This window comes from Enterobacter sp. IF2SW-B1 (assembly GCF_001743375.1).
Taxonomy (GTDB): domain Bacteria; phylum Pseudomonadota; class Gammaproteobacteria; order Enterobacterales; family Enterobacteriaceae; genus Enterobacter; species Enterobacter bugandensis.
Genome location: NZ_MJAA01000010.1, coordinates 57672 through 172056 on the forward strand (window position 1 = coordinate 57672; position 114385 = coordinate 172056).

110 protein-coding genes and 7 tRNA genes (1 of these 117 running past the window's edge) are annotated in these 114385 nt (G+C 57.7%); 73 read left to right on the forward strand and 44 right to left on the reverse strand.

All coding sequences use genetic code 11. The annotated features are described in order from the left end of the window. From nagB to A6013_RS19145, 12 genes are all read left to right on the forward strand, one after another. Positions 1-526: the 3' portion of a glucosamine-6-phosphate deaminase gene (nagB, locus tag A6013_RS19090; protein WP_028012356.1), read on the forward strand. The gene continues 275 nt to the left of window position 1, outside the view; only the last 526 of its 801 coding nucleotides appear in the window; the start codon falls outside the window, past its left edge; its stop codon occupies positions 524-526. A 55-nt stretch (positions 527-581) separates the two neighbouring features. Next, a complete protein-coding gene (gene nagA / locus A6013_RS19095; RefSeq protein WP_028012355.1) occupies positions 582-1730 on the forward strand; it encodes an N-acetylglucosamine-6-phosphate deacetylase in 1149 nt (382 codons plus the stop codon). Positions 1731-1738: 8 nt separating this feature from the next. After that, complete coding sequence (locus A6013_RS19100) at positions 1739-2959, forward strand: N-acetylglucosamine repressor (RefSeq protein WP_028012354.1); 1221 nt, start codon at positions 1739-1741, stop codon at positions 2957-2959. Positions 2960-3004: 45 nt separating this feature from the next. Next, on the forward strand, positions 3005-3757 hold the full coding sequence (gene nagD, locus A6013_RS19105) for a ribonucleotide monophosphatase NagD (protein ID WP_028012353.1): 753 nt from the start codon (positions 3005-3007) through the stop codon (positions 3755-3757). A 250-nt stretch (positions 3758-4007) separates the two neighbouring features. Further along, positions 4008-5672: an asparagine synthase B gene (asnB, locus tag A6013_RS19110; RefSeq protein ID WP_045261094.1), complete on the forward strand. Its 1665-nt coding sequence runs from the start codon at positions 4008-4010 to the stop codon at positions 5670-5672. A gap of 227 nt (positions 5673-5899) precedes the next feature. Beyond that, a tRNA-Met gene (locus tag A6013_RS19115) sits at positions 5900-5976 on the forward strand. A gap of 7 nt (positions 5977-5983) precedes the next feature. Beyond that, positions 5984-6068 (forward strand) — tRNA-Leu (locus A6013_RS19120). A 23-nt stretch (positions 6069-6091) separates the two neighbouring features. Then, positions 6092-6166: transfer RNA gene (locus A6013_RS19125), tRNA-Gln, on the forward strand. A gap of 32 nt (positions 6167-6198) precedes the next feature. After that, a tRNA-Gln gene (locus tag A6013_RS19130) sits at positions 6199-6273 on the forward strand. Between the two features lie 17 nt (positions 6274-6290). Next, positions 6291-6367 (forward strand) — tRNA-Met (locus A6013_RS19135). A gap of 39 nt (positions 6368-6406) precedes the next feature. Further along, a tRNA-Gln gene (locus A6013_RS19140) sits at positions 6407-6481 on the forward strand. Positions 6482-6516: 35 nt separating this feature from the next. Beyond that, positions 6517-6591: transfer RNA gene (locus A6013_RS19145), tRNA-Gln, on the forward strand. 108 nt (positions 6592-6699) lie between these two features. Here A6013_RS19145 and ubiF read toward each other — a convergent pair. Then, entirely contained in the window at positions 6700-7875 is a 1176-nt protein-coding gene (gene ubiF, locus A6013_RS19150) for a 3-demethoxyubiquinol 3-hydroxylase (protein WP_069733581.1), read from the reverse strand. A 135-nt stretch (positions 7876-8010) separates the two neighbouring features. Between ubiF and miaB the strand changes: the two genes are divergently transcribed. The 10 genes from miaB to rihA all read left to right on the forward strand — a co-directional run bounded on the left by miaB (position 8011) and on the right by rihA (position 18235). Next, positions 8011-9435: a tRNA (N6-isopentenyl adenosine(37)-C2)-methylthiotransferase MiaB gene (gene miaB, locus A6013_RS19155; protein WP_028012350.1), complete on the forward strand. Its 1425-nt coding sequence runs from the start codon at positions 8011-8013 to the stop codon at positions 9433-9435. Between the two features lie 163 nt (positions 9436-9598). Then, a complete protein-coding gene (locus A6013_RS19160; protein ID WP_028012349.1) occupies positions 9599-10645 on the forward strand; it encodes a PhoH family protein in 1047 nt (348 codons plus the stop codon). Next, complete coding sequence (ybeY, locus tag A6013_RS19165; RefSeq protein WP_003858677.1) at positions 10642-11109, forward strand: rRNA maturation RNase YbeY; 468 nt, start codon at positions 10642-10644, stop codon at positions 11107-11109. The genes A6013_RS19160 and ybeY overlap by 4 nt, the downstream gene beginning before the upstream one ends. An 84-nt stretch (positions 11110-11193) precedes the next feature. Beyond that, complete coding sequence (gene corC, locus A6013_RS19170; protein WP_021242574.1) at positions 11194-12072, forward strand: CNNM family magnesium/cobalt transport protein CorC; 879 nt, start codon at positions 11194-11196, stop codon at positions 12070-12072. A gap of 5 nt (positions 12073-12077) precedes the next feature. Further along, positions 12078-13616, forward strand: a complete 1539-nt coding sequence (gene lnt / locus A6013_RS19175) for an apolipoprotein N-acyltransferase (RefSeq protein WP_069733582.1) — start codon at positions 12078-12080, stop codon at positions 13614-13616. Between the two features lie 355 nt (positions 13617-13971). Then, the gene (locus A6013_RS19180) at positions 13972-14877 is read left to right on the forward strand and encodes an amino acid ABC transporter substrate-binding protein (RefSeq protein WP_014831086.1); all 906 of its coding nucleotides are present in this window, start codon (positions 13972-13974) and stop codon (positions 14875-14877) included. 156 nt (positions 14878-15033) lie between these two features. Further along, positions 15034-15774: an amino acid ABC transporter permease gene (locus tag A6013_RS19185; RefSeq protein ID WP_028012347.1), complete on the forward strand. Its 741-nt coding sequence runs from the start codon at positions 15034-15036 to the stop codon at positions 15772-15774. Then, positions 15774-16448 (forward strand): glutamate/aspartate ABC transporter permease GltK, encoded by a 675-nt coding sequence (gene gltK / locus A6013_RS19190; protein ID WP_028012346.1) that lies wholly within the window; start codon positions 15774-15776, stop codon positions 16446-16448. The genes A6013_RS19185 and gltK overlap by 1 nt, the downstream gene beginning before the upstream one ends. Beyond that, entirely contained in the window at positions 16448-17173 is a 726-nt protein-coding gene (locus A6013_RS19195) for an amino acid ABC transporter ATP-binding protein (protein ID WP_014883001.1), read from the forward strand. Before gltK ends, A6013_RS19195 begins: the two co-directional genes overlap by 1 nt. 120 nt (positions 17174-17293) lie before the next feature. Beyond that, positions 17294-18235 (forward strand): pyrimidine-specific ribonucleoside hydrolase RihA, encoded by a 942-nt coding sequence (gene rihA / locus A6013_RS19200; protein WP_048999839.1) that lies wholly within the window; start codon positions 17294-17296, stop codon positions 18233-18235. 54 nt (positions 18236-18289) lie between these two features. Here the strand turns inward: rihA and A6013_RS19205 are convergent, their stop codons facing one another. Then, complete coding sequence (locus A6013_RS19205) at positions 18290-18772, reverse strand: zinc ribbon-containing protein (protein ID WP_028012343.1); 483 nt, start codon at positions 18770-18772, stop codon at positions 18290-18292. Positions 18773-18988: 216 nt separating this feature from the next. Here A6013_RS19205 and leuS point away from each other — a divergent pair, with 216 nt between their 5' ends. From leuS to lipA, 14 genes are all read left to right on the forward strand, one after another. Then, on the forward strand, positions 18989-21571 hold the full coding sequence (gene leuS / locus A6013_RS19210) for a leucine--tRNA ligase (RefSeq protein ID WP_048338851.1): 2583 nt from the start codon (positions 18989-18991) through the stop codon (positions 21569-21571). A 14-nt stretch (positions 21572-21585) separates the two neighbouring features. Beyond that, positions 21586-22155 carry an LPS assembly lipoprotein LptE gene (gene lptE / locus A6013_RS19215; RefSeq protein WP_048956857.1) on the forward strand — a complete coding sequence of 190 codons (570 nt, stop codon included), beginning with the start codon at positions 21586-21588 and terminating at the stop codon, positions 22153-22155. After that, a complete protein-coding gene (gene holA / locus A6013_RS19220) occupies positions 22155-23186 on the forward strand; it encodes a DNA polymerase III subunit delta (protein ID WP_069733583.1) in 1032 nt (343 codons plus the stop codon). The genes lptE and holA overlap by 1 nt, the downstream gene beginning before the upstream one ends. Next, positions 23179-23844 (forward strand): nicotinate-nucleotide adenylyltransferase, encoded by a 666-nt coding sequence (gene nadD, locus A6013_RS19225; RefSeq protein WP_028012339.1) that lies wholly within the window; start codon positions 23179-23181, stop codon positions 23842-23844. Before holA ends, nadD begins: the two co-directional genes overlap by 8 nt. A gap of 268 nt (positions 23845-24112) precedes the next feature. Further along, on the forward strand, positions 24113-24430 hold the full coding sequence (rsfS, locus tag A6013_RS19230; RefSeq protein WP_003858696.1) for a ribosome silencing factor: 318 nt from the start codon (positions 24113-24115) through the stop codon (positions 24428-24430). 3 nt (positions 24431-24433) lie between these two features. Then, the gene (rlmH, locus tag A6013_RS19235) at positions 24434-24901 is read left to right on the forward strand and encodes a 23S rRNA (pseudouridine(1915)-N(3))-methyltransferase RlmH (protein ID WP_003858701.1); all 468 of its coding nucleotides are present in this window, start codon (positions 24434-24436) and stop codon (positions 24899-24901) included. Between the two features lie 28 nt (positions 24902-24929). Beyond that, positions 24930-26831: a peptidoglycan DD-transpeptidase MrdA gene (mrdA, locus tag A6013_RS19240; RefSeq protein WP_028012338.1), complete on the forward strand. Its 1902-nt coding sequence runs from the start codon at positions 24930-24932 to the stop codon at positions 26829-26831. A gap of 2 nt (positions 26832-26833) precedes the next feature. Continuing rightward, complete coding sequence (mrdB, locus tag A6013_RS19245) at positions 26834-27946, forward strand: peptidoglycan glycosyltransferase MrdB (protein ID WP_013097590.1); 1113 nt, start codon at positions 26834-26836, stop codon at positions 27944-27946. A 16-nt stretch (positions 27947-27962) separates the two neighbouring features. Next, on the forward strand, positions 27963-29072 hold the full coding sequence (gene rlpA / locus A6013_RS19250) for an endolytic peptidoglycan transglycosylase RlpA (RefSeq protein ID WP_028012337.1): 1110 nt from the start codon (positions 27963-27965) through the stop codon (positions 29070-29072). Positions 29073-29211: 139 nt separating this feature from the next. Beyond that, positions 29212-30423, forward strand: a complete 1212-nt coding sequence (dacA, locus tag A6013_RS19255; protein WP_028012336.1) for a D-alanyl-D-alanine carboxypeptidase DacA — start codon at positions 29212-29214, stop codon at positions 30421-30423. Between the two features lie 105 nt (positions 30424-30528). Further along, positions 30529-30792, forward strand: coding sequence for a DUF493 family protein YbeD (ybeD, locus tag A6013_RS19260; RefSeq protein WP_003858718.1), 264 nt, complete (start codon positions 30529-30531; stop codon positions 30790-30792). 94 nt (positions 30793-30886) lie between these two features. Beyond that, entirely contained in the window at positions 30887-31528 is a 642-nt protein-coding gene (lipB, locus tag A6013_RS19265) for a lipoyl(octanoyl) transferase LipB (protein WP_028012335.1), read from the forward strand. 291 nt (positions 31529-31819) lie between these two features. After that, a complete protein-coding gene (locus A6013_RS19270) occupies positions 31820-32773 on the forward strand; it encodes a YbeF family transcriptional regulator (RefSeq protein ID WP_041910920.1) in 954 nt (317 codons plus the stop codon). Positions 32774-32980: 207 nt separating this feature from the next. Beyond that, entirely contained in the window at positions 32981-33946 is a 966-nt protein-coding gene (gene lipA / locus A6013_RS19275; protein ID WP_028012333.1) for a lipoyl synthase, read from the forward strand. 81 nt (positions 33947-34027) lie between these two features. On the opposite strand, the gene tatE is transcribed toward lipA, so the two are convergent. Next, entirely contained in the window at positions 34028-34228 is a 201-nt protein-coding gene (tatE, locus tag A6013_RS19280) for a twin-arginine translocase subunit TatE (RefSeq protein ID WP_028012332.1), read from the reverse strand. A 125-nt stretch (positions 34229-34353) separates the two neighbouring features. Beyond that, positions 34354-35142, reverse strand: coding sequence for a deaminated glutathione amidase (locus tag A6013_RS19285; RefSeq protein ID WP_069733584.1), 789 nt, complete (start codon positions 35140-35142; stop codon positions 34354-34356). Positions 35143-35209: 67 nt separating this feature from the next. Between A6013_RS19285 and crcB the strand changes: the two genes are divergently transcribed. Next, a complete protein-coding gene (gene crcB, locus A6013_RS19290) occupies positions 35210-35593 on the forward strand; it encodes a fluoride efflux transporter CrcB (protein ID WP_041910922.1) in 384 nt (127 codons plus the stop codon). A gap of 218 nt (positions 35594-35811) precedes the next feature. Here crcB and cspE read toward each other — a convergent pair whose 3' ends face one another. After that, positions 35812-36021, reverse strand: coding sequence for a transcription antiterminator/RNA stability regulator CspE (gene cspE / locus A6013_RS19295; protein ID WP_002439184.1), 210 nt, complete (start codon positions 36019-36021; stop codon positions 35812-35814). A 190-nt stretch (positions 36022-36211) separates the two neighbouring features. Further along, a complete protein-coding gene (gene pagP, locus A6013_RS19300) occupies positions 36212-36829 on the reverse strand; it encodes a lipid IV(A) palmitoyltransferase PagP (protein WP_048956861.1) in 618 nt (205 codons plus the stop codon). 393 nt (positions 36830-37222) lie between these two features. On the opposite strand from pagP, the gene dcuC reads away from it, so the two are divergent. Then, on the forward strand, positions 37223-38590 hold the full coding sequence (dcuC, locus tag A6013_RS19305) for an anaerobic C4-dicarboxylate transporter DcuC (protein ID WP_028012328.1): 1368 nt from the start codon (positions 37223-37225) through the stop codon (positions 38588-38590). A 94-nt stretch (positions 38591-38684) separates the two neighbouring features. Next, complete coding sequence (gene rna / locus A6013_RS19310) at positions 38685-39494, forward strand: ribonuclease I (RefSeq protein ID WP_069733585.1); 810 nt, start codon at positions 38685-38687, stop codon at positions 39492-39494. Here the strand turns inward: rna and A6013_RS19315 are convergent. Continuing rightward, positions 39488-40108: a flavin reductase family protein gene (locus tag A6013_RS19315; protein WP_047367723.1), complete on the reverse strand. Its 621-nt coding sequence runs from the start codon at positions 40106-40108 to the stop codon at positions 39488-39490. The genes rna and A6013_RS19315 overlap by 7 nt on opposite strands. 270 nt (positions 40109-40378) lie before the next feature. Between A6013_RS19315 and rnk the strand changes: the two genes are divergently transcribed. Next, positions 40379-40789, forward strand: a complete 411-nt coding sequence (rnk, locus tag A6013_RS19320) for a nucleoside diphosphate kinase regulator (protein WP_028012325.1) — start codon at positions 40379-40381, stop codon at positions 40787-40789. Positions 40790-40912: 123 nt separating this feature from the next. On the opposite strand, the gene A6013_RS19325 is transcribed toward rnk, so the two are convergent. Continuing rightward, positions 40913-42151 carry a zinc-dependent alcohol dehydrogenase gene (locus tag A6013_RS19325; protein WP_069733586.1) on the reverse strand — a complete coding sequence of 413 codons (1239 nt, stop codon included), beginning with the start codon at positions 42149-42151 and terminating at the stop codon, positions 40913-40915. Between the two features lie 181 nt (positions 42152-42332). Here A6013_RS19325 and uspG point away from each other — a divergent pair, with 181 nt between their 5' ends. Continuing rightward, entirely contained in the window at positions 42333-42761 is a 429-nt protein-coding gene (gene uspG / locus A6013_RS19330) for a universal stress protein UspG (RefSeq protein WP_028012323.1), read from the forward strand. 39 nt (positions 42762-42800) lie between these two features. Here uspG and A6013_RS19335 read toward each other — a convergent pair whose 3' ends face one another. From A6013_RS19335 to ahpC, 6 genes are all read right to left on the reverse strand, one after another. Continuing rightward, positions 42801-43568, reverse strand: coding sequence for a DmsC/YnfH family molybdoenzyme membrane anchor subunit (locus A6013_RS19335; RefSeq protein WP_069733587.1), 768 nt, complete (start codon positions 43566-43568; stop codon positions 42801-42803). Next, positions 43568-44125, reverse strand: coding sequence for a 4Fe-4S dicluster domain-containing protein (locus tag A6013_RS19340; protein ID WP_069733588.1), 558 nt, complete (start codon positions 44123-44125; stop codon positions 43568-43570). Before A6013_RS19340 ends, A6013_RS19335 begins: the two co-directional genes overlap by 1 nt. After that, the gene (locus A6013_RS19345) at positions 44122-46398 is read right to left on the reverse strand and encodes a molybdopterin-dependent oxidoreductase (RefSeq protein ID WP_063154718.1); all 2277 of its coding nucleotides are present in this window, start codon (positions 46396-46398) and stop codon (positions 44122-44124) included. Before A6013_RS19345 ends, A6013_RS19340 begins: the two co-directional genes overlap by 4 nt. Continuing rightward, positions 46395-46901: a molecular chaperone gene (locus tag A6013_RS19350; protein WP_083264100.1), complete on the reverse strand. Its 507-nt coding sequence runs from the start codon at positions 46899-46901 to the stop codon at positions 46395-46397. Before A6013_RS19350 ends, A6013_RS19345 begins: the two co-directional genes overlap by 4 nt. A gap of 258 nt (positions 46902-47159) precedes the next feature. Then, positions 47160-48725: an alkyl hydroperoxide reductase subunit F gene (gene ahpF, locus A6013_RS19355; RefSeq protein ID WP_069733590.1), complete on the reverse strand. Its 1566-nt coding sequence runs from the start codon at positions 48723-48725 to the stop codon at positions 47160-47162. A 126-nt stretch (positions 48726-48851) separates the two neighbouring features. Further along, positions 48852-49415: an alkyl hydroperoxide reductase subunit C gene (ahpC, locus tag A6013_RS19360; RefSeq protein ID WP_008501015.1), complete on the reverse strand. Its 564-nt coding sequence runs from the start codon at positions 49413-49415 to the stop codon at positions 48852-48854. Between the two features lie 619 nt (positions 49416-50034). Between ahpC and A6013_RS19365 the strand changes: the two genes are divergently transcribed. From A6013_RS19365 to A6013_RS19375, 3 genes are all read left to right on the forward strand, one after another. Further along, positions 50035-50940: a LysR substrate-binding domain-containing protein gene (locus tag A6013_RS19365; RefSeq protein ID WP_048961264.1), complete on the forward strand. Its 906-nt coding sequence runs from the start codon at positions 50035-50037 to the stop codon at positions 50938-50940. Between the two features lie 140 nt (positions 50941-51080). Beyond that, complete coding sequence (locus A6013_RS19370; protein ID WP_069733591.1) at positions 51081-52304, forward strand: phosphoadenosine phosphosulfate reductase; 1224 nt, start codon at positions 51081-51083, stop codon at positions 52302-52304. After that, positions 52289-52915, forward strand: coding sequence for a ParB/RepB/Spo0J family partition protein (locus A6013_RS19375; RefSeq protein WP_028012316.1), 627 nt, complete (start codon positions 52289-52291; stop codon positions 52913-52915). The genes A6013_RS19370 and A6013_RS19375 overlap by 16 nt, the downstream gene beginning before the upstream one ends. On the opposite strand, the gene A6013_RS19380 is transcribed toward A6013_RS19375, so the two are convergent. Next, on the reverse strand, positions 52916-54076 hold the full coding sequence (locus A6013_RS19380) for a pyridoxal phosphate-dependent aminotransferase (RefSeq protein WP_069733592.1): 1161 nt from the start codon (positions 54074-54076) through the stop codon (positions 52916-52918). Positions 54077-54197: 121 nt separating this feature from the next. Between A6013_RS19380 and A6013_RS19385 the strand changes: the two genes are divergently transcribed. The 3 genes from A6013_RS19385 to A6013_RS19395 are packed head-to-tail and all read left to right on the forward strand — an operon-like array spanning position 54198 to position 56037. Further along, positions 54198-54812: a methylthioribulose 1-phosphate dehydratase gene (locus A6013_RS19385; protein ID WP_048961266.1), complete on the forward strand. Its 615-nt coding sequence runs from the start codon at positions 54198-54200 to the stop codon at positions 54810-54812. Further along, positions 54809-55498 carry an acireductone synthase gene (gene mtnC / locus A6013_RS19390; RefSeq protein WP_047367714.1) on the forward strand — a complete coding sequence of 230 codons (690 nt, stop codon included), beginning with the start codon at positions 54809-54811 and terminating at the stop codon, positions 55496-55498. The genes A6013_RS19385 and mtnC overlap by 4 nt, the downstream gene beginning before the upstream one ends. After that, entirely contained in the window at positions 55495-56037 is a 543-nt protein-coding gene (locus A6013_RS19395) for an acireductone dioxygenase (RefSeq protein WP_069733593.1), read from the forward strand. Before mtnC ends, A6013_RS19395 begins: the two co-directional genes overlap by 4 nt. A gap of 53 nt (positions 56038-56090) precedes the next feature. Here A6013_RS19395 and A6013_RS19400 read toward each other — a convergent pair whose 3' ends face one another. Then, a complete protein-coding gene (locus A6013_RS19400) occupies positions 56091-56561 on the reverse strand; it encodes an SRPBCC family protein (RefSeq protein ID WP_041910935.1) in 471 nt (156 codons plus the stop codon). Positions 56562-56603: 42 nt separating this feature from the next. After that, positions 56604-57620, reverse strand: coding sequence for an S-methyl-5-thioribose-1-phosphate isomerase (gene mtnA, locus A6013_RS19405; protein WP_069733594.1), 1017 nt, complete (start codon positions 57618-57620; stop codon positions 56604-56606). Positions 57621-57724: 104 nt separating this feature from the next. Here mtnA and mtnK point away from each other — a divergent pair, with 104 nt between their 5' ends. Next, on the forward strand, positions 57725-58924 hold the full coding sequence (gene mtnK, locus A6013_RS19410; protein WP_069733595.1) for an S-methyl-5-thioribose kinase: 1200 nt from the start codon (positions 57725-57727) through the stop codon (positions 58922-58924). A 40-nt stretch (positions 58925-58964) separates the two neighbouring features. Here the strand turns inward: mtnK and A6013_RS19415 are convergent, their stop codons facing one another. The 4 genes from A6013_RS19415 to A6013_RS19430 are packed head-to-tail and all read right to left on the reverse strand — an operon-like array spanning position 58965 to position 63781. Then, a complete protein-coding gene (locus A6013_RS19415; protein ID WP_069733596.1) occupies positions 58965-60206 on the reverse strand; it encodes an LVIVD repeat-containing protein in 1242 nt (413 codons plus the stop codon). Beyond that, positions 60203-61267 (reverse strand): sugar ABC transporter substrate-binding protein, encoded by a 1065-nt coding sequence (locus tag A6013_RS19420; RefSeq protein WP_045261033.1) that lies wholly within the window; start codon positions 61265-61267, stop codon positions 60203-60205. The genes A6013_RS19415 and A6013_RS19420 overlap by 4 nt, the downstream gene beginning before the upstream one ends. A 19-nt stretch (positions 61268-61286) precedes the next feature. After that, positions 61287-62282 carry an ABC transporter permease gene (locus tag A6013_RS19425; RefSeq protein ID WP_069733597.1) on the reverse strand — a complete coding sequence of 332 codons (996 nt, stop codon included), beginning with the start codon at positions 62280-62282 and terminating at the stop codon, positions 61287-61289. Continuing rightward, positions 62279-63781, reverse strand: coding sequence for a sugar ABC transporter ATP-binding protein (locus A6013_RS19430; RefSeq protein ID WP_069733598.1), 1503 nt, complete (start codon positions 63779-63781; stop codon positions 62279-62281). The genes A6013_RS19425 and A6013_RS19430 overlap by 4 nt, the downstream gene beginning before the upstream one ends. A 159-nt stretch (positions 63782-63940) precedes the next feature. Here A6013_RS19430 and A6013_RS19435 point away from each other — a divergent pair, with 159 nt between their 5' ends. The 4 genes from A6013_RS19435 (at position 63941) to A6013_RS19450 (ending at position 66695) form a co-directional block, all read left to right on the forward strand. Further along, positions 63941-65029: an oxidoreductase gene (locus A6013_RS19435; protein ID WP_069733599.1), complete on the forward strand. Its 1089-nt coding sequence runs from the start codon at positions 63941-63943 to the stop codon at positions 65027-65029. Positions 65030-65086: 57 nt separating this feature from the next. After that, positions 65087-65830, forward strand: a complete 744-nt coding sequence (locus tag A6013_RS19440; protein WP_028012303.1) for an SDR family NAD(P)-dependent oxidoreductase — start codon at positions 65087-65089, stop codon at positions 65828-65830. Between the two features lie 183 nt (positions 65831-66013). Next, positions 66014-66316: a type II toxin-antitoxin system RelE/ParE family toxin gene (locus tag A6013_RS19445; protein ID WP_017899060.1), complete on the forward strand. Its 303-nt coding sequence runs from the start codon at positions 66014-66016 to the stop codon at positions 66314-66316. Continuing rightward, positions 66291-66695, forward strand: a complete 405-nt coding sequence (locus tag A6013_RS19450; protein ID WP_069733600.1) for a helix-turn-helix transcriptional regulator — start codon at positions 66291-66293, stop codon at positions 66693-66695. Before A6013_RS19445 ends, A6013_RS19450 begins: the two co-directional genes overlap by 26 nt. On the opposite strand, the gene A6013_RS19455 is transcribed toward A6013_RS19450, so the two are convergent. The 7 genes from A6013_RS19455 to entC form a co-directional block, all read right to left on the reverse strand. Next, complete coding sequence (locus A6013_RS19455; protein ID WP_069733625.1) at positions 66692-66889, reverse strand: YbdD/YjiX family protein; 198 nt, start codon at positions 66887-66889, stop codon at positions 66692-66694. The genes A6013_RS19450 and A6013_RS19455 overlap by 4 nt on opposite strands. A 59-nt stretch (positions 66890-66948) precedes the next feature. Continuing rightward, on the reverse strand, positions 66949-69054 hold the full coding sequence (gene cstA / locus A6013_RS19460; protein ID WP_069733601.1) for a pyruvate/proton symporter CstA: 2106 nt from the start codon (positions 69052-69054) through the stop codon (positions 66949-66951). A gap of 149 nt (positions 69055-69203) precedes the next feature. After that, on the reverse strand, positions 69204-69617 hold the full coding sequence (entH, locus tag A6013_RS19465) for a proofreading thioesterase EntH (RefSeq protein WP_069733602.1): 414 nt from the start codon (positions 69615-69617) through the stop codon (positions 69204-69206). Next, positions 69617-70372, reverse strand: a complete 756-nt coding sequence (gene entA, locus A6013_RS19470) for a 2,3-dihydro-2,3-dihydroxybenzoate dehydrogenase EntA (RefSeq protein WP_069733603.1) — start codon at positions 70370-70372, stop codon at positions 69617-69619. The genes entH and entA overlap by 1 nt, the downstream gene beginning before the upstream one ends. Next, the gene (locus tag A6013_RS19475; protein WP_069733604.1) at positions 70372-71226 is read right to left on the reverse strand and encodes an isochorismatase; all 855 of its coding nucleotides are present in this window, start codon (positions 71224-71226) and stop codon (positions 70372-70374) included. Before A6013_RS19475 ends, entA begins: the two co-directional genes overlap by 1 nt. Before the next feature lie 10 nt (positions 71227-71236). Beyond that, the gene (gene entE / locus A6013_RS19480; protein WP_069733605.1) at positions 71237-72847 is read right to left on the reverse strand and encodes a (2,3-dihydroxybenzoyl)adenylate synthase EntE; all 1611 of its coding nucleotides are present in this window, start codon (positions 72845-72847) and stop codon (positions 71237-71239) included. A 9-nt stretch (positions 72848-72856) separates the two neighbouring features. After that, on the reverse strand, positions 72857-74032 hold the full coding sequence (entC, locus tag A6013_RS19485) for an isochorismate synthase EntC (RefSeq protein WP_069733606.1): 1176 nt from the start codon (positions 74030-74032) through the stop codon (positions 72857-72859). 188 nt (positions 74033-74220) lie between these two features. Between entC and fepB the strand changes: the two genes are divergently transcribed. Next, a complete protein-coding gene (gene fepB, locus A6013_RS19490; protein WP_048956900.1) occupies positions 74221-75180 on the forward strand; it encodes a Fe2+-enterobactin ABC transporter substrate-binding protein in 960 nt (319 codons plus the stop codon). 46 nt (positions 75181-75226) lie between these two features. Here fepB and entS read toward each other — a convergent pair whose 3' ends face one another. Continuing rightward, on the reverse strand, positions 75227-76474 hold the full coding sequence (gene entS / locus A6013_RS19495; RefSeq protein WP_063438253.1) for an enterobactin transporter EntS: 1248 nt from the start codon (positions 76472-76474) through the stop codon (positions 75227-75229). Between the two features lie 108 nt (positions 76475-76582). On the opposite strand from entS, the gene fepD reads away from it, so the two are divergent. Genes fepD through fepC form a run of 3 tightly spaced genes read left to right on the forward strand, consistent with a single transcriptional unit; the run spans position 76583 to position 79367 of the window. Further along, the gene (gene fepD / locus A6013_RS19500; protein ID WP_069733607.1) at positions 76583-77587 is read left to right on the forward strand and encodes a Fe(3+)-siderophore ABC transporter permease; all 1005 of its coding nucleotides are present in this window, start codon (positions 76583-76585) and stop codon (positions 77585-77587) included. Beyond that, positions 77587-78576 (forward strand): iron-enterobactin ABC transporter permease, encoded by a 990-nt coding sequence (gene fepG, locus A6013_RS19505; RefSeq protein WP_102863679.1) that lies wholly within the window; start codon positions 77587-77589, stop codon positions 78574-78576. Before fepD ends, fepG begins: the two co-directional genes overlap by 1 nt. Next, on the forward strand, positions 78573-79367 hold the full coding sequence (fepC, locus tag A6013_RS19510; RefSeq protein WP_059357479.1) for an iron-enterobactin ABC transporter ATP-binding protein: 795 nt from the start codon (positions 78573-78575) through the stop codon (positions 79365-79367). Before fepG ends, fepC begins: the two co-directional genes overlap by 4 nt. A 78-nt stretch (positions 79368-79445) precedes the next feature. Here the strand turns inward: fepC and entF are convergent, their stop codons facing one another. From entF to fes, 3 genes are read right to left on the reverse strand one after another with little or no spacing between them, the layout of a single operon-like run. Next, positions 79446-83297, reverse strand: coding sequence for an enterobactin non-ribosomal peptide synthetase EntF (gene entF / locus A6013_RS19515; protein WP_069733609.1), 3852 nt, complete (start codon positions 83295-83297; stop codon positions 79446-79448). After that, entirely contained in the window at positions 83294-83506 is a 213-nt protein-coding gene (locus tag A6013_RS19520; RefSeq protein ID WP_028012289.1) for an MbtH family NRPS accessory protein, read from the reverse strand. The genes entF and A6013_RS19520 overlap by 4 nt, the downstream gene beginning before the upstream one ends. A gap of 10 nt (positions 83507-83516) precedes the next feature. Beyond that, positions 83517-84716 (reverse strand): enterochelin esterase, encoded by a 1200-nt coding sequence (fes, locus tag A6013_RS19525; protein WP_069733610.1) that lies wholly within the window; start codon positions 84714-84716, stop codon positions 83517-83519. 145 nt (positions 84717-84861) lie between these two features. Between fes and A6013_RS19530 the strand changes: the two genes are divergently transcribed. Beyond that, on the forward strand, positions 84862-87102 hold the full coding sequence (locus A6013_RS19530) for a TonB-dependent siderophore receptor (protein ID WP_045631298.1): 2241 nt from the start codon (positions 84862-84864) through the stop codon (positions 87100-87102). Between the two features lie 81 nt (positions 87103-87183). Next, on the forward strand, positions 87184-87873 hold the full coding sequence (gene entD / locus A6013_RS19535) for an enterobactin synthase subunit EntD (protein ID WP_069733611.1): 690 nt from the start codon (positions 87184-87186) through the stop codon (positions 87871-87873). Here the strand turns inward: entD and A6013_RS19540 are convergent. From A6013_RS19540 to betT, 7 genes are all read right to left on the reverse strand, one after another. Then, positions 87809-88648, reverse strand: a complete 840-nt coding sequence (locus A6013_RS19540; RefSeq protein WP_047367691.1) for a metal ABC transporter permease — start codon at positions 88646-88648, stop codon at positions 87809-87811. The genes entD and A6013_RS19540 overlap by 65 nt on opposite strands. Next, positions 88645-89493 carry an iron/manganese ABC transporter permease subunit SitC gene (sitC, locus tag A6013_RS19545; protein WP_069733612.1) on the reverse strand — a complete coding sequence of 283 codons (849 nt, stop codon included), beginning with the start codon at positions 89491-89493 and terminating at the stop codon, positions 88645-88647. The genes A6013_RS19540 and sitC overlap by 4 nt, the downstream gene beginning before the upstream one ends. Continuing rightward, entirely contained in the window at positions 89490-90296 is an 807-nt protein-coding gene (locus A6013_RS19550) for a manganese/iron ABC transporter ATP-binding protein (RefSeq protein ID WP_047367689.1), read from the reverse strand. Before A6013_RS19550 ends, sitC begins: the two co-directional genes overlap by 4 nt. Positions 90297-90298: 2 nt before the next feature. After that, positions 90299-91210 (reverse strand): metal ABC transporter substrate-binding protein, encoded by a 912-nt coding sequence (locus A6013_RS19555; protein WP_069733613.1) that lies wholly within the window; start codon positions 91208-91210, stop codon positions 90299-90301. A gap of 203 nt (positions 91211-91413) precedes the next feature. After that, complete coding sequence (nadS, locus tag A6013_RS19560) at positions 91414-91698, reverse strand: NadS family protein (protein ID WP_041910964.1); 285 nt, start codon at positions 91696-91698, stop codon at positions 91414-91416. A 2-nt stretch (positions 91699-91700) separates the two neighbouring features. Continuing rightward, on the reverse strand, positions 91701-92087 hold the full coding sequence (locus A6013_RS19565) for a type II toxin-antitoxin system RelE/ParE family toxin (RefSeq protein WP_041912044.1): 387 nt from the start codon (positions 92085-92087) through the stop codon (positions 91701-91703). A 138-nt stretch (positions 92088-92225) separates the two neighbouring features. Beyond that, complete coding sequence (gene betT, locus A6013_RS19570; protein ID WP_069733614.1) at positions 92226-94259, reverse strand: choline BCCT transporter BetT; 2034 nt, start codon at positions 94257-94259, stop codon at positions 92226-92228. A 128-nt stretch (positions 94260-94387) separates the two neighbouring features. Here betT and betI point away from each other — a divergent pair, with 128 nt between their 5' ends. The 8 genes from betI (at position 94388) to A6013_RS19610 (ending at position 102835) form a co-directional block, all read left to right on the forward strand. Next, positions 94388-94975 (forward strand): transcriptional regulator BetI, encoded by a 588-nt coding sequence (betI, locus tag A6013_RS19575; RefSeq protein ID WP_023334836.1) that lies wholly within the window; start codon positions 94388-94390, stop codon positions 94973-94975. A gap of 13 nt (positions 94976-94988) precedes the next feature. Next, positions 94989-96461, forward strand: a complete 1473-nt coding sequence (gene betB, locus A6013_RS19580; RefSeq protein ID WP_069733615.1) for a betaine-aldehyde dehydrogenase — start codon at positions 94989-94991, stop codon at positions 96459-96461. 13 nt (positions 96462-96474) lie between these two features. Further along, positions 96475-98139 (forward strand): choline dehydrogenase, encoded by a 1665-nt coding sequence (betA, locus tag A6013_RS19585; RefSeq protein WP_069733616.1) that lies wholly within the window; start codon positions 96475-96477, stop codon positions 98137-98139. Between the two features lie 148 nt (positions 98140-98287). Continuing rightward, positions 98288-98851 (forward strand): fasciclin domain-containing protein, encoded by a 564-nt coding sequence (locus tag A6013_RS19590; protein WP_049138747.1) that lies wholly within the window; start codon positions 98288-98290, stop codon positions 98849-98851. A gap of 43 nt (positions 98852-98894) precedes the next feature. Then, the gene (locus A6013_RS19595) at positions 98895-99449 is read left to right on the forward strand and encodes an RNA polymerase sigma factor (protein WP_069733617.1); all 555 of its coding nucleotides are present in this window, start codon (positions 98895-98897) and stop codon (positions 99447-99449) included. Beyond that, positions 99446-100093, forward strand: a complete 648-nt coding sequence (locus A6013_RS19600) for an anti-sigma factor domain-containing protein (RefSeq protein WP_028012274.1) — start codon at positions 99446-99448, stop codon at positions 100091-100093. Before A6013_RS19595 ends, A6013_RS19600 begins: the two co-directional genes overlap by 4 nt. A gap of 273 nt (positions 100094-100366) precedes the next feature. Continuing rightward, positions 100367-101107: an SDR family oxidoreductase gene (locus A6013_RS19605; RefSeq protein ID WP_047367684.1), complete on the forward strand. Its 741-nt coding sequence runs from the start codon at positions 100367-100369 to the stop codon at positions 101105-101107. Positions 101108-101140: 33 nt separating this feature from the next. Next, entirely contained in the window at positions 101141-102835 is a 1695-nt protein-coding gene (locus tag A6013_RS19610; protein ID WP_069733618.1) for a thiamine pyrophosphate-binding protein, read from the forward strand. 32 nt (positions 102836-102867) lie between these two features. Here the strand turns inward: A6013_RS19610 and A6013_RS19615 are convergent, their stop codons facing one another. Further along, a complete protein-coding gene (locus A6013_RS19615) occupies positions 102868-103566 on the reverse strand; it encodes a GNAT family N-acetyltransferase (RefSeq protein WP_069733619.1) in 699 nt (232 codons plus the stop codon). Between the two features lie 200 nt (positions 103567-103766). Here A6013_RS19615 and A6013_RS19620 point away from each other — a divergent pair, with 200 nt between their 5' ends. The 5 genes from A6013_RS19620 to A6013_RS19640 all read left to right on the forward strand — a co-directional run bounded on the left by A6013_RS19620 (position 103767) and on the right by A6013_RS19640 (position 108799). Further along, a complete protein-coding gene (locus tag A6013_RS19620; protein WP_069733620.1) occupies positions 103767-105335 on the forward strand; it encodes an ABC transporter substrate-binding protein in 1569 nt (522 codons plus the stop codon). Between the two features lie 97 nt (positions 105336-105432). Further along, positions 105433-106446 (forward strand): ABC transporter permease, encoded by a 1014-nt coding sequence (locus A6013_RS19625; RefSeq protein ID WP_048961395.1) that lies wholly within the window; start codon positions 105433-105435, stop codon positions 106444-106446. Then, entirely contained in the window at positions 106446-107279 is an 834-nt protein-coding gene (locus A6013_RS19630; protein WP_063438265.1) for an ABC transporter permease, read from the forward strand. Before A6013_RS19625 ends, A6013_RS19630 begins: the two co-directional genes overlap by 1 nt. Then, positions 107272-108108, forward strand: a complete 837-nt coding sequence (locus A6013_RS19635; protein WP_069733621.1) for an ABC transporter ATP-binding protein — start codon at positions 107272-107274, stop codon at positions 108106-108108. Before A6013_RS19630 ends, A6013_RS19635 begins: the two co-directional genes overlap by 8 nt. Continuing rightward, positions 108095-108799, forward strand: a complete 705-nt coding sequence (locus tag A6013_RS19640; protein WP_048998940.1) for an ABC transporter ATP-binding protein — start codon at positions 108095-108097, stop codon at positions 108797-108799. The genes A6013_RS19635 and A6013_RS19640 overlap by 14 nt, the downstream gene beginning before the upstream one ends. A gap of 43 nt (positions 108800-108842) precedes the next feature. Here A6013_RS19640 and A6013_RS19645 read toward each other — a convergent pair whose 3' ends face one another. The 4 genes from A6013_RS19645 to budA all read right to left on the reverse strand — a co-directional run bounded on the left by A6013_RS19645 (position 108843) and on the right by budA (position 112711). Next, entirely contained in the window at positions 108843-109316 is a 474-nt protein-coding gene (locus A6013_RS19645) for a cold-shock protein (RefSeq protein ID WP_045260739.1), read from the reverse strand. 131 nt (positions 109317-109447) lie between these two features. Then, positions 109448-110218 carry a (S)-acetoin forming diacetyl reductase gene (locus A6013_RS19650; protein WP_041910982.1) on the reverse strand — a complete coding sequence of 257 codons (771 nt, stop codon included), beginning with the start codon at positions 110216-110218 and terminating at the stop codon, positions 109448-109450. Positions 110219-110238: 20 nt separating this feature from the next. Continuing rightward, on the reverse strand, positions 110239-111918 hold the full coding sequence (alsS, locus tag A6013_RS19655; protein ID WP_063438267.1) for an acetolactate synthase AlsS: 1680 nt from the start codon (positions 111916-111918) through the stop codon (positions 110239-110241). A 13-nt stretch (positions 111919-111931) separates the two neighbouring features. Next, entirely contained in the window at positions 111932-112711 is a 780-nt protein-coding gene (gene budA / locus A6013_RS19660) for an acetolactate decarboxylase (protein WP_102863686.1), read from the reverse strand. A 105-nt stretch (positions 112712-112816) separates the two neighbouring features. Between budA and A6013_RS19665 the strand changes: the two genes are divergently transcribed. Next, entirely contained in the window at positions 112817-113698 is an 882-nt protein-coding gene (locus tag A6013_RS19665; protein ID WP_069733623.1) for a LysR family transcriptional regulator, read from the forward strand. A gap of 193 nt (positions 113699-113891) precedes the next feature. Beyond that, positions 113892-114347 (forward strand): hypothetical protein, encoded by a 456-nt coding sequence (locus A6013_RS19670; protein WP_047367676.1) that lies wholly within the window; start codon positions 113892-113894, stop codon positions 114345-114347. The last annotated feature ends 38 nt before the right edge of the window (positions 114348-114385 follow it).

Consider the following 114385-nt stretch of genomic DNA (forward strand, 5'->3'; position numbering starts at 1 on the left):
TTTCTTTGATCACGTTGATATCCCAGCTGAAAATATTAACCTGCTGAATGGAAATGCGCCTGATATTGACGCAGAATGCCGTCAGTACGAAGAAAAAATCCGTTCTTACGGTAAAATCCACCTGTTCATGGGTGGCGTGGGCAACGATGGTCATATCGCGTTCAACGAACCAGCTTCTTCTCTGGCTTCCCGTACCCGTATTAAAACGCTGACCCATGACACCCGCGTGGCAAACTCCCGCTTCTTTGACGGTGACGTGAACCAGGTTCCAAAATACGCCCTGACCGTTGGCGTAGGCACCCTGCTGGATGCCGAAGAGGTGATGATTCTGGTACTGGGCGGCGTGAAAGCGCAGGCGCTCCAGGCAGCCGTTGAAGGCAACGTTAACCACATGTGGACCATCAGCTGCCTGCAGCTGCATCCAAAATCAGTCATCGTCTGCGACGAACCGTCCACGATGGAGCTGAAGGTGAAAACGCTGAAATACTTCAACGAGTTAGAAGCTGAGAACATCAAAGGTCTGTAATTGAATAACCGCCTCTTCTGTCAGAGGCGGTCGCTTTTTTTAACCGGGGGTCGATATGTACGCTTTAACCCACGGTCGGATTTATACCGGCCATGAAATTCTGGATGACCATGCGATTGTTATCGCCAATGGCCTGATTGAACGTGTTTGCCCGCTGGCGGAACTGCCGCCGGAGATAGAACAGCGCTCACTCAATGGAGCAGTAATCTCCCCCGGTTTCATCGACGTACAGCTTAACGGCTGCGGCGGTGTGCAGTTCAATGACACCGCCGAGGCGGTGACGGTTGAAACGCTGGAAATCATGCAGAAAGCTAACGAGAAATCAGGCTGCACCAGCTATCTGCCGACGCTCATCACCAGCAGTGATGACCTGATGAAACAGGGTATCCGCGTGATGCGCGAATACCTCGCCAAACACCCGAACCAGGCGCTGGGTCTGCATCTGGAAGGGCCATGGCTGAACATAGTGAAAAAAGGCACGCATAACCCGGATTACGTGCGCAAGCCGGATGCTGAACTGGTCGACTACATGTGTGCCAATGCTGATGTGATCGCTAAAGTGACGCTGGCGCCTGAAATGACCGGTACTGAGGTCATCAGCAAACTGGCTGCCGCCGGGATTGTGGTTTCAGCAGGCCACTCAAACGCCACGCTGAAAGAAGCCAAAGCGGGCTTCCGTGCCGGCATTACCTTTGCGACCCACCTTTACAACGCCATGCCGTATATTACCGGCCGTGAACCGGGTCTGGTCGGGGCGATTCTCGACGAACCAGACGTCTACTGCGGCATTATCGCAGATGGCATGCACGTTGATTACACCAACATTCGCAACGCCAAACGGCTGAAAGGTGACAAGCTCTGCCTGGTCACCGATGCCACCGCGCCAGCAGGTGCAAATATTGAGCAGTTCATTTTTGCTGGTAAAACAATATACTACCGCAATGGACTGTGTGTGGATGAAAACGGTACGCTGAGTGGCTCCTCTTTGACCATGATTGAAGGGGTGCGTAATCTGGTGGAGCATTGTGGGATTGCGCTTGATGAAGTCCTGCGTATGGCCACCCTTTATCCGGCTCGCGCCATCGGCGTGGATAAACAGCTCGGCGGAATTGCACCAGGTATGGTTGCAAACCTGACGGCATTCACACACGATTATAAAATTATTAAGACCATCGTTAATGGTAACGAGGTCGTCACTGAGTAAGTAAAAGTATGACACCAGGCGGACAAGCTCAAATCGGTAATGTCGATCTCGTTAAACAACTTAACAGTGCGGCGGTTTATCGCCTGATTGACCAACATGGTCCAATCTCGCGGATCCAGATAGCCGAACAAAGCCAGCTTGCTCCCGCCAGCGTGACAAAAATTACCCGCCAGCTCATTGAGCGCGGTTTGATCAAAGAAGTCGATCAGCAGGCCTCCACCGGGGGCCGCCGCGCCATCTCTATCATTACCGAAACCCGTAACTTTCAGGCCATTGGCGTCCGGCTTGGTCGTCATGACACCACGCTCACGCTGTACGATCTGAGCAGCAAAGCCATTGCGGAAGAGCACTACCCGCTGCCCGAGCGCACTCAGGAGACGCTGGAACACGCGCTGCTGAATACTATCGCGCACTTTATTGAAAGCTGTCAGCGCAAGATCCGCGAACTGATCGCCATCTCCGTCATTCTGCCGGGCCTGGTCGACCCGGAAAGCGGTGTGATCCGATACATGCCGCATATTCAGGTTGAGAACTGGGCGCTGGTCGACGCGCTGGAAAAACGCTTTAAGGTGACCTGCTTTGTCGGCCATGATATTCGATCTTTAGCGCTGGCTGAGCACTACTTTGGTGCGAGTCAGGACTGTGAAGACTCTATTCTGGTGCGCGTACACCGCGGTACGGGCGCAGGCATTATCTCCAATGGCCGTATTTTTATTGGTCGTAACGGTAACGTTGGCGAGATCGGCCACATCCAGGTTGAACCGCTCGGCGAACGCTGCCACTGCGGCAACTTCGGCTGCCTTGAAACCATCGCCGCCAACACGGCCATCGAGCAGCGCGTTCGCCACCTGCTTGAGCAGGGTTATCAAAGCCGCGTCACGCTGGACGATTGCAAGATAGGCACCATCTGCAAAGCCGCCAATAAAGGCGACGCGCTGGCCTGTGAGGTGATCGAGCAGGTAGGTCGCCATCTGGGGAAAACCATCGCCATCGCCATTAACCTGTTTAACCCGCAGAAAGTGGTGATCGCCGGAGAGATTGTTGAAGCGGAAAAGGTGCTGCTGCCCGCCATCGAAGGCTGTATCAACACCCAGGCGCTGAAAGCATTCCGACAGAACCTCCCGGTGGTTCGTTCGAAGCTTGACCATCGCTCGGCGATTGGCGCGTTTGCGCTGGTCAAGCGCGCCATGCTCAACGGGATCCTGCTCCAGCATTTGCTGGAATCCTGATCGGACCTTATAGTAACGCCTTCTTTTTTTGATGTCGGAATGTCCATGACCATTAAGAATGTAATTTGTGATATCGACGGCGTGCTGATGCACGACAACGTTGCCGTGCCGGGTGCTGCGGAGTTTCTTCACCGCATCATCGACAAAGGAATGCCACTGGTTCTACTCACGAACTACCCTTCCCAAACCGGTCAGGATCTGGCGAACCGCTTTGCCACCGCAGGCGTCGACGTGCCGGACAGCGTGTTTTATACCTCCGCAATGGCAACGGCGGATTTCCTGAAGCGTCAGGAAGGAAAAAAAGCCTACGTGGTCGGTGAAGGCGCGCTGATCCACGAGCTGTATAAAGCAGGCTTTACCATTACCGATGTGAACCCGGACTTTGTGATCGTGGGTGAAACGCGCTCCTTTAACTGGGAGATGATGCATAAAGCAGCCTACTTTGTCGCCAACGGTGCACGCTTTATCGCCACCAACCCGGATACGCACGGCCGTGGTTTCTATCCGGCCTGCGGCGCGCTGTGCGCCGGTATTGAAAAAATCTCGGGCCGTAAGCCTTTTGTTGTCGGCAAACCGAGCCCGTGGATCATCCGCGCCGCGCTGAATACGATGCAGGCACACTCAGAAGAAACCGTCATTGTTGGCGACAACCTGCGCACCGATATTCTGGCTGGCTTCCAGGCAGGGCTTGAAACCATCCTGGTACTTTCTGGCGTCTCGCAGCTTGATGACATCGATACGATGCCCTTCCGACCTAGCTGGATTTACCCCTCTGTCGACGAAATCGACGTTATTTGATTCTGAACCACGTCCCAGGGCGTGGTTTTTCATTTTCAGCTTATATAAACAAAACACCATCTAACAAAAAACCATTTTCATTGCATAATCATCAATAAAAGGATGCGTGACGTACTCTTTTTTCACTATTCCGCAATCACTATTGCACTATTTCCGTTTTGGCCCGTAAAACCCTTGCGCCCCTCCCCCCTTTTGCGGCATTTTCATAAGCAAGCAACATCACAATGCAACAGGGTTAACGGAGAAGGTTATGTGTTCAATTTTTGGCGTACTGGATATTAAAACTGACGCGGGCGAACTGCGTAAAAAAGCACTCGAATTGTCCCGCCTGATGCGCCATCGCGGCCCGGACTGGTCAGGCGTTTACGCCAGCGACAAAGCGATTCTGGCTCACGAACGCCTGTCGATTGTTGACGTCAACGCCGGTGCACAGCCGCTGTATAACGAGAAAAAAACGCACGCGCTGGCTGTCAACGGTGAAATTTATAACCATCAGGCGCTGCGCGCCGAGTACGGCGACCGCTACGCCTTCCAGACCGGCTCTGACTGTGAAGTGATCCTGGCGCTGTATCAGGAGAAAGGCCCGGAGTTCCTCGACGAGCTGCAAGGCATGTTTGCCTTCGCGCTGTACGACAGCGAAAAAGACGCTTACCTGATTGGCCGTGACCATATCGGTATTATCCCGCTGTACATGGGGCACGATGAACACGGCAACTTCTATGTCGCGTCCGAAATGAAAGCCCTGGTGCCGGTCTGCCGCACCATCAAAGAGTTCCCGGCGGGCAGCTATCTGTGGAGTAAAGACGGTGAAATCCGTTCGTACTACCAGCGCGACTGGTTTGACTATGACGCGGTGAAAGACAACGTGACGGATAAAGCCGAGCTGCGTCAGGCGCTGGAAGATTCCGTGAAAAGCCACCTGATGTCAGACGTGCCTTACGGCGTACTGCTCTCCGGCGGTCTGGACTCCTCCGTGATCTCCGCGATCACCAAGAAATTCGCGGCTCGTCGCGTGGAAGATCAGGAGCGCTCCGAGGCCTGGTGGCCGCAGCTGCACTCCTTTGCCGTGGGCCTGGAAGGGGCACCGGATCTGAAAGCCGCGCAGGAAGTGGCAAACCACCTCGGCACCGTGCACCATGAAATTCACTTCACCGTGCAGGAAGGCCTGGATGCGATCCGCGATGTGATCTATCACATTGAAACCTATGACGTGACCACCATTCGCGCCTCCACGCCGATGTACCTGATGTCGCGTAAGATCAAGGCGATGGGCATCAAGATGGTGCTCTCCGGCGAAGGTTCTGACGAAGTGTTTGGCGGCTACCTGTACTTCCACAAAGCGCCAAACGCCAAAGAGCTGCATGAAGAGACCGTGCGTAAGCTGCAGGCGCTGCATATGTTCGACTGTGCGCGTGCCAACAAAGCGATGTCAGCCTGGGGCGTGGAAGCGCGCGTGCCGTTCCTGGATAAGAAATTCCTCGACGTGGCGATGCGCATCAACCCGCAGGATAAAATGTGCGGCAACGGCAAAATGGAAAAACATATCCTGCGTGAATGTTTTGAATCTTACCTGCCGGCGAGCGTGGCATGGCGTCAGAAAGAGCAGTTCTCTGATGGCGTTGGCTACAGCTGGATCGACACCCTGAAAGAGGTGGCGGCGAAGCAGATTTCTGACCAGCAGCTGGAAACCGCAAGCTTCCGCTTCCCGTACAACACGCCGGGCTCGAAAGAAGCGTACCTCTATCGTGAGATCTTTGAAGAGCTGTTCCCGGTGCCGAGCGCTGCCGAGTGTGTTCCTGGCGGTCCGTCAGTGGCCTGTTCATCCGCGAAAGCCATTGAATGGGATGAATCTTTCAAGGCGATGAACGATCCATCGGGGCGTGCGGTAGGCGTTCACCAGTCCGCCTACAAATAATCACAACCATTTCAAACAGGCCCCTCAGGGGCCTGTTTTTTTTGCCTCACATTTCACCACCAAAAACCGATTAATAACCAATAATTGCCGAATATTCGGCCACGCTGTTCGCAACCTAACCAAACAGTCACATTCCGGCTATTTTCGTTGAAAAAGGTGTTGACGCTGCAAGGGTCTATACGCATAATGCGCCCCGCAACGCCGATAAGGTAACGCGAAAAAAAGATGGCTACGTAGCTCAGTTGGTTAGAGCACATCACTCATAATGATGGGGTCACAGGTTCGAATCCCGTCGTAGCCACCATCTTTTTGCGGGAGTGGCGAAATTGGTAGACGCACCAGATTTAGGTTCTGGCGCCGCAAGGTGTGCGAGTTCAAGTCTCGCCTCCCGCACCATTCCCGGGTAAGCGTTGCACGGATGGGGTATCGCCAAGCGGTAAGGCACCGGTTTTTGATACCGGCATTCCCTGGTTCGAATCCAGGTACCCCAGCCATATTTCTTCGATTTTGCGGTTCTCCGCGGTATTGGGGTATCGCCAAGCGGTAAGGCACCGGTTTTTGATACCGGCATTCCCTGGTTCGAATCCAGGTACCCCAGCCATCGAAGACTGCAGTACTGGCTACGTAGCTCAGTTGGTTAGAGCACATCACTCATAATGATGGGGTCACAGGTTCGAATCCCGTCGTAGCCACCAAATTAAGATTATCGATTTGTTTCGGTAATAAAAAATTGTTGGGGTATCGCCAAGCGGTAAGGCACCGGATTCTGATTCCGGCATTCCGAGGTTCGAATCCTCGTACCCCAGCCAATTTAAAAGTCGTTAAGCAGTCTGTTTAACGCAATTGGGGTKTCGCCAAGCGGTAAGGCTCTGGTTTCTGATACCAGCATTCCGGGGTTCGAATCCCTGCACCCCAGCCACTTAAAACAAACAAGCCCGCTCTGCGGGCTTTTTTGTTTTTGTTGCTCAGAATAGTGCGGCCTGATGCCCTCACCCTACCCCTCTCCCACGGGGAGAGGGAATTAAGATTAGAGTCCGAGGGCGTATTTCAAGGCCTGACGCTTCAGCCCACCGGCACGCTCTGCCGCCATTAAGCCAATGTTACGCAGAATGCGCACCGGGGCCAGGTCATTGCTGAAACCGGCATAGAACAGATCCATCCCTGACTGCATAATGAAGTTATCCGCCATACGGCGCGTCTGGTAGCGCTTCAGTACCTGATGGCTGGCCCAGGCTTCCGCGTGAGCGCGTGCGTTGCCCAGCACGTCCAGTAACGCATCGACGTCACGGTATCCAAGATTGACTCCCTGCCCCGCCAGCGGGTGGATGGTGTGTGCCGCATCACCCACCAGCGCCAGCCCTTCTCGGGCATACTGTAAAGCATGACGGCGCGTGAGCGGGAATGCACCTGCGGTGACTGGCGTCACGTTGCCAAGGCGGCTCGGGAAGTGAAGCAGGATCTCGCGCTGCAGCTGCTCCATCGACAGCCCCTGCAGCTGGCGAATGCGCGCCGGTTTGTCGTACCACACCAGCGAAGCCCAGTTATCAAACAGCGGCAAGAATGCATGCGGGCCGTTCGGCGTAAAGTGCTGCCAGGTGCTTTCACCCGGCGCATTCTCACACTGAACGGTGATTAACATGCAGGATTGCTGATATTGCCAGGCATGAACCCCAATACCCGCCATCTCCCTGACCTGCGAGTTAGCGCCATCGGCCCCGACGACCAGCTTCACGGCCAGTTCATCGCCGCTGTCGAGCGTCAGCAAATAGCCGCTTTCATGAGGATGCAGTGCCTTAAGTGACGCAGGCATACGCAGCGTCACCTTCGGATGTGCCTCCAGCGCCTGCCAGAGCGCCAGCTGGAGCACGTTGTTTTCCACCATATAGCCCAGGCGCGGCAGCTTCAGCTCGGCGGCGTCAAACGACACGTGGGCATTTTCCCACTCCCAGGTTTCAAGGCGGCTGTAAGGGTGTGCGCGCATCGCCTGCACCGCCTCCCAGACGCCCAGGCCGCGCAGCAGATCGACGGACGCCGCGCTGATGGCGGAAATGCGCACGTCCGGTTTGCTGGCGGGATCGAATGCCGGGGGAGCCGCCTGTTCAATAATGGTTACATCAAATCCCTGCTGCGCCAGCCCCAGCGCCAGCGCGCCGCCGACCATACCGCCGCCGACAACGGCAACTTCGGTGTGTTGGAGTGTCATGGTCAATTTTCCTTATTGGAGAATCCCTTAAGTTTACCGGATTTTTGCGGTCCTGAGACACACAACCTTCATACTGGTCACAACCCCACCAAAGCATTACAATACGCGGCTTGCAATCCTGAGCTGAGCAAGTCGATGACTAAAAAACTCCATATAAAAACCTGGGGCTGTCAGATGAACGAATACGATTCATCCAAGATGGCCGATCTGCTGGATACCACCCACGGATACCAGCTGACTGAAAATGCGAAAGAAGCCGATGTGCTGCTGCTGAACACATGTTCAATTCGTGAAAAAGCACAGGAAAAAGTCTTTCATGTGTTAGGCCGCTGGAAGCTTCTCAAACGGAAAAATCCGGACCTGATCATTGGCGTCGGTGGCTGCGTCGCCTCGCAGGAAGGTAAGCTGATCCGTCAGAGAGCCCCGTATGTGGATATCGTCTTTGGTCCTCAGACCCTGCACCGCCTGCCGGAGATGATCAATCAGGTTCGCGGTAACCGTAGCCCGGTCGTTGACGTCAGCTTCCCGGAGATCGAGAAATTTGACCGTCTGCCAGAGCCGCGCGCCGATGGCCCGACCGCCTTCGTCTCGATCATGGAAGGCTGCAACAAATACTGTACCTACTGCGTGGTGCCTTACACCCGCGGTGAAGAGGTCAGCCGCCCGGCGGACGACATTCTGTTTGAAATTGCCCAGCTTGCCGCGCAGGGCGTCCGCGAAGTGAACCTGCTGGGCCAGAACGTTAACGCCTGGCGCGGCGAGAACTACGACGGCACCACCGGCAGCTTTGCCGAACTGCTGCGCCTGGTAGCCGCGATTGACGGCATTGACCGTATTCGTTTTACCACCAGCCATCCGATGGAGTTTACCGACGACATTATTGACGTCTATCGCGATACGCCAGAGCTGGTGAGCTTCCTGCACCTGCCGATTCAGTGCGGATCTGACCGCGTGCTGAACCTGATGGGCCGCCCGCATACGGTGCTGGAGTACAAATCCACCATCCGCAAGCTGCGCGAAGCGCGCCCGGATATCCAGATTAGCTCTGACTTTATCGTCGGCTTCCCAGGCGAAACCGCTGATGACTTCGAGCGCACCATGAAGCTCATCGGTGAAGTGAACTTTGACGTCAGCTACAGCTTCATCTTCTCAGCGCGTCCTGGCACGCCTGCGGCCGACATGGTTGATGACGTGCCGGAAGAAGAGAAAAAGCAGCGTCTGTATATTCTTCAGGAACGCATCAACCAGCAGGCCAACGCCTGGAGCCGCCGCATGCTCGGAACCGTCCAGCGCATTCTGGTGGAAGGCACCTCCCGCAAGAGCATCATGGAGCTGTCCGGTCGTACCGAGAACAACCGCGTGGTGAACTTCGAAGGCACCCCGGACATGATCGGTAAATTTGTGGACGTCGAAATTGTCGAAGTGCTGACCAACTCGCTGCGCGCGAAGGTGGTACGCACCGAGGACGAAATGGGCCTGCGTATTGCCGAGTCACCGGAATCCGTTATTTCTCGTACTCGCAAAGAAAACGATTCTGGCGTTGGGATTTACCAGCCTTGATCCTTCAGGCCTGTCTCTTCGGCAGGCCTTGTATTTCCTCTCATCACCCCCAATATCTACCGCAACGCTTGCGCCTTTATTCTGTGGCGTGAATAATTTCGGTAATGACCGTTCTATTGCGCCGTGTGGCAGCGGGTCAGTTAACCATTTAAAGAGGAACAGTTTGAACATAGATACGCGTGAAATTAGCCTTGAGCCCGCAGACAACGCTCGCCTGCTGAGCCTGTGCGGGCCGTTTGATGACAACATCAAACAACTGGAGCGACGTCTGGGTATCGAAATCAATCGTCGCGATAACCATTTCAAACTCACCGGACGCCCTATCTGCGTCAACGCGGCAGCAGATATTCTGCGCAGCCTGTATGTCGATACCGCCCCGATGCGCGGCGAAATTCAGGATATCGAGCCGGAACAGATCCACCTCGCCATTAAAGAGGCGCGCGTGCTTGAGCAGAGCGCGGAAAGCGTGCCGGACTACGGCAAGGCGATCAATATCAAGACCAAGCGTGGCGTCATCAAGCCGCGTACGCCGAACCAGGCGCAGTACATCGCCAATATTCTTGACCATGACATCACCTTCGGCGTGGGTCCCGCGGGTACAGGTAAAACCTATCTGGCGGTTGCCGCTGCGGTGGATGCGCTGGAGCGTCAGGAGATCCGTCGTATCCTGCTGACCCGCCCCGCCGTTGAAGCGGGTGAAAAACTCGGCTTCCTGCCCGGCGATCTGAGCCAGAAGGTCGACCCTTACCTGCGCCCGCTGTACGACGCGCTGTTCGAGATGCTCGGCTTCGAGAAAGTGGAGAAGCTGATCGAACGTAACGTGATCGAAGTGGCCCCGCTCGCCTACATGCGCGGCCGCACGCTCAACGATGCGTTCATCATTCTCGATGAAAGCCAGAACACCACCATCGAACAGATGAAAATGTTCCTGACGCGTATCGGCTTCAACTCGAAAGCGGTGATCACCGGTGACGTCACCCAGATCGACCTGCCGCGCAGCACTAAATCAGGCCTGCGCCACGCCATTGAGGTGCTGTCAGAGGTAGACGAAATTAGCTTTAACTTCTTCCACAGTGAAGACGTCGTTCGCCACCCGGTGGTCGCGCGCATCGTTAACGCCTATGAAGCCTGGGAAGAGGCGGATCAAAAACGCAGGGCCGAACAGGCCGCGGAACGTAAGCGCGAAGCGCAGGAGCAAGAACAGAAATGAGTCAGGTGATCCTCGATTTACAGCTGGCGTGTGAAGACAATTCCGGCATGCCAGAAGAGGCACAGTTTCAGAAATGGCTGGATGCGGTAATCCCCCAGTTTCAGGAAGAATCAGAAGTCACGATTCGCCTGGTGGATGAAGCGGAAAGCCATGAGCTTAACCTGACCTACCGCGGGAAAGATAAGCCAACCAACGTGCTCTCTTTCCCGTTCGAAGCGCCGCCGGGTATTGAGATGCCGCTGCTGGGCGATCTGATCATCTGCCGTCAGGTGGTTGAGCAGGAAGCCAAAGAGCAGCAGAAACCGCTGGAAGCGCACTGGGCGCATATGGTGGTACATGGCAGCCTGCACCTGCTGGGCTACGACCACATTGAAGATGACGAAGCGGAAGAGATGGAGTCCCTTGAGACAGAGATAATGCTTGCTCTGGGCTATGAGGATCCGTACATTGCCGAGAAAGAATAGTCAGTTACTGACTACCATGCCGCCGCGCAGGGACATAGCGCGGCGGTTAACATTGAACTAACAAGAGAACCCTTAACAAACGCCATGAGCGACGACAATTCACACAGTAGCGACACGACAACCAGTAAAAAGGGATTTTTCTCCCTCATTCTGAACCAGCTTTTCCACGGCGAGCCGAAAAACCGTGATGAACTGCTGGAGCTGATTCGTGATTCCGGGCAGAACGACCTTATCGACGAAGATACGCGCGAAATGCTCGAAGGGGTCATGGACATTGCCGACCAGCGCGTCCGCGACATCATGATCCCTCGCTCGCAGATGATCACCCTGAAACGTAACCAGACGCTGGACGAGTGCCTCGATGTGATCATCGAATCCGCCCACTCGCGTTTCCCGGTCATCAGCGAAGATAAAGATCACATCGAAGGGATTTTGATGGCCAAAGATCTGCTGCCGTTTATGCGCAGCGATGCCGAAGCCTTCAGCATGGAAAAAGTGTTACGCCAGGCCGTGGTCGTGCCGGAAAGTAAACGTGTGGATCGAATGCTGAAAGAGTTTCGCTCTCAGCGTTACCACATGGCGATTGTTATTGATGAATTCGGCGGTGTCTCAGGTCTTGTCACGATCGAAGATATTCTTGAGCTGATCGTGGGCGAAATCGAAGACGAGTACGACGAAGAAGAAGATATCGACTTCCGTCAGCTTAGTCGCCACACCTGGACCGTGCGCGCGCTGGCCTCGATTGAAGATTTCAACGACGCCTTCGGTACTCACTTTAGCGATGAAGAGGTCGATACCATTGGCGGGCTGGTGATGCAGGCCTTTGGCCATCTTCCGGCGCGCGGTGAAACCGTTGACATCGACGGTTACCAGTTCAAAGTGGCAATGGCCGACAGCCGACGTATTATACAGGTTCACGTCAGAACGCCGGACGATTCACCGGTGCCAAAACTGGAAGATTAATGTAAATGGCATTTGCCCCATTGCTTGAACGCCAGCGCGTCCGTTTGCTGCTGGCGCTGATACTCGGAGCCAGCGGTACGCTGGCTTTTTCTCCTTACGATATCTGGCCCGCGGCCATTCTCTCCCTGATGGGGCTTCAGGGGTTAACCCTGAATCGTCGTCCGGTACAGGCCGCTGCGATCGGCTACTTCTGGGGGCTGGGGCTATTTGGCTCCGGCATTAACTGGGTCTACGTCAGCATCGCACAATTTGGCGGGATGCCGGGGCCGGTTAACGTCTTCCTGGTCGTTCTGCTCGCCGCCTATCTCTCGCTCTATACCGGTCTGTTCGCCGGGATTCTCTCTCGCCTGTGGCCTAAAACCACCTGGCTGCGTGTCGCCATTGCCGCGCCGGTGGTCTGGCAGATTACCGAGTTCCTCCGCGGCTGGGTGCTGACCGGCTTCCCGTGGCTGCAGTTCGGCTACAGCCAGATTGACGGCCCGCTGAAAGGTCTGGCACCGGTAATGGGCGTTGAAGCCATTAACTTTCTGCTGATGGTGGTAAGCGGCCTGCTGGTACTGGCGCTGGTCACGCGCGGCTGGAAGCCGCTGGCTGTGGCGCTGGTGCTGTTCGCTCTGCCCTTCCCGCTGCGCTATATCCAGTGGTTCACGCCCGAGCCCGAGCGCGCCATGCAGGTTTCCATGGTGCAGGGGAATATCCCGCAGTCCATGAAGTGGGACGAAAAAGAGTTGCTGAACACGCTAAAGATCTACGCCAACGCCACCGAAGAGGTGATGGGCAAATCGCAGCTGATTATCTGGCCAGAATCCGCTATTCCCGATCTGGAAATTAACCAGCAGCCGTTCCTCAACATGATGAACGATCTGCTGGTGGCGCGCGGCAGCACCCTGATTACCGGCATTGTTGATGCGCGCCTGAATCAGCAGAACCGCTACGACACCTACAACACCATTATTACGCTCGGCAAAGACAGCGAATACAGCTACCACTCCACCGACCGGTACAACAAGAACCACCTCGTGCCGTTCGGTGAATTTGTGCCGCTGGAGTCTATTTTGCGTCCGCTGGCACCGTTCTTTGACCTGCCGATGTCCTCCTTCAGCCGCGGTCCGTACGTTCAGCCTCAGCTTCACGCGCACGGTCTGGCCCTGACGGCCGCCATCTGCTACGAAATCATCCTCGGCGAGCAGGTGCGCGATAACTTCCGCCCGGACACCGACTATCTGCTGACCATCTCCAACGATGCGTGGTTCGGTAAATCAATCGGCCCGTGGCAGCACTTCCAGATGGCGCGCATGCGTTCTCTGGAGCTGGCGCGTCCGCTGCTGCGTAGCACCAATAACGGCATCACCGCCGTGATTGGCCCAAAGGGCGAAATCCAGGCCATGATCCCGCAGTTCACCCGTGAAGTGCTGACAACCCAAGTCACGCCTACCACGGGCCTGACGCCGTACGCCCGCACCGGCAACTGGCCACTGTGGATCCTGACCGCGCTGTTCGGCTTTGGCGCCGTGCTGATGAGCCTGCGTCAGCGTCATAAATAATCTTGCCTTCTGATGCCGGGTGGCGACTGCGCCTTACCCGGCAATTTCCTCCCAATCTTCAATTCTGGCACGCCTGTTGCTTTATTTATTCACGTAAACGCTGTCTGGCTTAACGTGCAACCATGTCGCACCAGTGTAAATCGTCGCTAGCACCGAAACGGTGCAACGGGAGATTATTGCCTCTGAATGGTGCGGCGCGCTTCGCAAAAATAAACAATAACGCAGCAAAATCTTTACATTAAGCCAGACTAAATGTTAACAAGCTTGCATAACACTGCACTCGCATTGCGAGAGATATAACAACATCACAATGGGTATCTATGCGTCACTGGCGCTGATAAGAAAGGAGTTGGGTATGCAATTACGTAAACTGGCCACAGCAATGCTGGTTATGGGAATGTCCGCAGGCGTGGTTCACGCTGAAGACGCTCCGGCAGCAGGCAGCACTCTCGACAAGATTGCCAAAAACGGCGTCATCGTGGTCGGCCACCGTGAATCTTCCGTCCCGTTCTCTTACTACGACAACACGCAAAAAGTCGTGGGCTATTCACAGGATTACTCCAACGCTATCGTTGAAGCTGTGAAGAAAAAGCTGAACAAACCTGACCTGCAGGTGAAGCTGATCCCAATCACTTCACAGAACCGTATTCCGCTGCTGCAAAACGGCACCTTTGACTTCGAGTGTGGTTCCACCACCAACAACCTCGAGCGTCAAAAACAGGCGGCCTTCTCTGACACCATCTTTGTCGTGGGCACCCGTCTGCTGACCAAGAAGGGCGGCGCGATCAAAGATTTTGCTGACCTGAAAGGCAAGGCGGTCGTTGTGACCTCCGGCACCACTTCTGAAGTCCTGCTGCACAAGCTGAACGACGAGAAGAAAATGGATATGCGCATCATCAGCGCGAAAGACCATGGCGACTCCTTCCGTACGCTGGAAAGTGGTCGTGCCGTCGCGTTTATGATGGATGACGCCCTGCTGGCGGGCGAACGTGCGAAGGCGAAGAAACCAGACAACTGGGATATCGTCGGTACCGCGCAGTCCAAAGAAGCCTACGGCTGTATGCTGCGTAAAGACGATCCGCAGTTCAAAAAGCTGATCGATGACACTATCGCCCAGGTGCAGACCTCCGGCGAAGCGGAAAAATGGTTCGACAAGTGGTTTAAGAACCCGATTCCACCAAAAAATCTCAATATGAACTTTGAACTGTCTGACGACATGAAAGCGCTGTTCAAATCTCCAAATGACAAGGCTCTTAACTAATTAGAACAACAGGGGCGGGACCTCCTGCCCTCTCGATTGTCGGGAAGCATGGACAGACATATACGCTGAGTGGTCGTTCCCCACTCAGCGCGAAAAAAGAGCTTCTCACCAATCTTCGAGGGTAGCGCTGCTACCCTCTTTTTTCTGGAGTTTATTATGTCAATAGACTGGAACTGGGGCATCTTCCTGCAACAAGCCCCGTTCGGCAACACCACCTATCTTGGCTGGCTGTGGAGCGGCTTTCAGGTTACCGTGGCATTATCGATAACGGCGTGGATCATCGCGTTTCTTGTCGGTTCGCTGTTCGGTATTCTGCGCACCGTCCCTAACCGTTTTCTTTCAACAATTGGCACACTGTATGTGGAACTGTTCCGTAACGTTCCGCTCATCGTGCAGTTCTTTACCTGGTATCTGGTCATCCCGGAACTGCTGCCGGAAAATATTGGCATGTGGTTCAAGTCGGAGCTGGATCCGAACGTGCAGTTCTTTGTCTCCTCCATGATGTGTCTGGGGCTGTTTACCGCTGCGCGCGTTTGCGAGCAGGTGCGTGCCGCCATTCAGTCATTGCCACGCGGACAAAAAAATGCGGGCCTGGCGATGGGCCTGACCCTGCCACAAACCTACCGCTACGTGCTGCTGCCTAACGCCTATCGCGTTATCGTTCCACCGATGACCTCTGAGATGATGAACCTGGTGAAAAACTCGGCCATCGCCTCAACCATCGGCCTGGTGGATATGGCTGCACAGGCGGGCAAGCTGCTGGATTACTCCGCTCACGCGTGGGAATCCTTCACCGCGATCACGCTCGCGTATGTTCTGATTAACGCTTTCATCATGCTGGTGATGAACCTGGTTGAACGCAAAGTACGCCTGCCGGGCAATCTGGGAGGCAAATAATGTACGAATTTGACTGGAGTTCTATTGTTCCATCTATGCCTTACCTGCTTGATGGCCTGGTGATTACCCTAAAGATCACCGCGATCGCTATCGTCGTGGGTATCGTCTGGGGCACCCTGCTGGCCGTCATGCGCCTGTCGAGCTTTAAGCCGCTCGCCTGGTTTGCGACTGCCTACGTTAACGTCTTCCGCTCCATCCCGCTGGTGATGGTGCTGCTGTGGTTTTACCTGATTGTTCCAGGCTTCTTACAGAACGTGCTGGGACTGTCGCCGAAAACCGACATCCGCCTGATCTCTGCGATGGTGGCGTTCTCGATGTTTGAGGCCGCTTACTATTCAGAGATTATCCGTGCGGGTATCCAGAGTATCTCCCGTGGGCAGTCCAGCGCCGCGCTGGCGCTGGGAATGACGCACTGGCAGTCCATGCAGCTCATCATTCTGCCTCAGGCGTTTCGCGCCATGGTTCCGCTCCTGCTGACCCAGGGTATCGTGCTGTTCCAGGATACCTCTCTGGTTTACGTTCTGAGTCTGGCGGACTTCTTCCGTACCGCGTCGACCATAGGTGAACGTGATGGTACGCAGGTCGAGATGGTGCTCTTCGCGGGTGCGGTCTATTTTGTGATTAGTTTAAGCGCGTCGCTGTTGGTCAGCTGGCTGAAGAAAAGGACGGTATAATGATTTCCCTGAAAAATGTTTCTAAATGGTATGGGCACTTTCAGGTGCTGACCGACTGCTCCACCGAAGTCAAAAAAGGCGATGTGGTGGTGGTGTGCGGGCCGTCCGGTTCCGGTAAGTCTACGCTGATCAAAACGGTTAATGGTCTGGAGCCTGTGCAGCAGGGCGAAATTGTTGTTAACGGCACGAAAGTGAACGACAAGAAAACCAACCTGGCCCAGCTTCGCTCTCACGTCGGCATGGTGTTCCAGCATTTTGAGCTATTCCCTCATCTGTCCATTATTGAGAACCTGACGCTGGCTCAGGTCAAAGTGCTCAAGCGTGATAAAAAAGCGTCGCGCGAAAAGGGGCTCAAGCTTCTGGAGCGCGTGGGGCTTTCTGCACATGCCGATAAGTTCCCGGCACAGCTTTCCGGCGGCCAGCAGCAGCGTGTGGCGATTGCGCGCGCGCTGTGCATGGATCCGGTGGCGATGCTGTTCGATGAGCCCACGTCAGCACTCGATCCTGAAATGATCAACGAAGTGCTGGACGTGATGGTCGAGCTGGCGCACGAAGGGATGACCATGATGGTGGTGACGCACGAAATGGGCTTCGCCCGTAAAGTGGCCAACCGCGTGATCTTCATGGACGAAGGGAAAATTGTCGAAGACTCACCGAAAGAAGAGTTCTTCGCCAACCCGAAATCCGAACGCGCCAAAGATTTCCTCGCGAAAATCCTGCACTAATCTTCTCGGTGCGCAATCTGCGGATTGCGCACTGCTTCACGCTTTAGATCTCTTTTTCTATTCGGCGTCACATCGCAGCGTTAACCTTGTCACAAAATAATGCTAAGAATGGAGAACGCTATGGCACACCCTATAATTCTCGACTGCGATCCGGGTCATGATGACGCGATCGCGCTCGTCCTCGCGCTTGCCTCCCCGGAACTGGACGTGAAAGCGGTCACCTCGTCCGCCGGAAATCAGACGCCGGACAAAACCCTGCGCAACGTTTTACGAATGCTGACGCTGCTGAAACGCACCGATATTCCTGTCGCAGGCGGCGCCGTTAAGCCGCTGATGCGCGAGCTGATCATTGCCGACAACGTTCACGGTGAAAGCGGGCTGGATGGCCCGGCGCTGCCGGAGCCGGGCTTTGCACCGCAAAACTGCACCGCCGTGGAGCTGATGGCGAAGGTGCTGCGTGAAAGTGCAGAACCCGTCACCCTGGTGGCAACTGGCCCGCAGACTAACGTTGCGCTCCTGCTGAACAGCCATCCGGAACTGCGCGGTAAAATCGCTCGTATTGTGATTATGGGTGGGGCTATGGGGCTTGGGAACTGGACGCCTGCGGCCGAATTCAACATCTTTGTTGATCCGGAAGCGGCGGAGATCGTCTTCCAGTCGGGCCTGCCGATTGTGATGGCGGGGCTGGACGTGACGCATCGGGCACAGATTATGGCAGACGATATTGAGCGCTTCCGCGCCGTGGGCAACCCGGTTGCGACAACCGTAGCCGAGCTGCTCGACTTCTTTATGGAGTATCACAAAGCCGAGAAATGGGGCTTTCACGGCGCGCCGCTGCATGACCCGTGCACCATCGCCTGGCTGCTGAAGCCTGAAATGTTTACCACGGTGGACAGATGGGTTGGCGTGGAGACGCAGGGGAAATATACCCAGGGGATGACGGTGGTGGATTACTATTCGCTGACGGGGAATAAACCGAATACGACGCTGATGGTGGATATCGACCGGGAGGCGTTTGTGGATTTGCTGGCGGAAAGACTTGCTTACTATTGTGCGGCCTGATGCCCTCACCCTGGCCCTCTCCCGGTGGGAGAGGGAACTAAACTGCGCTTTTACTTATGGCTCAAACGGGCGACGCTGGAACTGATCGTGCCCGCACTTCGGGCACAGCGGCAACACATCCGGCGTATATACCGCAATATGGTGATGGCACTTCTCGCACACCAGATTCCCCAGCCCCACCACTTCACCGCTCTGGTACACGCCGTGATGATTTAAATCCTGGAACACCTCGCGCCACTCCAGCTGGGTTTTATCGGTAATATCCGCCAGCTCCTGCCACAGGCTCTCTTTGATCACCCGCATAAAGACGCTGTCGGCGATCTCATCCTGGCTCTCTTCGTAGCTGCGCGCGAACTCTTCCAGATCGCGGCGTACGGCGCGCGTCACCTCTTCCACTTCGGTTCGCGTTAACTCACCCGTTTGCGTCACCCGTTCACGCGCCTGTTCGACCAGCGCGTCAATATCGCGCTCGCCGTTACGCAGCCGTTCCGTCAGTGTCGCCACCAGTTCGCGGTAAAATTGAGCAACCTTGTTCATCATTTTGCCTCCCGGGTAAGTAACTATTTCTAATAATAGACCTTATTTCGCCGCCGCTTTGTCAGGTCAAGCACAGACCCGGTAAATTCCTGCAAAGTGCAATTGCGCGAAAGGCTGTTTTGACGCGGGCGTTTGGGCTATGCTATGCGGATCTGAATTACCACATCCATTGGCTACATTTTTGTAGCTGTATTGAACACAGGACCACTGGCTGCCATGCAAGAGCAATACCGCCCGGAAGAGATAGAATCAAAAGTCCAGCAACACTGGGACGAGAAGCGCACCTTTGAAGTAACCGAAGACGAGAGCAAAGAGAAGTATTACTGCCTGTCGATGCTTCCCTATCCTTCTGGTCGACTACACATGGGCCACGTGCGTAACTACACCATCGGTGATGTGATCGCCCGTTACCAGCGCATGCTGGGCAAAAACGTTCTGCAGCCAATCGGCTGGGATGCGTTCGGCCTGCCTGCAGAAGGCGCAGCGGTAAAAAACAATACCGCTCCGGCACCGTGGACGTACGACAACATCGCGTACATGAAAAACCAGCTCAAAATGCTGGGCTTCGGCTATGACTGGAGCCGCGAGCTGGCGACCTGTACCCCGGAATACTACCGCTGGGAGCAGAAGTTCTTCACCGAGCTGTACAAAAAAGGCCTGGTGTACAAGAAGACCTCTGCCGTTAACTGGTGCCCGAATGACCAGACCGTTCTGGCGAACGAGCAGGTTATCGACGGCTGCTGCTGGCGCTGCGACACCAAAGTTGAGCGTAAAGAGATCCCACAGTGGTTTATCAAAATCACCGCTTACGCTGACGAACTGCTGAACGATCTGGATACGCTGGATCACTGGCCTGACACCGTTAAGACCATGCAGCGCAACTGGATCGGCCGTTCTGAAGGCGTGGAAATTACCTTCAACGTTGAGAACTACGACCAGACCCTGACCGTCTACACCACCCGTCCGGACACCTTCATGGGTGCGACCTATCTGGCCGTGGCCGCAGGTCACCCGCTGGCGCAGAAAGCGGCAGAGAACAACCCGGAACTGGCGACCTTCATCGATGAATGCCGCAACACGAAAGTGGCCGAAGCCGACATGGCGACGATGGAGAAAAAAGGCGTTGCGACGGGCTTCTATGCTAAGCACCCGCTGACGGGCGAAGCGATCCCGGTCTGGGCAGCAAACTTCGTTCTGATGGAGTACGGTACAGGTGCAGTCATGGCCGTTCCGGGTCACGATCAGCGCGACTACGAGTTTGCCACCAAATACAACCTGCCGATTAAAGCCGTTATTCTGGCCGCCGATGGTTCTGAACCTGACCTGTCCGAGCAGGCGTTGACCGAAAAAGGCACCCTGTTCAACTCCGGTGAGTTCAGCGGCCTCAGCTTCGAAGAGGGCTTCAACGCCATCGCCGATAAGCTGGCCTCACTGGGCGTGGGCGAGCGTAAAGTGAACTTCCGTCTGCGCGACTGGGGCGTGTCCCGTCAGCGTTACTGGGGTGCGCCAATTCCAATGGTGACCCTGGAAGACGGCACCGTCATGCCAACGCCTGAAGATCAGCTGCCCGTGATCCTGCCGGAAGACGTGGTTATGGACGGCATCACCAGCCCGATCAAAGCCGATCCTGAGTGGGCTAAAACCACCGTCAACGGCCAGCCTGCGCTGCGTGAAACCGACACCTTCGATACCTTTATGGAGTCCTCCTGGTACTACGCGCGCTACACCTGCCCGCAGTACAAAGAAGGCATGCTGGATTCTGACGCCGCCAACTACTGGCTGCCGGTAGATATCTATATTGGTGGTATCGAACACGCCATCATGCACCTGCTCTACTTCCGCTTTTTCCATAAGCTGATGCGCGATGCCGGCATGGTGAACTCTGACGAGCCCGCTAAACAGCTGCTGTGCCAGGGTATGGTGCTGGCAGACGCCTTCTACTATGTTGGCGCGAACGGAGAGCGTAACTGGGTTTCTCCGGTTGATGCGATCGTTGAGCGCGACGAGAAAGGCCGTATCGTGAAGGCGACAGACGCTGAAGGCCATGAACTGGTTTATACCGGCATGAGCAAGATGTCCAAGTCTAAAAACAACGGCATCGACCCGCAGGTGATGGTTGAGCGTTACGGCGCGGACACCGTACGTCTGTTCATGATGTTTGCTTCTCCGGCTGATATGACCCTTGAGTGGCAGGAGTCGGGCGTAGAAGGCGCGAACCGCTTCCTGAAACGCGTCTGGAAGCTGGTGTACGAACATACCGCACAGGGTGATGCTCCGGCACTGAACGCCGCTGCGCTGAGCGAAGATCAGCAGGCGCTGCGTCGTGATGTTCATAAAACGATCGCGAAAGTGACCGATGATATTGGTCGTCGTCAGACCTTCAATACCGCAATTGCGGCTATTATGGAACTGATGAACAAGCTGGCGAAAGCCCCGCAGGACGGCGAGCAGGATCGTGCCATCATGCGTGAAGCGCTGCTGGCCGTGGTTCGCATGCTTAACCCGTTCACGCCACACGTCAGCTTCACCCTGTGGCAGGAGCTGAAAGGCGAAGGCGATATCGACAACGCGCCGTGGCCGGTGGCTGACGAAGCAGCGATGGTGGAAAACACCACGCTGGTGGTGGTCCAGGTCAACGGCAAAGTCCGTGGTAAAATTACCGTGGCGGTCGATGCAACTGAAGATCAGGTTCGCGAGCGCGCGGGCCAGGAACCTCTGGTTGCGAAATATCTTGAGGGCGTTACCTTACGTAAAGCGATCTACGTACCGGGTAAACTGCTCAATCTGGTCGTTGGCTAAGCGCGGGAGGAAACGTGCGACAACTGGCAACAATACTCTTATCTCTGGCGGTGCTTGTCACCGCTGGCTGTGGCTGGCATCTGCGCAACACCACGGCGGTGCCACCTGAAATGAAAACGATGATTTTCGACTCATCAGATCCGAATGGCCCGCTCAGCCGGGCTATCCGTAATCAGCTGCGCCTGAATGACGTTGAGCTTATCGAGAAAGGTACGCTTCGTCAGGATGTACCGTCCCTGCGTGTTGTCGGAGGGGGACTGTCTAAAGACACCGCCTCTATCTTCCAGGATGGTCGTACCGCTGAGTATCAGATGGTGTTGACGGTCAACGCGGCTGTACTAATCCCGGGTAAAGACATCTATCCGATCAGCGCAAAAGTGTATCGTTCGTTCTTTGATAACCCACAAACCGCGCTGGCGAAAGATGCCGAAGAGCAGATTATCATCAACGAAATGTACGACAAGGCGGCGGAACAGCTGATCCGCAAACTGCCGGGTATTGCAGCGTCTAACCGAGAAGGCTCTGACATTATTGAAAAACCGGATGCCAGTACGTCTCCTGTTTCTACCTCTCTGGGTAAATGATGATCAGGCTGTATCCTGAACAACTCCGCGCGCAGCTCAATGAAGGGCTGCGCGCGGCGTATCTGCTGCTCGGAAACGACCCGTTACTACTTCAGGAAAGCCTGGATGCCGTGCGGCATGCGGCCGCGACTCAGGGCTTTGATGAACACCATACCTTTCAGGTGGATAACGCCACCGACTGGAACGCCCTCTTCTCACTCTTTCAGGCGATGAGCCTTTTTGCGTCGCGCCAGACAATCCAGATCCTGCTGCCGGAGAACGGCCCTAACGCGGCCATCAATGAGCAACTCGCCACGCTGGTCAGCCTGTTACATAGCGATCTGCTGTTAATTGTGCGCGGCAGCAAGCTCACCAAAGCGCAGGAAAACGCGGCATGGTTCACCCAGCTCGCGACCCACGCGGTGCTGGTCACCTGCCAGACGCCTGAGCAGGCGCACCTGCCTAAATGGGTCGCCGCGAGAGCGAAGCAGCACAACCTTCAACTGGACGATGCGGCGAACCAACTGCTCTGCTACTGCTATGAAGGCAACCTGCTGGCCCTGGCACAGGCGCTGGACAGGCTCTCCCTGCTCTGGCCGGACGGCAAGCTGACCTTACCGCGCGTTGAGCAGGCCGTTAACGATGCCGCACACTTCACGCCGTTCCACTGGGTGGATGCTCTGTTGTCGGCGAAAAGCAAACGCGCCCTGCATATTCTCCAGCAGCTGCGCCTGGAGGGCAGTGAACCCGTCATTCTGCTGCGCACGCTGCAGCGCGAGTTGTTGCTGCTGATAACGCTCAAGCGCCAGTCGGCCCATACGCCGTTACGCTCCCTGTTTGATAAACACCGGGTGTGGCAAAACCGGCGGGCAATGACCACCGAGGCCATCAACCGCCTGAGCCATGAACAGCTGCGCCAGGCTGTGCAGCTTCTGATGCGCGCCGAGCTTACCCTAAAACAAGATTACGGCCAGTCGGTGTGGGCGGAGCTGGAAAGCCTTTCCCTGCTGCTCTGCCACAAGGCGCTGGCTGACGTATTTATTGATGGATAGTATGCACTCTTTACAGGCCCTGTATGGCGGCACCTTTGACCCGGTACACTACGGGCATCTGAAGCCGGTAGAAATTCTGGCAAATCTGATCGGCCTGCAGCGCGTTACCATCATGCCCAATAATGTTCCGCCGCACCGCCCCCAGCCTGAAGCAACCAGCGAGCAGCGCAAAGAGATGCTCGCTCTGGCTATCGCGGATAAGCCGCTCTTCAGGCTGGATGAACGGGAATTGCGTCGCGACACCCCCTCATGGACGTCGCAAACGCTTCAGGAGTGGCGGGCCGAGCAAGGGCCTGACCAGCCGCTCGCCTTTATCATCGGTCAGGACTCCCTGCTCAACTTCCCCACGTGGCACAAGTATGAAACCATTCTGGGGAACAGCCACCTGCTCGTCTGCCGCCGTCCGGGCTACCCGCTGACCATGCGCGAAGCGCAATATCAGCAGTGGCTTGAAGACCATCTCACCGATAACGTTGAAGATCTTCACAACCAGCCCGCCGGGAAGATTTATCTGGCGGAGACGCCGTGGTTCGACATCTCTGCGACCGTTATTCGCGAACGTTTACAGCAGGGTTTAGCCTGTGACGATCTGCTGCCTGCCCCGGTGCTGGCGTATATTCATACGCACGGGTTGTATCAGAAAACCGCAGATAAATAGCCGGAGGGCATAAAAAGCAGCATATTGATTATCCTGCCTTGACAGGTTAAGCCATACTGTTATCCTCCGCTGCCAGACTTTCCCGCCGATCGTTGCTTTACAGAAATTGTTTTACAAAAATGGCGATGCAATCTCAGGCGGAGGGTGGGATGATACCCGCCTTCAAAAGCCCGGACGGTGACATTTGTCCCGACAGGGGCGTCAGTTCAGGTATACTGTCTGGCCACGAATTCATAGTTGTACAATCTCATTCACCCAGGGGGAAAACTTGCAGGGTAAAGCACTCCAGGATTTTGTTATCGACAAAATTGATGACCTGAAAGGTCAGGACATCATCGCTATCGACGTTAAGGGTAAATCCAGTATTACCGACTGCATGATTATCTGCACCGGTACCTCTACGCGTCATGTTGTTTCGATTGCCGACCATGTGGTTCAGGAATCGCGCGCAGCAGGACTCTTACCGCTTGGCGTTGAAGGTGAAGCGACCGCTGACTGGGTGGTTGTTGACCTCGGCGATGTGATTGTCCACGTCATGCAGGAAGAGAGCCGTCGCCTGTATGAGCTGGAAAAACTCTGGGGTTAATGCGTGAAGTTGCAGCTGGTCGCCGTCGGCACCAAAATGCCGGACTGGGTACAAACCGGTTTTACTGAATATCTGCGTCGTTTTCCCAAAGACATGCCGTTCGAACTGGTGGAGATCCCCGCCGGGAAGCGCGGTAAGAACGCGGATATCAAACGTATTCTCGACAAAGAGGGTGAACTGATGCTTGCTGCCGCAGGCAAGAACCGCATCGTCACCCTTGATATTCCAGGTAAACCCTGGGATACGCCGCAGCTGGCGCATGAACTGGAGCGCTGGAAGCAGGATGGCCGCGACGTCAGTCTGTTGATTGGCGGACCTGAAGGGTTATCCCCCGCCTGCAAAGCGGCAGCAGAACAAAGTTGGTCTCTCTCTGCGCTGACGCTGCCCCACCCGCTCGTGCGGGTCCTGGTGGCGGAAAGCTTGTATCGCGCGTGGAGCATTACTACCAACCACCCCTATCACCGCGAGTAATGACTGACCAGGGTAGATTAAGCAGCGGATGAAACTACAGAATTCTTTTCGCGACTATACGGCTGAGTCCGCGCTGTTTGTGCGCCGGGCGCTGGTCGCCTTTACGGGGATTTTGCTGCTTACCGGCGTGCTGATCGCCAACCTTTATAATCTGCAAATTGTCCGCTTTACCGATTACCAGACGCGCTCTAACGAAAACCGCATTAAGCTGGTGCCTATCGCACCCAGCCGCGGCATTATCTACGACCGTAACGGCACCCCTCTGGCGTTAAACCGCACCATCTATCAAGTCGAGATGATGCCGGAGAAGGTCGATAACGTGCAGAATACGCTGGAAGCGCTAAGGAGCGTTGTCGATCTTAACGATGATGATATCGCGGCCTTCAAAAAAGAGCGCGCCCGCTCTCACCGTTTCACCTCCATTCCGGTTAAAACCAATCTGACGGAAGTCCAGGTCGCCCGTTTTGCGGTGAACCAGTACCGCTTCCCCGGTGTGGAAGTGAAGGGTTACAAGCGTCGCTACTATCCTTACGGATCCGCGCTGACGCATGTGATTGGCTACGTTTCCAAGATTAACGATAAAGACGTCGAGCGCCTCGATAAAGACGGCAAGCTGGCGAACTACGCCGCGACGCACGATATCGGCAAGCTGGGGATCGAGCGCTACTACGAAGATGTCCTGCACGGGCAGACCGGCTATGAAGAAGTTGAGGTTAACAACCGTGGCCGCGTCATCCGCCAGCTTAAAGAAGTGCCGCCTCAGGCGGGGCACGACGTCTATCTGACGCTCGATCTCAAACTGCAACAGTATATTGAAACCCTGCTGGCGGGCAGCCGCGCCGCCGTGGTGGTCACCGATCCGCGCACCGGCGGCATTCTGGCGATGGTTTCCATGCCAAGCTATGACCCGAACCTCTTTGTTGACGGCATCTCCAGCAAAGACTACTCCGGCCTGCTGAATGACCCTAACACCCCGCTGGTGAACCGCGCCACGCAAGGCGTTTACCCGCCGGCATCAACGGTTAAACCGTACGTGGCGGTCTCAGCGCTGAGCGCGGGCGTCATCAACCGCAATACCAGCCTGTTTGACCCGGGCTGGTGGCAGCTACCGGGCTCTGAAAAACGCTATCGCGACTGGAAGAAATGGGGCCACGGCCATCTGAACGTTACGAAATCTCTGGAAGAATCTGCGGATACCTTCTTCTATCAGGTGGCGTATGACATGGGCATTGACCGCCTGTCAGAGTGGATGAGCAAATTCGGCTACGGGCACTACACCGGCGTGGATCTGGCTGAAGAGCGCTCCGGCAACATGCCAACCCGTGAGTGGAAGCTGAAGCGCTTTAAGAAGCCGTGGTATCAGGGTGATACCATACCGGTGGGTATCGGCCAGGGTTACTGGACGGCCACCCCGCTTCAGATGAACAAAGCGATGATGATCCTCATTAACGACGGCGTGGTGAAAGTTCCGCATCTGCTGCAAAGCACCGTTGAAGATGGCAAAAAAGTGCCGTGGGTGCAGCCCCATGAAGCGCCGGTAGGCGACATCCATTCCGGCTTCTGGGAAATAGCGAAAGACGGTATGTACGGTGTGGCAAACCGTCCAAACGGAACCGCGCACAAGTATTTCGCCGGTACGCCATATAAAGTGGCCGCGAAATCCGGTACGGCGCAGGTCTTTGGCCTGAAAGCCAATGAAACCTATAACGCACACCGCATTGCCGAACGTCTGCGTGACCATAAGCTGATGACGGCGTTTGCCCCTTATGATAACCCGCAGGTGGCGGTGGCAATGATTCTGGAGAACGGCGGCGCTGGCCCGGCGGTAGGGACCATCATGCGCCAGATCCTGGACCACATTATGCTGGGTGATAACAACACCGAACTGCCGGCTGAAAATCCGGCCGCCGCTGCGGCGGAGGACCAATAATCATGACGGATAATCCAAATAAAAAATCGCTGTGGGATAAAATTCACATCGACCCAGCCATGCTGCTGATCCTGCTGGCCCTGCTGGTTTACAGCGCCCTGGTTATCTGGAGCGCCAGCGGCCAGGACATCGGCATGATGGAACGCAAGATCGGCCAGATCGCGATGGGTCTGGTCATTATGGTGGTAATGGCGCAGATCCCGCCGCGCGTCTATGAAGGCTGGGCGCCCTATCTCTACATCTTCTGTATTATTTTGCTGGTGGCGGTAGATGCGTTCGGTGCCATCTCAAAAGGGGCACAGCGCTGGCTGGATCTGGGCGTTGTTCGTTTCCAGCCCTCGGAGATTGCCAAAATCGCAGTCCCGCTGATGGTGGCGCGCTTTATCAACCGCGACGTCTGTCCGCCGTCGCTGAAAAATACCGCTATCGCCCTGGTGCTGATATTCCTGCCGACACTGCTGGTTGCGGCGCAGCCTGACCTCGGCACCTCGATCCTTATCGCCCTCTCCGGCCTGTTTGTCCTGTTCCTGTCGGGCTTAAGCTGGCGTCTGATTGGTATCGCGGTGGTGCTGGTTGCAGCGTTTATCCCTATCCTGTGGTTCTTCCTGATGCATGACTACCAGCGCCAGCGCGTCATGATGCTTCTCGATCCGGAAACCGATCCGCTCGGTGCGGGCTATCATATTATTCAGTCCAAGATTGCGATTGGCTCCGGCGGCCTGCGCGGTAAAGGCTGGCTGCACGGTACCCAGTCGCAGCTGGAGTTTTTACCGGAGCGCCACACCGACTTTATCTTTGCGGTACTGGCGGAAGAGCTGGGACTGGTTGGCATCCTGATCCTGCTGGCGCTCTACGTGCTGCTCATCATGCGAGGTTTGTGGATTGCGGCCCGCGCGCAGACCACTTTCGGCCGCGTCATGGCAGGCGGACTGATGTTGATTTTATTCGTTTATGTCTTCGTAAATATTGGTATGGTGAGTGGTATTCTGCCGGTGGTAGGCGTACCGCTGCCGCTGGTGAGTTACGGAGGCTCGGCACTGATCGTGTTGATGGCCGGGTTTGGTATCGTGATGTCGATCCACACCCACAGAAAAATGTTGTCAAAAAGCGTATAAAAATAAGGGGATCGGAATGCGTAAGCAGTGGCTGGGTATCTGCATTGCGGCAAGTTTACTTGCGGCCTGTACAAGTGATGATGGTCAGCAACAGGCAACCGTCGCGCCGCCGCAGCCTGCGGTGTGTAATGGCCCAATCGTTGAAATTAGCGGTGCCGATCCCGTTTATGAACCGCTGAATGCCAGCGCGAATCAGGATTACGAGCGCGACGGCAAAAGCTACAAAATTGTGCAGGATCCGTCCCGCTTTAGCCAGGCTGGCTTTGCCGCCATTTATGATGCTGAGCCGGGCAGTAACCTGACGGCATCGGGTGAAACATTTGACCCAATGCAGTTGACTGCGGCGCACCCGACGCTACCTATCCCTAGCTACGCCCGTATCACCAATCTGGCGAACGGCCGTATGATCGTCGTTCGTATTAACGACCGCGGCCCGTACGGTAATGACCGGGTGATTTCCCTGTCCCGCGCGTCTGCCGATCGCCTGAATACCTCGAACAACACCAAAGTTCGCATTGACCCAATTATCGTGGCGCAGGATGGTTCGCTCTCCGGGCCGGGAACCGCGTGTACCACGGTGGCGAAACAGACCTATGCCCTCCCCGACCGCCCAAATCTGGACGGCGGCATGGGAAGCGTCTCCTCGCCGGCAGAGCCTTCTCAGCCGGCGGGAGAAATACGCCCAATCAGCAATGACACCCTGCAAAGCGATGATGCCACTGGCGCACCGGTAAAAAGCAGCGGCTTCCTTGGCGCACCAACGAACTTAGCCTCGGGCGTGCTGGAGAGCAGTGAGCCGACGCCAGCCCCTGTTGCCGCCCCCGTCGTGCAGCAGCCTGCCCCGGTAACGGCTCCGGTCACGACCCAGAGCGCAGCCGTTGCCGCTCCCGCAGCAGCCAGCGGCGGCTTTGTCGTCCAGGTGGGCGCAGTGAGCGATCGGGCCCGTGCCCAGCAGTATCAGCAGCGTCTAAGCCAGCAGTTTGGCGTGCCTGGACGCGTTGAGCAAAACGGCGCGGTCTGGCGTATTCAGATGGGGCCGTTTGCCAGCAAGTCGCAGGCGGCATCCCTGCAGCAGCGTTTGCAGAGCGAGGCACAGCTGCAGTCCTTTATCGCTGTTACGAAGTAATTAATCGGCGGTATCCGAAATGTCAGTTTGTGTAAAACACATTCACAAACTCATGCTTAAAGTCTTATGCCTGCCTGAATAGCATTTGCTATAGTAAGGCACTTTTTTTAATTCCATCACGGATGTCGTAGTTCTGACCATGAAGACCACTTTTTCTGCTCGTTTTGTGCAGCGCATGGCGCTGACCACGGCCCTTTGCGCGGCTGCACTCTCTGCAGCTCATGCTGATGACCTGAATATCAAGACCATGATCCCTGGCGTTCCGCAAATCGACGCGGAATCCTACATCCTGATCGATTACAACTCTGGCAAAGTGCTGGCAGAACAGAATGCCGATGCCCGCCGTGACCCGGCCAGCCTGACTAAAATGATGACCAGCTACGTCATCGGCCAGGCAATGAAAGCCGGTAAGTTCAAAGAGACGGATCTGGTCACCATCGGCAACGATGCGTGGGCTACCGGGAACCCTGTTTTCAAAGGTTCCTCGCTGATGTTCCTGAAACCAGGAATGCAGGTTCCGGTTTCTCAGTTAATTCGTGGCATTAACCTGCAGTCCGGTAACGATGCCTGCGTGGCCATGGCCGATTTCGCCGCCGGTAGTCAGGATGCGTTCGTGGGCCTGATGAACAGCTACGTAAATGCCCTGGGTCTGAAGAACAGCCACTTCCAGACCGTACACGGTCTCGATGCAGACGGTCAGTACAGCTCCGCGCGTGATATGGCGCTGATTGGTCAGGCGCTGATCCGCGACGTACCTAACGAGTACTCTATCTACAAAGAGAAAGAGTTCACCTTCAACGGCATTCGTCAGACCAACCGTAACGGCCTGCTGTGGGATAACAGCCTGAACGTTGACGGCATCAAAACCGGCCACACCGACAAAGCCGGTTACAACCTGGTAGCCTCTGCCACTGAAGGCCAGATGCGCCTGATCTCTGCCGTGATGGGCGGTCGCACCTTTAAAGGTCGCGAAACCGAGAGTAAGAAGCTGCTGACCTGGGGCTTCCGTTTCTTCGAAACCGTGAACCCGCTGAAAGCAGGCAAAGAATTTGCTTCTGAACCCGTCTGGTTCGGCGATAACGATCGTGCTTCTCTGGGCGTGGATAAAGACCTCTACCTGACCATTCCACGCGGTCGTATGAAGGATCTGAAAGCAAGCTATGTGCTCAACACCACCGAACTGCATGCCCCGCTGCATAAAAACCAGGTGGTGGGTACCATCAACTTCCAGCTGGACGGTAAAACGATCGACCAGCGTCCACTCGTGGTATTGGAAGAAATTCCTGAAGGCAATTTCTTCGGCAAAATCATTGATTACATTAAACTGATGTTCCATCACTGGTTTGGCTAAAAATCGAACACTTGAAAGTGTGATTTTGATCCCCATATACTAAGTATCCTGATAACTCCCACCTGACGTGGGAGTTATTCTTTTTGACGTTACGCCGGAGCTGACATGAAAACCAAACTTAACGAACTGCTTGAATTCCCTACCCCGTTTACCTACAAAGTAATGGGTCTGGCGAAACCTGAGCTGGTTGATCAGGTGGTTGAAGTGGTACAGCGCCATGCGCCGGGTGACTACTCTCCGTCAGTAAAACCAAGCAGCAAGGGCAACTACCACTCGGTTTCTATTACCATCACTGCCACACATATCGAGCAGGTTGAGACGCTGTACGAAGAGCTCGGCAATATCGAAATCGTTCGTATGGTGCTGTAGTCCCTTTGCGGTTACCCGGTTTACCGGGTAACCCCTCTTCCCCGCTGTGATATACTCCCCCTCATCTTTTGTTTCTCGTCTTCGGAGACGCGTTTTGTATCAGGATAAAATTCTGGTCCGTCATCTCGGGCTGCAACCTTATGAGCCTGTCTCTCAGGCTATGCACGAGTTCACCGATTCACGCGATGACACAACCCCTGATGAGATTTGGCTGGTCGAACATCTGCCGGTATTTACGCAGGGCCAGGCGGGAAAAGCGGAACACTTATTAATGACGGGCGATATCCCGGTGATCCAGAGCGATCGTGGCGGACAGGTGACTTACCACGGTCCGGGTCAGCAGGTCATGTACGTCCTGCTTAATCTGAAGCGCAGAAAGCTTGGCGTACGTGAGCTGGTGACGTTACTGGAACAGACCGTCGTCAACACGCTGGCGGAGTATGGGATTGACGCGCATCCGCGTGCCGATGCGCCGGGCGTCTACGTTGGCGAAATGAAGATCTGTTCTCTGGGGCTACGTATTCGTAAAGGTTGTTCCTTCCACGGTCTGGCATTGAATATTAATATGGATCTTACGCCTTTCCAGCGCATAAACCCCTGCGGCTACGCCGGCATGGAAATGACGCAAATGCGCCAGTGGGTCGATACCGCTACGCCAGAAAATATACGTCCCGTGCTTCTGAAGAATGTGTTAGCGCTACTTAACAATCCCCCGCACGAATATATCCCTGCTTAATATATCATCCAGAATGGCTCGATAATTTGACGGGCCACTGTTTATTTACCGCTTTTACGCTTTACAATAATCCGCAGATTCTATATTTTCGAAGCGCCCGAATATTGCCCTTACATATTATTTAGCCTCCGGACAGCACGGCATACACAGGCTAAGTAACTTGAGTGATAATCACACAACTGTTTGTTTTTGATAAACAAGTGGAACAAAAGCAACACTTTACGAATCTCTACAAGCATAATAAATAAATTGAACTATCATTCATGTTGTGAATGTATACGGAGTGAAAGCGTGGAGTATAATAATTTACCAGCCAAACGCCTGAATGACCCTGGTGGCGAAGATAAGCCGCAAATTTTTCGGACTTTACGTAATATTGATCTCAATTTACTGACTATTTTTGAGGCAGTATATGTCCATAAGGGTATCGTTAATGCTGCGAAAATTCTTAATCTCACGCCATCGGCAATAAGTCAGTCAATTCAAAAGCTACGGGCTATATTTCCCGACCCCTTATTTATCCGTAAGGGCCAGGGCGTCACGCCAACGGCCTATGCGACACATCTCCACGAATACATCAGCCAGGGGCTGGAGTCGATTCTGGGTGCACTGGATTTAACCGGAAGCTATGACAAACAGAGAACCATCACCATCGGCTGCTCCCCTTCTGTCGGCGTGCTGGTGATGCCCGCGATCTTCCAGGCCGTGAAAGAGCATGCGCCTCAGCTTCTGCTTCGCAATGTGCCTCTTAACGAACCTGACGTTCAGCTTGCTCAGTTCCAGACGGACCTGGTCATCGAAAGCGGCAGCTTTAGCGCCCGAGCGCTGGGGCAAAATGTGCTTTACGCCGATAACCTGGTGCTGGTTTGCCGCAAGCAGCACCCCGTCCTCAGCGAGCCGTTATCCATTGAAAACCTGCGCAACTACGACCACTCGTCTTTCATGACCGAAGGACAGTCTAACCACGCTCTGCGTCAGCGTATTGACGAAATTTTCCCGGAACGTCAGATCAGTTTCAGCAGTTACAATATGTTCACCACCGCATCCCTGATTGGTAGCAGCGATATGCTGTGCATCATGCCTTCACGCCTGTATAACCTGCTGCGGAAATGCTGGCCGCTGGAGAGTATTCCGCTTAGCCAGCTCAATGCAGAATCTATCGAGATTTCACTGCATTACAACAAGCTCAGCTTGCGCGATCCGGTACTGGAAAACGTCATCCGCATTATCCGTCAGGCCTTCTGACAGAGCGTACCCGTACACGTCCCTGCCGCTCGCAGGGCAAAAGGCACAAAACAACAACTATTTTACAAATTGGCGACCTGGCAGGCTGCTTTAACGCCCCTATAAATGATATACTGCCTGTCGTTCGTTCAAAAATAGTTGATAAATACAACATTCCCTTGAATTGAAACGCTTTCCTTCGATATTCGCAACTGGAACACGCACGCTATGAGTAAACCCATTGTGATGGAACGCGGTGTTAAATACCGCGATGCCGATAAAATGGCCCTTATCCCGGTTAAAAACGTGGCTACAGAGCGCGAGGCGCTGTTAAGAAAACCGGAATGGATGAAAATCAAACTTCCGGCAGACTCTTCGCGTATCCAGGGGATCAAAGCGGCGATGCGTAAGAATGGCCTTCACTCTGTTTGTGAAGAAGCCTCTTGCCCGAACCTTGCTGAATGTTTCAATCACGGCACCGCGACGTTTATGATTCTGGGTGCCATCTGTACCCGCCGCTGCCCATTCTGCGACGTGGCGCATGGCCGCCCGGTGGCCCCCGATGCCAACGAGCCGCAAAAACTGGCGCAAACCATCGCCGACATGGCGCTGCGTTATGTGGTTATCACCTCCGTTGACCGCGACGATCTGCGTGATGGTGGTGCTCAGCACTTCGCTGACTGCATTACTGCCATTCGCGAAAAAAGCCCGAACATCAAAATCGAAACGCTGGTTCCTGACTTCCGCGGCCGTATGGACCGCGCGCTGGATATCCTGACCGCGACGCCGCCAGATGTGTTTAACCACAACCTGGAGAACGTTCCGCGTCTTTACCGTCAGGTGCGTCCGGGAGCCGACTACAACTGGTCTCTGAAGCTACTGGAGCGCTTTAAAGAAGCACATCCGCATATCCCGACCAAGTCAGGTCTGATGGTTGGTCTGGGTGAAACCAATGACGAAATCATCGACGTCATGCGCGATCTGCGCCGCCACGGTGTGACCATGTTGACGCTCGGCCAGTATCTGCAGCCAAGCCGTCACCACCTGCCGGTACAGCGCTACGTGAGCCCGGATGAATTTGACGAGATGAAAGCCGAAGCGCTGGCGATGGGCTTTACCCACGCGGCTTGTGGTCCGTTTGTTCGTTCTTCTTACCATGCGGATATGCAGGCGAAAGGCGAAGAAGTCAAATAACGCCGTAATATTCATTTACAGTAATGCAAAAAAACCGGCCTCATGAGCCGGTTTTTTTTCGCAAGCCCTCAGGCATTGCCGTTACTCTTTGTGGGAAAGCTTCTCTGCCGGGATGTCGTCAGCGCTTTTCTTCGCGGCTGCGTCATCGTCGTTCATCGCTTTCTTGAAGCCTTTGATGGCAGCCCCCAGGTCACCACCCAGCGTGCGTAACTTCTTGGTACCAAACAGCAGGACGACCAGTGCGGCAACCACCAGCAGTTTGGTAATACTAATCTCACCCATAGATACCTTCTTTACTTAAAACAGGCTGCATTCAGCGCCAAAACCCGATCGTATTAACGGTCATTTGGCGCGTGCACACAATAGCAATCTGTAACAAGGTGAATCAAGCATTGTTGAAAAAAACATCACAATAATTGCGGTGGCGCAAAGCGACGGTTGCGAAGAACAGGTAATTGCTGACGCGCAAGCGCAACTCTTTCTAAAATTATCTCCGCTATCAGCATAACCGGCGCTTCCGCTGCGGCGGCAATCGTCACTCCCAGGGGATCAACCACCCTGCTCTGCCCGATGTTTTTATTGCCGCACTCCCCGGCGGCAACAACATAACAGGTCGTGTCCAGCGCGCGTGCCGAAAGCAGCGTAGCCCAGTGATGCTCTTTTAGCGGCCCCTTAACCCATGCGGCGGGCAATACCAGCACCTCCGCCCCCTGCAGCGCCAGATGCACCGCCAGCTCAGGGAATCGCAGGTCATAGCAGGTCATCAACCCCACCTTAAACCCGTCGATATCAATGAGCGGTGGGACGACATCTCCCGGATCAACGCGTCGCGACTCCTGGATGCTGAACGCATCATAGAGATGAAGCTTGGCGTAGCGCGCAATAATGGCACCGTCACGGATAGCCACCAGCGTATTCACTGCGCGGCCCGGCGTTGAGGGAACGTGCACGGTTAAGACGGTGGTCATCGTACTGCCTACGCTCTGGGCGAGCAGCTGTTGTAAAAATTCGCCGTCAAGGGCCTGTGCGGACTTCACGGACAAATCCGGGTCGTTATCATCCCTTGCCAGCAACGCCTCAGGAAGCACCAGCAGCGACGCGCCTTTCTGTCGGGCCTGTATCATCAGGTTAACGCACTGCACTGCGTTAACCCGCCAGTCAGGCGTGACCGCAAACTGCCCTACCGCAACATACATATTTGTCCCCTCATTATAAACAGCGTTAAACTCGCTACTCTTACACATCAAATAGCAGGTATTTAGCGTGTTACAACTCCTTTTAGCTGTTTTTATTGGTGGAGGCACGGGGAGCGTTGCGAGGTGGTTACTGAGTATGCGGTTTAATCCCCTGCACCAGGCGATTCCATTAGGAACGCTGGCCGCCAACCTGATTGGTGCTTTTATTATTGGTATGGGGCTGGCCTGGTTTAACCGGATGACGCACATCGATCCTATGTGGAAAGTCTTGATTACCACCGGCTTCTGCGGCGGTTTGACGACCTTTTCAACCTTTTCCGCGGAAACGGTTTTTCTCTTTCAGGAAGGTCGTATCGGCTGGGCGCTGGTGAATATCGCGATCAACATGATCGGATCTTTCGCGATGACGGGGATCGCATTTTGGCTTTTTTCCTCTGTAAGCACGCATTAACTGCCGGAGCGTTAATGTTGGCTTAATTTTTCTCTGTCACTCTGAAGGCAATACTGAACGAGGGTGACAAATGAAACAGAGTCTGATGAGCGCAGGCATGGTGTTGTTGAGCGTACTGATCGTGGCCAGCTTCCTGAAAATTTACCTGCTTGGCTGATTCATAACGAAAAAAACCCGCTCAATGAGCGGGTTTTGAAATTCTTGCTGACGCGTCTGAATTACAGAGCGATTACGTTAGCAGCAGAAGGGCCTTTGGCACCGTTAGTGATTTCGAACTCTACACGCTGACCTTCAGCCAGAGTTTTGAAACCATTAGACTGGATTGCAGAGAAGTGTACGAACACGTCTTTGCTGCCATCTTCAGGAGTAATGAAACCGAATCCTTTGGACTCATTAAACCACTTAACGTTACCTTTAATCTTAGACATCAAAATTACCTTTACATTAAAAAACGACACAAATGCTGTGTCGGTTACCAGTACATCAATTGTGGGACCTTTTGTCCAGCGGATCTTTGACAAAAAGTGACTAAAGTCGCGTTAATTTTCACTGACAGATTTTTATCGCTTACGAATCAACGGCTGCACGTTTTTCCACCACCAGGTAATGTTTTGTCAGTTAAAACTGAAAACGCATCCAGGCGAAGTAAACGTTACCGTTGTTATACGTTCCCGGAATGTAGGTCATCTGGAACGTTGCAGGGCCGTAACCAACAGAGGCCAGAGGCAGCAATACGGGGATCGGAATGTACTTCCAGTTGTCGCGCGCGGTCACCCCGGCGGTATAGCCCAGACCAACGTGGAAGTTCTCATCCGCCAGCGGGCGCCAGGTTTTTTCCCAGCCGTAGCCGCCAATCGGTTCCCACTTGTTAAAGGAGTCTTTGAAGGCCATCAGGTAGATGCCATGCCAGTTTCCTTTTTCATCCCAGCGCGACTGACCAAAACCCGCTCCCCAGGGACGCTCGTTGTATTTATCCGTTTTCTCTTTGTCGTAAGCAAAGCGCGCATGCCACGTTATTGCCGGGACATAGAGATCATAATGTTCAGGCGCTGACCAGGTCTGCGAAACATTATCCGTAAAAGTAGAGAACCAACCTTTATCCGTCGCGTTGTTCTCTGCCTGTGCAACAGAACAAAACGTTAACTGGCCAATAATAAACAATAAAATAGAGAAAAAAGTATTACGTACAATCACAATGCAATTACCATTCTTGATATTCGAGGCAAAGTTTAACATAGAATAATTGAACCAAGCCTTAACGGCATCACCCCTACTCTTAAATATCAGGCCGCTTTTCGGGAATATTCTTAAAGCGGCGTTCTGCTTATCCCGAATAAACCCACATCATGTACGCCTAATGTCTGTTAACGGTCTCCAGTACTAACAGGCCAGACCACACAAAAGTTTAACATTTTGTTATCATTACATAGACATGTTACGCTGTCTTTGCCGGTCAAGATCCTTATGACATAAATGCCTTACCCATGGCAAAAACGCTGTTATGCTGTTCGTTAGTCGTCTGTTTATTGATTTTAGTCAGCAAGGGCGGGCCATTAATTCGGCACATTTTCATCCTTCATTTTTATATTAATTTTTTATATCTCAGGGCAGAAAGACACAGGGGAAATCATGCTTACGTTTATCGAACTCCTAATTGGGGTCGTCGTCATTGTGGGTGTAGCTCGCTACATCATTAAAGGATACTCAGCCACGGGCGTTTTATTTGTCGGTGGTTTAACGCTGCTGATAATCAGCGCAGTAATGGGTCATCAGGTTTTACCTGCCAGCGCAGCCAGCACGGGCTACACCGCCACGGATATTGTTGAATATATTAAAATCCTGCTCATGAGCCGCGGTGGCGATCTGGGTATGATGATCATGATGCTGTGCGGTTTTGCAGCCTATATGACCCATATCGGCGCGAACGACATGGTTGTGAAGCTTGCCTCGAAACCCCTGCAGTACATTAACTCGCCGTATCTGTTGATGGTTGCCGCCTATTTCCTCGCCTGCCTGATGTCGCTGGCCGTTTCATCGGCAACCGGGCTTGGCGTACTGTTAATGGCCACGCTGTTCCCGGTGATGGTAAACGTGGGGATCAGCCGTGGGGCAGCGGCGGCAATTTGCGCCTCCCCGGCGGCCATTATTCTCTCCCCGACGTCAGGTGACGTTGTGCTGGCGGCGAAAGCAGCCGAAATGTCGCTTATCGACTTCGCCTTTAAAACCACGCTGCCGATCTCGATTGTCGCCATTGTGGGAATGGGTATCGCGCATTTCTTCTGGCAGCGCTATCTCGATAAAAAAGAGAACATCAGCCATGAAATGATGGATGTAAGCGAAATCACCACCACGGCGCCGGCGTTCTATGCCATTTTGCCGTTCACGCCGATTATCGGCGTGCTCATTTTTGACGGGAAATGGGGCCCGCAGCTGCACATTATTACTATCCTGGTTATCTGTATGCTGTTAGCCGCTGTGCTGGAGTTCGTGCGCGGTTTCAACACCCAAAAAGTCTTCTCCGGCCTTGAGGTCGCGTATCGCGGTATGGCAGATGCGTTTGCTGGCGTGGTGATGCTGTTGGTTGCAGCAGGTGTCTTTGCCCAGGGTCTGAGCACGATCGGCTTTATCCAGAGCCTGATCTCCATCGCCACATCGTTTGGCTCGGCCAGTATTATCCTGATGCTGGTCCTGGTGGTACTGACCATGCTGGCAGCAATGACCACCGGTTCCGGGAATGCGCCATTTTACGCCTTCGTTGAGATGATCCCTAAGCTGGCTCACTCGTCCGGTATCAACCCGGCTTATCTTTCCATTCCCATGCTCCAGGCCTCAAACCTGGGTCGTACCATCTCGCCTGTCTCAGGCGTGGTGGTAGCGGTCGCCGGGATGGCCAAAATCTCGCCGTTTGAAGTGGTGAAACGCACGTCAGTGCCGGTGCTGGTTGGGCTAATCATCGTCATTATTGCTACCGAAGTGCTGGTTCCCGGCGCCGCCTAAGTGAAATTCCTGATTACCTAAAAGCGCCTGCGGGCGCTTTTTGTGCTTTAATAACCCACAAAAATGAATTGCGCACAACCAATCAGGAAATCACATGTTCAGGAAGGATATCGTTATCCCGTCTGGCGCAGTAGCGCTTGCACTCAGTCTCTTCTCAGCACAGGCCGACCCCCTCAAGGCCACGCAGTACGGCGATTTCGATCGCTATGTGCTGGCTTTATCCTGGCAAACGGGATTTTGTCAAAGCATGGTCGAGCGTAACCGCAATGAACCGGATGAATGTCGTCTGCAAAAAGAGCGCGACAATAAAACCGATTTTCTGACCGTTCACGGGCTATGGCCCGGCCTGCCGAAATCCATTGCCGCACGCGGCGTGGATGAACGTCGATGGATGCGGTTTGGCTGCGCCACGCGCCCTATCCCGAACATGCCGGAAGTGAAGGCCAGCCGCAAATGCGCAGCAGCCGAAACCGGGCTGTCGCTTTCCGGCGCGGCTAAGCTGAACGAGGTCATGCCGGGCGCGGGTGGAAACTCCTGTCTGGAACGTTACGAATATGCCAAACATGGCGTCTGCTTTGGTTTTGATCCCGATGCCTATTTCGGCACCATGGTGAGAATGAATCAGGAAATGAAAAACAGCGCCGTCGGTCATTTCCTTGCGGAAAATTACGGTAAAACCGTCAGCCGGAGTGATTTTGACAACGCCGTTGCCAAAACCTGGGGCAAGGAAAATATCAAAGCCTTCAAGCTGACCTGCAACGGTAATCCGGCGTATCTGACCGAGATGCAAATTTCACTCAAAGCAGACACCATTAACGCCCCGCTTTCTGCGACATCCTTTGTTCCGCAGCCGCATCCAGGCAACTGCGGAAAACAATTTGTCATTGATAAGGCCGGTTACTGATCGCCCACCACCGGCCGCACCATGTCAAACCGGTGTTCGTCACTTATGCCATAGTAAGCCGTCGGCCCACCCGCACGCAGGATGGGCTGCGCTTTCGCCGTCTGGTATATCCCCTCTTCCAGCAGCGTTTCGGCAATATGGATCCCGACCACTTCTCCCAGCACCAGCCAGGTATCCACCGGCGTACCGTCGGCGCCGGTAAGCTGAATGCACTGAGACAGGCGGCACTCAAAGTTGACCGGGCTTTCCGCCACGCGAGGGGCGCTCACCAGCTGGCTTGCCGCAGGTGTTAATCCGGAAAAGGTAAATTCGTCCTGGTCGTGAGGCAGCGTGGCAGAGGTCTGATTCATCGCTTCCGCAAGATCGCGCGTTGCCAGATTCCAGACAAACTCCTTTGTTTCAACAATATTACGCACGCTGTCCTTCCAGCCGTTGCTGGAAAAGCCAATGATCGGCGGGCGATAGTTAAAGCAGTTGAAGAAGCTATACGGCGCAAGGTTGAGCTGACCGGCCTGGTCGCAAGAGGAGATCCAGCCAATCGGACGGGGGCCGACAATGGCATTCAGCGGGTCATGCGGCAGGCCATGCCCCTGAGACGGTTGGTAGAAGTACATAGCGCTCTCTCGTTGGTAAGGGCTGCGGCGAATGATGTTTCGCGCAGCGCCCGGGTTCAGAACATACAGCGTAACGCAATCCGCCAGGAATGAAGACTGAATAAATTTCAGTGAAAATTCATATGGCACATGAATGTGACCTTCATCACTTCAAACTTGCGCGTTCAGCCAGTATCATCGGGAGAGTTAAACCCTCGCTGCCAGACGGCGAGGGTTTTCTTTTGGATTGGTTTCTGCGTTAGACGCAGCATTAACGACATGGAGTAAAAAATGTCCAGACCTACAATCATCATCAACGAGCTCGACGCAGAACGTATCGACAGGCTGCTGGAAAAAGCAGAATTCGCCTCACTTCCGGTGGCCGATGCCCTGAATGAGGAACTCGACCGGGCGCAGATGTGCACACCTGAGACGATGCCGCATAACGTGGTCACCATGAACAGCCAGGTGAAATTCCGCAACCTGACCACCGGTGAAGAACTGACCCGCACGCTGGTTTACCCGGCTCAGATGACCGACAGCAGCGCACAGCTTTCTGTTCTGGCCCCTGTGGGGGCCGCACTGCTGGGGCTGCGCACGGGAGATACCATCCACTGGGACTTGCCGGGCGGTGCCTCCACCCATCTGGAAGTGCTGGAGCTGCTCTACCAGCCAGAAGCCGCGGGCGATTACCTGCGTTAATGTCATTCTGAATAAACGCGATCCGCGTTGCACAGAGGATGCGCCTGCATCCTCTTTCCGAACATCTTCACCCGATTGCGCTACATCGCAGGACAGTACCTTTAATGCCACCGGCGAGTGACCTCACACCACGCCGCCCGGGAACGCATTTACCAGGCCCTTCACTTTTTGCTCAGCGGCCTCAGGCGTTTCCGCGCCGGGCACCAGAATCACCTTCCGGCACTCCTCCTCCCGTTTTTCGAAAATCTTATAGGCACGTTCCGCATCCGTCAGGGGGAGATAATGCGTCACAATCTCTTCCGGCGTCAGCAGCCCTTTTTCGATCAGCGGTAACAGTTCGCCCAGCCAGGCGTGGACGTGCGTCTGGCCCATCTTAAACGTCAGCCCTTTATCGAAGGCATCCCCAAACAGGAAGCCATGAATAAACCCGGCATACACGCCAGGTACGCTGACCACCCCGCCGCGCCGGACGGCAGCGATACACTGACGCAGCGCTTTGCCGCTGCTGCCCTCAATTTTAAGGTTGCTGAGGATCGTCTCCGTGGTGCTGCCCTTGGCTTCGAACCCGACGGCATCAATGACGGCATCGACACCCCGCTGCCCGGCGGTTTGCTCGATTATCTTTTCCGCCGCGTCGTTATCATCATCAAAATTGATGGGGATAGCACCGTAGCGCGCCTCGGCAAACCGCAGCCGATAGGGGTGATGGTCGATAACAAAAATCTGCTCAGCCCCTAACAGCCGTGCGCAGGCAATCGTCAACAACCCCACCGGACCGGCACCGAAAACGGCGACGCTGGAGCCTTTTTCAATCTGCGCATTTTTTGCCGCCTGCCAGGCGGTGGGTAAAATATCAGAAAGAAACAGGGCCTTATCATCGGAGAGCAGCTGCGGCACCTTAAACGGTCCGACGTTGCCTTTCGGCACGCGCACATATTCCGCCTGTCCTCCCGGCACGCCGCCGTAGAGATGGCTATAGCCAAACAGCGCTGCCGGCGCGGGAATTTGCTTTTTGTTCAGCGCAGCGCCCTGCCCGGCATTGGTATTCTCACAGGCAGCGTACTGCTGCAGACGGCAAAAGAAGCAGTCACCGCAGGCGATGACAAAGGGGATCACCACGCGATCGCCTTTTTGCAGGTCCTTTACCTCTCGTCCGCACTCGACGATCTCGCCCATAAATTCATGTCCAAAAATGTCGCCGTGCTGCACCTTTGGGATCTTTCCACGATAGAGATGCAGGTCGGAGCCGCAAATCGCCGTGGCCGTGACGCGCAGGATGATATCGTCGGGCTGTTCAATGATGGGATCGGGGACATTCTCAACGCGAACATGGTGCGGACCGTGGTACGTGAGTGCTTTCATGCGACCTCCGAAAGGTTTCAGGTAAGTTTATAAAGGGTAGCTACCCCTGAAAGTCTGCCGGGAAATACGCGCCTTTTGAGATTTATCCTGGCGAGAGAGGAAAAGTGCCGAAGCGCTTACAGAAACCATTCATATTTTGTGGTTGAATGTATCCAGCGTTTATAAACAAGGAGAAACGGTTATGTATAAGACAATCATTATGCCGGTTGATGTTTTCGAAATGGAACTGAGCGACAAAGCTGTTCGCCACGCGGAATTCCTCGCGCAGCAGGACGGAATTATTCATCTTTTACACGTCTTACCGGGCTCTGCCAGCCTGAGCCTGCACCGCTTTGCCGCCGACGTGCGTCGCTTTGAGGAGCACTTACAGCACGAAGCCGAAACGCGGCTTCAGACCATGGTCGGACATTTCAGCATCGACCCTTCCCGCATCAAAACCCACGTCCGGTTCGGTAGCGTGCGCGATGCCGTCAATGAACTGGCCGCGGAGCTGAATGCAGACGTGGTGGTGATCGGTTCACGTAATCCTTCCATTACCACTCACCTGCTGGGGTCGAACGCTTCCAGCGTGATCCGCCACACCCATATTCCGGTGATGGTGGTCCGGTAAATACCAACAAAAAACCCCGCTTTCGCGGGGTTTTGTTTATCAGTACAGGTGACCAATATTGACGATGGTGCTGATGGTATCGCCGAAGAAGGTCAGGCGGCTGAGCACCACGCCCACCAGCAGGAGCGCAAACACCGCTTTCTGCATCGGCTGGCGCTTCAGCGATAACGCGCCACCCACAACGCAGCACAGCAGGCTGCCCAGATAGAGCGGCGAGCTTAACCAGGCGTGAGCGGTCATTTTCATGATGGTACCGCCGCTGAGCCACATCACCGGCGCGGCAATCAGCAGCGCCATCAGGGCGATAATCCCCTGGCGCAGCGCGGCGTTTGATCCTTTCAGCCCGAGCAGCGGCGTTGCGGCACAGCCCATCACCCAGACCGTCGCAAAGAACAGCATCATGGTGATGCCGTTGGCAATGGCCTGCATCGCCGGTGCCGCGTAGGTCATTCCCTGCACCACTACCAGCAGGATCCCGAACAGAGACGCCAGCAGCGCTGCGCCTTTGTTTCCCTTACTCAGGAAGGCCAGCCCAATCATGGCGCCGTACAGGGTCGCGCCCAGAATTTCGCGGCTCAGCCAGGCATGTTTCAGGTTAATCAACGCGTTGTATGCGTGTTCCGGGTGCGCCAGATGCAGCACCGCGGCAATGGAGGCCACGCCCAGAATCAGCCCGGTAATAAGCCAGTGAAGGCGGGTGCCATGCACTTCACCACGGAGCGTGCGCCAGGTCAGGAGCAGCGTCATCCCGACGGACATCTGGCTTAGCACGGTAAAGATAACGAGCGGTAATTCATACTTTTCCATTATTTATCCCCCGGCTGTTTTGGCTGACGGGCCAGAATGAAGCGCGTACCCGGATTAAGCTGAGGCATCTTCGGGAAGCCCGGCGGATACTGCACGGCATTGTTCGGCAGCGGATCGGCATCCAGATCGATAATCGACAGGGCACCGACCGGACACGCGTTCACGCAGGCCGGAGCCATACCGATATCCAGACGTTCATAGCACATGCTGCACTTCTCCGCCTTTTGCGTCTCTTCATTGAAGCGCGGCGCGCCGTACGGGCAGTTACGGATGCAGTTTTTACAGCCGATACAGCGTTCAGGGTTATGGATCACCACGCCGTCATCACGTTTGGTGTAGGCTTCCACCGGGCATGCCGCCAGACAGGCCGGGTTTTCACAGTGGTTACAGGCCAGCGAGAAAAACGCACGCTCCTCATGCGGATAAATTTCTTTATCCAGCGGATAGACATAGCGCCAGAAGCGATCCGGCTCAAGCTGGTTAAAGCTCTTGCAGGCCATGGCGCATCCGCGGCAGCCAATACATTTATCACTGTTCACTAAAAATGCGCGTCTCATGCGTCTGCTCCTTCATTCGCGATAAGGGCAATGTCGACAAACTGGCTGTGGATCGCCGCGCCAGGCGCGCCGGTTGCCATCTTGCCCATATCGGCTGGCGTATCTTTCACGACGTTCTGCACGTTGTACTTAAGCTTGTTAAACCAGGACTCATACATCACCAGGAAATCTTCCGGCACGTTGGTGGTAATCTTCGCCCGCAGCTCCACTTCGCCAACGTCGTTAAACACGCGGACTTTCGCCAGCTCGCGAATCCCCTTCTTGTGCGCGGCGGCTGGGTGGATATAGACAAACGGCTCCGGCCAGAAGACCTGCATCCAGTCGAGGTTGACGAACTGAGAGTGGAGGCCGTACTGCAAATGCGGAGTAAACAGATGGAACGGCAGCTTGCCCTCCGCGGCAGGCAGATACTCCGGCAGCGCTTTATGGCCGTTCTTTTCACACAGCTCGGAGAGGAACTCATACTTGCCCGATGGCGTTTTAAACTTGCGGTCGTGCCAGGCCGCCGAGCTGACCATTTTGGCTTTCACCGGACCATCCAGCAGATCGTCCCAGGAGCGGATGCCGAACTGCTTCGCCATGCCCTCATTGAACTCAAGGTCGAGCCATTTTTTCTGGTCAATGTCCTGCGGGAAGGTACAGGAGCCCGGCTCCATTTTGTTGATGGTACGCGAGAGCAGCACGGCAATATCCAAATCGCTCTTGCACTCGTACATCGGTTTAATGGCCGGTTCATTCACCGAAAGCCAGTAATGCCAGTAAGACGACGACAGGTTCCAGTGCTCAAAGGTGGTGGTCACCGGCAGCACAATATCGGCATGCTGCACCGTCTCGTTGAAGAACTGATCGACGCAGACCACCATCTCCAGCTTGCTGAAGGCTTTTTCCATTTTGTTGCGGTCAAAGTCCTGCGCGAACGGGTTCTTGCACGCCACCCACAGCATACGAATGGGCGGATCGTTGGCATCTAGAATGCTCTGCGCGGTCTGGTTCAGGTTCAGCGCGCGGTCGGAATAGTGGCTCTTTTCGCCGCTGTCGCTGACGAACTCCCCTACCGGGCCGCTTTCTCCCACCATGCCAACAGATCCGACCGGTGGCTTCTGCGTCATCGCATGATAGTTGTAGCCCCAGGTCTGCAGATGGCCGTAGCGGGCACCGCCGCCTTCCACACCGATGTTGCCTGTCATGGCAACAAAAGCGTCAATGGCGCGCACGTTCGCCCCACCGTTGACGTGGCGCTGCATCCCGTAGCCGATCCAGACGGTGGCAGGTTTTACCGCGGTGAACTCTTCCGCCAGCTGGCGAATCACCTCTGCCGACAGGCCACAGATTTCAGATGCCCACTCCACGGTGATATTGCTGCGCAGATACTGTTCAAATTCCGGGAAACCGTGCGCGAAGTTGTTCACAAACTCCTGGTCGACGCGGCCAATATCCAGCAGGTGCCGCGCCATTCCCAGCGCCAATGCGCCGTCCGATCCCGGGCGCACGCGCAGATACAAATCGGCTTTCGCGGCGGTTTGCGAGAACAGCGGATCAATGACCACCACTTTCGCCCCTTTCTCACGCGCCTGATAGATGTACTTCATGGTATGCATGGAGCACCAGGCCGGGTTTGCGCCCCAGATAATGATGTATTTGGCTTTCACCAGATCTTCCGGGTCGTTACACCACATGTCGCCCATGTCGTAGTGCTGGGCATCGATCCCTGCTGGCCAGCATGGCGTACCAGCGAACCGCGTGGTGTAACCGAGAGAAGACATCATCCCCTCCACGGCATAACTCATCACGCCCAGGTTGCCGGAGTATTTCGACAGCGCCAGACCGAGCATAGACCCGTCTTTCTTTTTAATCTCCAGCATCTTGCTGGCAATGCGCTGCATGGCCTCATCCCAGGAGATGCGACGCCATTTACCGCTGCCGCGCCCATCCTGGATCATCGGGTATTTAATACGGTCCGGGGAGTAGACCCGGCGCGGGTAGGTCAGCCCTTTCACACACGGGGCACCGTGTGTAAACGTGGACTCGCTTGCCCCGTCAACGAAGGTGATGACGTCATCTTTGACCCAGGTTTTTAAGCTGCAGGTGTCGTAGCAGTTACGCGGGCAAGCGTTACGGAAAATTTTGTAGGTTTTTGGGTTAAACGGAATGGGGGGCTGTGCCATGGCACATCGGGATGATAATAGTCCGCCGGGTAATGCGGCAACGGTACCCAGCGCAATCAGTCCTTTTAAAAAGGAGCGCCGGTTTAGCTGCCCTTTATCAATACTCATAATATTACTCTCGTCTTTAATTCATCAAACCAATTATTTATCTGCAACGCGAGACATTTAATTGCGGTTGTTTTCGCGCAATCCTTTATTTTTGCAATAAATGCGGGGAGCCATAATTCAAGATGCCCCTGCACAAAGCGGGCGAGTGCGTCATGATATTGCGGCGAATGTCTGGCATGCGCGGAGAGCATCACCACCAGCTCCATTTCATAGCTGACGTGATCGTCGGGAACGCTATTTTCCCCGGTCACAAAAAGCCCGATGCTGCGCAGGAATTCGCGTACGCTCAGCGTTGTAGCGCCCATCAGCAGAGGCTCTTCGTCCAGATATACCGAGGCATAAGGCGGCGCCAATAGCGTTGCAGGGCCGACAAACAGGGCGTTGAAATCATACTCAACCTCTAACGCCTCATCCTGCTGCCAGGTTTCACTTTCCGGGAATAAAGGATGTAACGAAGCGCATCGCGATGCTATGTCCGCCGCGTTAAAGAAATCACGAAACATCAATCCCTTTATTTCAAATGGGGTTAACGTCTCATATATTGAAGAAGTGGATGTATCTTTATCATTCATATTAAATATAAATATTTATCGCTATAAAAAACGACAAGATATTATCAGCAGGCTTATTATTTTCTTTGATCGAAGCAGGTAATTAACGCATGAAGGGGTTAATAACGAGGATAATTGAGGATAAAAAAATCTAAAAAAAAGCCACCTCATAAAGAGGTGGCTACTGCAGGTATGTCTTACTTTCTTTTATTATGCGGTTTTGGTGCGGATCAGGTAGTCAAACGCGCTCAGGGACGCTTTTGCACCTTCGCCAGTCGCGATGATGATCTGCTTGTACGGCACGGTGGTGCAGTCGCCCGCGGCAAATACGCCCTTCACGCTGGTTTCACATTTCGCATCGATGATAATCTCGCCCATGCGGTTGCGCTCAATCGCGCCTTCAAGCCAGGTGGTGTTCGGCAGCAGACCAATCTGTACGAAGATCCCCGAAAGCTGAACGCTATGAACGTCGCCGCTTACACGGTCACGGTACTCCAGACCGGTCACTTTGCTACCGTCGCCCTTCACTTCCGTGGTCTGCGCGTTCAGCACGATGTCGACGTTTTTCAGGCTGCGAACTTTATCCTGCAGCACCTGGTCGGCCTTCATCTCAGGCGCGAACTCCAGCAGCGTCACGTGTTCAACAATCCCCGCCAGGTCGATAGCCGCTTCCACGCCGGAGTTACCGCCGCCGATCACCGCCACCCGTTTGCCTTTAAACAGCGGGCCGTCACAGTGCGGGCAATAGGTCACGCCTTTGGTACGGTATTGATCTTCGCCCGGAACATTCATGTTGCGCCATTTTGCCCCGGTGGCAACGATCACGCTGCGAGCTTTCAGCACCGCGCCAGAGGCGGTTTCAATCTGGTGTAAGCCCCCTTCCACCGCCGCCGGGATCAGCTTGCTGGCGCTCTGGCTGTCGATTACATCTACCTCGTAATCGCTGACATGAGCCTTCAGCGCACCGGCCAGCTTCTGACCTTCGGTTTTTGGTACGGAAATGTAGTTTTCAATATCCACGGTATCCAGCACCTGTCCGCCAAAGCGTTCGCCCATAAGACCGGTACGAATACCTTTACGTGCAGAGTAAACCGCTGCCGCCGCGCCCGCAGGGCCAGAACCGACAATCAGCACATCGTACGCATCGCGTTTGTTCAGCTCTTCCGCCGCGCGTTTTTCCGCGCCGGTATCCACTTTCGCGACGATTTCCGTCAGCGTCATGCGGCCCTGGCCGAACTCCTGACCGTTCAGATACACCGCCGGAACGCCCATCACGTTGCGTTCGGTGATTTCATTCTGGAAGGTACCGCCGTCAATGGCCGTGTGTTTGATGCGCGGGTTCAGAACCGACATCAGGTTCAGCGCCTGCACCACGTCCGGACAGTTGTGGCAGGAGAGCGAGTAATAGGTTTCAAACTCAAAATCACCGTCGATATCGCGGATCTGCTCCAGCAGCGCCTGCGCTTCTTTTGACGGATGACCGCCGGTCCACAGCAGCGCCAGCACCAGTGAGGTAAATTCATGCCCCAGCGGAGAGCCGGCAAAACGCGGTCCCTTGTCCGAGCCCGGGTTAGTAATCAGGAAAGAGGGTTTACGAACCGCAAGCGAATTGTCTTCTTTGAAGGTCACTTTCGGAGACAGTTCAGCGATCTCCGCCAGCAGCTCTTTGATTTCTGCCGATTTCGCGCTGTCGTCCAGCGTGGCAATCAGCTCAACGGGTTTAGTCAGTTTCTCAAGGTAGGCCTTGAGCTGGGTTTTCATATTGGTGTCGAGCATAGTTCTTCCCTCTCTTAAGACGTCATCATGCAAGCTGCCTTTGCGGGCGGCCTGAATGCAACTTGCATCATGGTGCTGGAATGAAATGGGCGCGGGGGCGCCCATTGATTGCCGGATGGTGAAAACTTAGATTTTACCGACCAGGTCCAGGGATGGAGCCAGGGTCGCTTCGCCTTCTTTCCATTTAGCCGGGCACACTTCACCTGGGTGAGAAGCCACGTACTGAGCCGCTTTCACTTTACGCAGCAGGTCAGAAGCATCACGGCCGATACCTTCAGCGGTAACTTCGATAGCCTGGATAATGCCCTGCGGGTCAACCACGAAGGTTGCACGGTCGGCCAGGCCTTCATCTTCACGCATGTTGTCGAAGTTACGGGTCAGGGCGCCAGTCGGGTCGCCGATCATCGCGTATTTGATTTTCGCGATGGTTTCAGAGCTGCTGTGCCACGCTTTGTGGGTGAAGTGGGTATCGGTAGAGACAGAGTAAACGTCTACGCCCAGCTTCTGCAGTTCGTCGTAATGGTCAGCCACGTCGCCCAGTTCGGTCGGGCAAACGAAGGTGAAGTCAGCCGGATAGAAGAAGAAGACGCTCCAGCGACCTTCGGTATCTTTCTCGGTTACTTCAATGAACTCACCGTTTTTGAACGCCTGGTTTTTGAAAGGTTTAATTTTAGTGTTAATCAAAGACATCTGTACTTCCTCCGTGTTTTCGTTGAGAGCTAAGGTAACCAACTTTGCTCATCGGGGCTAATGCGTATGCTTTATCAAATCAATCAGCCAAACCTTACAACTTCAACAAGACAGCAAGGTGAACCTGCTGCGGTACCCCAGAAAGTATAAAGGCCGCCTCAACGGGCGGCCCTGATACCTGAATTCCCCGCAGGTACATTCAGTGCCAGCCGAGGCTGGCGTTGCGTTGCGCTCTACATACCTTGTATCAAGGTCGTAACAGCAGGTTGATTACACCACCAGCACCGATCGAGAGCAATCCATCAAAAGCGCGTTCCTGCCTATGGCTGTGATAGGTTTTGACTGAGAGAAATACATTACGCTCGTAAATTAACTTTACGTAATCAATTTACGGCAATATATAAATGTCAACATTTATTAAATTGAACCCAGCCCATTCAAAGATAAAATTATCTTAATCTCACATGTAATTCTATTTCAATAATCCGATGGCGTGATATATTAAGATAACTTAAATAACACTTTAAGTTAGTTAACCACAAGGATTGTAAATGGTTAACTTTAATCTATAGTTATCATCAATATGTTAACAACAGACTCACGGCAAACAGGATGACACATGGCAAATCTTTATGACCTTAAAAAATTCGACCTTAATTTACTGGTCATTTTTGAGTGTATCTATCAACATCTTAGCATCAGCAAGGCCGCAGAAACGCTTTACATCACCCCTTCAGCCGTCAGTCAGTCTTTGCAACGCCTGCGTGGCCAGCTTAACGATCCGCTGTTTATCCGTTCTGGCAAGGGGATCACCCCCACGACCGTCGGGACTAACCTGCACCTGCATCTTGAGCAAAACCTCAATCAGATTGAGCAGACCATCAACCTGATGCACCACACCGACATCAAGAAAAATTTTGTCATTTATTGTTCTCAGATGGTGACGCCAGGCTATCTTCTCGACCCCATTCAACTGTTAATGTCTCAGGAGAATTGTGAGGTAGAACAACGCGATATGCTTGTCTCTGCGGAGTCAGCAGAGGATTTACTGGCCTACCGTAAAGCCGATCTCATTTTTACCGTTGCGCCCGTGAATAACCGGTCCGTTGTCTGCTCGCATTTCACCACCATTCCCACCGTGATGATCTGCCGCGAAGACCATCCGAGAATAGGTACAGAAGTCTCCGTCGAGCAGTTATACAATGAGAAATTCACGATGTATCAAAGCACGAATACGGGCGTGAAGGAGTATCAGGTTCGAGCCAACGAAGCGTTCCCGGAGAGAAACATCGCGTTCCGTTCGGACTCTCTCAGTTCGCTCCTCTCTATGATCAGCATGTCTGATTTAGTCGGCTATATTCCTCTTTCCATTTTTGAAACCTATAAACACGCTTTAAAATTAAAGTCCGTAGCTGCGCCCTTCAAATTGCCCGAAGCGCAAATCTATATGGTCTACAACCGCGCGTCGTTAAACAGCAGTGTATTCGCCAGCTTTATTGAAAAATTGCATAAGTTGGCTCAATAGAATGGACGCGTCATCGCGAAGGTATTTCCAGCAAGAATAGAGTGAAGGCGTAAAATAATTAGTTGAGAATGAAAACATATAATAACATGATGGCAGTTTAATAGCATTAACGGTATTCCATACGCAGGATGCGACTCATCATGTCTATCTATAAATACCCTCTTCAGGAAAACGTTCTGGAGGCTGCTTCAGAACGCATAAACTGGACGCTGCAAAATTTTACCCGCGTGTGCGTCTCATTTTCTGGCGGAAAAGATTCAACGGTGATGCTTCATCTTGCTGCGCAACGGGCGCGGCAGCTGAACAGAAAAATAGATGTCCTTTTTCTGGACTGGGAAGCACAGTTCTCCTGCACCATTGAGCATATTGAGAACATGAGGACCCAATATCGTGACGTCATCAATCAGTTCTGGTGGGTGGCGCTGCCGATCACCACGCAAAATGCCCTCTCTCAGTACCAACCGGAATGGCAGTGCTGGGAACCCGGCATAAGCTGGGTCAGACAACCTCCGCCTGATGCCATCACCAGTACGTTTTATTTTGATTTTTATCAGCAGGGGATGACCTTCGAGGCCTTCGTCAGGGACTTTGCCGAATGGTATGCGCGAAGGCGCCCCGCCGCAGTGATGGTGGGCATCCGCGCCGACGAATCCTATAACCGCTTCCTGGCAATCGCCTGCGCGCGCAAGCAGCGCTTTTCCGACGACAAACCCTGGACGACCGTCGCGCCCGGCGGTCATGCCTGGTATATCTATCCTCTCTACGACTGGAAAACCGCCGACATCTGGACCTGGTTTGCCAAAACGGGCTGCGCCTATAACCCCCTCTACAATCTGATGTACCAGGCCGGCGTGCCGCCGCGCTACATGCGCATCTGTGAACCCTTTGGCCCGGAGCAGCGACAGGGCTTATGGCTGTATCATGTCGTTGAACCTGAACGCTGGGCCGCCATGTGCGCACGCGTCAGCGGTGTGCGCAGCGGCGGAATTTACGCGGGGCACGACAACCACTTCTACGGTCACAGAAAGATCCTCAAGCCCGACCACCTCAGCTGGCAAGAGTACGCCATGCTGCTCCTCGACAGCATGCCGCAACAGACGGCTGAACATTATCGCAATAAAGTCGCGGTGTACCTGCACTGGTATCAGAAGCGCGGGATGTCCGATCTTCCCGATACGCAGGAGGGTGACATCGGCTCAAAGGATATCCCGTCCTGGCGGCGAATATGCAAGGTTCTGCTCAACAACGATTACTGGTGTCGGGCCCTCTCCTTTAGCCCGAACAAACCAAAGCACTATCAGCGCTATAGCGAACGGATGAAATCAAAACGCAATGAGTGGGGGATCTTATGCAGCAACGACTGATTACCGAACTGGAAACCTATTTGCAGACGCTCACCGACGAGCAACGTATAGATGCCATCAATGCTTTTCGCCAGGCCATGCATCATCTCAGCCCGTTCAGCGACCAGCCCGTCGACTGCGTGCTGTGGATAAAGCAGGACGCTATCGTTGCCAACGACTACAACCCGAATAACGTGGCGCCGCCGGAAAAGCGTCTGCTGAGTCAATCGCTCGAACTCGACGGGTTTACGCAGCCCATCGTGGTGACGGAAAGCGAGCCGGCGCATTACGAAATTGTCGACGGCTTCCATCGTCACGAAATCGGTAAAAGCAGGGCCGCGCTGAAGCGCCAGCTTCGGGGCTATTTGCCCGTCACCTGCCTGCGCAAAGATCGCCAGCAAAAGCTTGACCGGATGGCCGCCACCATCCGCCACAACCGTGCGCGGGGACGCCACCAGATCAACGCCATGTCCGACATCGTCCGGGAGCTGGCCCAGCTTGGCTGGAACGATGAGAAAATTGGTAAGGAACTGGGGATGGACAGCGACGAGGTGCTGCGCCTGAAGCAGATCAACGGCCTGCTGGAGCTGTTTGCAGACCGTCGCTATTCCGAAGCCTGGACGGTGAAATAGTCAGAGCGTCGCCAGACGCTCCGCCGCCGCCAGCAGCGTCGATTCCTGTTTCGCAAAGCACAGGCGGATCAGCTTATGCGGGAAGGGATCGGCGCAGAACACCGACAGCGGAATAGCCGCCACGCCCACCTCCTCCGTCAGCCACCGGCAAAAGCTGACGTCGTCCAGATCGGAAATCGCGCTGTAGTCCGCCAGCAGGAAGTAGGTTCCTTCGCAGGGCAGAATTTCCAGGCGGCTTTTGCTCAGCGCATTTACAAACATATCCCGACGCGCGCGGTAAAAATCCGGCAGCTCGCGATAGTGCTGCGGTTCGCTGCGCAGCATGTCCGCCAGCGCCAGCTGGGCGGGCGTATTGACCGCAAAGGTCAGGTACTGGTGCACCTTGCGCAGCTCCGCGCTGATGGCCGCCGGGGCCACGCAGTACCCTACCTTCCAGCCGGTCATATGGTAGGTCTTGCCAAATGACGACACCGCTACCGCGCGCTCGCGAAGCTGCGGATGGGCCAGCACGCTGGCGTGCCCTTCCTCCGTAAAGCAGATGTGCTCGTAGACTTCATCGCTCAGGACGTAAATTTCCCGCTCGGCGATAGCTTGCCACAGCGCGGCAAAATCGGCCTTTTGCCACACCGTCGCCGACGGGTTGTGCGGGGTATTCAGGATCACTAGGCGCGTTTTAACACTCAGCAGCGCGGCGAACGCCTGCCAGTCCGGGCGGAAATGCGGCGGCTGGAGCGCCACACGCTTCACCACGCCACCGGAGAGTTCAACCGCAGGCGCATAGCTGTCGTAGCTTGGGTCAAAGCAGATGACTTCATCCCCCGCGCGCACCAGCGCGGTGATGGCCGCGTACAGCGCTTCGGTCGCCCCTGCCGTCACCGTGATATCGCTGTTCGCATCGGGGTGATAGCCATACAGCGCCGCCGTTTTGTCGGCAATTGCTTCCCGCAGCGCCTGCACGCCGGTCATCGGCGCATACTGATTCGCCCCCTGCGCCACGTGGTGCGCCAGACGTTCCTGCAAATATTTCGGACCGTCAAAATCGGGGAACCCCTGCGAGAGGTTAATGGCATTGTGCTGCTGCGCCAGGGCGCTCATCTGCGTAAAGATGGTGGTACCGAGATTAGGAAGTTTACTCTGCGGGATCAATGCGTTATTGCTCATGTTGTCGTGCCTGCTTGTAATACTTATGTTGCTGCCACTATAACACGATGTTAGTCTTTGGCAATCAAGACGCTTAGACGTCTAAACCATATCAATATTCCTGGCCGAGGGGTAAAAGGAAATGACAGACAACCTGCTGCTCACACACCTGGTCGACGCCTGCCGCTGGATAGGCGCCAAAGGCTGGGCACCCGCCACCGGCGGTAATATGTCGGTGCGTCAGGACGAGCACCTCTGCTGGCTCAGCGAATCCGGCAAGGACAAAGGCAGCCTGACCACCGACGATTTTCTACAGGTTGAGATCGCCACCAACCGGGCGCCGTCCGGTCGAAAACCGTCGGCGGAGACCGGGCTACACACCCTTATCTATCGCCTGTTCCCGGAGGCTAACGCTGTCCTGCACGTTCATACCGTTAACGCCACGGTGCTGTCGCGTCTGGTCAAAGAAGCCGAACTGAATATCAGCGGTTTCGAGATGCAGAAATCGCTTACCGGGCAGACTACCCATCTGGATACCGTCGCCATCCCGGTGTTTGATAACGACCAGGACATCGACGCCCTCGCCTCGCGCATCGCCCATTACGCCCAGGAGCGTCCGCTTAATTATGGTTTTCTTCTGCGCGGCCATGGCTTAACCTGCTGGGGACGCGACGTGGCCGAAGCCCGCCGTCATCTGGAAGGTTTAGAATTCTTATTTGAATGCGAAATGCGTTTACGACAACTGGAGAGAGTATGATTCGCGCGATTGTGACGGATATTGAAGGAACCACCAGCGATATTCGTTTTGTCCATGATGTTTTGTTCCCCTACGCGCGTGAGCGGCTGGCGGCCTTCGTGACCGCCCAGCAGTACGCCGAGCCGGTCAAATCGATTCTGGACAACCTGCGCGATGAAATCAGCGATCCGCATGCCGGCGTCGGCGATCTCATCAACGTGCTGTTTAGCTTTATGGATGAAGACCGCAAATCGACGGCGCTCAAAGCCCTGCAAGGCATCATCTGGCAGGAGGGCTACATCAACGGTGACTTTACCGGCCATCTCTACCCTGACGTTCTGCCCGCGCTGGAAAAATGGAAGGCGCAAGGGATTGATCTCTATGTTTATTCCTCTGGCTCCGTTGCTGCGCAGAAACTGTTATTTGGCTACAGCGACGAAGGTGATATTACTCATCTGTTCAGCGGCTATTTTGATACCCACATCGGCGCCAAGCGCGAGGTGCAGTCTTACAAGAACATAGCGGCGCACACGGGCATCGCCCCGTCGCAGATCCTGTTCCTGTCGGATATTCACCAGGAGCTGGACGCGGCTGAACAGGCGGGTTTTCGCACCCTGCAACTGATTCGCGGTGAAGATGACGGCGCGAGCCATCACCATCAAATCCACCAGTTTGACGAGATTAATCCGGAGCAGATCCCTTCATGAGCGCATTGACCATTTATTCCGATAAAGGCGCCAGCCAGCACCAGTGGCACAGCACCGACGCCGCCGAAATCGCTCAACAGCTGAACGCTAAGGGCGTGCGCTTTGAGCGCTGGGCGGCAGACCGTGATTTAGGGCAGGATCCTGCCCCCGAAGCCGTGATCGAAGCGTATCAACACGCGATCGACAAGCTGGTGGCAGAGAAAGGCTATCAGAGCTGGGATGTCATCAGCCTGCGCGCCGACAATCCGCAGAAAGAGGCGCTGCGCGCGAAGTTTCTCAACGAGCACACCCACGGCGAAGACGAAGTGCGTTTTTTCGTGGAAGGTGCCGGGCTGTTCTGCCTGCACATTGGCGATGAGGTGTACCAGGTACTGTGCGAGAAAAACGACCTGATTTCCGTGCCGGCGGGCACGCCGCACTGGTTTGATATGGGCTCAGAGCCGAACTTTACGGCCATTCGTATTTTCGACAATCCGGAAGGCTGGGTTGCCCAGTTTACGGGCGATGCGATCGCGGATGCGTATCCACGCCTGGCCTGATCTTTTCTCCCTCTCCCACAGGGAGAGGGTCGGGGTGAGGGCACCAGCGCGCACTAAGCGTTAAGCCCTTTCACATACTCCACCAGCTGATCCAGCACTATCCCCCACCCTTCGTGGAAGCCCATCTGTTCATGCTGCTCGCGGATTTCCTTCGTCGGATGGCGCGCAATCGCCGTATAGCGGGTTTTCCCCTCCCCGACGTCTTCCAGCAACAAAATTGCCGTCATAAACGGCTTCTCGGCCGGTTTCCAGCCTTCGGTATAGCCGTCGGTAAACACCAGCTTTTTCCCCGGATCGATTTCCAGGAAGACACCCCGGTTATCCATCCGCTGCCCGTCCACCTCAAACACGGTGTTGAACCGCCCGCCCACGCGCAGGTCGAGGTCACATTCGGTCACCTTATGAGGAGCAGGAATGAAGAAGTTTTTGATGTGCTCGGGCGTGGTCCAGCAGAGCCAGAGCAGGTCGCGCGGTGCGTCCACCACGCGCTCCAGTTTTAAGTCTGTTTCAGGATCGAGCGTCACGATGTTGTCCTCTCAGGGAACCCCCTTAAAGGATAGCCGGACTCAGGCAAATTTCCCTTCCGCCACCTCATCCGGCGTGACCACCCCCGTATCCAGCACCCAGCCGCTAATCAGCGAGGCAGGCGTGACGTCGAATGCCGGATTATAGACCTGAGCGTCTTCCGGCGCCCACTGCACCGCGCCAAAGCTTCCGGCAACGCCCGTCACCTCGCTGGCGGCGCGCTGCTCGATGGGGATCGCATCCCCGTTCGGGCAGGTCGGGTCGAGCGTCGTTTGTGGGGCGGCGACGTAAAACGGAATACCGTGGAATTTCGCCAGCACCGCCAGCGAATAAGTGCCGATCTTGTTCGCCACGTCACCGTTAGCGGCAATGCGATCGGCCCCCACCCACACGGCGTCCACCTGCCCTTTCGCCATCAGGCTGGCGGCCATGGAGTCGGTAATCAGCTGATACGGCACCCCCAGCTCACCCAGCTCCCATGCGGTCAGCCTGCCGCCCTGCAACAGCGGACGGGTTTCATCCACCCAGACGCTGCTGACGTTGCCTTCCTGATGCGCGCGGGCAATCACGCCCAGCGCCGTACCGACGCCCGCGGTTGCCAGCCCGCCGGTGTTGCAGTGGGTCAGCAGACGGCTGCCGGGCTTCACCAGCGCGCTGCCCGCTTTTGCAATCGCGTCGCAAAGCCGTTTGTCTTCGTCAATCAGGCGCAGCGCCTCCGCCACCAGCGCCGGAACGAAATTCTCTTCCCACAGCGCAAGCTTCATGCGGTCGAGGTTGTTCATCAGGTTTACCGCCGTCGGGCGGGATGCGCGAAGCGTTTCCAGCGCCACCGCCAGCTCATCGCGGCTTTTGCCGTTTTCCGCCAGCAGCGCCAGCAGCAGGCTTGCAGAGAGACCAATCAACGGCGCGCCACGCACGCGCAGAGCGTGGATATGCCCAATCAGCGCATCCACCGTTGAGGCATCCAGCCAGCGTTTCTCCTGCGGAAGCGCCTGCTGGTCGAGAATAAAGAGCTGATTATCCGCCACCCGCAGGCTGGTCGTCTGTAATGTCTGCATGTCGTTAATTCCCTGTTGCGTTGTTGTAGCACATTGTGTCAGGATGAAATCCAGATGTATAGACGTCTACATGTCTTAATTAGTTAACTCGTGAGGAGCAGGCCATGTCGCAATACCGTACCTTTACCGCTCAGGACGCCGTGGAGTATGCCAGGCAGTTTGGTGGGCTTGACGATCCGTCATCGCTGGTAGAGGCGCAGGAAGTGGGCGACGGCAACCTCAATCTGGTTTTTAAAATTTACGACAGCGCGGGCGTCAGCCGCATCATCGTCAAACAGGCACTGCCCTACGTGCGCTGCGTCGGCGAGTCCTGGCCGCTGACGCTGGATCGCGCCCGCCTCGAGGCGCAAACCCTGGTCGAGCATTACCAGCACAGCCCGCAGCACACCGTGAAAATCCACCACTTTGACCCGGAACTGGCGGTGATGGTGATGGAAGATCTCTCCAGCCATCGCATCTGGCGCGGCGAGCTGATCAACAACATTTACTACCCGCAGGCGGCGCGCCAGCTGGGCGAATACCTCGCGCACGCGCTGTTCCACACCAGCGATTTCTACCTGCACCCGCACGCGAAAAAAGCGCAAGTGGCGAAATTCATCAACCCGGAGATGTGCGAGATCACCGAAGATCTGTTCTTCAACGATCCGTACCAGATCCACGAACGCAACAGCTACCCGGCCGAGCTGGAAAGTGACGTCGCCGCGCTGCGCGACGACGCCCCGCTAAAAATTGCCGTGGCCTCCCTGAAGCACCGCTTCTTCTCGCATGCCGAAGCGCTGCTGCACGGGGATATTCACAGCGGCTCGATTTTTGTGGCCGACGGCAGCCTGAAGGCCATCGACGCCGAGTTCGGCTATTTCGGGCCGATTGGCTTTGACGTCGGCACCGCCATCGGCAACCTGCTGCTCAACTTCTGCGGCCTGCCGGGGCATCTGGGCATTCGCGATGCCGCCGCCGCGCGCGAGCAGCGCCTGACCGATATTCAGGAGCTGTGGAACACCTTTGCGGAACGCTTCCAGGCGCTGGCAAACGAGAAAGCACGCGACGCCGCGCTCAGCGCGCCAGGCTATGCCTCCGCGTTCCTGAAAAAGGTCTGGCATGACGCCATCGGCTTCTGCGGCACCGAACTCATTCGCCGCAGCGTCGGGCTTTCCCACGTCGCGGATATCGACAACATCCAGGACGAGGCCATGCGCCACGAATGCCTGCGCCACGCGATCGCGCTCGGCAAAGCGCTGATTGTCATTGCCGACCGCATCGACAGCGCGGAAGATCTGGTGGCGCGGGTGCGGCAGTACAGTTGATTTTCTCCCTCTCCCTGTGGGTGAGGGCATCAAACCGCACTCACCCCAGATACTCAATCACCGACAGCCCGCCGTTATAGTCCGTGCTGTAAATAATTCCCTGCGCATCCACAAACACGTCACAGGACTGGATCACCTGCGGGCGATTCGGGCGCGTGTCCATCATCCTCTCCGGTGCCGCGGGCACCAGCGCACCGGTTTCTACCGGGCGATACGGATTGGAGATGTCATACGCGCGCACGCCAGCATTCTGATAGGTGGCAAAAATCAGCGTTGAGCTGACAAAGCTCCCCGGCCGGTTCTCGTGCAGGTTGTGCGGCCCAAAATGCGCCCCTTTCGCCACGTAGTCGATTTCATTCGGCTGCGGGAAGGTCGAGATGCTCACCGGGTTCGACGGCTCGCGGATATCAAACAGCCAGATCAGCTTCTCGCCGTCTTCCTGGTTATCGAGCACCGCTTCGTCCAGCACCACCAGCAGATCCCGGTCCGGCAGCGGCAGCGCGGTGTGCGTCCCACCGCCAAACGGCGGACTCCAGTTACGGTGGCTAATAAGCTTAGGCTGGGTACGATCCTTCACGTCAAGCAGCGTTAAGCCGCCGTCGCGCCAGCTGCCGTACGCCGTATCGCCGGCAATAATCGCGTGGTGCAGCGCGTAGCGTTTCCCTTCCGGCCAGTTCGGCTGTTCGCCTTCGGCCTGGTTCATGCCCGGCAGCCACCAGCGCCCTGCCACCTCAGGCTTACGCGGGTCGGCCAGGTCGATCGTCAGAAAGATGTAGTCGGTAAAACCGTCGATCAGCGCCGACACGTACGCCCAGCGGCCACCCACGTACCAGATGCGGTGTATGCCGATGCCGCTCAGCGAGAGAAAGCCAATTTCGCGCGGCGCGTCCGGCGTGGAGATATCAAAAACGCGAAGCCCGGCGCTCCAGCCCCTGTCCTGAACGTCGCTGACGGTCTCTCCTACCTGACGGGTGTAGTAGACCTTCTCGTCGGCGAAGCGGGCATCGGCAAACAGATCCCGGGCGTTGATCACCAGCAGCAGGTCGTCATGCGCCTGGAGGTGCACGTTCCAGGTACCCGGCGGCGCAGGAAAATAGCCCGCGGGTTTCGGTTTTTTCGGGTCGCGCACGTCTACTATCGAAAAGCCCTGCGACACCATATGGCCGATATAGGCGAAACCGCGGTGCACCATCAGCTGCACGCCGTCCGGGCGACCGCCCTGATCGCTATGGCCGATCAGCCGCATATTGCGGCTGTATTCTGGCGTGGGGAGGATGCTCATTTATTTTTCGCTTCCAGCGTCGCAAACCACGGCGCGATAAAATCTTCCGTCTGGCCCCAGCCCGGAATGATTTTACCCAGCGACGCCACGTTCACCGCGCCCGGCTGCGCGGTCAGCAGCGCCTGCGGGATCGCAGCGGCTTTGAAGTCGTAGGTGGCAGGCGTGGCTTCCCCGGCAATCTTGTTGGCGATCAGGCGCACGTTAGTCGCACCAATCAGCTTCGGATCCACCGCCACGCTCACCTTCCACGGGCTGCCCGGCTCGCGCATCAGCTGCAGATCCTGGTTGGAGATGTCGATGCTGTAGAGTTTAATCTCGGTACGGCCGTTCTCCTTCAGCGCCTTATACGCGCCCTGGCTGAAGGCGTCCCAGGTGCCCCAGATGGCGTCGATTTTGCCTTTCGGGTATTTCGCCAGGATCGCGCCCACCTTGTTGGCGGTGTCGCCCTGCACGTCAGAAGAGACCGCGCCGATGGACTCCAGCTCTTTAATCTCCGGGTACTGCTTTTGCAATTCTTTATAGGCTGCCTGACGGCGCTCCATCGGCGGGAAGCCCGCCACCCACAGCTTGACGATATTCGCCTTGCCGTTGAAATCTTTCGCCAGTTGGCCGAAGGAGAGATTCGTCAGGGAGGCGTCGTCCTGCTGAGTGACGGTCACGCCCGGGATCTCGCCGTTTACGGCGGTATCAAATACGGCGACCTTGATCCCGGCATCCACCGCCTTCTTCACCAGCGCGGTGGAGTACGGATCGCGGCCCTGCGACAGGATGATCCCGTCATATTTCTGGCTGATGGCCTGGTTAACGAAGTCCTGGAATTTGGCGTCATCCCCGTTGCTCAAAAAGGTGCTGACCTTAAAGCCGAGCTTTTTCCCTTCCTGAATGGCCCCGGCAACAAACTGCGTGGTGTTGTCGTCCGAGCCGAGGTTACGGATCACCGCGATGCGGATCGGTCCGTCGTGGTTCGCAATGGCGGCCGGAACCGGCGCGGGCGTGGCCGCGAATCCCGGCAGAGAAGTGAGTAACCCCAGTGCGACCAAAGAGAGCGCAATCTTTTTCATTTTTTATCCCGTTGTGTTGTCAGCGTTTTTGTATGTAGGTAATCGCCAGCGCTACCGCGAGCACCAGCCCTTTTATTATGTCCATGGCGTAATACGGCACGGAGAGCATCACCAGCCCGTTTGACAGCACGCCGAGGATCACCGCCCCCACCAGCGTGCCAAGCGCGTTCGGCTTGCCGGACCCGGCCAGCGAGAAGCCAATCCACGCCGCGGCCACCGCATCCATGAGATAGCCGCCACCCGCATTGACCTGCGACGATCCGATGCGGGAGGCCAGCAGAATGCCGCCCAGCCCCGCCAGCAGCGAGGCAATCACGTAGGCCGCCACCTTGTAGCGCGTGGTGCGAATGCCCGAGAGGCGCGCCGCTTCCGGGTTGCCGCCAATGGCGTACATCCGGCGTCCGTGAGTGGTCAGCGACAGCCCCAGCTGCGCCAGAAGGGTCACCGCCAGCATGATGATGACGATGGTCGGCACCTGCCCCAGCAGGCTGAACGCCGCCGGAATGGTCCCTTCCGCCATGTCGCCGCTCGGCAACACCATGTTCTCGGTAATCGACCCGCCGTAGCTGTAGGTCATTGCCACGCCCTGGATGACAAACAGGCTGGCGAGCGTCGCGAGCATGTCCGGAATACGCAGGATGACGATCAGGAAAGCGTTAAACAGGCCGACCAGCGTGCAGAGCGCGAGAGTGATTACAATCGACTCGGTGGTGCCGAAGCCGTGCCAGACGAAAAGCGAAATCACCAGCGCGTTCGCCAGCGACGCCGTGGAGCCCACGGAGAGATCGAACCCGCCGACGGTCAACGAAATCGACACGCCAACGGCAATCACCGTCACGATGGCAATCGAGCGCAGAATATTGATGATGTTGTTCGGGTCGAGGAAACTGTCCGACGCCAGGCCAAAGACGGCCACCAGCGCGACGACGGTGAGCAGCATGCCCCATTTATAGAGAAAATCAAAAAGTTGCTGACGGCCAGACGCCGCCGGGGTCACTGAAAGGGCCTTGCTCACGACGCCGTTCCTCCGGTTGAATAATAAAGTAGTGTCTCTTCACGGGCCTCGGCCCCGGCGATTTCTGCCACGATGCGCCCGTCCCACAGCACGCAGATGCGGTCGCACAGTCCCACCAGCTCGGCAAACTCGCCGGAGGCGTAAATCACCCCTTTGCCCTCGCGAGCCAGGCCGTCAATCAGCTGGAACAGATCGGTTTTGGCCTTCACGTCCACGCCTTTGGTCGGCTCGTCGAAAATCAACACGCTGGCGTCATTACGCAACCATTTACCGATGGCGACCTTCTGCTGGTTTCCGCCGGACAGACGTCGCAAAACCTGCCCGGGACCGCGGGCGCGAACGCCAACGCGGGCGATCACCTCCTCCGCCCAGCGCCACGCCTGACGATGGCCAAACAGGCTCCAGCGCGAGAAGCTGTTATCGGCGCACACGGCAAGGTTCATGCTCACCGGCTCGTCGATAAAAATGCCCTCTTTGCGCCGCTCCTCCGGCACCAGCGCCAGGCCGCGCAGCACCGAGTCTGCCGGATCGCGCGGCTGCCAGGATTGATGATTCAGCTCACCGCGCGCCACGCGGCTTTTGCTGGCGCCAAACAGCGCCTTACAGAGTTCGGTTTTCCCCGCCCCCGCCAGCCCGGCAATACCGAGGATTTCTCCTTTGCGCAGGTGCAGGGAGATATCCTTCAGCAGCGCGTCGTCGTGCAGGCCTTCCACTCGCAGCAGCGTTTCGTCGCCGTGCGGCGGTCGCGCGGGCGGGTAGATATCGCTCAGCACGTGGCCGAGCATCTTCTCAACAATCTCTTCACCGCTGAGATCGGCCATCGGGCCAGACTCAATCAGCTTGCCGTCGCGCAGCACCGTCAGGGTGTCGCAGATAGCTTTTAGCTCGTGAATGCGGTGGGAGATAAACACCACGCCGATGCCCTGCTGTTGCAGACGTCTTACCACCGCAAACAGACGCTCGCTCTCGTGCGCGTCCAGCGGCGCGGTGGGCTCGTCAAGAATCAAAAAACGGCAGTGGTGGGACAAAGCGCGTGCCAGCAAAATCTGCTGCTTTTCGGCAAGCGAACAGCCGTCGATGGAGCGGCGAACGTCCAGCGTAACGTCGAGCTGCGCCAGCGCCTGCCGCGCCTGCTGACGAACGGTGCGCCAGCGGTAGCGATGCCCCGGCTGCGCCAGCTGGTCGAGCATGATGTTCTCCGCAATGCTTAACCCCGGGATCAGCGCCACGTCCACCTCCTGCTGCACGAGGTGGATGCCCAGCCGTTTGGCGTCCAGCGGCTCGCGAATGTTTACCGGCTGGTTGTTAATGCTGATTTCGCCTTCATAGTGGTCGTGCGTCCCGCACAGCACCGCCATCAGCGTTGATTTCCCCGCACCGTTGGCGCCAGTCAGCGCATGCACCGACCCGCCGTTCAGCGTGAAGTCCACGCGCGTCAGCGCCTGAAAGCCGGAAAAGGCCAGGCTGATACCGCGCATTTCAAGGCGACTGGAAACCATCCGCGTAAATCCTTCATAACTCTTCTGATTTATCGAATTTTTCACAGCTCCGGTTGACTGACAACGACGGAAAAGGCATAAGATAAAGCGAAATATTATTAGCCATCCGGATGTCCAGACATAACATCGGGTTAGCGCTTGCGAAAAAAGGACAACACCATGAGCAACACCGACATCCGCGTCGTGCCCGGCCCGGCGAACTACTTCTCCCATTCCGGAAGCCTTGCGCATCTGAATAACTTCTTTACCCCGGATCAGCTTTCCCGCGCGGTGTGGATTTACGGCGAGCGCGCAATAGAGGGCGCTCGCCCGTTCCTGCCGGAGAGCTTTAACGCGCCGGGGGCGAAGCACCTGCTGTTTAAAGGCCACTGCAGCGAGCGCGACGTCACCCGGCTGGTGAACGAATCCGGCAGCGATGCCAGCGTGGTGATTGGCGTGGGCGGCGGCGCGGTGATGGACACCGTCAAGGCCGTGGCGCGCCGCTTAGGCGTTCCGTTCGTGGGCATTCCCACCATCGCCGCCACCTGCGCAGCGTGGACGCCGCTCTCCGTCTGGTACAACGATGCCGGTCAGGCGCTACAGTTTGAGATTTTTGACGACGCTAACTTTATGGTGCTGGTGGAGCCGCGGATCATTCTGAACGCCCCGGCAGAATATTTGCTGGCGGGCATCGGCGATACGCTGGCGAAGTGGTACGAAGCGGCGGTTCTCGCCCCACAGCCGGAAATCCTGCCGCTGACCGTGCGCCTTGGCCTTAACGGCGCGCTGGCGATCCGCGACGTGCTGCTGGAACACAGTGAGCAAGCGCTTGCCGACCAGCAGCGCGGCGAGCTAACGCAGGCGTTTCGGGACGTGGTGGACGCCATTATTGCCGGTGGCGGGATGGTGGGCGGTCTGGGGGAGCGCTACACCCGCGTGGCGGCGGCGCACGCGGTGCACAACGGCTTGACCGTGCTGCCGCAGACGGAAAAATACCTGCACGGCACCAAGGTGGCCTACGGCATTCTGGTGCAGAGCGCCCTGCTCGGCCAGGACGACGTGCTGGCGCAGTTGGTGGCGGCATACCGGCGCTTTAACCTGCCGACCACGCTTCGCGAGCTGGACGTCGACATCAATAACCGCGACGATCTCGACAAGGTCATCGCCCACACTCTGCGCCCGGTGGAGTCGATTCACTATCTGCCCGTGACGTTAACGCCTGAGGCTCTGCGCGCCGCGTTTGAGAAAGTAGAATCCTTCCGCCGTTAATTGCGCCGACGGGCTATACCTAATGATGGTTCTCACCACTCTCGTAACGAGGTCATCATGCAGATCGATTTAACAGGTAAAAAGGCGCTGGTTACCGGCGCCAGCCGCGGGCTGGGTCGTGCGATTGCCCTGTCGCTGGCGCGCGCCGGTGCCGATGTGGTCATCACCTATGAAAAATCCGCCGATAAAGCCCAGGCGGTCGCCGATGAAATTAAGGCGCTGGGACGGCACGGCGAGGCCATTCAGGCCGACAGTGCCAGCGCGCAGGCGATTCAGGATGCCGTCACCCATGCGGCACGCTCTCTCGGCGGGCTGGACATCCTGGTCAATAACGCCGGTATCGCGCGCGGCGGCCCGCTGGAGTCCATGACGCTGGCGGACATCGACGCCCTCATCAACGTCAACATCCGCGGCGTGGTGATTGCTATTCAGGAAGCGCTGGTGCATATGTCTGACGGCGGGCGCATTATCAACATCGGCAGTTGTCTGGCGAACCGCGTGGCACAGCCGGGGATTGCCGTCTACTCAATGACCAAATCTGCACTGAACTCCCTCACCCGCGGTCTGGCCCGCGATCTTGGCCCGCGCGGCATTACCGTTAACCTGGTGCACCCCGGACCGACCAACAGCGATATGAACCCGGAGGACGGTGAACAGGCTGACTCACAGCGTCAGCTTATTGCCCTGGGCCATTACGGCCAGCCGGAAGACGTCGCGGCGGCGGTTACCTTCCTCGCCAGCCCGGCAGCCGGGCAGATCTCAGGCACCGGTCTGGACGTGGACGGCGGTTTGAACGCCTGATCGCAATATTCCTGCAAGCCTCTGTCGCCCGGCAGAGGCCTTGTCGAGCCGCCTCGACGGTTTGCGTTTTGCCTCTTACCTGCGCTTTTTTTCCGCTCTACAGTACCCCATAAGAAATTCGGAATTTATCTAATAGTCTTATTATTTCCTTATATTTTGTGTGGGCGTACAGTGGAGGTACGGATGAAGATTGTCTGGTCAAAAACAGCAGAGAAGCAATTTTCTAAAATCGATACGCGATATCAGAACCGCATTAAATTCAGGCTGGAGAAGATGGATGATAAAACATCACCTGTCGCGGATATCAAGAAATTATCTTCTCCCGAAAACCACTACAGGTTGCGATTAGGTGATTACAGGGTCATTTACACCTTCGGAGACCCGCCGGGTGATACCTGTTACGTAGTGGCGGTAAAACGCCGGACAACCACCACCTACCTTCATGAGGAGCATACGGAATATGACTATTCAGTTCATCAAGGATGAAGAAGGAAAAAAACAGTATGTTGTCATTCCCTACGATGAATATTTTCGCATGCGTTTAGCCATGCTTGAGTATGATGACGATGATGAAAACGACTGGGAAGACATCCCTTACGAATCAGATATCTACGATAACGTAGGTTTACCGGGGGAAGTGTGCGACATCATGCATAGCGAGAACGTCAGCCTGCAGGCCGCGTGGCGTATCCTGCGCGGGCTATCCCAGCAGGAAGTAGCGGAAAAACTCGGCATCAGCCAGTCCGCCGTATCACAGCTGGAAGCGCTGGACTCCCGTCCGCAAAAGCGCACCCGCGAAAAGCTGGCGGCAATTTATGGCTGCAAGCAGGAGCAAATCAGCCTCTATTTACCGAAAGAGGGTTAACAGCACTTCGCCCCGCCCTTGCCGCCGTAGCGGGCGTTCTGGCGGTCGCGGAAAAACTCTTCGTAGGTCATTGGCGTCTGGTCCGGATGGTTGACGCGCATATGCTCGACGTAGTTATCGTAATCCGGCACGCCAATCATCATTTTGGCGGCCTGGCCCAGGTACTTACCTGCTTTGGAGAGGGTGTCGAACATCATTCTGGTCTCACTGGAAATGTAGGCCGGGTAAGCGCTAGCGCCATCCGGCACAAAGGTTAATGTGCCCCTTTCGCCTGGGTCACAATCTCGTCCAGGTTTTCAGGCATCGGCTCATACGGCGTCTCTTTCGCCGTCGGCGTGTCGACCTTCAGCGCCGCCAGCGCGGTTTTCAGAGAATACAACGCCAGCACCACAACCACCACCATAAAGAAGATGGTCAGCCCGGCATCCAGACGGTTGTTGAACACCAGCTGCGACAGCTGTGACTCGGTGTACTGCGCCGGGATCTTGCCGCTGTCGATCATCGCCTGAAACTTGTTGGCGATGGCCAGGAAGCCCACCTTATTGTCCGGGCTGAAGGCTTTTTGCCAGCCCGCCGTCAGGGTACAGATTAGCAGCCAGGCGGTTGGCACCAGCGCCACCCACGCGTAACGCTGGCGCTTCATCTTGAACAGCACCACCGCGCAGAGCATCAGCGCCATGCCCGCCAGCATCTGGTTGGCGATACCAAACAGCGGCCACAGGGTGTTGATCCCGCCCAGCGGATCGACCACGCCCTGATGCAGGAAGTAGCCCCACGCCAGCACGCACAGCGCCGTCGCCAGCAGGTTAGCCGGGAGCGAATCGGTCCGCTTCAGGTTCGGGGAGATCACCCCCAGCAGATCCTGCAGCATAAAGCGCGCCGCACGCGTACCCGCATCCACCGCCGTCAAAATAAACAGCGCCTCGAACAGAATGGCGAAGTGATACCAGAACGACACGTCCATCAGCCCGCCCAGCGCGCCGTGGAGAATGTAGGCCATGCCCACCGCCAGCGTCGGTGCCCCACCCGCGCGGGAGATAATTGACTGCTCGCCCACCTCATTAGCGATATGCGTCAGCGTTTCCGGGGTAATGGCAAAGCCCCAGCCGCTCACCACTTGCGCGGCGGACGCTACCACGTCAACGGTGCCGGCCGGAGCCAGCACCGCCATCGGGCTGTTCATCGCGAAGTAGACGCCCGGGTCGATAATGCAGGCGGAGACCAGCGCCATAATCGCCACGAAGGACTCCATCAGCATGCCGCCGTAGCCAATCAGGCAGGCCTGATTCTCGTTGGCCAGCATCTTCGGCGTGGTCCCGGAGGCAATCAGCGCGTGGAAGCCCGACACCGCACCGCAGGCGATGGTAATAAACAGGAACGGGAACAGGTTACCAGTCCAGACCGGGCCGGTACCGTCGATGAATTTGGTCAGCGCAGGCATGGTCAGCGTTGGGCGCATAATCAGAATGCCGATGGCCAGCCCGACGATGGTGCCGATTTTCAGGAAGGTTGAGAGATAATCGCGCGGGGCCAGCAGCAGCCACACCGGCAGCACCGCCGCCACAAAGCCGTAGCCCACCAGCATCCAGGTCAGCTGCACGCCGGTAAAGTCGAAGAATGGTGCCCAGGTCGTGCTTTCCGCCACCCAGCCGCCGGAGATAATCGCAAATACCAGGAACACCAGGCCAATGACAGAGACTTCACCAATGCGCCCCGGGCGCAGGTAGCGAATGTAAATCCCCATAAACAGCGCCAGCGGAATGGTGAAGGCGACCGTGTAAGTTCCCCACGGGCTGTGGGTCAGCGCTTTCACCACGATCATCGCCAGCACCGCGAGGATGATCACCATGATCATAAAGGTCGCCACCAGCGCAATCACCCCGGCGGTTGCCCCCATCTCCTCTTTCACCAGTTCGCCCAGCGAACGACCGTCGCGACGGGTGGAGACGAACAGCACCATAAAGTCCTGCACCGCGCCCGCCAGCACCACCCCCGCGAGGATCCAGATCATCCCCGGCAGGTAGCCCATCTGCGCCGCCAGCACCGGCCCCACCAGCGGGCCTGCACCGGCAATCGCCGCGAAATGGTGACCGAACAGCACTTTTTTATCTGTCGGCACGTAGTCCAGCCCGTCGTTGTGGCGCACGGCTGGCGTCATGCGTGTGCCGTCTACGCCCAGTACCGTCTTTGCGATATAGCGGCCATAAAAACGGTACGCAATGAGATAAATGCAGACGGAGGCGACGACGATCCAGAGCGCATTGATCTGCTCCCCCCGGTTGAGGGCGATATAGCCCAGGGCAAAGGCTCCCACAACGGAGAGCACCGCCCACGTAAGGTATTTCCCTGAGTTGTTCATAGTTGTTGTCCGTTGTTGTGAAACAGTGAGATGTTACATTTTGTTTCTAGAACAACGGATAAAATTTAACAACTTTGAAACGCAATAATGCGTGGTCAAACCAGAGATTTACACCACAGTGTTAAGCCGATCACTTTCAGCTGAATGGCCTACCCCAGCACCATCGTGCTCAACCGACAGGTACAGCACCGCCGCCCCTGCTCGTCGAATACCACGATCTCCCAGCTCTGGCTCGAACGCCCCAGATGCAGCGGCTGACACACGCCGCGCACCTTACCGTGAGAGACCGCACGATGGTGCGTGGCGTTCAGCTCTGTGCCGACCACGTTCTGCCCGTCGCGGGTCATCAGAAAACCGGCCATTGAGCCCAGCGTTTCCGCCAGCGCCGCCGACGCCCCGCCGTGCAGCAGGCCAAACGGCTGATGGGTACGGGCATCCACCGGCATCTCCGCTTCCAGCGTGTCGTCCCCGAGGCGGGTATAGACGATGCCCAGGTGCGCCACCAGGGTGTTCACACTGGTGGCGTTCAGTTCTTCAAGCGATAAATGACGTTTCCAGATCATTACGCCCCCAGCGTGGAGCCGCCGTCCACCACGAGATCCTGTAGGGTAATATGGCTGGCGGTATCGGACGCAAGGAACAGCACGGTGGCGGCAATTTCCCGCGGGCGGGCGATTTTGCCGAGCGGAATGCCGAGCTTGAACTGCTCGCCAAAGCCGCGAATGCGCTGCTGCTCCGCATCGTCGCTTTTCCACAGGGTGCGCTGCATGTCGGTATCCGTTGAGCCGGGCGACACCAGGTTACAGCGCACGCCGCTGCCCGCCAGCTCCAGCCCGACGGTCAGCGCCAGGCTTTTCAGCGCCGCCTTCGACGCGCCGTAGGCGCTCATCCCGATGCGCGGGGTGTGCGCCGCGTCGGAGGCCACGGTCACTATCGCTCCGCCCTGCTGACGGCGGAACTGGCCCATCGTCTGCTGAAACAGGTTAAACGCGCCGCCGACGTTAACCGCAAAGGTCTGCTGCCAGTCCTCCTGCGAAAGCTCGTCCGTCGCGCCCATGCGCAGAATGCCCGCCGCGTTAACCAGCACGTCGAGGCGCTCAAGGGTGCCAAGTAAGCGCCCGCAGACGTCGCCCACCTGCGCCGCGTCCGCCACGTCCAGCGTTTCGGTGGCAAACGGATAATCGTCCTGCGGGAAGGCCAGATCGAACCCGGTCACCCGCGCGCCCGCCTCCACAAAGGCCAGCGCGGTCGCATAGCCGATACCTTTACCCGCGCCCGTTACCCAAACCGTTTTACCGGTAAAATCGGACCCCGCCATCACTTCACCTCACGGGAGAGCAGCGCCCACCAGGCGTCGAGGGTCGGATTTTTCGCCAGCATCACGAAGTCGATGTCGCCGTGCACCTTTCGCCAGCGGGCGGCCAGCGCCATCATGCGCACCGAGTCCAGACCGTAGTCGATCAGGTTTTCGTCATCCATCGGCTCGTCGGACTCGTCCAGCAGCGGCAGGATCAGCGTGCGCAGCGCGGCTTTCGTTGCCGGAACGGACGGCAGCAGCTCATCGGTCATCACCACGCGGCCAGAACGTCCTGCCACGTATTTCAGCGACATCAGGTGCTCGTCGCGGGTGAAGTCCGCCAGCGCGTCGGCGATAAAGAACGGCTTGATGTCGCGCATAAAGGCGTCGGTAGCGGTGGTCATGCAGCCGATGTGGGCATAAACGCCGGTAATCAGCAGCTGGTTGCGGCCGGTCTCTTTCAGCATCTGCTCCAGCGGTGAGCGGTGAAACGCGCTGTAGCGCCACTTCACCAGCACGGTGTCCGCTTCGTCCGGCGTCAGTTCATCCACGATACGCTGCTGCTCCGGCGAGCGGGTCAGGCCCGGCCCCCACATGTCGTTCAGCAGGGCGCGGTCTTCATCGCTCTGCTCTTTCGGCTGCGCGGTGTAGTACACCGGGATATTGTGTTCTTTGCAGTAAGCGCGCAGTTTAGCGATGTTCGCCACCACCTGCTGCATCATGTCGCTATTTTCGCCCCAGAAGTTCAGGAAATACTCCTGCATATCGTGGATCAGCAGCGCGGCGCGCTCCGGCTCAAACGCCCAGTTCACCTTGTTGGTCGGCAGCTCTGCGGCGGTTGGCAGCGCGTAAGCGGTTAATTTTGGAATGGCCATTCTCTGTTCCTCAGCCCCGGGCGCGTTCAGCAAGCCACAGGCGCAACTGTTTCTTATCAACTTTGCCGACCGGCGTGAGCGGAAGCGCATCCACGCTCTCCACGCGGTCCGGCAGCTTAAATTCGGCAACGCCCTGCTCGCGCAGGAAGCGGCGCACCTCAACCGCACGCAGGGGCTGTTTCACCACCAGATACGCACAGCTTTTTTCGCCCAGCAGGGTGTCCTCCATGCTCACCAGCGCGGCGTGGATCACCGCTTCGTGGCGCAGCAGCAGGTTTTCGATCTCTTCGGCGGCAATCTTTTCGCCACCGCGGTTAATCTGATCTTTCTCGCGACCCTGCACGGTGATGTAGCCCTGCTCGTCGATGGCGATCAGATCGCCGGAACAGTAAAAACCGTTGGCATCAAAGGCGCTGGCGTTGTGCTCCGGGCTGTTGAAATAGCCGCGGAAGGTGTACGGGCCGCGCGTCATCAAACGTCCGACTTCCCCGCGCGGGAGCGGATTGCCGTCCTCGTCCGCCACCCACACTTCGTCATCAGGGCACATCGGACGGCCCTGAGTGTTGATGATGCGTTCCGGCGCATCGTCGAGGGCGGTGTAGTTCACCAGCCCTTCCGCCATGCCAAACACCTGTTGCAGCTGGCAGCCGATTTCCGCCGGGATACGCGCCGCGAGCGTGGCGGAGAGCCGTGCGCCGCCCACCTGGAGCAGCTTGAGGGATTTCAGCTGCGCGTTCCCCGCGCCGTCGGCAATCGCCTGCAGCCAGAGGCTCACCGCCGGAGGGACCAGCGACGTCACGTTGATCTGATGCTGCTCAATCAGCGGGAAGCAGAGCGTGGCGCTCGGATCGTTCGCCAGCACCACGCAGCCGCCCGCCGTGAACACGCCTAACGATCCCGGCGAGCTCATGGCGTAGTTATGCGCCGCGGGAAGCGCGTTCAGATAGCGGGTGTGCGCAGTGATGCCGCAGATTTCATTGCTGCGGCGGATGCTGTAGTCGTAGTCGTTGTGCGTACGCGGGATCAGCTTCGGCGTGCCTGTGCTGCCGCCGGAGAGCTGGAAGAACGCCACCTCGTCTGCGGGAGTCGGGTTCGGGATGAAGTTGTCCGCCGGGCGCGCAATCGCCGCTTCCAGCGCATGTTCACCCTTATCGCCGCGCAGCAGCACGGCGCGAACCGAGCGGTGTTCATCCACAAAGGTATTGAGAAAATCATCCCCCGCGAACAGGGCATGTTGGCGATCGGCGATCAGCACGGCGGGTTTGATCTGGGCGGCGTAGGCGTTCAGCTCGCTGCGCTGATGGCTAAAGAGCGCGTTAACCGGCGCGACGCCGATCTGCAGCAGCGCGAAAAAGGTGATGTAAAACTCGGCCACGTTGCTGAGCTGCACCAGCGCGGTCTCGCCGCGGTGCAGCCCCTGCGCCTGGAGGGCAGACGCGAGGTTATTCACCGCCTGATGAAACGCGCGGTAGGTGATGTGCCGTTCGCCGTCAATAATCGCGACCGCATCGCTTTGCGCATGGTCCGTCAGGATGTGGGTCAGCGGCAGATCCTGCCAGTAGCCTTTTTCACGGTAGCGGCGGGCAAAATCCTCAGGCCAGCGGGTAAAAGGGATGGTCATGGGTATTCCTTAGTGCAAACCAAACACGTTAAGCATGGTGGAGAGCTTCACACCCGTCTCGCGCCACTCGCCCACCGGGGAGGAGGCAGGCACAATGCCCGCGCCGGCAAACAGGCGAACGGTATTTTCGCGAAGACGCGCGCAGCGGATGGTCACCACCCACTCGCCGTTGCCTTCGCTGTCGCACCAGCCGACGATGCCGCCAAAAAGCTCACGGTCGAACGGCTCCAGCTCGGCAATCAGTTCTTTAGCCGCCTGATGCGGAAAGCCGCTCAGGGCCGGGGTCGGATGCAGCAGGCAGGCCAGCGTCAGGGCGTTTTCGTTCTCGCGCGCGTCACCTTCAACCGGCGTCGCCAGATGCCACAGCGTCGGCGTGGTGATGAGCTGCGGGGAAGACGGCATGCTCAGGTGATGGCTGCGCGGTTCCAGAATGGCCTTCATCGCCTGGGTCACCAGGTCGTGTTCGTGGCGGTCCTTTTCGGAGGCCAGCAGCTTATTGCCCGCCTCGCGATCCAGCACGTCGTCCGGCTGGCGGCGCGCGGAGCCTGCAAGCGGCAGCGAGCTAAAGTGCCTGCCCTCTTTGCGCAGCAGCAGTTCCGGGCTGGCGCCGAGCAGCACGCCGCCGTCTTCCAGCGGCACGTGGAAGTTAAAACTCGCCGGGTTCTGAGCGATCAGACGCTCCATCAGCGCGCCGCTGTCCATTTTTTTGTCGGTGGCGATATCAATCAGGCGCGACAGCACTACCTTATTCACCTGCGGCGTGGCGGTGAGCGACGCGGCGCGCGCGACCATCTCTTCAAAAACGGGCTGAGCGGGGATCTCGGTGCGCTGTTCCACCTTCAGCGCCTGCGCGCCGGAGAAATAGCGTGCGGACTGCTGACGCGCGGGACGGGAAAACGTCTCCCAGCGTTGCGGAATAAACAGCGAAGACGGCTTGCGGGTATCGAACGGGATGGCCCCTACCATGACGGGATGGGCGATGCCGCTGGCTTTCGCATCCCGGAAAGCCTGGGCTAATTTCTGCTGGAACTGCCCCGCCGGATCGTCTCCGCCGACGGCAGGTTCAGAGAATCGGGCAAAACAGCCTGAGGTGGTAAAACTGCGGTAAGGCGACATAAAGAAAAAGCTGTCTGATTGCAGCGTGGTCGTGGTGTGCTGAACTTCCTCAGCCAGGGACGTGTCCATATCATCCTCCTCAAAATGATAAAAGAAGCAATAATGATTATCATTTATATTTTCGTCGGCTAACCTAATCCCACAGCGCGCCGCTGTCAACCGTCGGGCCATTAACTTCTGCGACAAACGCTTGCATCCCTTCCCGGCAACCATGAAAATGAGAAGCATTATCTTCAGTAAAAACAGGATGCCGCTCTGTGAAAATCGCTGCCGTTTGCCGCAATGCCCTTCTTCTGACAGGACTTTTTGTTTTAGGACTAACCTCAGCCACCGCCGCAGACTGGCCGCGCCAGGTCAACGACAGCCGCGGCGTGCATACGCTTGAGAGCAAACCGACGCGCATTGTCTCCACCAGCGTGACCTTAACCGGCTCCCTGCTGGCGATTGACGCGCCGGTCATTGCCAGCGGCGCAACCACGCCGAACAACCGCGTGGCGGACGCGCAGGGTTTCCTGCGCCAGTGGGGGGATATTGCAAAACAGCGTAAGGTTGCACGGCTGTACATCGGCGAGCCGAGCGCCGAAGCGGTGGCCGCCCAGATGCCGGACCTGATTCTAATCAGCGCCACCGGCGGGGATTCCGCGCTGGCGCTGTACGATCAGCTCTCCGCCATCGCCCCGACGCTTATCATAAATTACGACGACAAAAGCTGGCAGGAACTGCTGACCCAGCTGGGCACGATGACCGGGCACGAGAAACAGGCCGCTGAACGCATCGCCGCGTTCGATAAACAGCTCGCGCAGGTGAAACAGCAGATGAAACTGCCGCCGCAGCCGGTGAATGCCATCGTCTACACCGCCGCTGCGCACACGGCGAACCTGTGGACGACAGAATCGGCGCAGGGCAAGCTGTTACACCAGTTGGGCTTTACGCTGGCGGCGTTACCCGATGGGCTGCACACCTCAAAAAGCCAGGGCAAGCGTCACGACATTATTCAGCTGGGTGGAGAAAATCTGGCGACAGGGCTGAACGGCGAAGGGCTGTTCGTGTTTGCCGGCGACGAGAAAGACGTGAATGCGATTTACGCCAACCCGCTGCTGGCGCATTTACCGTCGGTGAAAAACAAACGCGTCTGGGCGCTGGGAACGGAGACGTTCCGCCTGGATTATTACAGCGCGATGCTGGTGTTAGACAGATTGAATGCGTTGTTTAAGTAGGCATTTTCCCTCCCTCTCCCCGTGGGAGAGGGCCGGGGTGAGGGCATCAGGCCGCACCGTCGTTCAACACGACCTCCTGCCTGAACCGCCGCAATTCCACCAGCACCACCAGTAAGATCGCGCCAACCATCGCTAACACAAACCCGCTGCTGCTCGCCGACGCCACCGGGGTCATTATCGCCCCCAGCCCGCCGAGGATCGCCGCGCCAATCGCATCGCCCGTCACGTTCTGCGCGGTCCACAGGCCGTTGATACGCCCCAGCATCCCTTCCGGCGTCTGGGTCTGGATCAGGGTGTACTGTAAAAGTGAGCTGACCGCACTCAGCCAGCCGAAAATCACCAGACACATCACCCCCAGCGCCCAGACCGGCATCAGGCTGAAGAAGCCGATGGCGATAAACGAGGCCAGCGTCGCCACCAGCATAATCAAGCCCGGACGCGCGCTTTGGGCCAGGTTACCGCTGGTCAGCGCCCCGCAGGCCGCACCGAGCGGAATGGCGGCGTACAGCACGCCAATCTCTGAGGCGCTCATCTGCCACTCGCCCGCCAGCGCCGGGTAAAGCACGCGCACGGCGCTCGCCATCGTCAGCAGGCCGCCGAGCAGTGCAATGCCGCCAATCAGCGGGTTGCTGAACAGAAAACGAATCGCGGCCATCAGCGATTTCAGCGGGTGTTCGCGCGGCTGCGGCGGCGGTGGCAACAGCGGCAGACGCAGCAGCGTCAGGGTGGTGATAAAGGTGCCCGCCGCGGCAAGGCCGTAGTTCCACGCCACGTTGCCGGTGGCCAGCAGCAGGCCGCCGACCATCGGCGAAATCACCGAGCCGAGGCGTACCGTGAGCATAGTGATCGCCCCCGCCTGCATCAGGTTCTCGCGCCCCACCAGCGCGGGCGTCGCCGCCAGCAGCGCCGTCACGCCGAGCGAGGCGAAAAAACCGTCCCACAGGCCAAGGGCATAAATCGCCATCAGCGACGGCTCCGGCAGCATGGCGTTCAGACACAGCCCGATAAAGCCCACCCCGCAGGTGCCGCGCGCCAGCAGGATCAGCTTCTTACGCTCGTAGCGATCCGCCAGCACGCCGCCGACCATCAGTCCGATAAACATCGCCCCGCCGGTTAAGGTGACGGATAACCCCACCAGCCAACTGGAGTGCGTCATAGTCTGGATCTGTACCGGCACGGCGACGCCGAGCAGGCCGAGGGACAAAATGGAGATAAAGCGAGCGATAAAAACGGCGCGATACGCCGGGTGCGTTTTCAACAGGCTGAGGTTAAGCAGCCAGGATTTTTGATTCATGACAAAGCCTTGAGTCTATTTCTACCCATTCCATGGGCGCACATGCTAACATAGCCAAATAAGATAGATAACGATAATCACTATCATTATCAAATCATGGATGTTGCTATGTCGTTTTCCTCTTCTGCGGTGCGCGCCATTGCCGTGCCCGTATTATTGCTACTGCTAATCCTTGCGATTGCACTCAGCCTGCTGGTCGGCGCGAAGCCGCTACCCGCCTACGTTATCGTTGATGCGCTCTCCGGCACCTGTCAGAGCGCCGACTGCACCATCGTGCTCGACGCCCGCCTGCCCCGCACTCTTGCCGGACTGCTGGCCGGTGGCGCGCTTGGCCTTGCGGGTGCCCTGATGCAAACCCTTACCCGTAACCCGCTGGCGGACCCCGGCATTCTCGGCGTCAACTCCGGCGCCAGCTTTGCCATCGTGCTCGGCGCAGCGCTGTTCGGGTTGACGTCACCCTCTGAACAGCTGGCGATGGCCTTCTGCGGCGCGCTGGCCGCCTCGCTGGTGGTCGCGTTTACCGGCAGCCAGGGCGGCGGGCAGCTCAGCCCGGTACGCTTAACCCTGGCAGGCGTGGCGCTGGCCGCGGTGCTGGAAGGCTTGTCCAGCGGCATCGCCCTGCTCAACCCGGACGTCTACGACCAGCTGCGCTTCTGGCAGGCCGGTTCGCTGGATATCCGCACCCTTGAAACCTTAAACGTGGTGGCAATCCCGGTCATTATCGCCGCCGTCGTGGCGCTGTGTTTAAGCCGGTCGCTGAACAGCCTGAGCCTCGGCAGCGACACCGCGACCGCCCTCGGCAACCGCGTCGCCCGCACGCAGCTGACTGGCCTGCTCGCTATCACCGTGCTGAGCGGCAGCGCAACCGCCGTGGTCGGTCCGATCGCCTTTATCGGCCTGATGATGCCGCACATGGCGCGCTGGCTGGTGGGGTCGGACCACCGCTGGTCGCTGCCGGTCACGCTGCTGGCGACCCCTGCCCTGCTGCTGTTTGCCGACGTGCTGGGCCGCCTGCTGGTGCCCGGCGAGCTGCGCGTCTCGGTGGTGAGCGCGTTTATCGGCGCGCCGGTGCTGATCTTCCTGGTACGTCGCAGACGCGGAGGTGGCGCATGATGGCTCCTTCCCGTCGTTTACTCACCAGCGTCTTCCTGCTGGCTATCGCCATTACTCTGCTGGCGGTCTGGAGCCTGCAAAGCGGTGCCGTAACGCTTGATTTCGCGCAGGTCTTTCACGCCCTCACCGGCAGCGCGCCGCGTAACATCACCATGGTGGTCACCGAATGGCGACTGCCGCGCGTGGCGATGGCGATCCTGGTAGGCGCGGCACTCGGCGTCAGCGGCGCGATTTTCCAGTCGCTGATGCGTAACCCCCTCGGCAGCCCGGACGTGATGGGCCTGAATACCGGCGCGTGGAGCGGCGTGCTGGTGGCGATGGTGCTGTTCGGGCAACATCTGACGGCCATTACCTTTACGGCGATGGCGGGCGGCATTCTGACCTCGCTGCTTATCTGGGCCCTGGCCTGGCGCAATGGCATTGACACCTTCCGGCTGATCATTATCGGGATCGGCATCCGCGCGATGCTGATGGCGTTTAACACCTGGCTTTTGTTGCAGGCGTCTCTGGAAACCGCGCTCTCCGCCGGGCTGTGGTACGCCGGCTCACTTAACGGCCTGACGTGGGGCAAAACCTGGCCCGCCGCGCCGCTAATTTTGCTGATGTTTATCGGCGCCCTGCTGCTGGTACGCCGGATGCGCCTGCTGGAGATGGGCGACGACAGCGCCTGCGCGCTGGGCGTGAGCGTTGAGCGCTCGCGCCTGATGCTGATGCTGGTGGCGGTATTGCTGACCGCTGCGTCCACCGCGATTGCCGGGCCGATCTCGTTTATTGCCCTTGTCGCGCCGCACATCGCGCGGCGTCTTAGCGGCACCGCGCGCTGGGGCTTGACCCAGGCTGCCCTGTGCGGTGCGATGCTGCTGCTGGCCGCCGATCTCTGCGCCCAGCAGCTGTTTATGCCTTATCAACTTCCGGTGGGCGTGGTGACCGTCAGCCTCGGCGGGATTTACCTCATCGTCTTGCTCGTTCAGGAGTCACGCAAGAAATGACAGATTCAACAACCCGCTTGCGCGGCGAAAACTTGACCCTCGGCTATGGCAAAAAAATCATTGCCCGTGATTTAACCGTCGCCATTCCGGACGGCCACTTCACCGCGATTATCGGTCCGAACGGCTGCGGCAAATCAACCCTGCTGCGCACTCTGAGCCGCCTGATGTCGCCGACAGAGGGCAGCGTATTCCTCGACGGGGAGCAGATCCAGCGCTTCGCCAGCAAAGAGGTGGCCAGGCGCATCGGGCTGCTGGCGCAAAACGCCACCACGCCGGGAGACATCACAGTGCAGGAGCTGGTCTCGCGCGGGCGCTACCCACACCAGCCGCTGTTTACCCGCTGGCGCAAAGAGGACGACGAGGCCGTGAAGCGCGCGATGCAGGCAACGGGCATCACCGATCTGGCTCAGCAAAGCGTGGATACCCTCTCCGGCGGACAGCGACAGCGGGCGTGGATCGCGATGGTGCTGGCGCAGGAGACCGCCATTATGCTGCTGGACGAGCCGACGACCTGGCTGGACATCAGCCATCAGATTGACCTGCTGGAGCTGCTGAGCGAGCTGAACCGCACGCAGGGGTATACCCTGGCGGCGGTGCTGCATGATTTAAATCAGGCGTGCCGCTACGCCACGCATCTGATTGCCTTGCGCGACGGCGAGATTGTGGCGCAGGGCGCGCCGAAGGAGATTGTGACGCCAGAGCTGATCGCGCGGATCTACGGCATGCGCTGCATGATTATTGACGATCCGGTGGCGGGTACGCCGCTGGTGGTGCCGTTAGGTCGGCGGTAATTGCCGGGTGGCGGCTACGCCTTACCGGGCCTACATTCAGGCCCGGTAAGCGCAGCGCCACCCGGCATTTGCACTATCCTAAATTTCCTTCAGTACCGGCCCAATCTTTTCAAACGCCTGCGGTGAAATGATATCCACGTGGGCGCAGTCCTGGCTGTAGACCTCCAGCTCGCCCACCCACGGCGCCCAGGCCGTATGCGGATCCATCGTTCGCGTGCGTTCGGCAACAAACAGCGTCGCCTTACCGTCAAAGCGTGAACTGTGCGCGGTGGTGAGCAACCGCACCGCGTCCGCGTAGTTGCCTTCAATGGTGTTAAACAATTCGCTGGAGCCCTGTCCCTGCTGAGCGGCGATAAACGCCTGACGCTCGCGCTCGATCTCCGCCAGCACTTCCGGGTCAAGGCCGTTTGCCTCTTTCTCCGCCCAGTTCTGGCTTTCCGGCGGCCAGGTATCCAGCAGGCCAAGGAACGCCACCGCTTCGCCCTGCTCGCGCAGACGCGCCGCAATGCCCTGCGCCAGCGTGCCGCCGAGCGAATAGCCGAACAGGTAATACGGTCCGTGCGGCTGCTGCTTACGCAACGTTTTCAGGTGATGTTCGATCACCCCATCGAGATCCGCGCACTGCTGCATCGGGCCGTTTGGCCGCGGCGACTGAATGCCGGTAATCGACCAGCGCGGGCTGAGGTAGCGCGCCAGGACGCTGAACTGCCAGGCAAAGCCGGACGCCGGATGGAAACAGAACAGCGTCGGGCCGTTGCTTTCACGCAGCGGCAGCAGGGTTTCATACCCCAGACGCTGCGCCTGTTCGTCGCTCAGTTGCGAGTCCAGCAGCGCGCTGAGCTTGCCGACCGTCGAGGCGACCATAATCTGCCCCGGCGTGACCTTGCGGCTGAACGCACGGCCGAGCTGAGCCGCGAGGCGCATCGCCAGCAGCGAGTGGCCGCCGAGGGCAAAGAAGTCGGCGTCGATATCGTTCACTTCGCAGCCCAGCAGCGCAGAAAATGCCTGCGCCACGGTGGCTTCGGTTTGCGTCTCGGGTGCGCGACCGGAGGTTTTACTGGTCAGCTCCGGCAGCGGCAGCGCCTTGCGATCCAGCTTGCCGTTGGCGCTCAGCGGCAGCGCGCTGATTTGCAGCAGCACCACTGGCACCATATGCGGCGGCAGCTGTGCCCTGAGCGAGACCAGCAGCGCGTCGCGATCCAGCGGTAAACCTGATTCAGAAACCACATACCCCACCAGCTGGCGGGCATCGCCGCCCGTTGCCGCAGCCTGGTTGAAGACGCACGCATGCGCCACGGCCTGAGCCACGTCAGGCAATGACAGCATCGCCCGGTCGATTTCGCCCAGCTCAATGCGCTGACCGCGGATTTTCAGCTGGTCATCGCTGCGGCCCAGATATTCCACCGCCCCGTTGTCCAGCCAGCGGGCGACGTCTCCGGTGCGATACATCCGCTCGCCTGGGGCAAACGGATCGGCAATAAAGCGGCTGGCGGTGAGGTCGGGCCGTCCCAGATACCCCTGTGCCAGCTGAATGCCGGTGAGATACAGATCGCCCGCCACGCCGAACGGCACCGGGCGCATCATCGCGTCCAGAATGCGCAGCCCCGTATTCCATACCGGGAAGCCGATCGGCACGCTGTTGCCCTCCACTGCCGCCAGCTCCGGGCCGTACGCCGGATACCAGCTCACGTCCACCGCCGCTTCGGTTGGGCCGTAGAGGTTATGCAGCGGTACATGAGTGAGCTGCTCCCACTCGCGGCACAGCGCCGTTGGCAGCGCCTCGCCGCTACAGAACACCTGCTTCAGCGTCCTGCAACAGTCGACGTTTTCCGGCGTCAGCGAGGCAACAAATGCCGCCAGCATCGAGGGCACGAAGTGGGTGGTGGTTACGCCATATTCTGCGAAGAAGCTCTGCATCGCCTGCGGATCGCGGTGCGCGTCCGGCTCGGCCATCACCAGCTTTGCCCCGGCGATAAACGGCCACCAGAACTCCCACACCGACACGTCAAAGCTGCACGGCGTTTTCTGCGCCACGACGTCATGCGCCGCCAGTGGATAATGATCCTGCATCCACTTCAGGCGGTTAACGATGGCGGTATGCCCCACCATCACCCCTTTCGGGCGTCCCGTTGAACCCGAGGTAAAGATGATGTACGCGGTCTGCTCCGGCTTCGCCAGACGCAGAGGTTCAGCGCCTGTGGTTGGCAATAGCATGTTGTAACTAAATGAAGGTATCGGCAGATCGTTAAAGCGCGGAAGCTGCGCGTCGGTGGTAATGAGGAGCGACGGTTTCGCGTCCTCCAGCATCATCCGCAGACGATCGTCCGGGTAGCCGGTATCCAGCGGCAGCCAGGCGGCGCCGGCTTCAACAATCCCGTGCAGCGCCAGGGTCAGGAACACCGAGCGCGGAAGCGCCACCGCCACGCTGTCGCCCGGCTTCACGCCGCGCGCGCGCAGCAGGTTTGCCAGCGCGACCACCTGCTCGCGCATCTGGCGGTAGTTCAGCTCAATATGGGCATCCGCCAGCGCGGGAGCGTCCGGCGTTTTGCTCGCCTGCTCCGCCACCAGATCCGCCAGCGTGGTGGACGGTAGCGCCAGGCCGGTATCGTTGATGCGCGCCAGCCGGGCGTATTCCTGCTCTGATACGGTTTCCACGTCGCCACAGCGCAGGTCAGGGTTCGCGGCAAACTGCGCCAGCATCGCGTTCAGGCGCGAAACGTGGCGCTTCAGCGTCGCGTCGTCGTAACGCTGCCTGTTGGCGAGGATCTCAATGCTTAATCCGCCCTGCTCGTCCGGGAACAGTGCCAGCTCGAGATCGTTCACCGGGCCGGTCGCCAGCGTGTGGGTGATGGCCTCCACGCCGTCGATATCCAGCTGATAATCAAATACCTTCACGTTCAGCACCGGCCCAAACAAGGGTTCGTCCCCTGCGGCCCGCCCGCTGTCGCGCACGATCTGCTCGGCGTCGTAGCGCTGATGGCGGCGCATCTTTTTCAGCTGGTTCGCCAGGCGCAGCGCCAGCTCCGGCAGGCTCTCAAGCGGATTAATATTCACCGCCAGCGGCAGGACGTTAAGCACCGGGCCGGTTGCGGTCAGCGCGGCGGACCCCATGCGGCGCATAAAGATAAACCCGGTGGCGTAGTCCAGCCGTCCGGTGAGGCGGCCGAGCCACAGCGCCACCAGCGCAAGCGCCAGATCGGTGCGCTGTGCCTGCCCGGCTGCCTGCGCCAGCTGGCTAAAGGCGCGAGCGTCCATTGCAATTTTCAGGCGCAGGATGTCGGTAGTGGCGGCGCGTCCCGGCAGCGGCGCGGAGGAGAGCGAGACCGGAGGAGGAAGCTGTTTGCGCTGCCCGGCCCAGAAAGCACCGTCGCGCTGCCAGGCCTCACTGTCGCGATAGCGCTGATACTCGTCAACGACATCAGCGAACGGGGTAAACGGTGAGGCTGGCGTGGGTTCCCCTTTCTTCCAGGCGGCGTAAATCGCGGCGATCTGGCGGGTAATCGCCGGGAAACTGAAGCCATCCACCACCAGATGGTGATAGCGCTGATACCAGTACCAGCGGTTGTCACTGACCTGAATCAGCTGATGGAAAGCGAGCGGCTGACCGCTGTCCACGCGCAGATCCTGACTGAGATCGGCCTCCATCAGCGTCACGGCGGCGTCGTGAGAATCAACGCGAACGATGGACGGCTCCGGCAGGATCAGAGTCTCATCGACCCACTGCCAGACCTCGCCGTTATCTTCAGCGAAACGCGTGCGCAGGGTATCGGCCTGCATCATGCCTTCAGCGATGGCTTTTGCCAGCAATGGCGCGTCGATATTCCCTTTCAACTCGGTGTAGTGCGCCACGCTCCAGGCGTTTGGCAGCGAGGAAAGCTGCTCTGCCATCCAGATACCCGGCTGGGCGGCGACGAGAGGAAGACGGTTCATGCGCGCTCCCCCGCAAAAGAGGACGGCTCAAGCGTCTGCCAGCGTTGCGCAAGCCACTGCTGACACGCCTCCTGAGAGTGCGGTTCGCAGACCACGCGCCAGCCCGCGGGCAATTCGCACTGCTGCGGCCACAGGCTGTACTGCCCCTGGTCATTTTGCAAAATGGCGAACTGTCCCTGCGGATTATCGAAAGGATTGCTGAATTCCATACAGACTCCGTTATTGAATGAGCGGCTGCCAGAGGGTCATCAGCCCCTGCGTCAGCCCACCGCGCCAGCAAAGCGCATCGTGTCCGCCGTCAACCTGACGCCAGATAACCGGTTGCTGAGTGTGTAGTTCGGCGAGGATCGCCTGGTTTGCGCGCAAGATAAGCGGCTCGTTGCGCCCGGCCTCAAGGACGATGCGCAGCCCGCGAGCGGTTTTTTCACCCGCTTTGAGTTGTTCAATGACCAGCCCGTCCTGCTGCCCGCCGCGGTGCGGCCACCAGTAGGAGCCGGACTGGCTGAGCACGCAGCCAAAACGCTGCGGCCAGTGCAGTGCGGCATAAAGGGAGGAGAGACCGCCAAAGCTTTGCCCTGCGACCACCGTACGGTCGGCGCGGTCGCTAAACGGCGCGCGTTGTTGGACCAGGGGGAGAAGTTCTTCCTGCACCGCCAGCCAGAAGTCGGGATTGCACGGTAGCTCGCGGTTACGGTGCTCCATATTAATAACATCGATTAAGACGTAGACCGCAGGCGGCAGGTTGCGCTCGGCGGTGAGCGACGCCAGCGCAGGCCAGACGGGCATGCTTTCGGCCCAGAACTGTCCGTCAAGCAGCACCGCCAGCGGGCGCTCGGGGCTTTCATCCCCGGTGGTAAAAATCCACACGCGGCGACGGTTCTTCAGGCGCGCGCTGTCCCACGTAATGCAGACGGGCTTTTTGTAAGGCGTATCAGGATGGTTCCAGCCGGGCTGTACGGGCGCCTCCGGCATCTCAAGCGCCGAGACGGCGTGCCCGCGCCCGCCTCGCCAGCTCTGCGCATTCAGCGGGTCTGAAACCGCGTGCGGCAGCAGCTTGCGCCAGCCTTCGCGCAGCGCCATGCGGTCCGGCTGCTCGCCTTCAAATACTGCATCGGCAAAATCGTTTTCGTTATCGGAGGGGATAAAACAGTAGCTGCCGCGCCATTCGGGGCTGAACTCCCCCTGCCACTGCCAGACGTCGGTATCGGGAATGCGTTCAAGCGATTGCGGGCGGGCATTCTGATGGTGGTCGGTCACGCCGGTAACGTAGAGCCAGACGCGTTTAACCGTTGAGGTCTGCTGGGTTCCTGCCGGGTCCCGCCACCAGAATGTAACGCGATAGTTTTCCTCATGACGTTGCCATTCCGGCCCGTTTTTCGACTGCCACCACGCTTCACTTCCGGTTGTTAACGCCGTCACCCTTATAACCCCATGTTTAGCAATATTTTTTGTTTCAGAGCAAATTTTATTGATAATATTATTGATAACTATTTGCATTTGCAATAGCGTATTGCCCGCGCTGTGGGAAGCGCGTTCATAAATAACCATAAAAGCGGGACGTACAATGAATAAGAAGATTCACTCTCTGGCCTTGCTGGTCAATTTAGGGATTTATGGCGTCGCGCTGCCCGCCATGGCAGACGACAACGCCGCCTCTGCGCAGCACGAAGACACGATGGTGATCACCGCCGCCGAGCAGAATTTGCAGGCGCCTGGCGTGTCGACCATCACCGCCGATGAGATCCGCAAAAACCCGCCCGCGCGGGACGTGGCGGAAATCATCCGCACCATGCCGGGCGTTAACCTGACCGGGAACTCCACCAGCGGCCAGCGCGGGAACAACCGTCAGATCGACATTCGCGGCATGGGCCCGGAAAACACCCTGATCCTGATCGACGGCAAGCCTGTCACCAGCCGCAACTCCATCCGCCTGGGCTGGCGCGGCGAGCGTGATACCCGCGGCGATACCGGCTGGGTGCCGCCGGAGATGATCGAGCGCATCGAAGTGATCCGCGGCCCGGCCGCCGCACGCTACGGTAACGGCGCGGCGGGCGGCGTGGTGAATATCATCACCAAAAAGTTCGACGACCAGTGGCACGGCTCCTGGAACACCTACCTGAACGCGCCTGAACACAAGGATGAAGGTTCTACCAAGCGCACCAACTTCAGCCTGAGCGGCCCGCTGGGCGGCGACTTCAGCTTCCGCATGTTTGGTAACCTGGATAAGACCCAGGCCGACGCGTGGGACATCAACCAGGGCCACCAGTCTGAGCGTACCGGAGCCTACGCCAACACCCTGCCCGCGGGCCGCGAGGGTGTAGAGAACAAAGACATCAACGGCGTGGTGCGCTGGGACTTCGCGCCGATGCAGTCGCTGGAGTTTGAAGCGGGCTACAGCCGCCAGAACAACCTCTATGCGGGTGACACGCAAAACACCAACAACGACAACGCGCTGGTTAAGAAGAACTACGGCAAAGAGACGAACCGTATTTATCGCCAGAACTTCGCCGTGACCTGGAATGGCGGCTGGGACAACGGTATTACCACCAGCAACTGGGCGCAGTACGAACACACCCGCAACTCCCGCCTGGGCGAAGGGCTGGCGGGCGGTACGGAAGGCCTGTTCAACAGCAATAAATTCACCGACACCGATCTGGCCGACGTGATGCTGCACAGCGAAATCAACCTGCCGATTGATTTCATTGTGAACCAGAACCTGACGCTCGGCACCGAGTGGAACCAGCAGCGGATGAAGGATTCAACCTCCTTCTCGCAAACCCAGCAGGGTGGCACCATCCCGGGCATGAGCGAAGACCGTAGCCCGTACACGTCAGCGGAGATCTTCTCCCTGTTTGCCGAAAACAACATGGAGCTGACCGACAGCACCATGCTGACCCCTGCCCTGCGCTTCGACCACCACACAATCGTGGGCAATAACTGGAGCCCGTCCCTGAACCTGTCGCAGGGTCTGGGGGATGACTTCACCCTGAAGATGGGGATCGCGCGCGCCTACAAAGCACCAAGCCTGTACCAGACCAACCCGAACTACCTGTTGTACAGTAAAGGCCAGGGCTGCTACGCCAGTTCCGACGGCGTGGGCTGCTACATGATGGGTAACGACGATCTGAAAGCGGAAACCAGCATCAACAAAGAGATTGGCCTGGAGTGGAAACGCGACGGCTGGCTGGCGGGCGTGACCTGGTTCCGCAACGACTACCGCAACAAGATTGAAGCGGGCTACGCGCCGATTGGCCAGACCTCCACCGGCAAAGTCACCACCGATATCTACCAGTGGGAAAACGTGCCGAAGGCGGTGGTGGAAGGTCTGGAAGGCTCCCTGAACGTGCCGGTCAGCGACACCATCAACTGGACCAACAACATCACCTATATGCTGCAAAGCAAGAACAAGGAGACCGGCGACCGTCTGTCGATCATTCCTGAGTACACGCTGAACTCAACCCTGAGCTGGCAGGTGCATCAGGATGTGTCATTGCAGTCGACCTTCACATGGTACGGCAAGCAGCAGCCGAAGAAGTATAACTATAAAGGCCAGCCGGTGACCGGGTCTGAGAAAGACGAGGTCAGCCCGTACAGCATCGTTGGCCTGAGCGCCACCTGGGACGTGACGAAAAACGTCAGCCTGACCGGCGGCGTGGACAACGTCTTCGACAAGCGCCAGTGGCGCGCGGGTAATGCCCAGACCACGGGGAACGCGACAACCGGCGCGTATATGTACGGTGCGGGTGCGTATACGTATAATGAACCGGGTCGCACCTGGTACATGAGCGTAAACACAAGATTCTGATACAGGCAGTGACCTCCCCCTCTCCCTGTGGGAGAGGGTTGGGGTGAGGGCATCAGTCCGCACAATTCAGAGGGAAAAACCATGCACACCGCCCACAGCACATTTTCTCTCGCCGGCCTCACCCTCCACCGCATCACCTTCGACCCCGCCACCTTCACCGACGCCGATCTCCTCTGGCTCCCCCATCACGCCCAGCTCGCTGACGCCGGACGTAAACGCAAGGCTGACCATCTGGCAGGACGCATCGCCGCCGCGCACGCCTTGCCTGACCACACCGTTCCCGCCATCGGCCCCAGCGGGGAACCGCTCTGGCCGGACGGAATTTCCGGCAGCATCACCCACAGCGGCACGGAGGCGATGGCTGTCGTCGCGCCATACCCTGCGCTTATCGGTATCGATAGTGAAGCGATCCTCGCCGAAAATGAAGCAAGGGAAATCAAAGATGGCATTATAGATGCCCATGAAGAGCGTGTGATTTCCCGTTCCGGTTACCCGTTCGCCCTCGCCCTGACGCTGGTTTTCAGCGCCAAAGAGAGCCTGTTTAAGGCCCTCTTTCCGCAGGTGCAGGCTTACATCGGGTTTGACAGCGCGCGCGTCACCCTGCTCGACGATAACACGCTCACGCTGGCATTGACCCGTCAACTGTCAGGCTTTAACGAAGGCACCGCCTTCACCCTGCACTGGCAACTGCGCGGTGAGCAGGTCATCACCCTGCTGTCACACGTTCCTGCCGACGCGCCTTCACGCTGGTCACCACAAACGTCACGATAAACACCACCGCGAACAGGACCACTATGGTCGGCGCGGGCGCACTGTCGAGATAAAACGAGGCATACACGCCGCTGACCGACACCAGTATTGATACCGCCACTGCCACCAGCAGCGCCATGTGAAAGCGTCGGGCGATCAGCACCGCCACCGCGCCGGGGGCAATCAGCAGCGAAATCGACAGAATAATCCCCACCGCCTTCAGCGTCGCCACGATGGTCAGCGATACCATGCACAGTAAGCCATAGTGCAGCCAGCGGGCGCGCAGGCCGCTCGCCTGCGCCTGCTGATAGTCAAAGCAGAACAGCAGAAAATCGCGCCATTTCAGGCCAATCACCAGCGCAATCAGCCCCGCGACGAGACCGCTTTGCAGAATGTCCATCCCGTTAATGCCCAGCATATCGCCGAACAGAATGTGGTCGAGATGCACCTCAGGTTTGACGGCGATATAGAGGATCAGCCCCGCGCCGAACATCCCGGAAAAGACGATCCCCATCACCGTATCCTGCTTGATGCGGCTATTGTCCTTGAGGTAGCCGGTGGCGACCGCGCAAAACAGACCGGCAACGAACGCGCCCAGCGCCAGCGGCAGGCCCATCACCCACGCCAGCACCACGCCGGGAAACACCGCGTGGCTCATGGCGTCGCCCATCAGCGCCCAGCCTTTCAGCACCAGAAAAACCGACAGCAGCGCGCAGGGCACGGCTACCAGAAGTGAAATCAGCAGCGCGTTGTTCATGAACGCAAACTGGAAGGGTTCAAGGAGCAGCGCCATCATGGATGTGCCTCCTTCGCGCGACGACGGCTGGCGAGCAGCCCGTGCTTCGGCGCAAAAACGAACGCCAGCAGGAACAGCAGCGTCTGGGCGACCACAATAATGCCGCCGGTGGCGCCGTCCAGGTAATAGCTGGCCCACGCGCCGAGGAAGCTGGTGAGGCTGCCAATGGTGACGGCAATCATCAGCAGACGCGGGAAGCGGTCGGTGAGCAGCCACGCGGTTGCGCCGGGCGTAACCACCAGGCAAATCACCAGAAACGCGCCGACGGTTTGCAGCGCCGCCACGGTGGAGACCGCCAGCAGCGTGAAGAACAGGATCTTCAGGCGCTCAGGGCGCAGGCCGATGGCGCGGGCGTGGTTCTCATCAAAAAAGGTCACCATCAGATCTTTCCATTTGAACAGCAGGATAACCATCGACACCACGCCGATAATCGCCAGCTGGACGATATCCTCCGGTGCGATAGCCAGAATATTGCCGAGCACGATGGTCTGAATATTCACCGAGGTTGGGTTGAGCGAGACCATAAACAGCCCCAGCCCGAAAAAAGAGGAGAAGATCAGCCCGATAATGGCGTCCTCCTTCAGGCGGCTGCGCTGGTTGAGAAACAGCATGCTGCCCGCCGCCAGCCCGCCCGATAAAAACGCCCCCAGCGAGAACGGCAGCCCGAGCATGTAAGCCCCCGCCACGCCCGGCACGATGGAGTGCGAGAGCGCATCGCCGATCAGCGACCAGCCTTTGAGCATCAGGTAGCAGGAGAGAAACGCGCACAGCCCACCCACCATCGCCGAGACCCACATCGCGTTGAGCATGTACTCATAGCCGAAGGGTTCGAGAAGCGCGTTCATTTTGCCTCCTGCCGGTGCGTCACGAAGGGCCGCTCGTCGTCGGTGATAATGCGGTCTTCAGAACCGCTGAGCACCACGTGGCGCAGCACGCCGCTGAAGGCGCGCTCAAGGTTTTCGGCGGTGAAGGTGGTTTCCGTCGGACCGCTCGCCAGCACGGTGCCTTTGACCATCACCGTGTAATCGCAAAACTCCGTGACCGAGCCTAAATTGTGGGTCGAGACCAGCATGGTTTTGCCCTCGTCGCGCAACTCGCGCAGCAGGCTGATGATTCTGGCTTCGGTTTTAACGTCCACGCCGGTAAACGGCTCGTCGAGCAGGATCACCTCGCCCTGCTGGGCAATCGCCCGCGCCAGAAAGACGCGCTTCTTTTGTCCGCCGGAGAGCTCGCCAATCTGCCGGTGGCGCAGCTCGAGCATATCCACGCGCTTCAGGGCGTCGGTCACGATCTGCCGATCCTGCGCTTTAGGCCGCCGCAGAAATCCCATATGCCCGTAGCGCCCCATCATCACCACGTCCTCGACCAGCACCGGAAACGACCAGTCGACCTCTTCCGACTGCGGCACGTAGGCGACCAGGTTCTGGCGCAGCGCCCGATGAGGCGGCAGCCCATTGAGGGTGATAGTGCCGCTCGCCGCCCGCACAAAGCCCATCACCGCCTTAAACAGCGTGGACTTGCCGGAGCCGTTCACCCCCACCAGCGCGGCAATCGATCCGCCGGGCACGCTGAACGACGCATTGCGCAGCGCCGTGTGGCCGTTGCGGTAGGTCACGGTTACGTCCGTGACGACAATCCCCTTCTGCATGGTCACTCCTTCATGCCGTCGCGAATGCCCTGCACCAGCGTGCGGGTGGTCACGTTCAGCAGATCGATATAGGTCGGCACCGGGCCGTTTTCCGCACTCAGGGAGTCAACGTACAGCACGCCGCCGTAGTGGGTGCCGGTTTCCCGCGCCACCTGACGCGCCGGCTTATCGGAGACCGTGCTTTCGCTGAATACCGCCGGGATGCGATATTTCTTCACCAGATCGATCACCTTGCGCACCTGCTGCGGCGTCCCCTGCCGATCGGCGTTGATCGGCCACAGGTAAAGTTCCTTCATGCCCAGATCCCGCGCAAGATAGGAGAAGGCCCCTTCGCTGGTCACCATCCAGCGTTTGTCTTCCGGGATCGCCGCCACCTGCTTGCGCAGCGGTTCGAGGGTCGCGACGATCTTCTGCTTGTAGGCCTCAGCGTTGCGTTGGTAGACCTGCGCGTTGGCCGGGTCGTACTTCACCAGCGCGTCGCGGATGTTATCAACGTAAATCAGCGCGTTGTCCGGCGACATCCACGCGTGCGGGTTAGGCTTGCCGTCGTACGGCCCCTCGCTGATGCCCATCGGGGTGATGCCCTGGGTGACAATCACCTCCGGCACGCCGTTCAGATGCTGATAAAAACGCTGGAACCACAGCTCCAGGTTCATGCCGTTCGCCAGAATCAGCTGCGCCTTCTGCGCGCGCTTGATATCGCCCGGCGTCGGCTGGTACTCGTGGATTTCAGCGCCCGGTTTGGTGATGGAGGTGACTTCTGCGGCATCCCCCGCCACGTTTTTCGCCATATCCGCGATGACGGTGAAGGTGGTGATGACCTGGAACTTTTCAGCCGCCAGCGCGCCCGTGCTTGTCGTAGCCGTGAGCAGCGCGCCGAGCAACAGACGCTTTAATCCTTGCAGTGGGTGCATCGCAGAAGTCTCCTGAGGTGGTGAAATTCAAAGCAAAATTAGCCTGTGCTATAAGGTATAGCACAGGCTATATTTAAATGAAAATAGTTATCATTAAAGTTATGTCAATGAAGGGCGGGCCTGTCGGCGCTTCGCTTATCAGGCCTACGGAAAAGCAGTTTTGTAGGCCGGGTAAGCGCAGCGCCAACCGGCATAAGGGCGACTCACAGCCCGGCAAGTGCCTTGTAAAATGCAGGATTCTCCCGAATCACATTAAGTACCTTCGCCGCCAGCCCGGTTGGATTGCGGCGTTTGGACTCCCAGCTCTTTATCGTATCGACGCTCGTGCCAAGCGCCTTCGCCATTTCGCTTTGCGTGATATTGAGCTGCTCTCTGATGGCACGCACATCAGCAACTTCATAGCGGGTTACTCGGGAAGCGGCTTTTCTTCCGTTATGGATCTCAACGGCCTCTTCAAGCGAAGATTTTAATTCATTAAAAATACTCATTATTAGCCTCCACCTGCCTGATTAGGGTACATAGTACACCTCTCATTTACGGCACTGGAAGCAGTATTTTTCAGAATGGAAGTCAGCTTTTTAAGTTCTGCTTTCTCTGCCTCTGTCAGGCTGTCCTTTATGCATTTTGGATAGGCCATAATGAAATAGATCACCTCCTCCGTGGCCAGAAAGTAAATCACTCTGATACCCCCTCTCTTTCCCTTTGAGGCTGCCGCCATCCTTATTTTACGTAAACCACCCGTCTGCTGGATCAGGTCACCTTTATCAGGCCACGCAATAAGTTCCTTTTGCAGATCCTTTAATTCATCATCCGTAGCAATGCTTTTAATCTGTCGGGTAAAGAGTGATGTTTCGATAAACTCTATCGCATGACTCATCCATAGTTCCTTCCCTAAACGCAGCAAAAGGCCGAATGCTTCAACACCAGGCTCATGCTGCATGGTTACTCTTCCTTGAGTAATGCTGCGCCAAATAACTGTATTTATATACAGCTTAAAGGTATTTTAAGAATCCGTTTAGACATCCGGGAACATCACGCTATTCCCCGGCGCTTCCCTGTGCAGATGGATAAAGTTCAGGTGCCGTTCATACTGGTCCAGAATGTCCGTAATCACCTGCTCCTTGCTGTAATCCATCAGGTCATTCCCCTGGCTACCTTCCAGCAGGAACGTCTCCAGCCGGTAGTAGGTTGATTTCCCGCTGCGCGCCCGGTAGGTAAAGCCGGGTACCGAATACTGCTGCGGCCAGATCTGATAGACAAAGTTCTGCTCGTCGCCCATGTGCACCAGCAGATCCAGGTGCCCCAGGGTTTCGCCCTCCTCCGGCGGCAGGTTTTTCAGCTCCACGTACGCACCGCGCAGCTTCAGCTCCTGCGCCACCTCTTCCATCGCCGGGTAGCAGACCGTCTCCATCATCTGTTTGGTGTAGCGCGTGCCCGGGTAGTTCATCAGGCGCGACAGGCGTTTCTTCCAGCTCAGCCTGTCCTGGGCGCCCATTGGCCGCGGCGCGGTGTCGCGGCTGGCGCTGACGCGCCGATAGTCTTCCACCTTGAGCGATTTATACAGCCCGGCCATCACGAAGAAGATCACAAAGCTGAACGGCAGGCCCATGATCACCGTGGTGTTCTGCAGCGCCGAAATGCCGTTGGTCATCAGCATGCCGAGCGTCAGCAGGCCGATGGCGACCGACCAGAAGATGCGCAGCCAGTTCGGCGCGTCGCTGTTGATGTCCTTCAGCTTCGAGGTGAAGTTGCCCAGCACCAGCGCCCCGGAATCCGCCGAAGTCACGTAAAACAGCAGGCCGGTAATGGTCGCCACGGAGGCGCTAAAGGTAAACGCCGGATACTGCGCCAGCAGGCTGTAGAAGCCGCGCTCCGGGTGCGCCATCGCTTCCTGCGCGAAGGTCGCGTTGCCGTGGATGATCTCGTGCAGCGCGCTGTTGCCGAACACCGACAGCCACAGGAGGGTAAAGGTGAACGGGATAATCAGCGTGCCCATCACAAACTGACGAATGGTACGGCCACGCGAAATGCGCGCCAGGAACAGGCCAACAAATGGCGACCATGCGACCCACCACGCCCAGAAGAACAGGGTCCAGTTGTTCATCCACTCCACCGGGCGGTCAAAGGCGAAGCTGTTCAGCGTCATGCTCATGAAGCGGTTCACGTAGTCGCCCACGTTCAGCACCAGGGCGTTGAGCAGGAACGACGTGTCGCCCATAAACAGCACGAACAGGATCAGGCCCAGCGCCAGTGCCACGTTCAGCTCAGAGAGCACGCGGATGCCCTTATCCACGCCGGAGGTCACCGAAATGGTGGCGATAATCACCGAGAGCGCAATCAGCGCCGCTTTCGCCGCCATCGAATCTGGGATATCAAACAGCACGCTTAGCCCGTAGTTGAGCTGCACCACGCCAATGCCGAGCGTCGTCGCGATGCCGAAGATGGTGCCAATTACCGCCGCAATATCGACGCTGTGGCCAATCGGGCCATTAATTCTTTTCCCGAAAATCGGGTACAGCGCGGAGCGGATGGTGAGGGGCAAATTATAACGATAGCTAAAGTATCCTAGCGCCATGCCCATCAGGGCATACATCGACCAGCCCGTCAGGCCGTAGTGGAACAGCGTCCAGACCATCGCCTGGCGCGCGGCCTCCATCGTCTGCCCCGCCCCTTCCGGCGGCTGCATATACTGCGTGACCGGCTCAGCTACCGAGAAGAACATCAGGTCGATGCCGATGCCCGCGGCAAACAGCATCGCCGCCCAGCTCAGCAGGCTGAACTCGGGCTTGGACTGCTCTGGCCCGAGCTTCACCGAGCCGAAGCGCGAGCAGGCAATGCAGACCACGAAGACGATATAGAGCGTCGCCGCCAGCAGGTAGTACCAGCCGAAGGTCTTCGACACCCAGTTCAGGGTGCGGCCAATCCACTCGGCAGAAAAATCGTTAAAGAAAATGGTTGTCAGGGAAAACAACAAAATCAGCCCGGCGGACGTATAAAAAACGACCGGGTTGATTTTGTCTTTTTCTCTGTCTTGTGAAAGGTCTGTCATCCAGTATCCCCACTGTTTTTGTAACTATTGAAATCCAAAATCGCAACAATTAAGACACATTTTATATTGAACGTCCAATCAAAAACCGCTTTAATAGATTACCAACGCTGATGAATGGAGTGGCAAAAATGCCCAAAGTGGGGATGCAGCCGATCCGGCGCAGGCAGCTTATCGACGCCACGCTGGAAGCAATTAATGAAGTGGGCATGCATGACGCAACCATTGCGCAGATCGCCCGTCGGGCGGGCGTGTCCACGGGGATCATCAGCCATTATTTCAAAGATAAAAACGGCCTGCTGGAAGCGACCATGCGCGACATCACCGGCCAGCTGCGCGATGCGGTATTAAGCCGCTTACGCGCCCTGCCGAACGGCAGCGCGGAGCAGCGTTTGCAGGCGATTGTCGGCGGCAATTTTGATGAAACCCAGGTCAGCGGCGCGGCGATGAAGGCCTGGCTGGCCTTCTGGGCGAGCAGCATGCATCAGCCGATGCTCTACCGTTTGCAGCAGGTCAGCAGCCGCCGGTTGCTCTCAAATCTGGTGTACGAGTTCCGCCGCGAGCTGCCGCGTGAACAGGCTGAAGAGGCGGGCTACGGGCTGGCGGCGCTGATCGACGGGCTGTGGCTGCGCGCCGCGCTCAGCGGCAAACCGCTGGACAAAACCCTCGCGCAATCGCTCACCAGCCACTTTATCAGCCAGCATTTACCGACCGAATAACCGAGGAGGAAGCATGTCCCGAATGGCAGAACAGCAGCTTTATATCAATGGTGGTTATACATCCGCCACCAGCGGTCGCACCTTCGAGACCATCAACCCGGCCAACGGTGAAGTTCTGGCGAGCGTGCAGGCCGCCGGGCGCGAAGACGTGGACCGCGCCGTAGAGAGCGCAAAGCGCGGGCAAAAAATCTGGGCGGCGATGACCGCCATGGAGCGCTCGCGCATCCTGCGTCGCGCCGTCGACATCCTGCGCGAGCGCAACGACGCGCTGGCGAAGCTGGAGACCCTCGACACCGGTAAGGCGTTTTCTGAAACCTCGACCGTCGACATCGTCACCGGCGCGGACGTGCTGGAGTACTACGCGGGGCTGATCCCGGCGCTGGAAGGCAGCCAGATCCCGCTGCGCGACACCTCATTCGTCTACACCCGCCGCGAGCCGCTGGGCGTGGTGGCGGGCATCGGCGCGTGGAACTACCCGATCCAGATCGCCCTGTGGAAATCCGCCCCGGCGCTGGCGGCGGGCAACGCGATGATCTTCAAGCCGAGCGAAGTGACCCCGCTCACCGCCCTGAAGCTGGCAGAAATCTACACCGAGGCGGGCCTGCCGGACGGCGTGTTTAACGTCCTGCCGGGCGTGGGCGCGGAAACCGGCCAGTACCTGACCGAGCATCCGGGCATTGCCAAAGTCTCCTTCACCGGCGGCGTCGCCAGCGGCAAAAAGGTGATGGCGAACGCAGCGGCCTCGTCTCTGAAAGAGGTGACGATGGAGCTGGGCGGCAAATCGCCGCTGATTGTGTTTGACGATGCGGATCTGGATCTCGCCGCAGACATCGCCATGATGGCCAACTTCTTCAGTTCCGGACAGGTGTGCACCAACGGCACCCGCGTGTTCGTGCCTGCAAAATATAAGGCCGCGTTTGAGCAGAAAATCGTCGAGCGCGTAGGCCGCATCCGCGCAGGCGATCTGTTCGATGAAAACACCAACTTTGGCCCGATGGTCAGCTTCCCGCATCGCGACAGCGTGATGCGCTACATCGCCAAAGGCAAAGAACAAGGCGCGCGCGTGCTGTGCGGCGGCGACGTGCTGAAGGGCGACGGATTTGATAACGGCGCGTGGGTGGCCCCGACCGTGTTCACCGACTGCACCGACGAGATGACCATCGTGCGCGAAGAGATCTTCGGCCCGGTGATGTCCATCCTCACCTATGAAAGCGATGAAGAAGCCATTCGCCGCGCCAACGACACCGACTACGGTCTGGCGGCGGGCATCGTCACCGCCGATCTGAACCGCGCCCACGGCGCCATTCATCAGCTTGAAGCGGGCATCTGCTGGATCAACACCTGGGGTGAATCCGCCGCGGAGATGCCGGTTGGCGGCTACAAGCACTCCGGCATTGGCCGCGAGAACGGCGTGATGACGCTGCAGAGCTACACCCAGGTGAAGTCCATCCAGGTTGAGATGGGTAAATTCCAGTCCATATTTTAACCGGGAGGTTTATTTGCAATTTGACTACATCATTATCGGGGCCGGCTCTGCCGGCAACGTACTGGCTACACGACTGACTGAAGATCCGAACACCACCGTCCTGCTGCTTGAGGCGGGCGGGCCGGACTACCGCTTTGATTTCCGCACCCAGATGCCCGCCGCGCTGGCCTTCCCGCTGCAGGGCAAGCGCTACAACTGGGCGTACGAAACCGAGCCAGAACCCTTCATGAACAACCGCCGCATGGAGTGCGGACGCGGAAAAGGGCTGGGCGGCTCGTCATTGATCAACGGCATGTGCTACATCCGCGGTAACGCGATGGACCTCGACCACTGGGCGAAAGAGCCGGGCCTGGAGCACTGGAGCTACCTCAACTGCCTGCCCTACTACCGCAAGGCAGAGACCCGCGACGTGGGGCCGAACGACTACCACGGCGGCGACGGTCCGGTGAGCGTTACCACCTCTAAGCCGGGCGTAAACCCGCTGTTTGAAGCAATGGTGGAAGCAGGCGTGCAGGCGGGCTATCCGCGCACCGACGATCTCAACGGCTACCAGCAGGAAGGCTTCGGCCCGATGGACCGCACGGTCACGCCGCAGGGCCGACGCGCCAGCACCGCGCGCGGCTATCTGGATCAGGCGAAACCGCGCCCAAACCTGACTATCCGCACCCACGCCATGACCGATCGCATCCTCTTTGAGGGCAAGCGCGCGGTTGGCGTTGAGTGGCTGGAAGGCGAGAGCACCATTCCGTCAAAAGCGACGGCGAATAAAGAAGTCCTCCTGTGCGCAGGCGCCATTGCGTCACCGCAGATCCTCCAGCGTTCCGGCGTAGGCAACGCTGAGCTGCTGAAGCAGTTCGATATCCCGCTGGTGCATGATTTACCCGGCGTGGGAGAAAACCTGCAGGATCATCTGGAGATGTACCTCCAGTATGAATGTAAGGAGCCGGTTTCCCTCTACCCTGCCCTGCAGTGGTGGAACCAGCCGAAGATTGGCGCGGAGTGGCTGTTTGGTGGCACCGGCGTGGGTGCGAGCAATCACTTCGAAGCAGGCGGATTTATCCGCAGCCGCGAGGAGTTCGAGTGGCCGAACATTCAGTACCACTTCCTGCCGGTAGCGATTAACTACAACGGCTCAAACGCGGTGAAGGAACACGGCTTCCAGTGCCACGTCGGCTCCATGCGCTCCCCGAGCCGTGGACACGTGCGCATTCAGTCGCGCGATCCGCACCAGCATCCGGCGATCCTGTTCAACTATATGTCCCACGAGCAGGACTGGCAGGAGTTCCGCGACGCGATCCGCATTACCCGCGAGATCATGCACCAGCCCGCGCTGGACAAGTACCGCGGCCGCGAAATCAGTCCGGGTATTGACTGCCAGACCGACGAACAGCTGGACGAGTTTGTGCGTAACCATGCCGAAACCGCGTTCCATCCGTGCGGCACCTGCAAAATGGGCTATGACGAGATGGCGGTGGTTGACGGTGAAGGCCGCGTTCACGGGCTGGAAGGATTACGCGTGGTGGATGCGTCGATCATGCCGCAGATTATTACCGGCAACCTGAACGCCACCACGATTATGATCGGTGAGAAAATTGCTGATGCGATTCGCGGGCGCGAGCCGCTGGCGAAGAGCACGGCGGCGTATTATGTGGCCAACGGGGCGCCGGTCAGACGCTGAGGATATTTCCCCTCCCCCTGGCCCTCTTCCATACGGGAGAGGGCTTCCCACCCAAAATTTATTTTTATTTTCCTGCATCCAGTTCACCCCCTCCCCTCGTATATGTGTATGTGAGCAATCCCTTTGCTCCCTAAACCGAGGAAAGATGATGAAAAAGCTAACCCGTGTTGCACTCGTCACCAGCGCTTTACTCTTCTGTGCAGGCACATCAGCCGCCATGACGTCAGGCTCCGTGATGGTAGGCGGAGCGGAAATGTTCCCGAGCAAAAATATCGTTGAAAACGCCGTGAACTCGAAAGATCACACCACGCTGGTGGCCGCCGTCAAAGCGGCTGGACTGGTGGATACGCTTCAGAGCAAAGGGCCATTCACCGTGTTTGCGCCGACCAATGCGGCGTTTGCGAAATTGCCTGCCGGCACGGTCGAGAACCTGGTCAAACCCGAAAACAAAGCCACGCTCACCAGCATCCTAACCTATCACGTGGTTGCCGGTAATTACGATATGAAGGCGCTGGAGCAGAAAATTAAACAGGGCGGCGGACACGCGGAGTTGAAGACCGTTAACGGTCAGCCACTGTGGATCATGAGCAACGGCCCGCACAACATTCAGCTTAAGGATGGTAAAGGCAATGTGGCGAACATTAGCACCTATGACGTTCATCAAAAAAACGGCGTGATCGATGTAATTGATACCGTCCTGATGCCTAAGTAGTTGTCTATACTTCGGAAGTGTGACGTTACCTTCCGGGAAAAACATGGATAACGCGCTGACAGAACAGCAGCAGAAATTAATGCAGGCGGTCGCAAACGGCGATCGCCGCGCATTTGAACAAATCTATCGACTCACATCGCCACACCTGTTTGCCGTCGCGCTGCGCATGCTGCGCGACCGCGCGTGGGCAGAAGAGATCCTTCACGACTGTTTTATCACCGTCTGGAGTAAAGCCGAAACCTACAACGCTGCACTGAGCACCCCGATGACCTGGCTTACGCATATTGTTCGCAATCGCTGTATTGACTGGCTGCGCAGCGGGCAAACCCGCGCTGCCGAACGCGAGTCGCCGTATAACGAAGCGCTTATGCCCGGCGAGAACGATGAGCAGAATAACTGGCACGACGATGCGCAGGCAGAGCGTCTTAGGCATTGTCTCGAACATTTGAGCAGCGAGCAGCGCCAGAGCATTACGCTCGCCTACTATCAGGGAATGTCTCACAGCGACATTGCCGACTGGCTCCAGCAGCCTGTAGGCTCGGTGAAAAGCTGGATACGTCGGGCAATGGACCATCTTCGGGAGTGCGTGGGGCTATGAATGACGCAGAAAAACGCGACGACATGCTGGCAGCAGAGTATGCCCTCGGCACGCTGCGGGGAGGAGCACGGCTTCAGTTCCAGAAAAGGGTCCTCCGTGAACCGGCTCTGGCCGCCCGCGTGGCGTACTGGCAGGACATGTTCAGCACGCTGGATAGTCATCTTGTGCCCGTCCCTCCACCCGAGACGGTGTGGAAAAGAATCGCCCTCGACCTGCCGCCCAAAAAGCCTTTACGCCAAAGTCGGCCTTATCTCGGCTGGATGGTTGCGGCCTCACTCGCCGCCCTGACGGTCGTTGCCTGGTATGCCACCCGAGCCCCGGAACTCGCTCCGCTGATGGTACTCAACGATGCCCAACAGCACGGGCAGTGGGTCGTCAGCGCGGACGCCAGCCGCCAGCACCTGAGCATTGCCCCGCTTCGACCGACAGCTGTCGCCGCGCAACACAGCCTGCAGCTTTGGCTGATCCCAGGCGGGCAGGCGCCGGTATCCATGGGGCTGCTGCATAACGACATCCCCACACGCGTCACCCTCAGGAACGCAACGCTCCCTGCTGACGCCACGATAGCCATAAGCCTTGAACCAGAGGGCGGATCGCCCACCGGCCTCCCCACAGGCCCGGTGCTTTACAGTGGCAAACTGTAATCCTCAGGCCCTGTTTGCAGGGCCGCTATCGTTCCCCCCTTTTATTTATATAATATTCTCGGTTACCTATAAGAATTAAATATTAGGCCTGCAATTAATTTAATTATTAAAAAACGACATTGACAGACGCTTCCGTACTCCATTAAGTTTTAAACGAACATCATTTTATTCCCGATACACAATATATCAAAAATCGCATTAATGAATTTATCATTATTCATTAATTCTTCTCTGCCTTTTATTTTTTGCATCACTCAATAGCGAGATAAGATCATGAATATTAGTGCAAATAAAGTTGTTGTCATCACCGGTGCCAGCAGCGGTATTGGTCAGGCCATTGCCCTCCATTTAGCGAATAACGCGTTTTCGCTGGTGCTGGTGGCGCGCCGTCTGGACAGAATTAATGCTCTGGTGGATCAGATTATTCAGCAGGGCGGCAAGGCGATTGCCGTAAAGGCCGACGTGACCCGTCAGGAAGAGGTGCAGCGCGCCATTGACGCTGCCGTTGCCGCATACCAGCGCGTGGATGTGGTGATCAATAACGCGGGCTTTATGGCTATCGCCCCCCTCAGCGAGCTGAAAACCGACGAATGGGACAAGATGATTGATACCAATCTGAAGGGCGTGCTGTACGGCATCGCTGCCGCGCTCCCGGTGTTCCAGCGTCAGGGCAGCGGGCATTTTATTAACGTTGCCTCCGTTGCGGGCATCAAGGTGCTGGCCCCTGGCGGCGTGGTGTATAGCGCCACGAAATTCGCCGTCCGCGCGCTGAGCGAAGGCTTACGTCAGGAGGCAGGTAAAACTATCCGCACGACGCTAATTTCGCCCGGCGCCGTCGAAAGCGAACTGCAATTCGGCAGCTCTGACGAAGACAGCAAAAAATTTCTCCATGAGTTTTATAAGCAGGCTATTCCGGCTGACGCAGTTGCCCGCGCGGTTTTATTTGCCATAGAACAGCCTGGCGACGTTGATATTAATGAAATTGTTGTGCGTCCAACGCAGGAAGAATTTTAGCCTGCGTTAAATAATGCTGAATGAGGTGTCATTATGATTAAATCATTAACGTCCTTATCAGATCTCAATATGCGAACGGGTGCCGATATTCTTCTTGAAGTGCTGGAGAGTGAAGGCGTGGAATATATTTTTGGCAACCCCGGCACCACCGAACTTCCGCTCATTGATGCCCTGCTTCGCCATGAAAATATTCACTATATTCTGGCGCTTCAGGAGAGCACCGTGGTGGCGATTGCCGACGGCTATGCGAAAGCCTCCGGCAAAACGGGCTTTATCAATTTGCATACCGCCAGCGGCCTGGGGCACGGCATGGGGAATCTCATTAATTCGCGGATTATGAAAACCCCGCTGGTGGTGACCGTTGGACAGCAGGATACGCGACACTACGTCCGCGACCCGCTTCTGTATGATGATATTGTTTCCATCGGCTCTCCAGTCATGAAGTGGGCGCAGGAGGTCACCAGCGCCGACCAGCTCCCGGTGCTGGTGCGCCGCGCGTTTCACGCTGCCAGCTATCCTCCTGGCGGCCCGGTGCTGCTCTCCCTGCCGATGAACGTGATGGAAGAGCTGAGCGACGCCGGGATACAGACGGCGTCGAGAGTAAACTACCACACCGTTGCGGGCTCGCTGGACGAGCTGGCGGAGGCGCTCAGCGAGATCGCGCCGGGCAGGATCATGATTGTGGCGGGCGATGAGGTGCACTCCAGCGGCTCGACGCAGGAAATTGTACAGCTGGCGGAAGCGCTCGGCGCCCACGTCTACGGCTCCTCCTGGCCGCTGAATTTGCCATTTCCCACCCAGCACGCGCTCTGGCGAGGCAATATGCCTACCACCGCCAGCGAAATCGCCAGCGTCATCAATGCCTACGATGCCGTATTTATCATCGGCGGCAGAAGCCTGATCACCATTTTGTACAGCGAAGGCGAGGCCATTCCGGCAACCTGCGCGGTGTATCAGCTCTCGGCGGATATGTACGAGCTTGGCCGCACCTATGCCACTCGCCTTTCGGTGATGGGGGATATCAAACTGTCCCTGCACGAACTGCTGCCGAAGCTTGAGCAGCGCCTGATCGCCAATACGCTGGCCCACCAGCAGCTGCTGGTGGCGGCCCGCGACGAACGTGAGAAGGAGTGGCAGTTGCAGGAAGAACGTCTGGCCGCCGAGCGGCTTCGCCCGGCCCTTTCGCCGATGGTCGCAGCCTGGGAGGTCATCCGATCCATTCCGGCGGGTACCACCATCGTTGATGAGGCGATAGCGACCGCCAGGCATGTCCGCCGGTTCATCTCTGACCAGCAGCATCAGCGCTACTACTTTATGCGCGGCGGCGGACTGGGCTGGGGGATGCCTGCCTCCGTGGGGCATTCGCTGGGACGCGGACAGGAGCCGGTGGTCTGCCTGATCGGCGACGGGGCCTCCCTGTACTCGCCGCAGGCACTCTGGACGGCAGCACACGAAAATCTGCCGGTCACCTTTATCGTCATGAATAACAGGGAGTACAACATCCTGAAAAACTTTATGAAGAGCCAGGCCGACTACAGCTCAACGCGGCTGGGCCGTTTTATCGGGATGGACCTCGTGAACCCGCATATCGATTTTCAGTCGCTGGCCACCGCCATGGGCGTCCACTGCTGCCGGGTGACCGAGGCGGCGGATATCGCCGAAGCGGTAACGCGCGGCCTGCAGTCCGGAAAAACCAACCTGATTGAAATCGCGATTTCCGCGGATTAGCCGCGTGGTTGGGCTGTACCCTACATAAAAACTTATAACCGAAACGCCTCAAGCCGCTTTATCTGACGCCCTTCCTCGTCAAAATTCTCCGCCGCCAGCCAGGCGCGCAGCTCCGCGTCTCTTTGCGGCCATTCGCCATCAATAATAGAAAGCATATCGCTGTCGCGGTTGCGGCCTTTCCGCACCAGCCGCTGGCGTAAGCGTCCTTCCCAGACGAACCCAAGCCGCTCCGCGGCGCTGCGCGATGCGGTATTCATCGAGTCGCACTTCCACTCCAGCCGTCGGTATTTGTGGTCAAAGGCGTTTTTCAGCAGCAGCCACACCGCCTCGGTGCCGATACGGGTGCCTTTCATCCTGCGCGACCAGGTGACGTGGCCGATCTCCACCGAGCCCTGAAAGCGCTCGATCGCCATGTAGCTCACCAGTCCGACCGCATTTTCAGTGCGTAAATCCATCACGGCGAAGGGCACCAGGTCATCATCCATCACCTTTCCGGACACCCAGTGTGCGGTGGCTTCCACGCTTTCAGGCCGGTTGCTGGCAAGCCACGTCCAGTCGCTGTCGTCGCCCAGCGCGTAGGCCTCAAAGAGATCCGCCGCGTGACGCCCGGCGTCCAGCGGCTCAAGACGGCAATACTGCCCGGTCAGCGCCGTGCGGGTTAATACCTGCGCGCACTTCCAGTCCGGGACGAGATCGTTAACGGTTTGACCATATTGATTGATTTCGGGCACGGGGGTGACTCCCTGAAAGGTAAGGATTTTGTTATAGCAGGTTAAAAGGGCGGCGAAAAGAGAGGCGTTTAATAACCAGGCCGCATGCGATATATCCGCATGGCATAAGCAAAGCAGAATTTCGACTTTGAAGAAATGTGGAGTCGACCTAACGTAGCGGAGCATAAAACAATCACAATATATTCTTCTCAGGGATCGCTATGACAAAAAAACTGTTGCCGTTACTGATGCTGGCTGCGCTCTCAGGCGCTACCCACGCCGCTACGCCGCCGACGACGCTGGTGGTTGCTCAGGGTCTTGATGACATCGTGAGCCTCGACCCGGCCGAAGCCAACGAGCTCTCCAGCATCCAGACCGTGCCGAGCCTGTACCAGCGTCTGGTGCAGCCGGACCGCGATAATCCGGAAAAAATCACGCCGGTTCTGGCAGAAAGCTGGGACGCGGATGCAGCAGCAAAAACCCTGACCATCAAGCTTAAACCCGATGCAAAATTCGCCTCCGGCAACCCGCTGCGTCCGGAAGACGTGATTTTCTCTTATACCCGCGCCGTGACGCTGAACAAATCCCCGGCCTTTATCCTCAACGTGCTGGGCTGGGACGCGAGCAACATCGCCAGCCAGCTGAAAAAGGTGGACGATCATACCCTCCAGCTTCACTGGACGGCGGACGTTAGCCCCTCGGTGGCGCTGAATATCCTCTCCACGCCGATAGCCTCTATCGTCGATGAAAAGCAGGTCGCCGCAAACGTCAAGGATAACGACTTCGGCAATGCCTGGCTGAAAATGCACTCGGCGGGCAGCGGTGCGTTCAAAATGCGCGTCTATCAGCCGCATCAGGCCATCGTGCTGGAAGCCAACGATTCCGCCCCCGGCGGCGCGCCGAAGCTCAAAAGCATCATCATTAAAAACGTTCCCGATCCGGCTTCACGCCGCCTGCTGATCCAGCAGGGGGATGCGGACGTGGCGCGCGATCTGGGTGCAGACCAGATTAGCGCCCTGGACGGCAAGCCGGGCGTGAAGGTGCTGAGCATTCCGTCCGCCGAGCAGAATTACCTGGTGTTTAACACCGGCAACAGCGCCAATCCGCTGCTGAACAACCCGGCGTTCTGGGAAGCGTCGCGCTGGCTGGTCGACTATGACGGCATCACGAAGAACCTGCTGAAAGGCCAGTATTTTGTTCACCAGAGCTTCCTGCCGGTCGGCCTGCCGGGCGCGCTGGAAGACAATCCGTTTAAATTTGATCCGGCAAAAGCGAAGGCAATCCTCGCCAAAGCGGGCATTAAGGACGCGCACTTCACGCTGGACGTGGAGAACAAGCCGCCGTTTATCACTATTGCCCAGTCGATGCAGGCGAGCTTTGCTCAGGGTGGCGTGAAGGTGGATCTGCTGCCTGCCGCCGGGAGCCAGGTCTATGCCCGCGTGCGCGCTAAGCAGCATCAGGCGGCGATTCGTCTGTGGATCCCGGACTACTTCGATGCGCACTCAAACGCCAGCGCCTTCGCGTGGAACGACGGGAAGTCCAGCACCGTGGCCGGTCTGAACGGCTGGAAAATCCCGGAGCTGAATAAGGCCACGCTGGCGGCGGTTGCCGAACCGGATCCGGCGAAGCGTCTGGATCTGTACAAGAAGATGCAGGAACAGCTGCAGCAGAGCTCGCCGTACGTGTTCGTCGATCAGGGCAAAACCCAGATCGCGGTGCGCGATAAGGTGAAGGGATATCAGCAGGGGCTGAACGCGGATATGGTCTGGTACGATCGCGTCACGAAGTAGCCCTTGTTGCCGGGTGGCGTTGCGCTTACCCGGCCTGTGTTCTCGGTTTTTGTAGGCCGGGTAAGGCGAAGCCGCACCCGGCATGAAGAGATTTCCCATGCCACATCTTTCCACCCGCGTGCTTCAGGGTCTGCTGACCCTGCTGCTGACGCTCTTCGGGCTGCTGCTCGTCACGTTTGCGCTTTCGGCGTTTTCCCCGGTCGATCGCGTGCTGCAGATCGTCGGGGATCACGCCAGCCAGTCAACGTACGATCAGGTTCGCCACCAGCTCGGGCTGGATCGTCCCCTACCCGTGCAGTTCTGGCACTATCTGCAAAATCTCGCCCACGGTGATTTAGGCACCGCCAGCGCCACCGGGCAGCCGGTGCTGCAGGATCTGCTGCACGCCTTCCCCGCTACACTGGAGCTGGCGACGTTGGCGCTAATCATTGGGTCCGTGCTCGGCGTGACGGCCGGAGTGCTGTGCGCCCGCTACGCCGGTTCGCCGCTCGATGTCGCGATCAGAACGCTTACCCTGCTCGGCAACTCAGTGCCGATTTTCTGGCTTGGCCTGCTGATGCTGGCCCTGTTCTACGCAAAGCTGCAGTGGAGCGTGGGCCCCGGCAGGCTGGACGATATCTGGCAGTTCACCGTCGAGCCGCGCACCGGCTTTGCGCTGATAGACACCTGGCTTTCCGGCGATCGCGAGGCATTCCGCAACGCCATCAGCCACCTGGTGCTGCCGGTGCTGCTGCTGGCCTATTACTCGCTGGCAAGCATTACCCGCCTGACCCGCTCCGCCTGCCTCAGCGAAATGAACAAGGAGTACATCCTGCTTGCCCGCGCCAAGGGCGCCGGGGAGATGGCCATTCTGCTGCGCCACGTGCTGCCGAACATTCGCAGCACCCTGCTAACGGTGATCGCCCTGGCCTATACCAGCATGCTGGAAGGTGCGGTATTAACCGAAACCGTGTTCTCGTGGCCGGGCATTGGACGCTATCTCACCACCGCCCTGTTCGCCGGAGACACGACCGCGGTCATGGGCGGTACGCTGCTGATTGGCGTCTGCTTTGTGCTGATCAATAACCTTACCGACCTGCTTGTGCGGGCGACCGATCCCAGGGTGCGCTGATGCCGTTTTATCTCTTCTTACGCCGCCTGCGCCGCTCCCCTGCCGCCGTTTGCGGACTGACTGGCCTCGCGCTGCTGGTGTTTATTGCCCTGTTCGCGCCCTGGCTGGCGCCGGTAGATCCGAACTGGCAGGACGCTGCCGCGCGCCTGGAGGCACCTGGCGCCCGGCACTGGCTGGGCACCGACAGCTACGGGCGCGATCTGCTCTCGCGCCTGATTTACGGCACCCGTCCGGCGCTCGGGCTGGTGGCCCTGGTGACGGTCATTACCCTGCCCGCCGGGCTGCTGGTGGGCATTTTGTCCGGCTACTACGGCGGCTGGGTGGAGCGTATCCTGATGCGCTTTACCGACGTGGTGATGTCGATGCCGCGCCTGATCCTCGCCTTCGCGTTTGTGGCGATGCTTGGCCCGGGGCTGGTCAACGGCGCGCTGGCGCTGGCCTTAACCACCTGGCCCGCCTACGCGCGTCAGGCGCGGAGCGAGATTCAGCGTCTGCGCCACAGCGATTATCTGGCCGCCGCGGAGATGATGGGGATCCGCGGCCTGCGCCTGCTGGTCGGCCATATTCTGCCCCTGTGCCTGCCGTCCGCGATTGTGCGGCTGGCGCTGGATCTGGCGGGGATTATTCTGGCCGCCGCCGGTCTCGGCTTCCTCGGCCTTGGCGCGCGTCCGCCCATGGCCGAATGGGGGGCGATGATTGCCGACGGCATGCAGGTGATTTTCGACCAGTGGTGGATTGCCGCCATTCCGGGCGGCGCCATCCTGTTTGCCAGCCTGGCGTTTAACCTGCTGGGCGATGGCCTGCGCGACGTACTGGAGCCACAGCATGACTGAACACCGCGTTATCGTCGATGCGCTGAATATCGACTACCCCGCCGCGCGCGTGGTCAACAACCTGAGCTTTCGGCTTGGCAACGAGCGGCTGGCGCTGGTGGGAGAATCCGGCTCCGGTAAGTCGATGTCCGCCCGCGCCCTGATGGGTCTGGTGCGTAAACCCGGTATCGTGAGCGCGAACCGGCTTAACGTGCTTGGCAACGATCTGCTGACCCTGAACGCCCGCCGCTGGCAGGCGCTGCGCGGCAACGGGATTGCGATGGTCCTGCAGGACCCGCGCTACGCCCTAAACCCCGTGAAAAGCGTCGCCGCCCAGCTTGATGAGGCGCTCACGCTGCATCAGCGCCTGACGCGCCCGGAGCGTGCGGCGCGCATTCACGACATCATCCGCGCCGTCGGGCTGAACGAGAACGTGCTGTCACGCTATCCCGGCGAGCTTTCCGGGGGCATGGGCCAGCGGGTGATGATTGCGATTGCGCTGATCAACAATCCGCAGGTGCTGATTGCCGACGAACCGACCTCCGCGCTGGACGCCCGCCTGCGCAACCAGATCCTCGAGCTGCTGGTACAGCAGTGCGAAGAACGCCAGATGGCGATGCTGTTAATCAGCCACGATCTGCCGCTGGTGGCGGAGCACTGCGACCGCGTGCTGGTGATGTATCAGGGTGAAAAGGTCGATGAGATGGCGGCAAGCCAGCTTCCGCAGGCGACGCATCCGTACACGCGCACCCTGTGGACCTGTCGTCCAGACGCCCATACTTATGGACAGATGCTGCCGACGCTCGATCGTTCGCAGCTGTGGAAGGAGGCCAGCGATGGCGCTCGTTGAGGTTAACCAGGTGCAGGTCACCTTCGGGGAAAAAACGGCGGTCTCTGCCGCCAGCTTTAGCATAGAGAGAGGCGAGACGTTCAGCCTGATTGGCGAATCCGGCTGCGGCAAATCAACCCTTCTGCGCGTGCTGGCAGGGCTACAGCGCGAGTGGCGCGGCAGTATTGCGCTGCTGGGAGAAACGTTAACGCCAGGGCGCCGCTTTGAAGGCAATCTTCGCCGCAACGTGCAGATGGTGTTTCAGGATCCGTGGGCGTCGCTGCATCCAAACCACACCATTGCGCGCACCCTGTCGGAGCCGTTAAGCCTCCACGGTGAAACGCAGGTTGCGGAAAAGGTGGCGGATGCGCTGCAGCAGGTGGGGCTTTCCGCCGAGGCGGGCAGGCGCTACCCGCACCAGCTTTCCGGCGGCCAGCGCCAGCGCGTTGCCATTGCCCGGGCGCTGCTGCTGCGCCCGCAGCTTCTGCTGCTGGATGAACCGACCTCGGCGCTGGATATGTCGGTGCAGGCGGAAATCCTGAACCTGCTTAACCGCCTGAAGGCCGAGCATGAGATGACCTATCTGCTGGTGAGCCACGACGCGGACGTGATTGCCCATATGTCCGACCGGGCAGCGTTTATGGCGCACGGGGCGATTCAGAAGGTGTTTGACCGTGAGGCGATGTTACGGGGCGAGCACAGAATGGGTTAAGTTTTGCAGGCCGGGTAAGGCATCGCCGCCACCCGGCAAACCATCACTTCAGCAGCTTCACCGTCGCGTCGATGTCGATTTCATCTTCGGTAAAGATCATCGTCGTGTTCTGGAAGGTGGTGATCGCCAGCTTCTTCACCGTGCGCATTTCGCCCGGCTTCTTGTCGGATTTTGGTTTGATGCTGTTCATCAGCAGACCCACCGACAGCACCGCGTTCTCTTTGTCGATTTTGGTCTCAACGGGCTCTTCCTCGCTGAATACCACGAAGGATTTGATCGAGGTGAGCTTCACGCGCTCGCCTGCAATATAGAGGTGCTTACTTTCGGGGATCACCTTCACTGCGTAGGCGGAGAGGCCTTTGGTGTTGGTGGTTGGCTCGAAGGTCACCGCAGCGTCTTTTTTAATCAGATCGGGGTTCGCGACCTTAATCACATGAAAATAGCGGTTGTCGCCGTTTTCATCTTTGATAAATCCGAAGCCTTTATCTTTAAACCACGTTGTGATTGTACCGTTCATCGCTGTTACCGCCTGTCAGATCGTAATGACTAAAGTTTTGCAGCGCGCAGTGTAATGCACAATGGCGGAGGAGACAAAAAAAAGCCCCTGCGCGGAGGCAGGGGAAAACTCATGTCAGAGCTTATTAGAATTTAGTTGAACACCATCCCACCATCGATGAGCAGAGACTGGCCGGTCATATAGTCAGAGTCTGGCCCGGCAAGATATGAAACGCAGGCGGCAACATCTTCCGGTTCGGACAGGCGGCCAAGCGTAATGCGTTTGGCAAAGGTCTCGGTCCCGTAGCCGAGCGGTTTACCCGCCGCCTCGGAGACCTGACGGTCGATCTCCGCCCACATCGGCGTTTTAACGATGCCCGGGCAGTAGGCGTTAACGGTGATCCCCAGCGGAGCAAGATCCCGTGCGGCGGTCTGGGTTAAGCCGCGCACCGCAAATTTACTGGAACTGTAGACGGCCAGCTCCGGGTTGCCGGTATGCCCCGCCTGTGAGCAGGCGTTGATGATTTTGCCGCCGTGTCCCTCTTTGCGGAACGCGTCAATCGCGGCCTGAATGCCCCAGATCACCCCTTTCACGTTGATGTTGTAGACCTTGTCGACAATCTCCGGCGTGATGGATTCGATCGGCGTGGACGGCGCGACCCCGGCGTTATTGACGATAACGTTGAAGCCGCCCAGTTCGGTGCGGGCTTTCTCCACCGCCGCAAACACCTGCTCGCGGTCAGAGACGTCCACCTTCACGGCGACGGCCTTCCCGCCGCTGCGGATGATTTCATCGGCAACCGCTTTCGCCGTCTCTTCGTTGTAATCGGCGATAGCGACGGCAAAACCATCCTTCACCAGACGAAGCGCGATCGCTTTGCCAATCCCCTGGCCTGAGCCGGTTACGAGAGCCACTTTTTGCATTTCTCTGTCCTTATGTTGATTCACAAAATCTGGCTGAGATGGAGCTGGCCCATCAGCAGCGGGTTATCGCTGTAGTCGACGGGAATGGCCACCACGGCCGGGCCATCGACATCCATTGCGGCACGCAGCGTCGGTTCGAGCGCGTCGGCACTCTCGACGGCAAAACCTTTTGCGCCGAACGCGTCGGCATAGGCTTTGAAGTCGACCGGGCCGAACTCGACGCCGGAAAGACGCTGGTATTTTTTCTCTTCCTGAATGGCAACCATGTTGTAGGCGTTATCCACCCAGATGATGTGCAGCACGTTGGCGTTGAGGCGCACGGCGGTTTCCAGCTCCATGCTCGACTGCAGGAAGCCGCCGTCCCCGGAAACCGACACCACCTTGCGGCCCGGGTTGACCAGCCACGCGCCAATCGCCCACGGGAGCGCCACGCCCATGGTCTGCTGACCGTTGGAGATCATTACCTGACGCGCGCGGAAGCTGTAGAGGTAGCGGGCGATCCAGATGTGGAAGCTGCCCATATCGACGGTAAGCGTCACGTCGTTATTCACGATGTCCTGCATGGCGCGCACGATGCGCAGCGGATGCAGGGCAAACTGGTTAAGCGATGCGCCACGGCGGTCGAGGAGGTCCCGCTGATGCTGGCGATCAACCAGAATTTCCGAGGCGCGCTGGCTCAGTTCAAGCTTGTGCTCAATGCGGCTGGCGAGCAGGTTCAGCGTGGCGGCGATATCCCCCACCAGCTCCAGATCGGGAACATACTTGCGCTCCTCATAGGCGGGCAGCACGTCAATGTGCACCAGCGTGGCGTCGCCGCTGTTCCACATAGAAGGCTCGTACTCCACCGGGCTGTAGCCGATGCAGATAATCAGATCCGCCAGATGCAGCAGCCGGTCGCCCGCCTGGTTGTTAAACAGGCCGACGCGTCCGGCAAAGCGGGTGAAGTGCTCCTGATTGACCGCCCCGGCGGCCTGGTAGGTGCTGGTGACCGGGATACGGCTTTTCTCCAGCAGCTTGCGCAGCGCGGCGCTGTTGGCGGGCTGGCTGGCCATCAGGCCGAGTAAGATGACCGGGTTTTTGGCCTTTTCAATAAGCTTCGCCACGTCGTTAATGGCGGATTCCGGTGCCGGCCCCATCAGCGCGGGACCGCTGGCGGGCAAAATCGCCCCCGTGGTGGGCTGGTCGACAATATCCTGCGGCAGGCTGACGAACGCCCCGCCCGGCCTGCCGTGCTCGGCGGCGCGAAACGCGTTGGACACCACCTCGGCAATCGCGTCCGGGGAGTTCACTTCTACGGCGTATTTCGTCACCGGGCTGAACATCGCGACGGTGTCCATGCTCTGATGCACCAGCTTCGCTTTATCTGCCCGCTTCACCGCCCCGCCCAGCGCGACCACCGGGTCGCCTTCGCTGTTGGCGGTGGCAATACCGGTGATCAGGTTCGAACAGCCCGGTCCGGAGGTGACCAGTGCCACCCCGGCTTTGCCGGTCAACCGCCCCACTGCCGCCGCCATAAACGCCGCGTTGGCCTCGTGGCGTACGGGAATGATCTCGATGGAGGAGTCCAGCAGGGAGTCAAAGACCTTGTCGATTTTTGCGCCCGGGATCCCGAACACCTGCTTCACGCCCTGCGCTTCCAGCTGGCCGACAACCAAATCGGCGCCGTGCGCCCACTGACGTGACTGTTTCTCACTGTTCACGGTAGTTCTCCTGTTAGTTTTCGACGGCACGGATCGCCGCATCCAGATTGCTGGGGTGAAGGTTGGCCTGTAAAAAAGCGCTGTCGGCGGGCAGGTCGATCATCAGCTTGTGAATTTCACCGAAGGTGAGCACGCCGCTCTCCAGCTGGTAGTCGAGCAGATGCCCCCCGCCCTGACGGTCGTCGGTAATGAAATGTTCGTGGTAGCCCGCCACGTTGATGCCCTGCATATGCTGCGGGGTGCGGAACCCGACCAGCACCCCTTCACGCTGGTTAAAGCGGAACACCGGCTGGTCGTCCAGCACGTCGGTCATCGCGCGGTACGGCGGCTTCTGGCGCGGTACCGTGCGGGTGTGGGCGTGGCGGAAATTGCCGTCAATGCGCAACGCGCAGAACAGGTTATCAGAGGGGATCTGCTTGTCGATCGCGTCGTGGATCTGCTGGCGGCTGACCGGCGCATTGAAGGTGATACGGTACTGCGGCTGGAACCAGGTCATGACCGCGAACGGCGTTTTCTGCTCCGGCTTCGCGGCCCGGGCGCTGCCGTCGGCGCGCAGCTGGTAGACCTGGCTGCTGAAGGCAATCATTTCGCCATCCAGCTCGTTGAATGTGCCAAGACCAAAGTCGCCGTGCGCCAGCAGATCGGCGATGGTGGTCTCTCCTTCATACACGCCGCTTAGCAGGGCGCTCATTAGCGATGTCTGATAGATCACGCTGTCAGGATGCTGGGCGGAGAACCCGCGCAGGGTCTCGCACAGACTGGCTTCACAGTCGCAGGCAGATGAATGCACCATCATGCTCGTCCTCTTCAACTTTATTTAGAAAGGTTAAATAAATGTTGACCCGATTCAGCAGAGAGTTCCAATATAGAAACCATGCTGGTTTGAGACGTTTTAGATATGGAACTTCGTTATCTGCGGTATTTTGTCGCGGTTGCACGCGAGCGACACTTCACCAGGGCGGCCGAAGCGCTGGGTATTTCACAGCCTCCTCTGAGTCAGCAGATCAAACGGCTCGAAGAGGAAGTGGGCACGCCGCTGTTCAGGCGCCTGACGCGGGGCGTGGAGCTGACCGAAGCGGGAGAAGCCTTCTACGAGGACGCCTGCAAGATCCTGGCGCTGAGCGATGCCGCGCTGGAGAAAGCCCGCGGCATCGCGCGCGGGCTGAACGGCAACCTGTCGATTGGCATCACCAGCTCTGACGCTTTTCATCCCAAAATCTTTACCCTGATTCGCCAGTTTCAGGTGCAGAACATGGCAGTGCAGGTTCACCAGGTGGAAGCCAACATGTCGTCGCTGACCACGATGCTGGCGGAGGGTGAGCTGGATATCGCCTTTGTGCGCCTGCCGTGCGAAAGCAGCAAGGTATTCGAATTAAAAATCCTCGACCGGGAGCCAATGGTGGTGGCGCTGCATCGCGATCATCCCCTGGCGACGTGCGGCGATCTGGCGCTGGAGGAACTTCGGGATACGCCGGTGGTGTTGTTCCCGCAGGAAGTCGCGCCGGGGCTGTATGACCGGGTTTACGGCTGCTGCGAGCGAGCCGGAATAAACGTGCAGCGCGCGCTGCAGTCGTCGCAGCTTTCCTCTTCCCTGAGCATGGTCTCCGCCGGCGGCGGGTTCGCGCTGGTGCCGAAATCCATGGCGGCCATTTCACCACCGAATGTCACCTACCACGCGCTGCGCTCGCCGGAGCTTTATACCGATATCGCGCTCTGCTGGCGGCGCTTCGAACGTTCGCGGACGGTGAAGCGGTTTCTGGCGATGATGAGCGAGGATTAATGGTGCGGCGGTGCCCGGAAATGCCGTTCTGGAAGCCGCCTCGCAAACCTGCAAGCAACCTTATGTAATTCAGGGTTATCCCTTTTCATCCCTTCTCCGCGGTCGTAAAGTGCCTGCGTTGCGGCACATCCGTAACCGGGCGTAGGAACCCGTTAGCATAACATGACGTTTTTTTAGACAAAGAGGATGCTAAATGGCTACTACCCCAGGATTTTCTTACGCGCTCTCTGAAGAAAGCGCTGTTCATCACCTCATCAACGCTTCAATTTCCGATTCTGCGGATCTTTTTGAACTGGTCGATGCCTGTACCGCGTATGTCAGCGTACTGGTGGAAAATGACGACGCAGTGACCTTTGCCACGCTATGCGAGCGACTGCTGGCTGCGCTGAAACGGCTGCGCGAGTGCTGTGACTCAGAACTTCCACCGTATCTGGTGGAACGGCTCATTGCCGGGGAAAAGATCGCCTCCTGCGTGCCGGAATGCTGGCAAGAAACGGCGCTACAGGTGGATTATGCCGTGGCGTTAACGCTGGCGGTGATGGGCGGGACGTTGCCTGCGAGCGTGGCGAAAGAACTCACCGGGCTGTTGCATGATATGGTCTGGCTGCTGGCGGAGTTTGTGAAGGAGCCTTATATAACGGCGCACTGAGGCGGGTGATGGGTGGCCGGGGTTCTGCTGGGGTAAAA

Coding starts and splice junctions, on each gene's coding strand:
- nagA (WP_028012355.1), top strand. CDS start 582: ATGTACGCTTTAACCCACGGTCGGATTTATACCGGCCATGAAATTCTG.
- A6013_RS19100 (WP_028012354.1), top strand. CDS start 1,739: ATGACACCAGGCGGACAAGCTCAAATCGGTAATGTCGATCTCGTTAAA.
- nagD (WP_028012353.1), top strand. CDS start 3,005: ATGACCATTAAGAATGTAATTTGTGATATCGACGGCGTGCTGATGCAC.
- asnB (WP_045261094.1), top strand. CDS start 4,008: ATGTGTTCAATTTTTGGCGTACTGGATATTAAAACTGACGCGGGCGAA.
- ubiF (WP_069733581.1), bottom strand. CDS start 7,875: ATGACACTCCAACACACCGAAGTTGCCGTTGTCGGCGGCGGTATGGTC.
- miaB (WP_028012350.1), top strand. CDS start 8,011: ATGACTAAAAAACTCCATATAAAAACCTGGGGCTGTCAGATGAACGAA.
- ybeY (WP_003858677.1), top strand. CDS start 10,642: ATGAGTCAGGTGATCCTCGATTTACAGCTGGCGTGTGAAGACAATTCC.
- corC (WP_021242574.1), top strand. CDS start 11,194: ATGAGCGACGACAATTCACACAGTAGCGACACGACAACCAGTAAAAAG.
- lnt (WP_069733582.1), top strand. CDS start 12,078: ATGGCATTTGCCCCATTGCTTGAACGCCAGCGCGTCCGTTTGCTGCTG.
- A6013_RS19180 (WP_014831086.1), top strand. CDS start 13,972: ATGCAATTACGTAAACTGGCCACAGCAATGCTGGTTATGGGAATGTCC.
- A6013_RS19185 (WP_028012347.1), top strand. CDS start 15,034: ATGTCAATAGACTGGAACTGGGGCATCTTCCTGCAACAAGCCCCGTTC.
- gltK (WP_028012346.1), top strand. CDS start 15,774: ATGTACGAATTTGACTGGAGTTCTATTGTTCCATCTATGCCTTACCTG.
- A6013_RS19195 (WP_014883001.1), top strand. CDS start 16,448: ATGATTTCCCTGAAAAATGTTTCTAAATGGTATGGGCACTTTCAGGTG.
- rihA (WP_048999839.1), top strand. CDS start 17,294: ATGGCACACCCTATAATTCTCGACTGCGATCCGGGTCATGATGACGCG.
- A6013_RS19205 (WP_028012343.1), bottom strand. CDS start 18,772: ATGAACAAGGTTGCTCAATTTTACCGCGAACTGGTGGCGACACTGACG.
- leuS (WP_048338851.1), top strand. CDS start 18,989: ATGCAAGAGCAATACCGCCCGGAAGAGATAGAATCAAAAGTCCAGCAA.
- holA (WP_069733583.1), top strand. CDS start 22,155: ATGATCAGGCTGTATCCTGAACAACTCCGCGCGCAGCTCAATGAAGGG.
- nadD (WP_028012339.1), top strand. CDS start 23,179: ATGGATAGTATGCACTCTTTACAGGCCCTGTATGGCGGCACCTTTGAC.
- mrdA (WP_028012338.1), top strand. CDS start 24,930: ATGAAACTACAGAATTCTTTTCGCGACTATACGGCTGAGTCCGCGCTG.
- mrdB (WP_013097590.1), top strand. CDS start 26,834: ATGACGGATAATCCAAATAAAAAATCGCTGTGGGATAAAATTCACATC.
- rlpA (WP_028012337.1), top strand. CDS start 27,963: ATGCGTAAGCAGTGGCTGGGTATCTGCATTGCGGCAAGTTTACTTGCG.
- dacA (WP_028012336.1), top strand. CDS start 29,212: ATGAAGACCACTTTTTCTGCTCGTTTTGTGCAGCGCATGGCGCTGACC.
- ybeD (WP_003858718.1), top strand. CDS start 30,529: ATGAAAACCAAACTTAACGAACTGCTTGAATTCCCTACCCCGTTTACC.
- lipA (WP_028012333.1), top strand. CDS start 32,981: ATGAGTAAACCCATTGTGATGGAACGCGGTGTTAAATACCGCGATGCC.
- tatE (WP_028012332.1), bottom strand. CDS start 34,228: ATGGGTGAGATTAGTATTACCAAACTGCTGGTGGTTGCCGCACTGGTC.
- A6013_RS19285 (WP_069733584.1), bottom strand. CDS start 35,142: ATGTATGTTGCGGTAGGGCAGTTTGCGGTCACGCCTGACTGGCGGGTT.
- cspE (WP_002439184.1), bottom strand. CDS start 36,021: ATGTCTAAGATTAAAGGTAACGTTAAGTGGTTTAATGAGTCCAAAGGA.
- pagP (WP_048956861.1), bottom strand. CDS start 36,829: ATGTTAAACTTTGCCTCGAATATCAAGAATGGTAATTGCATTGTGATT.
- dcuC (WP_028012328.1), top strand. CDS start 37,223: ATGCTTACGTTTATCGAACTCCTAATTGGGGTCGTCGTCATTGTGGGT.
- rna (WP_069733585.1), top strand. CDS start 38,685: ATGTTCAGGAAGGATATCGTTATCCCGTCTGGCGCAGTAGCGCTTGCA.
- A6013_RS19315 (WP_047367723.1), bottom strand. CDS start 40,108: ATGTACTTCTACCAACCGTCTCAGGGGCATGGCCTGCCGCATGACCCG.
- rnk (WP_028012325.1), top strand. CDS start 40,379: ATGTCCAGACCTACAATCATCATCAACGAGCTCGACGCAGAACGTATC.
- A6013_RS19325 (WP_069733586.1), bottom strand. CDS start 42,151: ATGAAAGCACTCACGTACCACGGTCCGCACCATGTTCGCGTTGAGAAT.
- uspG (WP_028012323.1), top strand. CDS start 42,333: ATGTATAAGACAATCATTATGCCGGTTGATGTTTTCGAAATGGAACTG.
- A6013_RS19335 (WP_069733587.1), bottom strand. CDS start 43,568: ATGGAAAAGTATGAATTACCGCTCGTTATCTTTACCGTGCTAAGCCAG.
- A6013_RS19340 (WP_069733588.1), bottom strand. CDS start 44,125: ATGAGACGCGCATTTTTAGTGAACAGTGATAAATGTATTGGCTGCCGC.
- A6013_RS19345 (WP_063154718.1), bottom strand. CDS start 46,398: ATGAGTATTGATAAAGGGCAGCTAAACCGGCGCTCCTTTTTAAAAGGA.
- A6013_RS19350 (WP_083264100.1), bottom strand. CDS start 46,901: ATGTTTCGTGATTTCTTTAACGCGGCGGACATAGCATCGCGATGCGCT.
- ahpF (WP_069733590.1), bottom strand. CDS start 48,725: ATGCTCGACACCAATATGAAAACCCAGCTCAAGGCCTACCTTGAGAAA.
- ahpC (WP_008501015.1), bottom strand. CDS start 49,415: ATGTCTTTGATTAACACTAAAATTAAACCTTTCAAAAACCAGGCGTTC.
- A6013_RS19365 (WP_048961264.1), top strand. CDS start 50,035: ATGGCAAATCTTTATGACCTTAAAAAATTCGACCTTAATTTACTGGTC.
- A6013_RS19370 (WP_069733591.1), top strand. CDS start 51,081: ATGTCTATCTATAAATACCCTCTTCAGGAAAACGTTCTGGAGGCTGCT.
- A6013_RS19375 (WP_028012316.1), top strand. CDS start 52,289: ATGCAGCAACGACTGATTACCGAACTGGAAACCTATTTGCAGACGCTC.
- A6013_RS19380 (WP_069733592.1), bottom strand. CDS start 54,076: ATGAGCAATAACGCATTGATCCCGCAGAGTAAACTTCCTAATCTCGGT.
- A6013_RS19385 (WP_048961266.1), top strand. CDS start 54,198: ATGACAGACAACCTGCTGCTCACACACCTGGTCGACGCCTGCCGCTGG.
- mtnC (WP_047367714.1), top strand. CDS start 54,809: ATGATTCGCGCGATTGTGACGGATATTGAAGGAACCACCAGCGATATT.
- A6013_RS19395 (WP_069733593.1), top strand. CDS start 55,495: ATGAGCGCATTGACCATTTATTCCGATAAAGGCGCCAGCCAGCACCAG.
- mtnA (WP_069733594.1), bottom strand. CDS start 57,620: ATGCAGACATTACAGACGACCAGCCTGCGGGTGGCGGATAATCAGCTC.
- mtnK (WP_069733595.1), top strand. CDS start 57,725: ATGTCGCAATACCGTACCTTTACCGCTCAGGACGCCGTGGAGTATGCC.
- A6013_RS19415 (WP_069733596.1), bottom strand. CDS start 60,206: ATGAGCATCCTCCCCACGCCAGAATACAGCCGCAATATGCGGCTGATC.
- A6013_RS19420 (WP_045261033.1), bottom strand. CDS start 61,267: ATGAAAAAGATTGCGCTCTCTTTGGTCGCACTGGGGTTACTCACTTCT.
- A6013_RS19430 (WP_069733598.1), bottom strand. CDS start 63,781: ATGGTTTCCAGTCGCCTTGAAATGCGCGGTATCAGCCTGGCCTTTTCC.
- A6013_RS19435 (WP_069733599.1), top strand. CDS start 63,941: ATGAGCAACACCGACATCCGCGTCGTGCCCGGCCCGGCGAACTACTTC.
- A6013_RS19440 (WP_028012303.1), top strand. CDS start 65,087: ATGCAGATCGATTTAACAGGTAAAAAGGCGCTGGTTACCGGCGCCAGC.
- A6013_RS19445 (WP_017899060.1), top strand. CDS start 66,014: ATGAAGATTGTCTGGTCAAAAACAGCAGAGAAGCAATTTTCTAAAATC.
- A6013_RS19450 (WP_069733600.1), top strand. CDS start 66,291: ATGACTATTCAGTTCATCAAGGATGAAGAAGGAAAAAAACAGTATGTT.
- A6013_RS19455 (WP_069733625.1), bottom strand. CDS start 66,889: ATGTTCGACACCCTCTCCAAAGCAGGTAAGTACCTGGGCCAGGCCGCC.
- cstA (WP_069733601.1), bottom strand. CDS start 69,054: ATGAACAACTCAGGGAAATACCTTACGTGGGCGGTGCTCTCCGTTGTG.
- entH (WP_069733602.1), bottom strand. CDS start 69,617: ATGATCTGGAAACGTCATTTATCGCTTGAAGAACTGAACGCCACCAGT.
- entA (WP_069733603.1), bottom strand. CDS start 70,372: ATGGCGGGGTCCGATTTTACCGGTAAAACGGTTTGGGTAACGGGCGCG.
- A6013_RS19475 (WP_069733604.1), bottom strand. CDS start 71,226: ATGGCCATTCCAAAATTAACCGCTTACGCGCTGCCAACCGCCGCAGAG.
- entE (WP_069733605.1), bottom strand. CDS start 72,847: ATGACCATCCCTTTTACCCGCTGGCCTGAGGATTTTGCCCGCCGCTAC.
- entC (WP_069733606.1), bottom strand. CDS start 74,032: ATGGACACGTCCCTGGCTGAGGAAGTTCAGCACACCACGACCACGCTG.
- entS (WP_063438253.1), bottom strand. CDS start 76,474: ATGAATCAAAAATCCTGGCTGCTTAACCTCAGCCTGTTGAAAACGCAC.
- fepD (WP_069733607.1), top strand. CDS start 76,583: ATGTCGTTTTCCTCTTCTGCGGTGCGCGCCATTGCCGTGCCCGTATTA.
- fepG (WP_102863679.1), top strand. CDS start 77,587: ATGGCTCCTTCCCGTCGTTTACTCACCAGCGTCTTCCTGCTGGCTATC.
- fepC (WP_059357479.1), top strand. CDS start 78,573: ATGACAGATTCAACAACCCGCTTGCGCGGCGAAAACTTGACCCTCGGC.
- entF (WP_069733609.1), bottom strand. CDS start 83,297: ATGAACCGTCTTCCTCTCGTCGCCGCCCAGCCGGGTATCTGGATGGCA.
- A6013_RS19520 (WP_028012289.1), bottom strand. CDS start 83,506: ATGGAATTCAGCAATCCTTTCGATAATCCGCAGGGACAGTTCGCCATT.
- A6013_RS19530 (WP_045631298.1), top strand. CDS start 84,862: ATGAATAAGAAGATTCACTCTCTGGCCTTGCTGGTCAATTTAGGGATT.
- entD (WP_069733611.1), top strand. CDS start 87,184: ATGCACACCGCCCACAGCACATTTTCTCTCGCCGGCCTCACCCTCCAC.
- A6013_RS19540 (WP_047367691.1), bottom strand. CDS start 88,648: ATGATGGCGCTGCTCCTTGAACCCTTCCAGTTTGCGTTCATGAACAAC.
- sitC (WP_069733612.1), bottom strand. CDS start 89,493: ATGAACGCGCTTCTCGAACCCTTCGGCTATGAGTACATGCTCAACGCG.
- A6013_RS19550 (WP_047367689.1), bottom strand. CDS start 90,296: ATGCAGAAGGGGATTGTCGTCACGGACGTAACCGTGACCTACCGCAAC.
- A6013_RS19555 (WP_069733613.1), bottom strand. CDS start 91,210: ATGCACCCACTGCAAGGATTAAAGCGTCTGTTGCTCGGCGCGCTGCTC.
- nadS (WP_041910964.1), bottom strand. CDS start 91,698: ATGAGTATTTTTAATGAATTAAAATCTTCGCTTGAAGAGGCCGTTGAG.
- A6013_RS19565 (WP_041912044.1), bottom strand. CDS start 92,087: ATGAGTCATGCGATAGAGTTTATCGAAACATCACTCTTTACCCGACAG.
- betT (WP_069733614.1), bottom strand. CDS start 94,259: ATGACAGACCTTTCACAAGACAGAGAAAAAGACAAAATCAACCCGGTC.
- betI (WP_023334836.1), top strand. CDS start 94,388: ATGCCCAAAGTGGGGATGCAGCCGATCCGGCGCAGGCAGCTTATCGAC.
- betB (WP_069733615.1), top strand. CDS start 94,989: ATGTCCCGAATGGCAGAACAGCAGCTTTATATCAATGGTGGTTATACA.
- A6013_RS19590 (WP_049138747.1), top strand. CDS start 98,288: ATGAAAAAGCTAACCCGTGTTGCACTCGTCACCAGCGCTTTACTCTTC.
- A6013_RS19595 (WP_069733617.1), top strand. CDS start 98,895: ATGGATAACGCGCTGACAGAACAGCAGCAGAAATTAATGCAGGCGGTC.
- A6013_RS19600 (WP_028012274.1), top strand. CDS start 99,446: ATGAATGACGCAGAAAAACGCGACGACATGCTGGCAGCAGAGTATGCC.
- A6013_RS19605 (WP_047367684.1), top strand. CDS start 100,367: ATGAATATTAGTGCAAATAAAGTTGTTGTCATCACCGGTGCCAGCAGC.
- A6013_RS19610 (WP_069733618.1), top strand. CDS start 101,141: ATGATTAAATCATTAACGTCCTTATCAGATCTCAATATGCGAACGGGT.
- A6013_RS19620 (WP_069733620.1), top strand. CDS start 103,767: ATGACAAAAAAACTGTTGCCGTTACTGATGCTGGCTGCGCTCTCAGGC.
- A6013_RS19625 (WP_048961395.1), top strand. CDS start 105,433: ATGCCACATCTTTCCACCCGCGTGCTTCAGGGTCTGCTGACCCTGCTG.
- A6013_RS19630 (WP_063438265.1), top strand. CDS start 106,446: ATGCCGTTTTATCTCTTCTTACGCCGCCTGCGCCGCTCCCCTGCCGCC.
- A6013_RS19635 (WP_069733621.1), top strand. CDS start 107,272: ATGACTGAACACCGCGTTATCGTCGATGCGCTGAATATCGACTACCCC.
- A6013_RS19640 (WP_048998940.1), top strand. CDS start 108,095: ATGGCGCTCGTTGAGGTTAACCAGGTGCAGGTCACCTTCGGGGAAAAA.
- A6013_RS19645 (WP_045260739.1), bottom strand. CDS start 109,316: ATGAACGGTACAATCACAACGTGGTTTAAAGATAAAGGCTTCGGATTT.
- A6013_RS19650 (WP_041910982.1), bottom strand. CDS start 110,218: ATGCAAAAAGTGGCTCTCGTAACCGGCTCAGGCCAGGGGATTGGCAAA.
- budA (WP_102863686.1), bottom strand. CDS start 112,711: ATGGTGCATTCATCTGCCTGCGACTGTGAAGCCAGTCTGTGCGAGACC.
- A6013_RS19665 (WP_069733623.1), top strand. CDS start 112,817: ATGGAACTTCGTTATCTGCGGTATTTTGTCGCGGTTGCACGCGAGCGA.
- A6013_RS19670 (WP_047367676.1), top strand. CDS start 113,892: ATGGCTACTACCCCAGGATTTTCTTACGCGCTCTCTGAAGAAAGCGCT.